Origin of the sequence: Paraburkholderia sp. PREW-6R (assembly GCF_039621805.1) — a bacterium.
In the GTDB taxonomy this organism is placed as follows: Bacteria; Pseudomonadota; Gammaproteobacteria; order Burkholderiales; family Burkholderiaceae; genus Paraburkholderia.
Window position 1 is genome coordinate 114,804 of sequence record NZ_CP155073.1, and the last position, 115,343, is coordinate 230,146.

95 protein-coding genes, 1 tRNA gene and 1 pseudogene (1 of these 97 only partly in view) are annotated in these 115,343 nt (G+C 60.9%); 48 read left to right on the plus strand and 49 right to left on the minus strand.

The annotated features are described in order from the left end of the window. Positions 1-214: 214 nt before the first annotated feature. From slmA to argB, 3 genes are all read right to left on the minus strand, one after another. Entirely contained in the window at positions 215-907 is a 693-nt protein-coding gene (gene slmA / locus AAGS40_RS00515; protein ID WP_345812479.1) for a nucleoid occlusion factor SlmA, read from the minus strand. Beyond that, positions 874-1,677 carry a pyrimidine 5'-nucleotidase gene (locus AAGS40_RS00520; protein WP_345812480.1) on the minus strand — a complete coding sequence of 268 codons (804 nt, stop codon included), beginning with the start codon at positions 1,675-1,677 and terminating at the stop codon, positions 874-876. Before AAGS40_RS00520 ends, slmA begins: the two co-directional genes overlap by 34 nt. Positions 1,678-1,780: 103 nt before the next feature. Continuing rightward, a complete protein-coding gene (gene argB / locus AAGS40_RS00525; protein ID WP_007179687.1) occupies positions 1,781-2,680 on the minus strand; it encodes an acetylglutamate kinase in 900 nt (299 codons plus the stop codon). A 263-nt stretch (positions 2,681-2,943) separates the two neighbouring features. Between argB and AAGS40_RS00530 the strand changes: the two genes are divergently transcribed. Continuing rightward, a complete protein-coding gene (locus tag AAGS40_RS00530) occupies positions 2,944-3,159 on the plus strand; it encodes a cysteine-rich CWC family protein (protein WP_345812482.1) in 216 nt (71 codons plus the stop codon). Positions 3,160-3,375: 216 nt separating this feature from the next. Here the strand turns inward: AAGS40_RS00530 and AAGS40_RS00535 are convergent, their stop codons facing one another. Then, positions 3,376-5,013, minus strand: coding sequence for a tetratricopeptide repeat protein (locus AAGS40_RS00535; RefSeq protein ID WP_345812483.1), 1,638 nt, complete (start codon positions 5,011-5,013; stop codon positions 3,376-3,378). A 128-nt stretch (positions 5,014-5,141) separates the two neighbouring features. Between AAGS40_RS00535 and AAGS40_RS00540 the strand changes: the two genes are divergently transcribed. Both AAGS40_RS00540 and AAGS40_RS00545 read left to right on the plus strand, forming a co-directional pair. Beyond that, positions 5,142-6,452 carry an ATP-binding protein gene (locus tag AAGS40_RS00540; protein WP_345812485.1) on the plus strand — a complete coding sequence of 437 codons (1,311 nt, stop codon included), beginning with the start codon at positions 5,142-5,144 and terminating at the stop codon, positions 6,450-6,452. Further along, positions 6,449-6,991: a response regulator transcription factor gene (locus AAGS40_RS00545; protein ID WP_345812486.1), complete on the plus strand. Its 543-nt coding sequence runs from the start codon at positions 6,449-6,451 to the stop codon at positions 6,989-6,991. Before AAGS40_RS00540 ends, AAGS40_RS00545 begins: the two co-directional genes overlap by 4 nt. A gap of 158 nt (positions 6,992-7,149) precedes the next feature. Here AAGS40_RS00545 and hslU read toward each other — a convergent pair whose 3' ends face one another. From hslU to AAGS40_RS00590, 9 genes are all read right to left on the minus strand, one after another. After that, positions 7,150-8,496: an ATP-dependent protease ATPase subunit HslU gene (hslU, locus tag AAGS40_RS00550; protein WP_345812487.1), complete on the minus strand. Its 1,347-nt coding sequence runs from the start codon at positions 8,494-8,496 to the stop codon at positions 7,150-7,152. A 9-nt stretch (positions 8,497-8,505) separates the two neighbouring features. After that, positions 8,506-9,042 (minus strand): ATP-dependent protease subunit HslV, encoded by a 537-nt coding sequence (hslV, locus tag AAGS40_RS00555; protein WP_345812488.1) that lies wholly within the window; start codon positions 9,040-9,042, stop codon positions 8,506-8,508. Between the two features lie 261 nt (positions 9,043-9,303). Next, positions 9,304-9,723, minus strand: coding sequence for an RNA polymerase-binding protein DksA (gene dksA / locus AAGS40_RS00560; RefSeq protein WP_012431412.1), 420 nt, complete (start codon positions 9,721-9,723; stop codon positions 9,304-9,306). Between the two features lie 683 nt (positions 9,724-10,406). Further along, positions 10,407-11,507, minus strand: a complete 1,101-nt coding sequence (locus AAGS40_RS00565; RefSeq protein ID WP_345812489.1) for a GTP-binding protein — start codon at positions 11,505-11,507, stop codon at positions 10,407-10,409. 201 nt (positions 11,508-11,708) lie between these two features. Further along, positions 11,709-12,911: a class I SAM-dependent rRNA methyltransferase gene (locus tag AAGS40_RS00570; protein WP_345812491.1), complete on the minus strand. Its 1,203-nt coding sequence runs from the start codon at positions 12,909-12,911 to the stop codon at positions 11,709-11,711. 89 nt (positions 12,912-13,000) lie between these two features. Further along, entirely contained in the window at positions 13,001-13,924 is a 924-nt protein-coding gene (gene xerC / locus AAGS40_RS00575; protein WP_345812492.1) for a tyrosine recombinase XerC, read from the minus strand. Between the two features lie 37 nt (positions 13,925-13,961). Further along, the gene (locus AAGS40_RS00580) at positions 13,962-14,696 is read right to left on the minus strand and encodes a DUF484 family protein (protein ID WP_345812494.1); all 735 of its coding nucleotides are present in this window, start codon (positions 14,694-14,696) and stop codon (positions 13,962-13,964) included. 79 nt (positions 14,697-14,775) lie between these two features. Then, positions 14,776-15,639 (minus strand): diaminopimelate epimerase, encoded by an 864-nt coding sequence (gene dapF / locus AAGS40_RS00585; protein WP_345812495.1) that lies wholly within the window; start codon positions 15,637-15,639, stop codon positions 14,776-14,778. A 108-nt stretch (positions 15,640-15,747) separates the two neighbouring features. Beyond that, a complete protein-coding gene (locus AAGS40_RS00590; RefSeq protein WP_345812497.1) occupies positions 15,748-16,632 on the minus strand; it encodes a lipid A biosynthesis lauroyl acyltransferase in 885 nt (294 codons plus the stop codon). A gap of 292 nt (positions 16,633-16,924) precedes the next feature. Between AAGS40_RS00590 and metK the strand changes: the two genes are divergently transcribed. Beyond that, positions 16,925-18,115 (plus strand): methionine adenosyltransferase, encoded by a 1,191-nt coding sequence (gene metK, locus AAGS40_RS00595; RefSeq protein ID WP_345812499.1) that lies wholly within the window; start codon positions 16,925-16,927, stop codon positions 18,113-18,115. 142 nt (positions 18,116-18,257) lie between these two features. Here the strand turns inward: metK and AAGS40_RS00600 are convergent, their stop codons facing one another. Beyond that, positions 18,258-18,641: a hypothetical protein gene (locus AAGS40_RS00600; protein WP_345812500.1), complete on the minus strand. Its 384-nt coding sequence runs from the start codon at positions 18,639-18,641 to the stop codon at positions 18,258-18,260. 460 nt (positions 18,642-19,101) lie between these two features. On the opposite strand from AAGS40_RS00600, the gene AAGS40_RS00605 reads away from it, so the two are divergent. Continuing rightward, a complete protein-coding gene (locus AAGS40_RS00605; protein WP_345812502.1) occupies positions 19,102-19,863 on the plus strand; it encodes a phytanoyl-CoA dioxygenase family protein in 762 nt (253 codons plus the stop codon). Between the two features lie 36 nt (positions 19,864-19,899). Here the strand turns inward: AAGS40_RS00605 and AAGS40_RS00610 are convergent, their stop codons facing one another. Further along, positions 19,900-20,106: a DUF3185 family protein gene (locus tag AAGS40_RS00610; RefSeq protein ID WP_345812503.1), complete on the minus strand. Its 207-nt coding sequence runs from the start codon at positions 20,104-20,106 to the stop codon at positions 19,900-19,902. A gap of 248 nt (positions 20,107-20,354) precedes the next feature. Between AAGS40_RS00610 and mgrA the strand changes: the two genes are divergently transcribed. After that, complete coding sequence (mgrA, locus tag AAGS40_RS00615; RefSeq protein WP_345812504.1) at positions 20,355-21,398, plus strand: L-glyceraldehyde 3-phosphate reductase; 1,044 nt, start codon at positions 20,355-20,357, stop codon at positions 21,396-21,398. 73 nt (positions 21,399-21,471) lie between these two features. On the opposite strand, the gene AAGS40_RS00620 is transcribed toward mgrA, so the two are convergent. Together AAGS40_RS00620 and AAGS40_RS00625 are read right to left on the minus strand one after the other, a co-directional pair. Beyond that, positions 21,472-21,657, minus strand: a complete 186-nt coding sequence (locus AAGS40_RS00620) for a hypothetical protein (protein WP_345812505.1) — start codon at positions 21,655-21,657, stop codon at positions 21,472-21,474. 282 nt (positions 21,658-21,939) lie between these two features. Then, the gene (locus AAGS40_RS00625) at positions 21,940-23,142 is read right to left on the minus strand and encodes an MFS transporter (RefSeq protein ID WP_345812506.1); all 1,203 of its coding nucleotides are present in this window, start codon (positions 23,140-23,142) and stop codon (positions 21,940-21,942) included. Positions 23,143-23,856: 714 nt separating this feature from the next. Between AAGS40_RS00625 and AAGS40_RS00630 the strand changes: the two genes are divergently transcribed. Together AAGS40_RS00630 and AAGS40_RS00635 are read left to right on the plus strand one after the other, a co-directional pair. Continuing rightward, the gene (locus AAGS40_RS00630; protein WP_007179664.1) at positions 23,857-24,069 is read left to right on the plus strand and encodes a hypothetical protein; all 213 of its coding nucleotides are present in this window, start codon (positions 23,857-23,859) and stop codon (positions 24,067-24,069) included. A gap of 122 nt (positions 24,070-24,191) precedes the next feature. Further along, positions 24,192-25,220, plus strand: a complete 1,029-nt coding sequence (locus AAGS40_RS00635; RefSeq protein ID WP_345812509.1) for a serine/threonine protein kinase — start codon at positions 24,192-24,194, stop codon at positions 25,218-25,220. A 31-nt stretch (positions 25,221-25,251) separates the two neighbouring features. Here AAGS40_RS00635 and AAGS40_RS00640 read toward each other — a convergent pair whose 3' ends face one another. Both AAGS40_RS00640 and AAGS40_RS00645 read right to left on the minus strand, forming a co-directional pair. Beyond that, positions 25,252-27,153, minus strand: coding sequence for a DUF3857 and transglutaminase domain-containing protein (locus AAGS40_RS00640; protein WP_345812510.1), 1,902 nt, complete (start codon positions 27,151-27,153; stop codon positions 25,252-25,254). Positions 27,154-27,315: 162 nt separating this feature from the next. After that, positions 27,316-28,338 (minus strand): XdhC family protein, encoded by a 1,023-nt coding sequence (locus AAGS40_RS00645; RefSeq protein ID WP_345812511.1) that lies wholly within the window; start codon positions 28,336-28,338, stop codon positions 27,316-27,318. 380 nt (positions 28,339-28,718) lie between these two features. Here AAGS40_RS00645 and AAGS40_RS00650 point away from each other — a divergent pair, with 380 nt between their 5' ends. Next, positions 28,719-32,048, plus strand: coding sequence for an ATP-binding protein (locus AAGS40_RS00650; protein ID WP_345812512.1), 3,330 nt, complete (start codon positions 28,719-28,721; stop codon positions 32,046-32,048). A gap of 69 nt (positions 32,049-32,117) precedes the next feature. Here the strand turns inward: AAGS40_RS00650 and AAGS40_RS00655 are convergent, their stop codons facing one another. From AAGS40_RS00655 to AAGS40_RS00695, 9 genes are all read right to left on the minus strand, one after another. After that, on the minus strand, positions 32,118-33,509 hold the full coding sequence (locus AAGS40_RS00655; RefSeq protein ID WP_345812513.1) for an amino acid permease: 1,392 nt from the start codon (positions 33,507-33,509) through the stop codon (positions 32,118-32,120). A 298-nt stretch (positions 33,510-33,807) separates the two neighbouring features. After that, positions 33,808-34,464 carry a response regulator transcription factor RqpR gene (rqpR, locus tag AAGS40_RS00660; protein WP_345812514.1) on the minus strand — a complete coding sequence of 219 codons (657 nt, stop codon included), beginning with the start codon at positions 34,462-34,464 and terminating at the stop codon, positions 33,808-33,810. Between the two features lie 10 nt (positions 34,465-34,474). Then, positions 34,475-35,389, minus strand: coding sequence for an ATP-binding protein (locus AAGS40_RS00665; RefSeq protein WP_345812516.1), 915 nt, complete (start codon positions 35,387-35,389; stop codon positions 34,475-34,477). A gap of 434 nt (positions 35,390-35,823) precedes the next feature. Further along, positions 35,824-36,594 (minus strand): ferredoxin--NADP reductase, encoded by a 771-nt coding sequence (locus tag AAGS40_RS00670; RefSeq protein ID WP_007179649.1) that lies wholly within the window; start codon positions 36,592-36,594, stop codon positions 35,824-35,826. A gap of 470 nt (positions 36,595-37,064) precedes the next feature. Continuing rightward, the gene (locus AAGS40_RS00675; RefSeq protein WP_345812517.1) at positions 37,065-38,024 is read right to left on the minus strand and encodes an ABC transporter permease; all 960 of its coding nucleotides are present in this window, start codon (positions 38,022-38,024) and stop codon (positions 37,065-37,067) included. 36 nt (positions 38,025-38,060) lie between these two features. Further along, entirely contained in the window at positions 38,061-39,116 is a 1,056-nt protein-coding gene (locus AAGS40_RS00680; RefSeq protein WP_345812518.1) for an ABC transporter permease, read from the minus strand. Continuing rightward, positions 39,106-40,680, minus strand: coding sequence for a sugar ABC transporter ATP-binding protein (locus AAGS40_RS00685; RefSeq protein ID WP_345814445.1), 1,575 nt, complete (start codon positions 40,678-40,680; stop codon positions 39,106-39,108). Before AAGS40_RS00685 ends, AAGS40_RS00680 begins: the two co-directional genes overlap by 11 nt. A 314-nt stretch (positions 40,681-40,994) precedes the next feature. Beyond that, positions 40,995-42,014 (minus strand): ABC transporter substrate-binding protein, encoded by a 1,020-nt coding sequence (locus AAGS40_RS00690; RefSeq protein WP_345812519.1) that lies wholly within the window; start codon positions 42,012-42,014, stop codon positions 40,995-40,997. Positions 42,015-42,127: 113 nt separating this feature from the next. Then, the gene (locus AAGS40_RS00695; RefSeq protein WP_345812520.1) at positions 42,128-43,180 is read right to left on the minus strand and encodes a LacI family DNA-binding transcriptional regulator; all 1,053 of its coding nucleotides are present in this window, start codon (positions 43,178-43,180) and stop codon (positions 42,128-42,130) included. A gap of 379 nt (positions 43,181-43,559) precedes the next feature. On the opposite strand from AAGS40_RS00695, the gene AAGS40_RS00700 reads away from it, so the two are divergent. Further along, on the plus strand, positions 43,560-44,564 hold the full coding sequence (locus AAGS40_RS00700) for an aldose 1-epimerase (RefSeq protein WP_345812522.1): 1,005 nt from the start codon (positions 43,560-43,562) through the stop codon (positions 44,562-44,564). Between the two features lie 49 nt (positions 44,565-44,613). Here the strand turns inward: AAGS40_RS00700 and AAGS40_RS00705 are convergent, their stop codons facing one another. Then, positions 44,614-45,411 carry an endonuclease/exonuclease/phosphatase family protein gene (locus tag AAGS40_RS00705; RefSeq protein WP_345812523.1) on the minus strand — a complete coding sequence of 266 codons (798 nt, stop codon included), beginning with the start codon at positions 45,409-45,411 and terminating at the stop codon, positions 44,614-44,616. 100 nt (positions 45,412-45,511) lie between these two features. Continuing rightward, a complete protein-coding gene (locus AAGS40_RS00710) occupies positions 45,512-46,006 on the minus strand; it encodes a hypothetical protein (protein WP_345812524.1) in 495 nt (164 codons plus the stop codon). A 267-nt stretch (positions 46,007-46,273) separates the two neighbouring features. Here AAGS40_RS00710 and AAGS40_RS00715 point away from each other — a divergent pair, with 267 nt between their 5' ends. The 4 genes from AAGS40_RS00715 to AAGS40_RS00730 all read left to right on the plus strand — a co-directional run bounded on the left by AAGS40_RS00715 (position 46,274) and on the right by AAGS40_RS00730 (position 49,419). Beyond that, positions 46,274-47,251 (plus strand): AAA family ATPase, encoded by a 978-nt coding sequence (locus AAGS40_RS00715; RefSeq protein WP_345812525.1) that lies wholly within the window; start codon positions 46,274-46,276, stop codon positions 47,249-47,251. A 73-nt stretch (positions 47,252-47,324) separates the two neighbouring features. Beyond that, on the plus strand, positions 47,325-47,519 hold the full coding sequence (locus AAGS40_RS00720; RefSeq protein WP_345812527.1) for a hypothetical protein: 195 nt from the start codon (positions 47,325-47,327) through the stop codon (positions 47,517-47,519). A gap of 286 nt (positions 47,520-47,805) precedes the next feature. Further along, entirely contained in the window at positions 47,806-48,915 is a 1,110-nt protein-coding gene (locus AAGS40_RS00725) for an NAD(P)/FAD-dependent oxidoreductase (protein WP_345812528.1), read from the plus strand. A 192-nt stretch (positions 48,916-49,107) separates the two neighbouring features. After that, the gene (locus AAGS40_RS00730) at positions 49,108-49,419 is read left to right on the plus strand and encodes a high-potential iron-sulfur protein (protein WP_345812529.1); all 312 of its coding nucleotides are present in this window, start codon (positions 49,108-49,110) and stop codon (positions 49,417-49,419) included. A 205-nt stretch (positions 49,420-49,624) separates the two neighbouring features. Here the strand turns inward: AAGS40_RS00730 and AAGS40_RS00735 are convergent, their stop codons facing one another. Together AAGS40_RS00735 and AAGS40_RS00740 are read right to left on the minus strand one after the other, a co-directional pair. Continuing rightward, positions 49,625-51,163: an amidase gene (locus tag AAGS40_RS00735; RefSeq protein WP_345812530.1), complete on the minus strand. Its 1,539-nt coding sequence runs from the start codon at positions 51,161-51,163 to the stop codon at positions 49,625-49,627. Positions 51,164-51,483: 320 nt separating this feature from the next. Then, positions 51,484-52,182, minus strand: coding sequence for a dienelactone hydrolase family protein (locus AAGS40_RS00740; RefSeq protein ID WP_345812531.1), 699 nt, complete (start codon positions 52,180-52,182; stop codon positions 51,484-51,486). Positions 52,183-52,456: 274 nt separating this feature from the next. On the opposite strand from AAGS40_RS00740, the gene AAGS40_RS00745 reads away from it, so the two are divergent. Beyond that, positions 52,457-53,560 (plus strand): nitronate monooxygenase, encoded by a 1,104-nt coding sequence (locus AAGS40_RS00745; RefSeq protein WP_345812532.1) that lies wholly within the window; start codon positions 52,457-52,459, stop codon positions 53,558-53,560. A gap of 457 nt (positions 53,561-54,017) precedes the next feature. Then, complete coding sequence (locus AAGS40_RS00750; protein WP_345812533.1) at positions 54,018-55,163, plus strand: branched-chain amino acid ABC transporter substrate-binding protein; 1,146 nt, start codon at positions 54,018-54,020, stop codon at positions 55,161-55,163. Between the two features lie 35 nt (positions 55,164-55,198). Here AAGS40_RS00750 and AAGS40_RS00755 read toward each other — a convergent pair whose 3' ends face one another. Together AAGS40_RS00755 and AAGS40_RS00760 are read right to left on the minus strand one after the other, a co-directional pair. Then, on the minus strand, positions 55,199-55,435 hold the full coding sequence (locus AAGS40_RS00755; protein ID WP_345812534.1) for a hypothetical protein: 237 nt from the start codon (positions 55,433-55,435) through the stop codon (positions 55,199-55,201). Positions 55,436-55,601: 166 nt separating this feature from the next. Then, positions 55,602-56,813, minus strand: coding sequence for an MFS transporter (locus AAGS40_RS00760; RefSeq protein ID WP_345812536.1), 1,212 nt, complete (start codon positions 56,811-56,813; stop codon positions 55,602-55,604). Between the two features lie 133 nt (positions 56,814-56,946). Here AAGS40_RS00760 and AAGS40_RS00765 point away from each other — a divergent pair, with 133 nt between their 5' ends. The 3 genes from AAGS40_RS00765 (at position 56,947) to AAGS40_RS00775 (ending at position 59,785) form a co-directional block, all read left to right on the plus strand. Next, on the plus strand, positions 56,947-57,609 hold the full coding sequence (locus AAGS40_RS00765) for a pyridoxamine 5'-phosphate oxidase family protein (protein WP_345812538.1): 663 nt from the start codon (positions 56,947-56,949) through the stop codon (positions 57,607-57,609). 393 nt (positions 57,610-58,002) lie between these two features. Continuing rightward, on the plus strand, positions 58,003-58,305 hold the full coding sequence (locus AAGS40_RS00770; RefSeq protein WP_345812539.1) for an H-NS histone family protein: 303 nt from the start codon (positions 58,003-58,005) through the stop codon (positions 58,303-58,305). 277 nt (positions 58,306-58,582) lie between these two features. Next, positions 58,583-59,785 (plus strand): cation diffusion facilitator family transporter, encoded by a 1,203-nt coding sequence (locus tag AAGS40_RS00775; protein ID WP_345812540.1) that lies wholly within the window; start codon positions 58,583-58,585, stop codon positions 59,783-59,785. A gap of 19 nt (positions 59,786-59,804) precedes the next feature. Here AAGS40_RS00775 and AAGS40_RS00780 read toward each other — a convergent pair whose 3' ends face one another. The 3 genes from AAGS40_RS00780 to AAGS40_RS00790 form a co-directional block, all read right to left on the minus strand. Next, positions 59,805-60,263 (minus strand): Lrp/AsnC family transcriptional regulator, encoded by a 459-nt coding sequence (locus AAGS40_RS00780; protein WP_012431468.1) that lies wholly within the window; start codon positions 60,261-60,263, stop codon positions 59,805-59,807. A 103-nt stretch (positions 60,264-60,366) separates the two neighbouring features. Further along, a complete protein-coding gene (locus tag AAGS40_RS00785; RefSeq protein WP_345812542.1) occupies positions 60,367-60,996 on the minus strand; it encodes an exonuclease in 630 nt (209 codons plus the stop codon). Continuing rightward, positions 60,993-61,637, minus strand: a complete 645-nt coding sequence (locus AAGS40_RS00790; protein ID WP_345812543.1) for an MBL fold metallo-hydrolase — start codon at positions 61,635-61,637, stop codon at positions 60,993-60,995. Before AAGS40_RS00790 ends, AAGS40_RS00785 begins: the two co-directional genes overlap by 4 nt. A gap of 604 nt (positions 61,638-62,241) precedes the next feature. Here AAGS40_RS00790 and AAGS40_RS00795 point away from each other — a divergent pair. Next, positions 62,242-62,874, plus strand: coding sequence for a septal ring lytic transglycosylase RlpA family protein (locus AAGS40_RS00795; protein ID WP_345814446.1), 633 nt, complete (start codon positions 62,242-62,244; stop codon positions 62,872-62,874). Between the two features lie 165 nt (positions 62,875-63,039). Here AAGS40_RS00795 and rsmI read toward each other — a convergent pair whose 3' ends face one another. Then, positions 63,040-63,918, minus strand: coding sequence for a 16S rRNA (cytidine(1402)-2'-O)-methyltransferase (gene rsmI, locus AAGS40_RS00800; RefSeq protein ID WP_345812545.1), 879 nt, complete (start codon positions 63,916-63,918; stop codon positions 63,040-63,042). Between the two features lie 205 nt (positions 63,919-64,123). Here rsmI and AAGS40_RS00805 point away from each other — a divergent pair, with 205 nt between their 5' ends. From AAGS40_RS00805 to AAGS40_RS00860, 12 genes are all read left to right on the plus strand, one after another. Then, on the plus strand, positions 64,124-64,540 hold the full coding sequence (locus AAGS40_RS00805; RefSeq protein WP_345812546.1) for a YraN family protein: 417 nt from the start codon (positions 64,124-64,126) through the stop codon (positions 64,538-64,540). 229 nt (positions 64,541-64,769) lie between these two features. Continuing rightward, positions 64,770-65,357, plus strand: coding sequence for a phosphoheptose isomerase (locus tag AAGS40_RS00810; protein WP_345812547.1), 588 nt, complete (start codon positions 64,770-64,772; stop codon positions 65,355-65,357). A 26-nt stretch (positions 65,358-65,383) separates the two neighbouring features. After that, complete coding sequence (locus AAGS40_RS00815) at positions 65,384-66,178, plus strand: BON domain-containing protein (protein WP_345812549.1); 795 nt, start codon at positions 65,384-65,386, stop codon at positions 66,176-66,178. Beyond that, positions 66,175-66,567 (plus strand): c-type cytochrome, encoded by a 393-nt coding sequence (locus AAGS40_RS00820; protein ID WP_345812550.1) that lies wholly within the window; start codon positions 66,175-66,177, stop codon positions 66,565-66,567. Before AAGS40_RS00815 ends, AAGS40_RS00820 begins: the two co-directional genes overlap by 4 nt. Positions 66,568-66,668: 101 nt before the next feature. Continuing rightward, positions 66,669-66,744 (plus strand) — tRNA-Ala (locus AAGS40_RS00825). A gap of 403 nt (positions 66,745-67,147) precedes the next feature. Then, positions 67,148-68,332: an integrase arm-type DNA-binding domain-containing protein gene (locus AAGS40_RS00830; protein WP_345812552.1), complete on the plus strand. Its 1,185-nt coding sequence runs from the start codon at positions 67,148-67,150 to the stop codon at positions 68,330-68,332. Positions 68,333-68,624: 292 nt separating this feature from the next. Beyond that, entirely contained in the window at positions 68,625-68,834 is a 210-nt protein-coding gene (locus tag AAGS40_RS00835; protein WP_345812554.1) for an AlpA family phage regulatory protein, read from the plus strand. 151 nt (positions 68,835-68,985) lie between these two features. Then, the gene (locus AAGS40_RS00840; protein ID WP_345812556.1) at positions 68,986-69,099 is read left to right on the plus strand and encodes a P-loop NTPase; all 114 of its coding nucleotides are present in this window, start codon (positions 68,986-68,988) and stop codon (positions 69,097-69,099) included. Further along, entirely contained in the window at positions 69,086-69,625 is a 540-nt protein-coding gene (locus tag AAGS40_RS00845) for a ParA family protein (RefSeq protein ID WP_345812559.1), read from the plus strand. The genes AAGS40_RS00840 and AAGS40_RS00845 overlap by 14 nt, the downstream gene beginning before the upstream one ends. Positions 69,626-69,634: 9 nt before the next feature. After that, a complete protein-coding gene (locus tag AAGS40_RS00850) occupies positions 69,635-69,895 on the plus strand; it encodes a hypothetical protein (RefSeq protein ID WP_345812561.1) in 261 nt (86 codons plus the stop codon). A gap of 98 nt (positions 69,896-69,993) precedes the next feature. Further along, a complete protein-coding gene (locus AAGS40_RS00855; RefSeq protein WP_345812562.1) occupies positions 69,994-71,058 on the plus strand; it encodes an HAD family hydrolase in 1,065 nt (354 codons plus the stop codon). A 359-nt stretch (positions 71,059-71,417) separates the two neighbouring features. Further along, complete coding sequence (locus tag AAGS40_RS00860; protein ID WP_345812564.1) at positions 71,418-71,849, plus strand: hypothetical protein; 432 nt, start codon at positions 71,418-71,420, stop codon at positions 71,847-71,849. Positions 71,850-72,096: 247 nt separating this feature from the next. On the opposite strand, the gene AAGS40_RS00865 is transcribed toward AAGS40_RS00860, so the two are convergent. Further along, the gene (locus AAGS40_RS00865; protein WP_345812566.1) at positions 72,097-73,029 is read right to left on the minus strand and encodes a hypothetical protein; all 933 of its coding nucleotides are present in this window, start codon (positions 73,027-73,029) and stop codon (positions 72,097-72,099) included. A 531-nt stretch (positions 73,030-73,560) separates the two neighbouring features. On the opposite strand from AAGS40_RS00865, the gene AAGS40_RS00870 reads away from it, so the two are divergent. From AAGS40_RS00870 to AAGS40_RS00900, 7 genes are all read left to right on the plus strand, one after another. Continuing rightward, positions 73,561-74,484, plus strand: a complete 924-nt coding sequence (locus tag AAGS40_RS00870) for a replication initiator protein A (RefSeq protein WP_345812568.1) — start codon at positions 73,561-73,563, stop codon at positions 74,482-74,484. A gap of 1,213 nt (positions 74,485-75,697) precedes the next feature. Further along, the gene (locus AAGS40_RS00875) at positions 75,698-76,147 is read left to right on the plus strand and encodes a site-specific integrase (protein WP_345812570.1); all 450 of its coding nucleotides are present in this window, start codon (positions 75,698-75,700) and stop codon (positions 76,145-76,147) included. 276 nt (positions 76,148-76,423) lie between these two features. Further along, entirely contained in the window at positions 76,424-76,639 is a 216-nt protein-coding gene (locus tag AAGS40_RS00880; RefSeq protein ID WP_345812571.1) for a hypothetical protein, read from the plus strand. A gap of 269 nt (positions 76,640-76,908) precedes the next feature. Continuing rightward, entirely contained in the window at positions 76,909-77,355 is a 447-nt protein-coding gene (locus tag AAGS40_RS00885) for a hypothetical protein (RefSeq protein WP_345812573.1), read from the plus strand. 1,088 nt (positions 77,356-78,443) lie between these two features. Continuing rightward, a complete protein-coding gene (locus AAGS40_RS00890; protein WP_345812574.1) occupies positions 78,444-79,028 on the plus strand; it encodes a hypothetical protein in 585 nt (194 codons plus the stop codon). 142 nt (positions 79,029-79,170) lie between these two features. Beyond that, positions 79,171-79,296, plus strand: coding sequence for a hypothetical protein (locus tag AAGS40_RS00895; RefSeq protein ID WP_345814474.1), 126 nt, complete (start codon positions 79,171-79,173; stop codon positions 79,294-79,296). Between the two features lie 278 nt (positions 79,297-79,574). Then, positions 79,575-80,384 carry a hypothetical protein gene (locus AAGS40_RS00900; protein ID WP_345812575.1) on the plus strand — a complete coding sequence of 270 codons (810 nt, stop codon included), beginning with the start codon at positions 79,575-79,577 and terminating at the stop codon, positions 80,382-80,384. A 287-nt stretch (positions 80,385-80,671) separates the two neighbouring features. On the opposite strand, the gene AAGS40_RS00905 is transcribed toward AAGS40_RS00900, so the two are convergent. Further along, positions 80,672-83,668 (minus strand): reverse transcriptase domain-containing protein, encoded by a 2,997-nt coding sequence (locus tag AAGS40_RS00905; RefSeq protein WP_345812576.1) that lies wholly within the window; start codon positions 83,666-83,668, stop codon positions 80,672-80,674. Positions 83,669-84,466: 798 nt separating this feature from the next. Between AAGS40_RS00905 and AAGS40_RS00910 the strand changes: the two genes are divergently transcribed. Together AAGS40_RS00910 and AAGS40_RS00915 are read left to right on the plus strand one after the other, a co-directional pair. Further along, on the plus strand, positions 84,467-87,388 hold the full coding sequence (locus tag AAGS40_RS00910; protein WP_345812577.1) for a hypothetical protein: 2,922 nt from the start codon (positions 84,467-84,469) through the stop codon (positions 87,386-87,388). 1,274 nt (positions 87,389-88,662) lie between these two features. After that, positions 88,663-88,818: a DUF6538 domain-containing protein gene (locus AAGS40_RS00915; protein ID WP_345812578.1), complete on the plus strand. Its 156-nt coding sequence runs from the start codon at positions 88,663-88,665 to the stop codon at positions 88,816-88,818. Between the two features lie 195 nt (positions 88,819-89,013). Here the strand turns inward: AAGS40_RS00915 and AAGS40_RS00920 are convergent, their stop codons facing one another. From AAGS40_RS00920 to AAGS40_RS00940, 5 genes are all read right to left on the minus strand, one after another. Continuing rightward, positions 89,014-90,495, minus strand: a complete 1,482-nt coding sequence (locus AAGS40_RS00920) for a restriction endonuclease subunit S (protein WP_345812580.1) — start codon at positions 90,493-90,495, stop codon at positions 89,014-89,016. After that, positions 90,492-91,934 (minus strand): N-6 DNA methylase, encoded by a 1,443-nt coding sequence (locus AAGS40_RS00925; protein ID WP_345812583.1) that lies wholly within the window; start codon positions 91,932-91,934, stop codon positions 90,492-90,494. Before AAGS40_RS00925 ends, AAGS40_RS00920 begins: the two co-directional genes overlap by 4 nt. A gap of 11 nt (positions 91,935-91,945) precedes the next feature. After that, positions 91,946-95,299 (minus strand): type I restriction-modification system endonuclease, encoded by a 3,354-nt coding sequence (gene hsdR, locus AAGS40_RS00930; protein WP_345812584.1) that lies wholly within the window; start codon positions 95,297-95,299, stop codon positions 91,946-91,948. 813 nt (positions 95,300-96,112) lie between these two features. Beyond that, a complete protein-coding gene (locus tag AAGS40_RS00935; RefSeq protein WP_345812586.1) occupies positions 96,113-97,258 on the minus strand; it encodes a hypothetical protein in 1,146 nt (381 codons plus the stop codon). Between the two features lie 221 nt (positions 97,259-97,479). Further along, positions 97,480-97,659: a hypothetical protein gene (locus AAGS40_RS00940; protein ID WP_345812588.1), complete on the minus strand. Its 180-nt coding sequence runs from the start codon at positions 97,657-97,659 to the stop codon at positions 97,480-97,482. Positions 97,660-98,255: 596 nt separating this feature from the next. On the opposite strand from AAGS40_RS00940, the gene AAGS40_RS00945 reads away from it, so the two are divergent. Beyond that, on the plus strand, positions 98,256-98,492 hold the full coding sequence (locus AAGS40_RS00945; RefSeq protein ID WP_345812589.1) for a hypothetical protein: 237 nt from the start codon (positions 98,256-98,258) through the stop codon (positions 98,490-98,492). Positions 98,493-98,739: 247 nt separating this feature from the next. Beyond that, positions 98,740-98,992 (plus strand): annotated as a pseudogene (locus AAGS40_RS00950) (PAAR domain-containing protein). Between the two features lie 225 nt (positions 98,993-99,217). Here the strand turns inward: AAGS40_RS00950 and AAGS40_RS00955 are convergent. Beyond that, positions 99,218-100,786 carry a methyl-accepting chemotaxis protein gene (locus AAGS40_RS00955; RefSeq protein WP_345812591.1) on the minus strand — a complete coding sequence of 523 codons (1,569 nt, stop codon included), beginning with the start codon at positions 100,784-100,786 and terminating at the stop codon, positions 99,218-99,220. A 650-nt stretch (positions 100,787-101,436) separates the two neighbouring features. Between AAGS40_RS00955 and AAGS40_RS00960 the strand changes: the two genes are divergently transcribed. The 3 genes from AAGS40_RS00960 to AAGS40_RS00970 all read left to right on the plus strand — a co-directional run bounded on the left by AAGS40_RS00960 (position 101,437) and on the right by AAGS40_RS00970 (position 106,677). Beyond that, on the plus strand, positions 101,437-102,987 hold the full coding sequence (locus AAGS40_RS00960) for a diguanylate cyclase (protein WP_345812593.1): 1,551 nt from the start codon (positions 101,437-101,439) through the stop codon (positions 102,985-102,987). A gap of 619 nt (positions 102,988-103,606) precedes the next feature. Next, positions 103,607-105,172, plus strand: a complete 1,566-nt coding sequence (locus AAGS40_RS00965) for a methyl-accepting chemotaxis protein (RefSeq protein ID WP_345812594.1) — start codon at positions 103,607-103,609, stop codon at positions 105,170-105,172. A 197-nt stretch (positions 105,173-105,369) separates the two neighbouring features. Next, positions 105,370-106,677, plus strand: coding sequence for a solute carrier family 23 protein (locus tag AAGS40_RS00970; protein ID WP_345812595.1), 1,308 nt, complete (start codon positions 105,370-105,372; stop codon positions 106,675-106,677). A gap of 86 nt (positions 106,678-106,763) precedes the next feature. On the opposite strand, the gene AAGS40_RS00975 is transcribed toward AAGS40_RS00970, so the two are convergent. Next, entirely contained in the window at positions 106,764-108,419 is a 1,656-nt protein-coding gene (locus AAGS40_RS00975; protein ID WP_345812596.1) for a Na+/H+ antiporter, read from the minus strand. A gap of 398 nt (positions 108,420-108,817) precedes the next feature. On the opposite strand from AAGS40_RS00975, the gene AAGS40_RS00980 reads away from it, so the two are divergent. After that, complete coding sequence (locus tag AAGS40_RS00980; protein WP_345812598.1) at positions 108,818-110,089, plus strand: EAL domain-containing protein; 1,272 nt, start codon at positions 108,818-108,820, stop codon at positions 110,087-110,089. Between the two features lie 55 nt (positions 110,090-110,144). Next, positions 110,145-110,840, plus strand: coding sequence for a copper homeostasis protein CutC (locus AAGS40_RS00985; protein ID WP_345812600.1), 696 nt, complete (start codon positions 110,145-110,147; stop codon positions 110,838-110,840). Positions 110,841-110,930: 90 nt separating this feature from the next. Here the strand turns inward: AAGS40_RS00985 and AAGS40_RS00990 are convergent, their stop codons facing one another. Next, positions 110,931-114,518 (minus strand): indolepyruvate ferredoxin oxidoreductase family protein, encoded by a 3,588-nt coding sequence (locus tag AAGS40_RS00990; RefSeq protein WP_345812602.1) that lies wholly within the window; start codon positions 114,516-114,518, stop codon positions 110,931-110,933. A 288-nt stretch (positions 114,519-114,806) separates the two neighbouring features. Beyond that, positions 114,807-115,343, minus strand: the 3' portion of a protein-coding gene (locus AAGS40_RS00995; RefSeq protein WP_345812604.1) for an ion channel. The gene runs 432 nt beyond the window's last position; the window shows 537 of its 969 coding nt (coding positions 433-969); its start codon lies beyond the right edge, outside the window — the gene reads right to left on this strand; its stop codon occupies positions 114,807-114,809.

Sequence of the window (115,343 nt, forward strand, 5' to 3'; positions counted from 1 at the left end):
AGAAGACGTTTCTTGCAGTTCGCGCGCCCGCAATCGAGTCAGCAAATCGGCGCGTGATGAGTGTGCAACAGGTGTTCGGACTGAACGCATAGCGGCTTGCGTGAGCCTTCCGCGCCGCAGTCAGGCGCAAAGTATAGCGGAAAATTTCGCGCGGTAGCGTCGTGAGCGGCGCGTGCGCCGGCGAGGTGGCGCGGCTCGCGCGGACTCTCGGGCGCTACTGGAGGATCAGCAGCAGTTGCGCGTCGGCATGTTCGGCGGGCGCACGGGTGAAGCCGCTGCGCACGTAACGATGCCAGCGCCCGATGATGTAGCTCAGCAGCAAACTCGCGCGAATCGCGGGCTCGTAGCCGGGCGGCAGCGGTGAAGATGCATGCGTCTGCGCTGTTTCGCCCGCCTCCATTTGCGCGAGCCGCAGGCATTGTTTCAGCGAAGCCTCGACGCGCTCCAGCATCTGATTCACGCGCTCCGTTAGCCGTTCGTGTTCGCCGATCAGCGCTTCGCAGGTCAGCACGCGTGTCATGCCAGGATTTCTGGCCGGGAAGTTGAGCAGCATCAGGGCGATCGCGCGGGCTTGTAGCACGCCGCTGGTTTCCTTCTCCGCGATCTGGTTGATGAGCCCAAAAATGGTCTGTTCGATGAATTCGATTAGTCCTTCGAACATTTGCGCCTTGCTGGCGAAATGGCGGTACAGAGCCGCTTCGGATACGCCGAGCCGGGCGGCCAGCGCCGCGGTGGTGATCTTTTCGCTTTTTGGCGCTTCGAGCATCGCGGCGAGCGTTTGCAGAATGTGCACGCGACGCTCGCCGGGTTTCAAACGTTGCGCGCGCGTTGAAGGCGGCGCGGATGCGTGGGCGGGATTGTCTACGTGTTCGGCTAAGACTTCGTCAGGCTTGTCGATGGGCTGCATGGCTGTCGTCCCGTCTGCTGTCTCTTCAATCGAACCGAGCGGGTGCCCAGTCGCAACGATTTTAACGAACGAATGGTCCGGTCGACATAGTGCGGACGGCCCGTGCCTGGCAGACGCGTCGGCACGCCGTCCGCGTGCGGTTTGCGCGGCAAATGGCCGGTGATCCACACGGTGCGGATGCCGAGTCTCCGATAATTTTTCAGATGCGAGCGCGTATCTTCGACGAGGATCGCGTCTTTCAGCGCCACATGCGCACGGCGCATGGCTTTGCGCAGCATGGCGTGATCGGGCTTGGCGCGCCAGCGGCGGCGATCGCGCATATGTTCGATTGCAATTACCTGCTCGAACAGACGCTCGATGCCCAATCTGGCGAGCACGGCGCGCGCGTAATTCTCGGGCGCGTTCGTCAGCACGATCTTGCGGCCCGGCAGCGACGCGACGAGGCGCGCAACCCCGCGTTCGTGCCGGATCATCGAGCCGAGATCCGCGAACGTGTGAACGACCTTCAGGAAGTCGTTGGCGTCGACCGGATGATGACGCGTGAGGCCCAGCAAAGCCGCGCCATAGCGTTGCGTGTAACTCGAGCGCAGACGGTTTGCTTCGTCGACGTCCACCTGCAACGCGTCGATGATGTACTGCGTCATTCCCTGGTTGATCGCCGGGAAGATGGCGTGCGACGCGTGGTGCAGCGTGTTGTCGAGGTCGAACAGCCAGACCGGCCGGCCTCCCGCAAGATGCGGGCGGCGGCGTTGGGTGGTGGGAGTGCGCATGGTGGGCGAAGCCATTAGCGGCGTGCGGCCGCGCATTGAAGCGAGCGCGGACAGTTCAGGACGCGCGAGCCTCGTGCGCCTTGCTGGCTTCTGGAGACTGTACTCAATGCGAGCGGATCATCGTGCCGAACGGCTGCTCGGTGAGAATTTCCAGCAGCACCGAATGTTCGATCCGGCCGTCGATGATGTGCACCGAACGCACGCCGCTCTTCGCCGCGTCCAGCGCGGATGAGATTTTCGGCAGCATGCCGCCGGAGATCGTGCCGTCGGCAAACAGGCCGTCGATCTCGCGCGCCGACAGATCGGTGAGCAGATTGCCTTCCTTGTCCATCACGCCAGGGATATTGGTCATCATCACGAGCTTTTCGGCGTTCAGCACCACGGCCAGCTTGCCTGCAACCAGATCCGCGTTGATGTTGTACGACAGCCCGTCTTCGCCGAAGCCGATTGGCGAGATCACCGGAATAAACGCGTCGTCTTGCAGCGCTTTCACGACCGCGGGGTTGATCGCCTCGACTTCGCCCACCTGGCCGATATCGACATACTGGCCCGGGTTGTCGCGATCCGGCATCAACATCTTGCGAGCGTGAATGAGGCCGCCGTCCTTGCCGGTGAGACCCACCGCATGGCCGCCGAAATGGTTGATCAGCGTGACGATGTCCTGCTGCACTTCACCGCCGAGCACCCATTCGACGACTTCCATCGTCTCTTCGTCGGTGACGCGCATGCCCTGAATGAACGTGCCCTGTTTGCCGATTTTCTTGAGCGCCTGGTCGATCTGCGGACCGCCGCCGTGCACGATGACCGGATTGATACCGACCAGCTTGAGCAGGATCACGTCGCGCGCGAAGCCCTGTTTCAGGCGCTCCTCGGTCATGGCGTTGCCGCCGTATTTGATGACCACGGTTTTGCCGTGATACTGACGAATGTAAGGCAGCGCCTCGGCCAGGATTTCAGCCTTCAGGGTGGGCGCAATCTGCGAAAGGTCGGGAAGCTCGGACATGGCGGCAGGCTCGGGCACGGAACAGTTAAAACAGGGCGAATTGTACAGGACTGGCGCGGTGCAACAGGGTTTTCCACACGCCGCTGGACATATGGCGGCGCCCGTTTTGCGCGCCGCATCAACACGCGGCCGCGAAGGCGCAACGACGACCAGCGTACAGGCATTCCGGCCGCCGGTGAATTAGCCAAACGGACGACTCACATTGGATCTGCGACCGTGGCTTCATTTCAGGAATCAGGCTGAAGCGAGATCATCCGGCCATCATGAAACCGTCCGCCTCCCCATCCGAAGGCAGCGCCCGCTGCCCACGCTGCGGCAATGCATTCGACTGCGGCAGGCATAGCGAGCCGTTCGAGTGCTGGTGTCGCGAAATGCCCGCGCTGTCCGCCGACAGACTGGAGCCGGCCGGGCGTTGCTTGTGCCCCGAGTGTCTCGTCGCGGAAATTGCCCGTACGGCGAAGGGTAATCAACTGCCGTAACGGTGCTGGAAGTTGCGGCGTAGTGCGCCCGCGTTTGACAGGTTGGGTGTGGCCGGGGTTAGGTCCACCGCGCCAACGAAACCAACAAGGCCAACGCGCTTGAGGCTTCTTTATGACATGGGTAAGTTGTTCGTGTGACAGTGACTAACAGCGACCGTTCGAGCCCGCCAGCCGCCAGGCTCGTGAAGATGGCCGCCGTTGCTTTTCAACTTCCGCCTACACCGCCGGACGGCTGGAAGCCAGCACGGCCAGATCGTTCGCCACGCTCGTGAGTACAGACTCCCATTCGTTGAACTCGCGCTGCCGGTAAAGCGTCGTACCCGGATACCAGGGGCTGTCTGTCCGGTCGAGCAGCCAGACCCAATGCGGATTGACGTCGAGCAGCACCCAGGTGCGCTGGCCCAAGGCGCCGCTCAGATGAGCGACCGACGTGCATACGCTAATGACGAGATCGAGCGCGCTGATGAATGCGGCGGTGTCGTCGAAACTGGTGAACTCTGCCGTGTGGTCGGTCATATCCAGTCCGGCTGCCCGTGCCGCCGCGACGTCCGCGTCCGCGCCGGGCTGCAAGGAATAGAACGCCACGTTCGGCGTGCCACGCAAGTGCGCCGCATAGCGCTCCCAGCCCACGCGCCGGAATGGATTACGTTGATGGCCGTGGCTCCCGGTCCATGTCAGCCCGACCTTCAGCCGAATTTCGCCGGCCAGCCGCTTTCGCCATGACTCGACGGCCGCCGCGTCCGCGCGGAGATACGGCGTTGCGGCGGGAATCGTGTGTTCGCGCGTGTCGAAGATCAGCGGCAGGCTGAGCAGCGGAACCTCGTAGTCGAATGGCGGCAGCGACTCGACGCCGCCACCCGCCGAGTACTCGTCCACATGATTGCCCAGGCTGCGCACGAGCAGCGCGCCCATTTGCGGAAACGAGTTCCATGCGAGGCGACCACCCTCGCGATGCACGCGCTCGCCCAGCATAGGCAGATAGCGGCAGAACTGCAGCAGGTCGCCCATGCCTTGTTCGCCCCAGACGAGCAGCGTCTTGCCGGCAAGCGCTTCGCCGCGCCAGGTCGGTTTCGGCAGGACCGGGCGCTGGCCGGCCAGTTCGGAAGCACCCTCCCAGCGAGCCTCGTGAGACGGCCAGCCGTGCGCGTAGTCGCCGCGCACCAGTTGCACCATCGAAAGATTGGAGCGCATGGCCGGATTCTCGGGCGCCAGTTCACACGCTGTTTGCGCTTCCTGGAAGGCCTCGTCCCAGCGTTGCGCCTCACGCAGCGTCAGCGCATAGTTGTTGTGCGCCTGCGCGCTGTGCGGCGCGCTTTGCACGGCCTTCAAACCGGCTTCCAGCGCTGCCGGCAAATTCATGTGCAGACGGTAGGCAGTAGTGAGGTTGGTCCACGCATCGCCGTCGCTGGGGTCTGCCCGGACAGCGCTTTCGAGTAGCGAGAACTGCTCGCTCGAGCTACCGTCGGTGTGCATCAGCGCAGCGGCGAGATTGTTGCGCAGCCGTGGAAAAGCCGGCTCGATGGCGAACGCGCGCCGATAAGGTGCGACCGCTTCCACGTGACGGCCGGCCAGCTGCAGCGTATAGCCAAGGCGGAAGTGCGCGGATGCATGGTCGGGTGCGAGCTGGGCAATAATGGCGGCGAGCTCGACTGCTTCGTCATGACGCCGCTCTTCGATCAGAGACTGGATCAGCGAATACAGTGATGCATCGTCGAGTGGATGACGTTGCGCCGCTGCCTGAAGGCTTTCGGCCTCGCGTTGCGCCGCTTTGTCCCGACGGGCCGCTAATGCCTCTTTGAGAAAAGTCAGGAAAGCTGATGAGGTGTCAGCCTCGCGGGCGGAAGTCGATGGCATGATGGGCTGCACGGCGAAAGGATGAGTAACAAAGCCATAGCGTTCTGTACCGCTATCGCAAAAACCCAATGGTAAAGACGCGAGGCCAGGAAGTAAGTCGGAATAGTCTGAACAGGTAAACTGAAGTCATGCACCGTATAACCAACACCGGCCGCGTCAATCTGGGTCATCTGTTCTGGCTGCGCAGCCTGGCGATCATCGGTCAGCTTATGACGATCGCGTTCGTACAGATCTTCATCGGTGTGACTTTGCCGTTGCCGGCCATGCTGCTCGTCATCTCGCTCGAAGTCGTGTTCAACGGGCTCACCTGGTGGCGCGTGGCCCAGCAGCGGCCCGAATCCAACATGGAGCTGTTCGGGCAAATCTGGGTCGATCTCGGCGCACTTTCCGCACTGCTGTTCCTGTCCGGCGGCACCACCAATCCGTTCGTTTCGCTGTACCTGCCGTCTCTGGCAATTGCCGCCGCCGTGCTGCCGTGGCCTCTCATGGCGTGGCTCGCCGCATTCGCCGTCGCCTGTTACGCCGTGCTCGGCTTCGACTCCGTGCCACTCAATCTCGAGAATCCGGCCAACCTGTTCGACTACTACCGCGCCGGCATGTGGGTCAACTTCATGGTCAGCGTCGGGCTGATTGCATGGTTCGTCGCGCGCATGTCACGCGCGCTGCGGCTACGTGACGCAGCGCTCGGAGACGCGCAGCAGCGCTTGCTTCACGACGAACGGGCCGTCGCGCTGGGCGTCCAGGCAGCCACCGTCGCTCACGAAATCGGCACGCCTCTGTCTACAATTGCAATGCTGTCCGAGGAACTGCGCGACGCCGCCCGTACCGATCAGGGCCTCGCACCCTATCGCGCCGATCTCGAACTGCTCGAACAGCAAATGACGCTGTGCACGTCGGCGCTGGCGCGCTTGCGCAGCCGCGCATCCACGGCGACGAACCGGCAGCCGGTGTCGGAGTGGCTCGAATCGTTCGCCGAGCAATGGCGCCTGCGACATCCGCATGTGAAATTCGAGCGGATCGGCGTGCCGCCTGCGGACGTCAGTCTGGACGACACCGTTGCGGTCAGCCAGATCCTGACGATCCTGCTCGATAACGCCGCGCGCGCAAGCCGCGACCATGTCACGCTGGCCTGCACGCTGACAGATCGCGTCGATCAGATCATGTTCGAGGTGTGCGACGCCGGACCCGGCATCCCGGCCGCGCTGCGCGGCTCGCTTGGCACGATGCCAGTGGAAAGCACGCAGGGCGGCCACGGCGTGGGGCTGTATCTGGCGTTTTCAGCGGCAGCGCGTCTGCGCGGATCGATCGAACTGACCGACGTCAGCCCGATCAAGCCGCGAGGCACGCGCGCCGTGTTGACGCTGCCGCTCGCGGGACGCAAATTTTCTGGCAAGGGCCGCCAAGGCGCTGCGCCATCCAACACGGAGAAACAGGCATGAGCGAAATGAAGTTTCTGGTAATCGACGACGACGAGGTGTTCTCCGGCATCCTCGCGCGTGGTTTGACCCGGCGCGGTTACACGGTCAGCGAGGCGCACAATGCAGAGGAGGCCATCAGGCTCGCCAATCAGCAGAAGTTCAGCCAGATCACCGTGGACCTGCATCTGGGCAACGACTCCGGCCTCACGCTCGTCGCGCCGTTGCGCGATCTGCAGCCCGATGCGCGCATGCTGGTGCTCACGGGCTATGCGAGCATCGCGACGGCGGTTCAGGCGGTGAAAGACGGCGCGGATAACTATCTTGCCAAGCCGGCCAATGTCGAGACGATTCTGTCCGCGCTCCAGGCCGAGGCAAGCGCATTGCAGGCGGACGAGGCGATCGAGCATCCCGCGCCGCTCTCGGTGGCGCGTCTTGAGTGGGAGCATATTCAGCGTGTGCTAGCTGAGCACGGCGGCAACATTTCGGCCACTGCGCGTGCGCTGAACATGCACCGGCGGACATTGCAGCGCAAGCTGGCGAAGCGGCCCGTGAAGCAGTAGGCCGCGCCCCATTCATGCCGTGCATAAGCGCATCGGCATGGCTGAATGCAAAACGGGCTGCCCTGATAAGGCAGCCCGTTTTTTTGACACGGCCGACGTCGCGTGCACCGGCAACGCCTCGCGTTACCTGCTGGCAACGCGAGCACACCGGTCCGACTTCACAGCACGTATCGCGACAGATCCTCGTCTTCCGCCACTTCATTCAGCGCCTTGTCGACATACGCCGCGTCGATCTGCACCGCCTTGCCCGAATGATTGCCGGCCGAAAACGAGACCTCTTCCAGCAGCTTTTCGATCACCGTGTAAAGGCGCCGCGCGCCAATGTTTTCCGTTTTTTCATTCACGGAAAACGCGATCTCGGCGAGACGGCGAATGCCGTCATCGGCGAATTCGAGGTGCACGTCTTCGGTGGCGAGCAGTGCCTGGTATTGCTTGACAAGGCTTGCGTCCGTGGACACCAGGATCGATTCGAAATCATTCACGGACAACGAATCCAGTTCAACGCGAATCGGGAAGCGGCCCTGCAGTTCCGGAATCAGATCGCTCGGCTTGGCGAGATGAAACGCGCCGCTCGCGATGAACAGAATATGGTCGGTCTTGACCATGCCGTACTTCGTGTTGATCGTGGTGCCTTCCACGAGCGGCAGCAGGTCGCGCTGCACACCCTGACGCGACACTTCGCCGCCGCCGGCCTCGCTGCGCGACGCGATCTTGTCGATCTCGTCAAGGAACACAATGCCGTTCTGTTCGACGTTCTGCACGGCTTTGGTTTTCACCTCTTCGTCGTTGAGCATCTTGCCCGCTTCTTCGTCGGTGAGAACCTTCAGCGCTTCTTTCACCTTCATCTTGCGACGCGTTTTCTTGCCGCCGCCGATGTTCGCGAACATGGAACGGATCTGCTCGGTCATGTCTTCCATGCCCGGCGGCCCCATGATGTCCATGCCAACCTGCGGCTGTTCGACGTCGAGTTCAATCTCCTTGTCGTCGAGCAGCCCTTCACGCAGACGTTTGCGGAACGTTTGACGCGTGGTGCCGCCTTCGTCGGCGGTATCCGTGGCACTCGTGCTCGCGCCAAAACCGACAGGGCGCGCGCTCGGCAGCAGAATGTCGAGAATGCGGTCTTCGGCCTGATCTTCGGCCTTCGTCCGCACTTTGCGCATTTCCGTTTCACGCGTCTGCTTGACCGAGATTTCGATCAGGTCGCGCACGATGCTGTCCACATCGCGGCCCACGTAGCCCACTTCCGTGAATTTGGTCGCTTCGATCTTGATGAACGGCGCGTCCGCCAGCTTGGCCAGACGCCGTGCGATTTCGGTCTTGCCGACGCCGGTCGGTCCGATCATCAATATGTTCTTCGGCGTGATTTCCTGACGCAGCGGCTCCTCGACCTGCTGACGCCGCCAGCGGTTGCGCAGCGCAACGGCAACCGCTTTTTTCGCGCGGCCTTGACCGATGATGTGTTTGTCGAGTTCCGAGACGATCTCGGCAGGGGTCATGGTGCTCATCGTGGGTCCTTACTCGATCGTCTCGATGACGCGGTTATGGTTCGTGTAGATGCACATGTCGCCGGCAATTTCCAGCGACTTCTCCACGATTTCGCGGGGCGACAGTTCGGTGTTCTGAGCCAACGCAATTGCGGCGGCCTGCGCGTACGAGCCGCCGGAGCCGATCGCACAGATGCCGCCCTCGGGGTCGAGCACGTCGCCGTTACCGGTGATCACGAGCGTGGTGGTAGCGTCGGCGGTGATCAGCATGGCCTCCAGCCGGCGCAGCATGCGGTCGGTGCGCCAGTCTTTCGCCAGTTCCACAGCGGCGCGCGTGAGATTGCCCTGATGTTTTTCCAGCTTCGCTTCGAAGCGGTCGAGCAGTGAGAAGGCGTCGGCGGTGCCGCCGGCGAAGCCGACCAGTACCTTGCCGTTGTAAATGCGCCGGACCTTCTTCGCACCGCCCTTCATCACGATGTTGCCCAGTGTGACCTGGCCGTCGCCGCCTAGCGCGACCTTGTTGCCGCGGCGCACGGAGACGATCGTCGTGCCGTGAAATTGCTCCATATGCGTTCCTTTTGCAAAACGGGTAGGACGCGGCAGCGCACTGCGCCACCGCCAGAATCCTGAAAGCGGACGGCGCGCAACGTGGCGCGCTCGTACAGCGCATGTCCGGTTTATTTTAGGGCGTGCGCGGTCATATCAAGAGCCGGCAAATGGCATAAGGCAAAAAACCGCGTGCAAAAGAAAAAAGGCGCACGGAGCACCGTGCGCCTCTCGACGAAGCAGCGTATCTGGGCGCGGAGCCGAAGCCGCGCCGTCTGGCGTTCAGTCGCCGAACAGCTTCTGGCGCAATTCGCGGCGTTCCTGCGCTTCCAGCGACAGCGTGGCTGTGGGCCGGGCAAGCAGACGCGGAATGCCGATCGGCTCGCCGGTCTCTTCGCACCAGCCGTAATCGCCGGAATCGATCCGCGCGATCGACTGCTGCACTTTTTTCAGCAGCTTGCGTTCGCGGTCGCGCGTGCGCAGTTCCAGCGCATGCTCTTCCTCGATCGTTGCGCGGTCGGCCGGGTCCGGCACGATTACCGTTTCGCGCAGGTTCTCGGTCGTCTGGCCGGCATTGCGGAGAATGTCCGCCTGCAGCTGTTCGAGCTTGTTCTTGAAGAAGGCGAGCTGATCCTCATTCATGTAATCCTTGTCGCTCATCTTCAGGATTTCGGCTTCGGTCAAGAGTCGTTTCGTCGTCATCTGGCTTGCTTCTTCAATGTGAGGCAGAACACTCGCGTGATGCCCGCACTTTCGTATTGCCCGCAAAGGCGCCTCTGGACGCGGAGCGCGAGGGCGGGCACGGACGATAAACTGTCGTGACGCCGAAGCGCCTGGCGCCCACACGCCGAGCGTCGCAACGCCGGGCGTCGCCACGCCAATGCGGGGCCGAACTCCTCTGGAAACCGATTCTCAAATGCTCCTGAGGTATTGCTTGCCGGCAGCGCGCCTTTTTCAGGCGGGATCAGACGGCATTGTCGGCGGGTTCCCCGGACTAGATTTTCCGGCGCCGTTTCAGGCCCGGCGCAGGATACGCGCTGACCGGGCAATTCTTTGTCATTCTCCAGTGGGCACGTATTGTAACTGAATCACAATCCGGCACCGCAAGTCATGAAAATCCCCGCGCGGTGCACCGATATCCCGAAAATATAACGCGCGCAGAACCAAAAAGCGATGGTCGTGCACGCATTAATACAGCAGGGTTTTCACGCGTTTTTCACACGCCCGACTTTTCAACCGCCTTGCAGCGGCAACCCGGCATTCACATGCGATTCAGCGCAGACGAATCAACGGCGTGCTGTGCAGGCGACGCTCGCTTCGAGCCCATCAGCACGGCGTGTGCCACGCATGAGGGGCCGAAGCGGCGGGGGAGGCGCTACCTCGCGTCAGGCGAGGCAGGCGTCGAGACCGTCGGTGATCAAGTCTTTCGGCAGTTCGATGCCGATGAACACCATCTTGTTGGTTTTCTTCTCAGCGGGCTGCCATTTTGCGGCGAGGTCACTGCCCATCATCTGATGCACGCCCTGAAACACCACCTTGCGGTCCACGCCCTTCATGTACAGCACGCCCTTGTAGCGCAACAGGTGCTCGCCGTAAATCTGCAGAATGCCGCCGAGGAAATCTTCGAGCTTGTTCGGATCGAACGGACGATCGCTGCGATAGACGAACGACTTGATCTTGTCGTCATGGTGCGCGTGATGGTGATGCGCATGATCGTGGCCTTCGTGCGCACACTGGCCGTGGTCGTGATCGCAATCCGCGTGATCGTGGCCGTGGTCATCGTGCGTATGGCCGTGTTCGTCATGCGCGTGGGCATGGCTGTGCGCATGCTCGTCCTCGACGAGGAAATCCGGGTCGATTTCCAGCTTCGAGTTCAGATTGAAGCCGCGCAGATCGAAAATTTCCTTGATATCCGCGTCGCCGAAATTCACGACCTTGATCGTGGCTTTCGGATTCATATGCAGCAGACGGTGGCGCAAATCGCCAATGTGCTTTTCGTCGACCAGATCGGCCTTGGTAATGAACAGTCGATCCGCGAACCCGACCTGGCGCTGTACGACCTCATGCTCGTCCAGCTGATGATTCGCGTGCTTCGCGTCCACCAGCGTGATGATCGCGTCGAGCAGGAATTCGCTCGCGATCTGGTCGTCCATGAAAAACGTCTGCGCAACCGGGCCCGGATTCGCGAGACCCGTTGTCTCGATCACGACACGGTCGAAATCCAGCTTGCCTTCCTGCTTCTGCGCCGCCAGATCGCCCAGCACGCGCGCCAGATCGCCGCGTATCGTGCAGCAGATGCAGCCGTTGCTCATCTGGATGATCTGTTCGCCCGTGTCCTGCACGAGGATGTCGTTGTCGATGTTTTCCTCGCCGAACTCGTTCTCGATCACGGCGATCTTCATGCCGTGCTTTTCGCTCAGGATGCGCTTGAGCAGCGTGGTTTTGCCGCTGCCGAGAAAGCCGGTCAGGATGGTGACTGGGATCATGTTGGTCGCCTGTAGGTACGTAAAACGATGCGTAATAGGGATGCCTGACGCAAGCGCAGGCGGGCGCGGCAGCCTTGCGGCGCGCAGCCCGGTCCAGGCGGATATTGAAACATATCTGTCAAGCCCGTGCTGACGCGACGGCTTCGACGCGACCCGCGCTTTGGCCGGAGACGCCGGAAATACGCCAAAAAATAAGGGCGATCAGGCGATTTGCAACAGCAGGCCTTTCAGGTATTCACCTTCCGGGAACGCTGTGAGCAGCGGGTGATCGACGCCCGCGCCGAGCCGCTTGAGTATGCGCGCGTCGACGCGCGCGTCGGCCGCCGCGCCGGAGACGATCTTCTGGAACAGTTCGGCGTCGATCGCGCCGGAGCACGAGTACGTGAAGAGCAGGCCGCCCGGGCGCAACAGCTTCAGGCCGGTCAGATTGATGTCCTTATACGCGCGCGACGCGCGGTCCACATGCTCGCGAGACGGCGCGAATTTCGGCGGATCGAGCACCACCAGGTCGAAGCGCTCGCCTTCGTCGGCGAGACGGCGCAGCGTCTTGAACGCATCGGCGTCGAGCCATTGAGCGCGTTCGGCGTCGAAGCCGTTCGCCGCCACGTTCTGCTGCGCGATCGCCAGTGCATCACCGGACGAATCGATCGAGACCACGCGTTGTGCGCCGCCCTTGAGCGCCGCGAGCGAGAAGCCACCCGTGTAGCAGAAACAGTTCAGCACGTCGCGTCCCTGCGCAAGTTGCTGCACCAGCAGCCGGTTATCGCGCTGGTCGACATAAAAGCCGGTCTTGTGGCCGTTGCGCACGTCGACGTGATAGCGCACGCCGTTCTCGCTCGCGATCAACTCGTCCGACGGCGGTTCGCCCGCCAGCACGCCGGTGGTCTGTTCGAGGCCTTCTTTCTGACGGATCGATACGTCCGAGCGCTCGTAGACGTTCGGGCAGCCGGTCGCGCCGACCAGCGCCGCGACGATCGCCTCCTTCCACGCCTCGACGCCCGCGGCCATGAACTGGCAGACGATCTGGCTGCGCTGGCCTGCGTCCTCGGTGACGTAATAATCGACGATCAAGCCGGGCAGGCCGTCCGCCTCGCCGAAAACCAGCCGCGTTGCGCCGGTATCGTGGACCATCGTCTGGCGATGCGCGAGTGCGCGCTGCACGCGGCGCTTGAAGAACGCGTGGTCGATCGGCTCCGTCTCGTCGAAGCTCCACACACGTGCGCGGATCTGCGAATGCGGGCTGTAGGCGGCGCGCGCCAGAAAACGGCCGTCGTGCGCGCGCACCAGCACGGTCGCGCCGGGCGCGGGATGGCCGTCGATGCGATCGATCGCATTGGCATACACCCACGGGTGGCGGCGCAGCAGCGATTTTTCTTTCGACGGTTTGAGCGTAACGGTATTCATCGGGTGTCAGCAGAACAAGAGGCCGCGCGGTTCGCAAGTTGCGCGGCAGGTGAAGCGGAGGCGGAGACTTGCGCGCCGCCCTGGCGGCGTCAGTCGCGTTTTTTGGCGCGTGGGTGCGCCTGATCGTAGACGTGGGCGAGATGCTGGAAATCGAGCGCGGTATAGACCTGCGTTGCGGTAATGCTCGCGTGCCCGAGCAGTTCCTGCACCGCGCGCAGATCGCCGCTCGACTGCAGCAAGTGGGTGGCGAACGAATGCCGCAACACGTGCGGGTGCACGTTGGCCGGAATGCCTGCGACCAGCGCGGCGCGCTTTACCCGCTCGCGCACCACGTTCGGCGACATGCGCTTACCGCGCGCCGATACGAAGAGCGGATGCGGATCGCTCTTCACGAGTTGATCGCGCACCGCAAGCCAGGCGTTCAGCGCGTCGATCGCCTTGCTGCCGACCGGCACGACACGGCGCCGGTTGCCTTTGCCGAGCACTTCGACTTCGGCGGATTCGAGCTTGAGCCAGCCCGCCGAGCGGTAGCCGTCGGCGTCGGCGAAACGGACGTCGAGACCCACGAGTTCCGACAGACGCAGCCCCGACGAGTAGAACAGTTCGAGCATCGCGTGATCGCGCAAGCCTTCCGCCGATGCCGCCGGCGGGCTTTCCATGAGGCGCGTGGCGTCGTCGACGGAAAGGGCCTTGGGCAACGACTTGGGCTGCCTCGGCGCGCGCACGGTGGCGACGGGATTGGCGGGCAGATCGACACGACCCGCGAACCAGCGATAAAACGCGCGCCAGGCCGACAACCGGTGGCTGATGGAGCGTGCGGACAGGCCGCCGGCGTGCGCGCGCGAGACCGCGCCGCGAACGTCGACCGCTGTGAGGCTTTCGAGCGGCCGACCTTTGGCCAGCAACTTCAGTTGTTCCAGTTCATGCGTGTAGCCGCGCAGCGTGTGCGCCGACAGCCGCCGCTCGTGTTCGAGATTCGACAGATAGGCGGTAATCGGATCGGCTTGGGTCACGGTGGCCTGGCGACGAAGGGGCGGTGGTAGTAGCCGCTCAGTGCGGCAGCAGACGGCTCAACGCCGCGCTGGCGAGCGCACCGATCTGCGTCAGGAAGTCGGTGGCCATGCCGTCGTGGAAGCGGCGCGGGTCGGGCGAGCCCATGACCAGCAAGCCGAATGTGGGCGCCTCTTCCTTGCCTTCGGGGTCGCGCAGCGCGAGCAGCGCGATGGACTCGGTGGCATGCGCGGCGGCTGGCGTCGCGGCGGCGCTGTCGTCCGCGGCCTGAGCGGATTGAGCAGCGGGCGTCGCGGAAGACGCAAGCCACTGTGCCGCCTCGAAACCCGTATTGGCGCCGCAGTAAGGTGTGGTCAGGCTGTTGGCAAAAATGCGCACCTCCTCGCCGACGTGGCGCGCGAACTCGGCTTGCGCGTAGGGCTCGGCCACATCCCACACGCGCAGCGCGGCTTGCGGCACGTCGAAAACGTCGCGCAGGCCGTTCGCGATCGTGCGCGGCAATGCGTACGGGTCGCGCTCCGCCATCACGCGGATAGTCCAGCGGTTGAATTTCGACGCGATGCTGTCGTTCTCGTGCCCGTAGCGCAGCAGTTCGGCGAGCCGGCGTTCGAGCAGCTTGTTCTTGTCACGCAGCATTTCCATCTGCCGCTCCTGCAACGACACGGCGGCCTTGCCGTGCGGATTCGCCAGCCGGATCGTGGCGAGCATTTCCGCGTGGTCGGCGAAGAAGTCGGGGTTGGCAATCAGATAGTCGGCGACGTCGCGTTCGTTCATGGTTTCGGCTTGTGAACTGCGCAGCGACGCTTTGGCGCGCTGCTGCGGTCAATGTTGGGTTGTCGGGCCGCTTGATCGGTCAATCGGCCAGTTCGATTTCGCCTTCGAAGACGGTCGCCGCAGGACCGGCCATCAGCAGCGGCTCGTTTGCCTTCGTGCTGTCCCACGTGATCGTAAGGGTGCCGCCGTGCGTGCGCACCTGCACCGGCGCGTCCAGCAGCCCGCGGCGAATGCCCGCGGCGACCGCTGCGCATGCGCCCGTGCCGCACGCCAGCGTCTCGCCGGCACCGCGCTCGTACACGCGCAGTTTGACCTCGTTGCGCCCGACGATCTGCATGAAACCGGCATTCACCCGCTGCGGAAAACGCGCGTGCCGCTCGATCGCCGGACCCTCGACAAGTACCGGAAAAGCCTCGACATCGTCGACGACCTGCACGGCGTGCGGATTGCCCATCGACACGACCGACACCCAGCGCGTCGTGCCGTTCACGTCGAGCGGCCAGAGCGTGTCCGCACCTTCGCGGCGGCCGGCAAGGCCCTTGGTTGCGAACGGCACACGCTCCGGGTCGAACACCGGCGTGCCCATGTCGACCAGCACTTCGCCGTTTTCCTGCATGGTCAGCGTGATGATGCCGTTCTGCACCTGGACGCGCACGCTGCGTTGGTCGGTCAGACCGCGATCGCGCACGAACTTGACGAAGCAGCGCGCGCCGTTGCCACAGTGCTCGACCTCGCCGCCGTCGCAGTTGAAAATCCGGTATCTGAAATCGACGCCGTCCACCGTTGGCTGTTCGACCAGCAGCAGTTGATCCGCGCCGACGCCAAAATGCCGGTCCGCGAGCGCGCGCACCTGCGTGGGCGTGAGGTCGACCGGCTGCGTGAAGCCGTCGAGCACGACGAAGTCATTGCCCGCGCCGTGCATTTTGGTGAATTTCAGTTTCATCACGCTATTGTAAGTGACGCGCCCCGGGCTGCGCCTGGCGCCGTTTTATTTCGACGCTGTGGCGCTGGAATCATCGCAATCCGACAGGCCGGCGTCCGGTTGTTCAATTCAATACACGCTCGGTACACCCGGCGGCCGGGTCTTGAAGCGCTTGTGCACCCAGTAATACTGCTCGGGCATCAGCGGAATCTGCTCTTCGAGGAACGCGTTCATGCGCCGTGCGTCTGCGTCGTCGTCGCCGGTCGGGTAGTTCTCCCACGGCTTGAACACCTTCAGCCGATAGCCCTTGTAGTTCGGCAACACCTCGCCAATGAACGGCACCACCTGCGCATGGCCCACCTTCGCGAGGCGTCCCACCGCGGTCAGCGTGCAGGTTGGCACGCCGAAGAACGGCACGAACGTGGAGTTGCGCGCGCCGTAGTCCATGTCGGCGCCAAGCATGACCGGCTTGCGTTCGCGCAGCCAGCGCAGCACGATGCGCGCACTGTCGGCGCGGCTTGCCATGTCCGCGCCGAAACGGGCGCGCGCCGCTTTGGCCACTTCCTCCAGTTCGGGATTCGACATCGGCTGGTACAGCGACCCGCATTGGCGCTTGAGCGAATAATTCAGGAAGATCGAACCTGCCTCGATCCCGACGAAGTGAAAGCCGAGGAACAGCGTGGGCGGCAGATTCGGATCGAGCAGATCGATTTCGCTGTCGACCTCGATCAGCTTTTCCAGCTTCTTCGCGGAGCCGAACCATTGCACGCTGCGCTCCAGGTAGCTGCGGATCGCGTGACGGAAATGCTTCTGCGCAACGTCTTCACGACGCTCGTCGCTCCATTCGGGAAAGCACAGCTTCAGGTTGGTATGCACGATGCGCTTGCGGCGGCTCGGAATCTGATAGAGCAGCCAGCCGAGCCCATCACCCATGCGAGCGACCAGACCGTAGGGCAACAACGCAAAAAATTTGAGCAGCCCGATTGCGAGCCTCGCGCCAAAGCGGCTCAACATGTGGCCTCCGCATGGCGGCGAAAAGGGCGTGGCGCATTGCATTTCCTGGAAGCGAAAAAATTGACGTGATGCCGCACTCGTGGACACTCTGTGACAAACGAAGGAAGTCGCTATAATAAGGGCTTCGCCGAGTTAATAGACAACTTGCGGGGCGAAGCCAGAAGGTGCAGAGCACGTCTTCAAGACGTGAGATGTGCCCCACGGTCAGGTAATCCGCTAAAGCGTCGCCACTTCAAGCTCCGAAGCTGGCTACGTGAAACTCAACCGTAACCAGTCAACAGGAGTCTGCAACGTGGCAAACGACTATCTCTTCACCTCAGAATCCGTTTCCGAAGGCCATCCCGACAAAGTCGCGGACCAGATTTCGGACGCCATCCTCGACGCAATCCTCGCTCAAGACAAATACTCGCGTGTCGCGGCTGAAACGCTGTGCAACACGGGTCTCGTCGTGCTGGCCGGCGAAATCACCACGACCGCCAACGTCGATTACATCCAGGTCGCGCGCAACACGATCAAGCGCATCGGCTACGACAATACGGACTACGGTATCGACTATCGCGGCTGCGCGGTGCTGGTGGCGTACGACAAGCAGTCGCCGGACATCGCGCAGGGCGTGGACCGCGCGCACGACAACAACCTCGATCAGGGCGCCGGCGACCAGGGCCTGATGTTCGGTTATGCGTGTGAAGAAACTCCGGAACTGATGCCGCTGCCGATCCACCTGTCGCACCGTCTCGTGGAGCGTCAGGCGAATCTGCGCCGTGATGGCCGTCTGCCCTGGCTGCGTCCGGATGCGAAGTCACAGGTTACCGTGCGTTATGTCGACGGAAAGCCGCATGCAATCGACACCGTCGTGCTGTCCACGCAGCATTCGCCGGACATCTCGCTCGACTCGCTGCGCGAAGCCGTGATCGAAGAGGTCATCAAGCCGACGCTGCCGGCCGATCTCATCAAGGGCGACATCAAGTTTCTGGTGAACCCCACCGGCCGTTTCGTGATTGGCGGCCCGCAAGGCGACTGCGGGTTGACGGGCCGCAAGATCATCGTCGACACGTACGGCGGCGCGGCGCCGCACGGCGGTGGCGCGTTCTCGGGCAAGGACCCGTCGAAGGTGGACCGTTCGGCCGCCTACGCCGGCCGTTATGTTGCCAAGAACATCGTGGCCGCGGGACTGGCATCGCGCTGCCTGATCCAGGTGTCGTACGCTATCGGCGTGGCTCAACCCACTTCGGTGATGGTCAACACGTTCGGCACCGGCCGCGTGTCGGACGCGACCATTACGAAACTGGTTCAGGAGCACTTCGATCTGCGTCCGAAGGGCATCATCCAGATGCTCGATCTGCTGCGCCCGGTCTATGAAAAGAGCGCCGCATATGGCCACTTCGGCCGCGAAGAGCCGGAATTCACGTGGGAAGCCACGGACAAGGCATTGGCGCTTGCCGAAGCCGCCGGTACGGAACCGGTTGCCGCGCTGGCTGAGTAAGCGCAGCAGGCAGTCTGTTTTCGTAAAAAACCCCGCCGGCGCGAGCCGAGCGGGGTTTTTTCGTGGTTGTCACTGCTGCCTGAGTTCGATGTGGTGCTGCTGCCAGCCGATTTGCAGCCGCGTTTCGCGGCCATTTGCCAGATCAACCGACCAGCGCGCCTTGACGGCTCGCGAACGCAAAAACAAACCAGCTGGTGCTGCGGTTGGTCGACATGCGGCGCGGCCGGCGGCTCCTGTTCTGCGGCGCGGGAGCAACCGCTCGCGGTGCGGCAAGGCGCAGCGGCGTGGGCTTGCGCAGCAGCGTGCGCAGCGAGAAGCGTCGCGTGCCGCCTTGCAGACGCAGCGCGGAGAAGAACGTGTGAAACCACGTGCGGATGCTGTCGACCGCTCTGGCATCGCGCCATTGTTCGCCGAGCGCGCGGCTTCGCGTCGCGTGGTGGCGCAGTGCGCGCACCACATGGCGACGCGTCGGACGCGCCGCTTTGAGCGCAGCGCGGGTGAGAGGGGTGTTCAGAAGAGTATGCATGGCTTAACGGTTACGCAGTGAACCCCGCGGCGGAGAGTGCGCCATCAGGAGCACCAAATGTGCCAATAGCAGCGCCCCGCCAGACGGCAAGCTGCGCGGAATTCCTCGAAAAAAATACGCCGGCTGAGAATAAATCTGGCCGCGAAGGCATCTGGCAGGTGAAAAACTGCGTCAGGAGATCAACAGTGTGTGAAGGCTACACCCGATTAATGACGACTAGAAGTCGGTTTTTACCCTGCAAATGCGGGTTTTTACGGACATCGCGCTTAATGTGCACCCACGTCGTCGCACTATTCGTGCGCATGCGTCGCGCCCATTTGCCCATTCTTTGTGCTGCTTTTTTCATCTGACCGACACGAGGTTGCGCGCATGCGCTGCTTCGCAGCGAGCGAAACAGCGCGCGGCCCCATCACGCCCGTTTTACAATCGAGCATCAGCAAGTCGACTGTAACGGAACACCATGTCACTCCATTCGAAGAAAGAGCAGATTCACACGTTGCGCGAGAAGGGCTTTGTTGTGGTGCCGGGATTGGTGTCGCCGCAGCGTTGTGCCGAGTTGAAGCGGATCGCCGAGCGTCAGTTGCAGGAAGCCGCAGCACCGATCGAGTTCGAGGCCGATTTGCAGTATCCCGGCGCGCCGTCGTCGAAAACTGCGCCGGGTGGACATACCGTGAGGCGCTTGCTCGACGCTTACGGCCGTGACCCGGCATTCGCCCAATGGGCGACCGCGCCGGAAATTCACGGCTGGATGGAGTTGTACTTCGGCGAGGAGCCGCGTCTTTCGCGTGCGCATCACAACTGCATGATGACCAAGCATCCTGCGTATGGCAGTCTGACGGGCTGGCATCGCGACGTGCGGTACTGGTCGTTCGAGCGGGACGATCTGGTGTCGGTGTGGCTCGCGGTCGGCTCCGAAACGGTGGATAACGGCGCGCTGTGGTTCGTGTCGGGGTCGCACGCCGAGCCGTTCACGTCCGACCGTTTCGACGAAGCCAAGTTTTTCCGCTCCGATCGCGAAGACAATCAGGCGTGGATTCGCACGGCCGTGTCACCGGAACTGGAAGCCGGCGACGTGGTGTTCTTTCACTGCAACACGCTGCATTCGGCGGGCAAGAACATCAGCGATCAGGTGAAGTATTCGCTGGTCTACACCTATCACGGCGCGAGCAACGTGCCGCTGCCCGGAACGCGCTCCGCAGCCATGCCGGAAGTCGCGTTCTGACGTTCTGACGAAAAGCAGTGAGTGGCGCAGACCGGCTCAGCGCCTGCGACCGGACAACGCCATGCCCGTGAGTCCGGCAATCGTCGCGATCACGCCGGCCACGATCAGCATGATTGCCTTGCTGCTGGGCGACCCGGTCAAGACACGCGACACGTCGCTGCTGACCGAGTTGAATGCCTGGCCTCCGAAATACAGCAACACGATACCGCCCACAATCAACGCGATGGAAATCGCTTTCGCCATTACCTGCTCTCCTCGAATTCACCGGCCAGAGTGTAGGGGACGTGCAGACACGCGTCCATCCCGCATACTGGGTGTCTGCACGCAGCGCGTCGATTGGCTAACATGACAGACCGGCCGCAGGGAGCAGCGGCCCGGCATCAGCACCTTCGCAAATAACACACGGTTTCGAGCAACATGCCTACCCCAGCATGTGTTTGGCCCGTTGCCCGCGATTTCATCGGGCGACTTCATCCTCAAGGACACTAGCAATGGCTTACGAAGCAGCTTCAGAACGCTATTCGGATATGCAATACCGCGTCTGCGGCAAGTCGGGTCTTAAATTGCCGGCGTTGTCGCTTGGCCTTTGGCACAACTTCGGCGACACCACGCCGATTTCCACGCAGCGAGACATCCTGCGCACGGCGTTCGATCTGGGCATTACGCATTTCGACCTTGCGAACAACTATGGGCCGCCGTATGGCAGTGCGGAGACCAATTTCGGCCGCCTCTTCAAGGACGACTTCAAGCCGTATCGCGATGAATTGCTGATTTCGTCGAAGGCCGGCTGGGACATGTGGCCCGGCCCTTACGGCCAGGGTGGCGGCTCGCGCAAGTACGTGCTTGCGAGCCTCGATCAGAGCCTGAAGCGCATGGGCCTCGATTACGTCGACATTTTCTATTCGCATCGTTTCGATGCGGATACGCCGCTCGAAGAAACCGCAGGCGCGCTAGCCACGGCGGTGCAACAGGGCAAGGCGTTGTATGTCGGCATCTCGTCCTACTCGGCGAGCAAGACGCTCGAAATGGCAAAGCTGCTGGCCGAATACAAGGTGCCGTTGCTTATCCATCAGCCTGCCTACAACATGCTGAACCGCTGGATCGAGCAGGAGTTGCTGGGCGCGCTGGAGAAGGTCGGCGCGGGCGCGATTGCGTTCACGCCGCTCGCGCAGGGATTGCTGACCGGCAAATACCTGAACGGTGTGCCGGACGATGCGCGTGTGAACAAGCCGGGCGGCGGGTCGCTCAAACAGGAACATCTGAGCGCGCAGAACATCGAGCACGTGCGCAAGCTGAATGACATCGCGCAACGTCGTGGTCAGAGCCTCGCGCAAATGGCGCTCGCGTGGGCATTGCGCGATCCGCGCGTGACGTCGGTGCTGATCGGCGCGAGCCGGGCGGAACAGGTGCGCGAGAATGTCGGCGCGCTGAAAAACCTCGAGTTTTCGAAGGACGAACTCGCGGAAATCGACCGCTATGCAACTGAGGGCGGCATCAACCTGTGGGAAAAGCCGTCCACCGACCAGGCGATCTGACACACGCCGCGTTTGCTCGCGCAGCAACGTTTTTCAAAGCCGCCCACGAGGCGGCTTTTTTGAGCCATCCGCGCTAGACGAGCGCCGGCAAGCCCTCGACCAGCATGACCGCAACGCCGACGCCAATCAGCGCCCCTAGCACGCGTAGCACGTTGTGCCGGAATTCCGTCTTGCACGGCAGCGCGCCAACGAATAGCGCACCGGCCAGCGCCATCGGAATGACCAGAATGAAATCGCTGATCGTGAAATAGGTCGTCATGCTTGTCTCCCATTTAACATGGTTACTCTGTGTTGTTTGCGAAGGCCGCATGTGCTTCTCGAATTGATCCGCGGCCGTTCGCTTAATGTTGAGTATAGGAGACGCCTAAATCGGCATTGCATCCGAATACAACGTTGCAGCGCATACATGTGGGCTGCTGGAGGTATGGCTGCCCGGCTCGCTAGCGTTGTTGCGCCGCAGTAAAATAACCGTAAAGTTGTGAAGCGTTTGCTTACACTGCCCTTACTTTTAAGCGACTGCATTGCGCAACGGAGGTCGCGTTTACCCGGCGCCTCGCTCCAACCCGCGCAGCCGCCACGCGGCAACGAGGCCGACCACGAGCAGCACGGCGACCAGCCCAGCGACGCCGTTCCATCCGTAGCCCGCCCACACCCGGCCACCATACGAGCCGACCACGCTCGAGCCAATGTAGTAGGCCAGCAGATACAACGCGGCCGCCTGACCTTTCGCCTCCTTGGCGAGGCGTCCTACCCAGCCGCTTGCCACCGAATGGCCTGCGAAAAAACCGAACGTCACGCACGCAATGCCGGCTGCAATCGCAGTTAGCGGATGCAGCAACGTGAGCGCGAGGCCGCACGCCATCAGCAGCAAACTGCCGGTTAGCACGCGTGCGCGGCCGAACGTATCGGCCATACGTCCCGACCACGGCGATGCAACCACGCCGACCAGATACACGACGAAGATTGCACCGATCGCGGTCTGGCTCAACGAGTAAGGCGGTGCGAGCAGACGGTAGCCGATGTAGTTGTACAGGGTGACGAAGCTCCCCATGAGCACAAAGCCGAGCAGAAACAGGAAGGCAAGGCCTGGCCGGGTGAATTGCCGCAGAAGCGCCGTACGGTGGTGCAGGAAGCCGAGCCCGCGCCGTGGCGCAAAGTGAAGCGACGGCGGCAGCAAGGTGCGAAACGCGATCATGGACAGGATGCCGAGCACGCCGATCGTGCCGATCGCGACGCGCCACGAAAACAGATCCGCGACGACGCCCGTGATCACGCGCCCGGCCATCCCGCCGATTGCCGTGCCGCCGACGTACAGACCCATCGCGAGACCGAGACCTTCGGGATGCACTTCTTCCGCGAGATATGCCATTGCGACGGCGGGCACGCCACCGAGCGCGAGCCCTTCGAGTGCGCGCAATACGAGCAACTGATGCCATTGCGGCGCGACAGAGACGCCGATCGTCAGCAGCGCTGACAACGTGAGCGACAACGTCATCAGCCGGTGACGGCTCCATCCTTCGGAGACGAAGCCCGCGATAAATATCGACAGTGCCAGCGCGGCGGTGGTGACGGAAAGCGACAGGCTGCTTTGCGCGGGCGTGACGCCGAATGCGGCTGAAAAGGACGGCAGTAGCGGCTGAACGCAGTAGAGCAGCGAAAACGTGGCATAACCGGCGAATAACAGCGCGATGCTGGCACGCCAGTAGGCCCGTGTGCCGCGTTCGAGATAGGGAATGTCGGGCACGTCGGAAACACTGAAAGTGGTGAATGAGAAGGGAACGGCGGAAGTCGCAACGTGGTCGGATTCCGGCGGCGCGCTAAAAAATCTCTGTGGACGAAACAGCGTCGAACGAAGGCGTTAAGGATACGCTGAAAACCTCATCGAGGTCGTCGTGGCGGGCGCAGCGGCTTTATTCTAGCCGTGAGCACGGCAGCGCTCGCCGGTGTTTCGGGATACATGTTCTGCATCGCCGATGCGCTGCGTGGACACTGCCAACCGCCGCAGAGCGCGTTGTTTAACGCGAGACTCTCGCAGCACGCCGTGTCAGATCGAGCGCGTCGCGGGGTGCGGTACGCGCGTCGTCAAGTAGTTCGCGTTCCTGATCGATGCCACGCAGCGCAAATTAATCGAGCCACATTAAGCGGATCGTTCTGACCATTCACGTTTTTGATATCTCACCCCGGCAGGGTTTATGATGGTCTCGTTACGACGCGTTCAGTCCGAATCATCGTGCGAGCGCGCCATAATGGGAATAGCGCGAAACGACGGGTAAATACCCTTCAGTTCGCGCTATCCCTGGCCCCGCAAAACGGGAACAATGAACTCGAACCTCTTACGCGTCTGACGCGCAGCAGATTGGGTGCGTACGCAACGTTTTCGGCGGAGCGACGCTTTTTATCGTCACCTTGACCGGCACGGAATCCATAAAGCCGGCTATGGGAGAAACGGGGAAACATCATGCAAATCGGTTCCATTGTCCGATCAGTGCATATCGCCGTGCCGCAAGGCGCGCGCGGAATCGTCATGCGCATTCTTGGCGACATGGCCATGGTGGCGTGGTATGCCGGCGAGCCCGGCGCTTCGCTGCAACTGAACACTGAACCCTTTTTCCTCGAAGACCTGATCGATACGGGCGAGCTGGTCCGCCCCTCCAGCGCGCAGATGCATTGAAGGCGGTTCGCGTCGTGCACGTGTGTTTCGTGTGTGAACTGTAAGCTGCAGGTAACTGCGGCGGTACCGCATTGTGAGTCGTTGCCCTCGTCTTTGCAGGCGGCACGGCGCACAATGCGGGCATGAACGACGAACCCTTCGACTCACAGGACAGCGCCGACGGCGCGGTGCCTTTTGCCCGGCTCAAGCCGGAACTGGTGCTCGACGCGCTCGATGGCGTGCTCAGCACGGTCGGTGTGCGCACCGACGGCCGCATGCTGCCGCTTAACAGCTACGAGAACCGTGTGTATCAGGTCGGCGTCGAAGACGGTCCGCCCGTCGTCGCGAAGTTCTATCGGCCCGAGCGCTGGAGCGACGCTGCGATACTCGAAGAGCACGCGTTCGTGGCCGATCTGGCTTCACGCGAAATCCCGGTGGTTCCCGCGCGCGTCTATGAAGGCCGCACACTCCATACATTCGACGGTTTTCGCTTCTCCATTTTCGAGCGGCGCGGCGGCCGCGCGCCCGATCTCGACCGGCGCGACACGCTTGAATGGCTGGGGCGCTTTATCGGGCGAATTCATGCGGTGGGACAGACGCAGAATTATGTCGAGCGTCCCACGCTCGACATCACCACCTTCGGCTACGAACCTCGCGACTTCCTGCTCGAACACCGTTTCGTGCCGGACGACTCGCGCACCGCATGGGAAACCGCCATCAATCTGGCGCTGGAAGGCGTCGAACGGGCTTTTGAGCGCGCCGGCGAGATTCGCATGGTGCGGATGCACGGCGACTGTCACCCGAGCAATGTGTTGTGGACGGACGCCGGCCCGCATTTCGTCGACTTCGACGACAGCCGCATGGGCCCCGCCATCCAGGACTTGTGGCTGCTATTGCCGGGCGAGCGCGCCGAGGCGTCGCGCGCGCTGACGGACCTGCTTGCCGGCTACGAAGACTTCTGCGATTTCGAGCCGCGCGAGCTATATCTGGTCGAAGCGCTGCGCACGTTGCGGCTGATTCACTATCAGGCCTGGATTGCGCGCCGCTGGGACGATCCCGCTTTTCCGGCTGCGTTTCCGTGGTTCAACACGCAGCGCTACTGGGAGGACCGAATCCTCGAGATGCGCGAGCAGATCGGCGCGATGCAGGAAGGGCCGCTCTGGCCGGTATGAGCGGCTCGCGCTTCAGGGTCGCGCGCCCGCTTCAGGGCGCTTGCGACGCGATGCTCGATGATTCCACCAGCGTCGATCTGACAATGACCTCCGCGCGCACGTCGCGCCCGATCGCTTCGATGTCGGGCCGCATCTGCGTGAAGTCCTCGGGCGTGCAGACGTCGCTGTTGAAATGCGTGGCGCCCTCGCGCGTCATCGTCACGACATTGCTGCGTGGATCGAACGCGTAGTGCGACTGAAAGTCCATAAAGCGGTCCTGCGTGTGTTTGGCCTCGGGCATGTCGAGCACGCGGAAATTGGCCGGCAATTCAATACGCGCCTGCTCGTGTAACGCCAGATTGCGGCAGACGAACGGTTGCGTGCGCTGACGTTCGCCGAGCCAGTAGCGCGTGTCCGCGTCGAGGCCGCCGGCGAAACTGGTGAGCGCCGGAATCGACGCCGCCGCGCCCGGCACCACCAGATTTTCGAGCGTGCCCTTCATGGTGATGGTCAGCGGACCGTCGGGAACGGTGAGGTCACTCGTCGAGAGCGTGGCCGTGCCGCGCAGATTGGCGCTGCGCAATTCGGCCTGAATCGAGTCTTCACGCTGCGCGGGCGTCTGTGTGCGCAACATGGCACGGGCCTGTTCGGCGGATGCACCTACGGCTTCCAGACGATAGGTGAAGCTTGCCGACCCATCGGGCTCGACCTTGATCGACAGATCAGTGCTGCGCGTCGTGAGCGCCGTCGCGGGCGTGTTGGCGAGCACGCCCTGATTGATCAGCACCGTAGGCCGGTTCATATCCGACGAAGGCAGGAAGCCGAACTCCACGTTCGATGCAGTCGAATCCGCGTACTGCTGCAAATCCGGCAGCCACGTGATGATGTGATTGATGACGCCGTAGCCCGGCACGCTCGGCAAGGTGTAGATCGTGCCGCTGCTGATGAGCGCCGGTTCGTTGCGCACGCCGACCGCGTCGAGCAGCGCGCCGTACAGCGCGACGTGGTCCTTGCAATCGCCGTAGCGGTTGGCGAGAACGTCGCGCGCGCTATGCGGCACTACGGCGCCGCGGCCGACGTTGATCGCTACGTAGCGGACGTTCCGGCGCACCCAGTCGTACAGCGTTTTGGCTTTGTCGCGCGCCGTGTGGTCGTGCGCGGTCAGGTTCTGGGCCAGACGCACGATAGCGGCGTCGTGCGCGCTGGGGTCGGCGGCGGACGCGCGGTAGGTCGCGGCGAACGCGGCGTAGTCAGGGAAGGTCGATACCATCAGCCGGTCGCCGTAAGACACGTACGCAATCGAGCCGCGTTCCAGCCGGCTGTAGTGCGCCTTGTCGTAGCGAAACTCGTAACGTGTGCGACCGTCGCGCGTGACCGGTTGCAGCGCGGTAAAGCCGCGGGCGTCGGCGTAAAGCGGCTTGTCGGCGGGCAGATCGTAGATCAGGCGGAAATTGCGCGTAGGCGCGAGATCGGGCGGCGTGAAATCGCTGAACTGGCCGGGGACGATCGGCTGCCTCTGCGTCTTCCGGTAAGTGAGATGCACCTTCGCGCCGGGTTCGACTGCGGGGAACACGATCACCTTTTCCTGGATGTCCTGGAACATCGGCGCGTCGAACGAGCGGGCTTCCTGCACGTCGCGGATCTGGTCGGGCTGCACGTCGTGGCGCGCGCCGTCGGCGGTTTCGGTGTACGCCTCGAGAATCTGCACGTCCGCCATATTGCGGTTGAACCAGACGTACTGCTGCGCCACGCGCGCGACGCCGGCTTCGTTGTTCACACGCAGCGTCATTGAATCGAGCTTGGAGAAGGAGCCGTCCGCGTTCACCGTGAAGGTCTGGGTTTCGCCGTCGTTCGTGTACGGATCGTCCAGCTTCGAGAGGAGGCTCGCGCTCGCGGCGTGAAGGCTGGCGAGCCAGCCGAGTGACGCAAGACACACCAGGGAAGAAAGGCGCATGGCTGACAGATTATCCGGGACTGCAGCGTTAATAAGGATGGTGAGGCTGGGTTGCGGTCCGATGCGCGGACGTCAACAAGGGGCGTTTCATTGCCAGCGGCGCTTTCGGGGCTTGTGGGAAGACCCACCCCGACCCGCCGCCGGCAAAAAGACTGGAAAACTTCAGACGCTACAGGCCGCTCCGCCAGACGCGGCAATCTCCCGCGCCGCCTTCGCGCCCTCGACCTGCAGAAGCGTCGGCAGCGACACCCCGTTCTTGGCCGCCGTCACCTCGGCAAGAATCGACACCGCTATCTCCGGCGGCGTCCGGCTGCCGATAAAAATCCCGACCGGCCCATGCAGACGCGCGAGTTCCGATTCATTCAGATCGAACTCCTTCAACCGCTCACGACGCGCCTGATTGTTCCGCCGGGATCCCAACGCACCGACGTAAAACGCCGGCGTCTTCAACGCCTCCATCAGCGCGAGGTCGTCGAGCTTCGGATCATGCGTCAACGCGATCACCGCACACCGCTCGTCGAGCTTCATATCGATCACCGTGTCGTCCGGCATCGTTCTCACGATCTTCGTGCCGGGAATATCCCATTCCTCCGTATATTCCTCGCGTGGATCGCAGACGGTCACCTGATAGTCGAGCCCGACCGCGATATGGCAAAGATAGCGCGACAACTGTCCCGCGCCGATCACGAGCATCCGGTAGCGCGGTCCGTGTATGGTCAGCAATCGTTCGCCGTCGAAACTCACGCCGTCCGTGGCGTACGCATTCTCAAGCCGCGCCTCGCCCGTCGTCATGTCGAGCTCGCGTGCGACGAGCCGGCCGTCTTCCACTGCGTCGCATAACTCGGCGATGCCGCTTTGCGGCGTCAGCGGTTCGAGCACGAGCTGGATCGTGCCGCCGCAGGGTAGCCCGAAACGGTGCGCTTCTTCCGCCGTAATGCCGTATTTGACGGCCTCCGGGTGCGTCTGCTCGATGCCACGCTGCCGCACGCGATCGATCAGGTCGTCCTCGATGCAGCCGCCCGACACCGAGCCCACCACGAGCCCGTCGTCGCGCACCGCCAGCATGGCGCCTTCCGGACGCGGCGACGAGCCCCACGTCTTCACCACCGTCACCAGTAGCGCGCGATGCCCTTCGTCCAGCCAACGCGCACTGGATTTCAGGACTTCAAGATCCACGCTGTCCATGTTCTGTTTCCCTTTTTTGTCGCATCGCCGGCGGACACGCTGTCCGCGGCATCTTCCATTCCGTATTGTCCGGCGACGCCTGCCCACGATCGCCGCGTCTCCGACATTGTGCGCCGCTGCGCCACTGCTGTCCTGTCGGGCGCGAAGCGCGCGATAAAGTCGCCCGTCATTCTAATTGCAGCCCTGTCGGAGCAGCCGGGAGTTTGGCTGCGCACGCTGGCAGCCGGTCTGCGCGTGTGCCGTATCGACAGATTGATCCGTGTTCCGCCCGTCTCCTTGCACTAAACAACAAAAGTGAATTTCAGGCCAGCGTCTCAACGGCACGCACTAGGCTTACACATATCGTCTTACGGTTAAATAGCGTCTGCGTGGAGGGGAGCATGCTCCTCGGTAGTCGGAAAAGAACCGAAGCCGTGGCAGCACGCCTCTTTCGCCTACGGTACGCGTTGGCTGCCACGCTGATTATTTCGCAAAGCATGGCGTCCGCGCAGGCGCACGATCACCGCCGCCTTCAGCGGACCGAAGCGACGTCCACCTATCAGGACGATGACGCGCTCACGTTGTATGGGAACGCCCACGGTGCGCGTTCGCGCGTGGTCGTGGTTGGCCTCCTGCTGCAACGGCGTTTCGCGGATGCGCAGCACGCGGCGATCCATCAGCGCTATCCGGCCGCGCGTGACGAACCGCGTGCGCCGCGCGAAGACATCACGGGCCGCGCGCTGCCTGCCGTGCTGACCGGATTCCTGTCCATCGGCATTCTCGCGTTCGGCTATATGCGCCTGCGCCGCGAAGTTCGCCAGCGGCAGCAGACGGAGCAGGCGTTGCGCACGCAACTGAGCTTTCGCACGACGCTGCTCGACATGGTGCCGTTTCCCATCGGCGTGCGCGACAGCCAGGGTTTCTATCTCGACGTGAACGTCGCAGCGGAAGAGGCAATGGGCCTATCGCGCGATGTCGTGATCGGCCGCACCATCGAGGAGTGCGCGGCGCTCTCCAACATGCCGGGCACGCTGACATCGCACATCCTCACCACGACGCAGCGCGACATGACCTATGAAGCAGTACGCGTCGATTTCAGCGATGCGTATGGTCAGTCACGGCACGGGCTTTACTGGCATCGTCCCTTTCACGACGACACCGGCGCCGTGGCGGGCACGGTTGGCGCCGTCGTCGACGTAACCGCGTTGCTCGAAGCGGAGCGCAAGGCGCACGAAACCGAGACACGCCTCGAAGAGGTCACCCACAATCTGCCTGCGACCGTGTTCCAGATGCGGCGCGACTCGGGCGGCGCCTTGTCGTATCAGTATCTCGGCAGCAATCGGACGCTGCTGCCCGACATCCGGCGCGGCGGTCTGCGGCTGGACCGCGGACATGCTTCGCTCGTCCTGCCGCGCCGCGAAATGCAGCACCTCGTCAGCGCGCTCGACGAGTCGGCCCGCAGCCTGCGCCCGCTCGACGCGACCTTCAAGGTGGGCGAAGCGGCCGGCATCCAGTGGCTCAAAATTCGCGCTGTCCCGCGTCGGGAGCCTGACGGCGCGACGCTCTTCAATGGCTACTGGAGCGACACCACGTGCGACCAGTTGCGAACCGCCGAGCTCGAAGCCGCGCGCGTCGCGGCGGAAAGCGCGTCGGAGGCGAAAGACCGCTTTGTCGCGATGATGAGCCACGAAATCCGCACGCCGATGAGCGGCGTGCTGGGCCTCGTCGAATTGCTGTCGCGCACCGAGTTGCGCGACGAACAGGCGACGATGGTCGGTATGGTCCACGAATCCGCGGGCGCGTTGCTGCAGATTCTCGACGACGTGCTCGACTATTCGAAGATTCAGGCCGACCGGCTGACGATCGAAGACGCACCGTTCGATTTGCGGGAGGTCGCGGACGTCGTGCTGGGCCTGCTGGCGATGCGCGCGCATCAGAAGTCGCTGGCGCTGCGTTGCCGGGTCAGCGGGCACGTCGCCGCGCGGCACCGCGGCGATAGCGTCAGGCTGCGGCAGATCCTGTTTAACCTGGTGGGCAACGCGATCAAATTCACGGCGAGCGGCAGCGTGTCACTCGCCGTCGAACTGGATGCGGATGTTGGCGCCAGCCGGATCGAGAGTCCGACCGATAACCAGTCCGTCAGCCAGTCCGTCAGCCAGTCCGTTCGCATCACGGTGATCGACACCGGAATCGGGATCGATGCCAGCGTCATACCGACGCTCTTTTCTCCGTTCGTCCAGGGTGAATCGTCCACGTCGCGGCGATTCGGCGGAACGGGCCTTGGCCTCGTCATCTGCCGGAAGCTGGTTACGCTGATGGGCGGCGACATCGCGATTCACAGCAAGCCAGGTGCGGGCACCACGGTCACGGTACGTCTCACGCTGCCGGTGCACCTACGCCGGCACACGGATGCAGCCGATCCAGCGACAACGAAGGCGACCGCGGCGACAACGGCCGTCGTGCTCGTGCGCGATATGGAGGCGGCCGCGGCTATCGCGGACGGCGTCGTCGCTCTGGGCGCGCGTGTCGACGTGCTGGACCCCGCCGCAAGCCGCGCATCGCCTACCCCCGGCGATTCAGGGTGCGCCGACATCGTTTTCGTCGACGAGGACGAGGCGCCACCCGCATGCGTCGGCACAGCAGCCGTGATTCGCGTCTCCCGACAACCGGAACCGGCCGGATATCGCGCAGGCGCCGCCGGTGTGTACGTAAGCATCAATCCATTGTCGTATCGTGGTTTGCGGGCTGCCTGGCACGAAGCGCTCGAGCGCGACGCGTTGTCCGACGCCAACGCTTGCGCGGCCGCCGACGCTGTGCCAGCGCCGCGCGGCCCTGTGCGCACGCGCGAACAGGCAATACGCGACGGCGTGCTGATCCTCGTGGCCGAGGACAATCCGGTCAATCGCTATCTGATCAGAAGCCAGCTCGAATCATTCGGATGCGCGTGCGACGTCACCGAGGATGGCGCCGAAGCGCTGGCCGCCTACGAGCGCAACGATTACGCGCTGCTGATCACGGATTGCCAGATGCCGCGCGTGGACGGTTACGCGCTGGCAAGCAGTATCCGCAAGCGCGAGCGTCAGGAGCACTCAGCAGCCGGCGGAGCTTGCGCCGCACGCAAGGCCGCGCGTTTGCCGATCGTCGCGCTGACGGCAAGCGTGGGTTCGCCGGAGTGGAACCGCTGCATCGAAGCAGGCATGGACGATTACCTGTGCAAACCGGCACAGCGCGACGTGCTGCACGCGTGCCTCCTGCGCTGGGCGCCGCTGTGCCTTCGGTCCGCAGAGGAACAATTGGACGTCGAGCTGAAGGCGGCGGGTCATGCCGCGTCGTTGAGCGCGGCAGGCCCGGATGACACGCTCGACGACGCCGACCACTTGCCGCCGTTCGACTGGGAAGCGATCCACCGCTCGACCGGCGGTGCCAGCCGTAGCGGCGTATTGATGGAGATCGTCGGCGAAAGCTTGCGCAGCGAGGCAAAGACGCTGCGCGATCTGCTGTCGGACGCGGACAGCACGCGCCTCGAGCGGTGGGTACACAAGATGAATGGCGCGGCGTCGATGCTGCACTACCAGCCGCTACTCGATGCGACCGCTCAATTCGCAACAGCGCTGACGCCCGGTGACGCCGCCGGGATTCGGGCGGCAGGCGCGAAGCTGCTGCGCACGCTCGAAACGATTGCGACGCACGCAACGCATCTGGCCAACGAAACAAACGCCGGCATCGAGTAAGTGCGGCACCGCTATCCGGCGGATTGCCGTGGCCGCTTCAGTTCGCCAGAAGCGCCGCGCGTTCAGCGGTTAGCGGGCCAGCTTCGAATGGCGGCGCGAATACCCGAAGTAAATCGCCATGCCGATCAGCAACCAGATCACGAACGCGAGCCACGTCACCGCCTGGAGGTTGATCATCAGGAACAGACAGGACGCCACGGCCAGCACCGGCACGACTGGTACGCCCGGACAGCGGAACGCGCGCGGCAAGTCCGGATGCGTTTTGCGCAGCACGAGCACCGCGATCGACACCATCGAAAACGCGGCCAATGTGCCGATGTTGATCAGTTCGGCCAGCACGTTCAACGGCACCAGCGCACCGATGAGCCCGAAAAAGAGGCCGACGAGCCACGTGGTGAAGAACGGCGTGGCGAACTTCGGATGCACGCTGGAAAGTCTGGCCGGCAGCAAGCCGTCGCGCGACATCGCGAAGATCACGCGCGTCTGGCCGTAGGCCATGACCAGAATCACCGTCAGCATGCCGAGCACGGCGCCGAGGTCGATGAAGCCCGCCACCCAAGGTTGGCCCGCCACCTGGAGCGCATAAGAAACGGGGTGCGAGATGTTCGCGAATTGCGCGGACGGCACGATACCCGTGACGACCGCGGCCACGGCCACGTACAACACGGCACACACGCCCAGCGACGCAATGATGCCGACAGGCAGGTCGCGTTTCGGATTTTTCACTTCTTCGGCCGCCGACGACACCGAGTCGAAACCAATGAACGCGAAGAACATCACGGCCGCTGCGCCGAATACGCCATGCCAGCCGTTCGGCATGTACGGATGCCAGTTGGCCGGCGTGACATGGAATACACCGACGCCGATCACGAGCAGCACCACGATGACCTTGATCGCCACCATGATGTTGTTGATCCGCGCGGATTCGCGCACGCCGACGGACAGCAGCGCGGTGATCGCCATCATCACGACGAAAGCGGGCAGATTGAAGAGCGTCTCGTGACCGGGCAGCGCGCCCGGCGCGGCGCTGAGCGCGACCGGCAGCGAAATGCCGAAGCCCGACAGCAACGATTGCAGATAGCCCGACCAGCCGACCGACACCGCAGACGTGGCGAGACCGTATTCCAGCATCAGATCCCAGCCGATGATCCACGCGGCCATCTCGCCGAGCGTCGCATACGAATACGTGTAGATGGAGCCCGCGACGGGAATGGTCGACGCGAATTCGGCGTAGGCCAGAGCGGCGAAACCGCAGGCGATCGCCGCGATCAGGAAGGAGATCATCAGCGCCGGGCCGGCCTGCACCGCGCCCGTGCCGGTCAGCACGAAGATGCCGGTGCCGATAATGGCGCCGACACCGAGGAAGGTCAGATCGAGCGCGCCAAGCGCCTTCTTGAGGCCGGCGTTCTGGGCACTTGCGGCGATCATGTGCTCGACGCTCTTCTTGCGAAACAGGGACATTGGCGGTGATCTCCAGTAGTGCACGCGTGTTGCGCGCCGAATGTCGGGAAAACCCTCAATTTTAGCGGATCGACGCGCACGCACCATTTTGGGACGCACGGCTGGCGACACGGCCCCGGTTGTCCGCCGGTGGAAATTGCCACTGAAGGCCGCTTTTCGCGAAGCGTCCGCGCGCACGCTGCGTTCGGACGGCATGCTTTCGCGTGGTTTGCGTGTGTTGTGTCAGGAAAATTGTTTTTCCGGCATGACTGCGCCATGGGGCCGCGAAGACGGCCCGCTTGACAGTGACGCGGCGTGGTCAGCCTGCCATCGCCGGATTCAGATCGACGAGCCGGTTGCTCATCACATAGAACGTCAGCTCGGCGTTATTGCGCAGTTTCATTTTCTCGAGCAGACGGGTGCGATACACGCTGACTGTTTTTACGGACAGCGACAGCGTGGCAGCGATATCGGTCAGCCGTTTGCCCGACGCGAGCATGCACAGGGTTTGGTACTCGCGATCGGAGAGCTTTTCGTGCGGCATCTGTTCGCCGTCGAAAGATACGTAGTCGGCCAATGCCTCGGCCATCGCCGGGCTCACGTATTTACGGCCTAACGTGACCTGGTGGATCGCGGCGATCATCTGCGCGGCGTCGGCCGTTTTGGACAGATAGCCGGCCGCCCCCGCCTTCAGCGCGCGCACGGCGTACTGATCTTCCCGGTACATCGAGAACATCAGTACCGCCACGCGTGGCGCCTTGCGCTTGAGCCGCTTGAGCACCTCGACGCCGTTCATATCCGGCAGCGAAATGTCGAGCAGCACGACGTCGTAAGTGCGGTGCGTGACGGCTTCGAGCGCTTCGCCGCCGCTTTGCGCCTCGGTGACCTCACGGGCGACACCGCGGTCGAGCAGCAACTGTCGGACGCCCTGGCGAACCACGGCGTGGTCGTCGACGAGCAGGATGCGCAGGCTCATGACAGGGCGCTCACGATTGCAGCGAACGCAACGATCGGCGTGACGTGAGCGGCGCGGCGGCGTCGGCCGTGTTCGTCAGCATCGCGTCCCAGGCGAAACGCGCATGCACGACGGTGCCGCGCGACAGTTTGCCGCTCTCCGCGGCGCGTGTGCCCGTCTGCCGCCTGCTGATGCTGACGCGCAGCGTGCCGTCGAACGCGGCGCAGCGCGCACGCATGCCGCTCAGGCCGAAATGGCCGCGTCGCGTGCGGGCGCTGCGCGACATGCCGATGCCGTCGTCGCTGACGATCACGCTTAGATGCCGGCGGCTGGTTTCAATCCGCACGTCGGCGGATTCGGCGCGCGCGTGCTTGGCAATGTTGTTCAGCGCCTCCTGGGCAACGCGGAAGACGGCGAGCGCCGCTTCGGCGGGCAGTCGCGTGAGACGCAGGTCCGCCGCGCAGACGAAGCTCGTGCGCAACTGGGTGCGCGCCGCGAAGTCGCCGGTCCATTGCGCCAGCGCGCCGACAATGCCCGCGTCGAGCGCGGGCGCGTGCAACTCCGCGACTGCCTGGCGGCTTGCCGTGCACACGGCGTCGAGCGAACGGCTAGCGACGGCGAGCGCGGCCGCGCACTGGGGCGGCGCGTCGGCGGGAAGCCAGGTCTCGACGCTGGCGAGCGCAAAGCGCGTCGCGGTCAGTTCAGCGCCCACGCCGTCGTGCAGTTCGCGCGCCACATGACGGCAGGCCGCTTCCTGCGCCTGAATGAGTTCCGCCGACAGCTCCCGCACCCGCGCGCGCAGTCGCGCCAGTTCCCGTTCAGCGGAAGAGCCGGCAGCGGCTGGTTCAGCGGGAGCGACGGCCGTGGCAGCGCGGGCGTGCGCATCCTTACGCGCTGGTGTCGGCGCGATGCCTGGCGTGAATGGGACGACAGTCGACGTATCCATAACATCCCTCTCAGGAAGCCGTGGGGACAACGAAGCCGGTGCGCAGCGGCGGCGCGAAGACGAAAGAACGCATGCGGGTCTCCAGCCTCCAGGTGCGGGTCACTGCGCAGAGAAACGCAGCAGGGAAATCGTCACGCAACGCGTAACGAAAGTTACATTCAGTAACATGCCATTTGGCACCCGGCAGGTCTGACAAATCGGCCGGATATGCGCCGCGATCATATCTCAAAAAAGCTACAGGTGTAGTCGTACCAAGGGTTAGCGCGGATATTTCAAGCAATGATTGACGTATGAAAACAACTTTCTTGTAGGAGGAAAGCTGACGCCAAAGGTTAGGTTGCTTTCGCCAAATTGTAACCAGGACAATAAAAAAGGAGCCCGTAGGCTCCTTTCGTTCAGGCGCGCGCCGCCCGGCGCTCACGCGTGCTGCATGCTTACCCCACAAAAGCCTTTTCAACGACGTAATGGCCCGGCGCGTTGTTGCTGCCTTCCTGGAAGCCGAGGTCGTCAAGCAGCTTGCGGGTGTCACGCAGCATGTGCGGGCTGCCGCAGAGCATCACGCGGTCGTTTTCGAGCGAGAAGCCCGGCACGCCGAGGTCGGCGAACAGCTTTTCGGTTTCGATCAGCTCGGTGATACGGCCGCGATTCTGGAATGCTTCGCGCGTAACGGTCGGGTAATACAGCAATTTCTCCTGCACCAGTTCGCCGAGGTGCTCGTGCGCCGGCAGGTGGTCCGTGATGTATTCCTTGTACGCGAGTTCGTCGACGAAGCGGCAGGTGTGCGTCAGCACGACGCGCTCGTAGCGATCATAAATATCCGGATCCTTGATGATCGACATGAACGGCGCGAGGCCCGTGCCGGTGGACAGGAGCCACAGCGTCTTGCCCGGCAGCAGGTTGTCGGCCATCAGCGTGCCGACCGGCTTCTTGCCGATCAGGACCTCGTCACCCACTTTCAGATGCTGCAGGCGCGACGTGAGCGGCCCGTCCTGCACCTTGATGCTGAGGAATTCGAGGTGCTCTTCGTAGTTCGCACTCGCAAGGCTGTAAGCGCGAATCAGCGGCTTGCCGTCGACTTCGAGGCCCACCATCGTGAACTGGCCGTTTTCGAAACGGAACGACGGATCGCGCGTGCAGGTGAAGCTGAAAAGCGTATCGGTCCAGTGATGGACGCTCAGGACGGTTTGTGAATTGAGGTTGCTCATGGCTTCTTGGATAGTGCGGAAACAAAGGCGGCCAGTCGTATAAGCCGGCCGGCACGGCAAGGGCAATGCTGCGCTGACCCAGCTCGGGAGTGACGCACAATCTGCTATTTTACCGCGCCCGCGATGACGGGGCTGCAACAAGGCGGCTTGAGCGCGGTCGACATGCAATGCGGGTTACCGGACCTGGAAGCGTCGGCGCCGGGTGTGGTTGCGATCGGCGCCGCAATTACGTGGGCGTGGTGCGGCCACGCTTGCGCAGGATATCGGCGATGGGCGAAAGCTGCGCAGGGCGGCTGCCATCGGTTGTCCGGGAGGCGCCGGAAAGGCGCGCCAACGGCCAACATTTTCAGGATGATACCGAAACCCGCCATGCGCTGCAGCATTGCCCCTGCTAGTGAAACTGGCAAAGCGGCAGCGAATGCGCGGCGAAGCGAAGAATCAGGCGTTTTTCCGGTGGCCGGCCTGTGACCTCACGCTGTCGCAGCGGCGCGCTTCTTTCCGCGCTGTTTCAGCACGCGAGCCTGCAACACGATCACGAGCAGCAGGAACCCGCCGCGAATCACCGATTGCCAGTACGCCGACAGACTGATGAACCCGAGTCCATTCTCGAAATTCAGCAGATTGAACACGATCCCGAGCAGCAGCACGCCGGCAATCGTCATCGCGATCGACCCTTCGCCGCCGGTGAGGAGCGTGCCGCCGAGCACCACCGCCGAGATCGCGAACAGCTCCCAGCCCACGCCTTCGTTCGGCTGGCCGGCACCGAACTGCGCGGCGAGGATCGCGCCTGCCATGCCGGCGAGCAGGCCGCTGACCGCGTAAGCCATGATCAGCGTGCGGTCGACGTTCAGACCCATCAGCCGCGCCGCTTCCTCGCTGCCGCCGACCGCCAGCGCATGCCGTCCGAAGCGCGTGCTGCGCAGCGCGAGCCAACCCGCCACCGCCACGATCACGGCGACGATCCCTGGAATCGGCAGCCCGTACAGATCACCCTGACCGAAGTTGCCGAAATTCGAGTCCGCCGCGATCGACACCGCGTCGTTCTTGCCCAGCAGCAACGCGACGCCGTGTGCGCCGAGACTCGTTGCCAGTGTCACGATGAAAGGCAGAATCTTCAGGCGCGTGATGATGACCCCGTTGAGCACGCCCACCGCGAGACCCGCCGCGCAGCCCGCGACCACCGCGACCCAGCCGCCGTGCACGCTCATCAGCGCCGCGACCACGCTGGAGAGCGCTGCCACCGTGCCGACCGACAGATCGATGCCGCCCGTGATGATGACGAACGCCATGCCCACCGAGATCAGCGCGAACATCGAGTTGTAGCGCCAGAACGACGTGATGTTGTACGCCGAGCCGAAATGCTCGTAACGCACGAGGCCGAATACGATCAACGCGGCGAGCGCGAGCAGGATAGGAAGATTTTTTTTCATCGCATCGGGTCCGGATGGTTTCCTGGATCGCGCCGCTTAGCGCGAGCGACGCTGCACATACACCGCCGCGACGATGATGCCGGCCTTCACGACCAGCGCTGCTGCGTCGGGAATGCCGTGCGCGAGCAGCGTGTAGCGCAGCAACTGGATAATGAGCGCGCCAATCAGCGTACCGCCGATGTACGCCTTGCCGCCCGTCAGCGCGGTCCCGCCGACGGCGACTGCCGCGATCGCATCCAGCTCCACGCCGAGCCCGACCACGTTCGCATCCGACGACGAATTCACCGATATCGAGATCAGCCCCGCCAGCCCGGCGAGCGCCGCGCAGAGCGTGTAGGCGATCAGCTTGACCGTCGCGGTCGGCACACCGCACAGATAGGCTGCCTTTTCGTTGCCGCCGGTGATAAGCAGATACTGGCCAAACAGCGTCTTGCGTACGACCCACACGAACACCACGACCAGCGCGAGCATCAGCAGCACCTGGAACGGCACGCCCGCGACCTTGCCGAGCGCTATCCACTGGAACGCCGGGTTGTTGAACGCCTGCAGGCTGCCGTCCGTCACGACCTGCGCAATGCCGCGCCCCGCGATGAACAGCACGAGCGTCGCGACGATCGGCTGCACCGCTAACTTCGTGACCAGAAACCCGTTGAAAACGCCGCACGCCGCGGCGGCCAGCACCGGCAGCACGAACGCGAGCGCGATGCCGCCCGGCCCTGGAATGTTCATGAACAGCATCGGCGCGAGCGCACCGGAAATCGCCATCGACGCACCGACGGACAGATCGATGCCGCCCGTGGCCACCACGAGCGTCATGCCGATGCCGACGATCACGATCGTCACCACCTGCGTCATATTCACGTTGAAGGTCTGCAGCGACCAGAAATGCGGCGTGAAAATGAGGTTGAACAGCACCATCGCGAGCAGCACGATGACTTCGCGCTGCATCGCGAGACGACGCCATTTCTGCACCGTGGTCGCCGGCCCGACGCGCGGCGTGACGGTTGGGGCGGCCGCCGCGGGCGTCGGTGAGCCGCTGTCGCCGTTGCGCGGTTCGCTGCCCAACGACTCGGTGTGCAACTTAAGCGCCATGACGGTCGCCCTCCAACGCGTCTTCGATATTCGAGGCCTGCGTCGATTGCGCGGCTTCGGCGAGTTGCGACTGTCCTTTGCTGCCGTAAGCGATGGCGTCCATGATGGCGGTCTCGCTCATGTTGGCGCCGTTCAGTTCGGCTACCGTGCGGCCGTCGCGAATCACCACCGCGCGATCGGCTACGGCAGTCAGTTCTTCGAGTTCCGACGCCGACAGCAGCACCGCCAGCCCCGCGTCACGCAATTCGCGCACGATCTTTGCAACGTCCGCTTTTGCGCCGACATCGATACCGCGCGTGGGTTCGTCGAGCAACAGCAGCGAGGGTTCGGCCGCCAGCCAGCGCGCGAGCAGGACCTTCTGCTGATTGCCGCCGGACAGCTCGCGGATCGGCTGGTCGGCGGAACGCAGCTTGATGCCGAGCGACGCAATGAAGCGCTCGACAATCGCCTGCTGCTTCTTCACGTCCACCACGCCGTTTCTGGCGAGCGTGCGCAAACAGACGAGCGTGAGGTTGTCGCGCACGGACAGTTCGGGCACGATCCCCTCGGCCTTGCGGTCTTCGGTGAGATAGGCGAGACCGCGGGAAATCGCGTCTTGCGGCGACTTCAGCGCGACCGTTTCGCCGTTGATCGACAGCGAACCCTGCTCCAGCGGGTCGGCGCCGAACATGAGGCGCATGGTTTCCGTGCGGCCCGAGCCGAGCAGACCGGCGAGTCCCACTGCCTCCCCTGCGTGGACTTCGAGCGAGACATCGTTCACTTTGGGATGCGCGCTAATGTGCGACACCGACATTGCCTGCTTGCCGCGTCGCGCGAGATTGGCTTCGCGGGCTTCGGTGTCGTCCTGCACGACAGCCGCGAGCGTGCGGCCGAGCATCGTGGTGACGAGTTGCAGCTTGTCCATGTCGGCCATCCTGCTTTGCGCGACGGTCTGGCCGTCGCGCATCACGGTGACGCGGTCGCACAGCGCATAGAGTTCGTCGAGCCGGTGCGATACGAAGATCACCGCTCGCCCGTCGTCACGTAATTTGCGAACCACGGTGAACAGCAGTTCCACTTCGCGTTCGTCGAGCGACGAGGTGGACTCGTCCATGATGACCATCTTCGCATCCGAGGACACCGCGCGCGCCAGTGCCACCATCTGCTGGATCGCGGTCGAGTAGCGTCCCACCGGTTTCTTCACGTCGATCTGCAAGCCGAACGATTCGAGCAGCGCGGCGGCGCGCGTTTGCACGGCGCGCCAGTCGATCAGACCGAAGCGGCGCGGCTCGCGTCCAAGATAGATGTTTTCCGCGACCGAGCGGAACGGCACCAGGTTGATTTCCTGGTAGATCGTGCTGATGCCGGCTTCGCGCGCCTCTTTCGGCGTGCGGAAATCGACTTCGCGTCCTTCGAAGCGTACCGTGCCCGATCCGCGCCGATAGGCGCCGGTCAGGATCTTGATCATCGTGGATTTGCCCGCGCCATTCTGGCCGATCAGCGCATGCACTTCGCCGGCGGCGACACTGAGATTCGCGCCGCGCAACGCGGCCACGCCGCCGAAGCTGATGCCGATGTCCTGCATCTCGAGCAGCGGCGAACCGGAAAGGGGAGAGTGTGGCGTCTGCGTGCCGGATTCCGTCACGGTTGTCCTCCTGATGCGTGTGCTGCATGTGCGGCGCGCATGAAACGCTTCGCGTGCGGGCTGCATGGGGCGCGGCGGCGGATCGGTCAGCCGAACCATGTTACGCCGCATAAAAGCGAAGCGACGGTCCGTGCAATCACGGGCGCGTCGCTTCGAACCCTTCCCGTCACCCGCCCGCCGTGCAATGTTGGATCGACAGGGGACGGTTTATAGGCGGGTGATTTCCTGCTGCAACGCTGCGATACCAATAGCGATCAATAGCCGTACTGCATGTTCTGCTGCACGTTGCTCTTGTCGTAGAAGCGGTCCGAGACCTTGACCCACGTGGGGATCTTCTCGCCCTTCGCGTAACGCTGGGCGACGTCGCACGCGAGCGGGCCGAAGAACGGGCTCGACTGCACGCTTGCGCCGAGTTCGCCGGCGGCGATCGCATCCATGCCGCCCTTCGTGCCGTCGATCGTCACGATCTGGATGTCCTTGCCCGGCTGCTTGCCGGCTGCCTTGATCGCGGCGATTGCGCCAAGCGCCATTTCGTCGTTGTGTGCATAGACGGCGGTCACGTCTGGATGCGCCTGCAATAGCGTCTCCATCACCTGACGACCCTTGTCGCGCGCGAAGTCGCCGCTTTGCGAGGCGATGATCGACATGCCCGGGTTCTTCGCGATCACTTCGTCGAAACCCTTCTTGCGATCGTTTGCGGCGGAGGCGCCCGTCGTGCCTTCCAGTTCGATGATCTTCGCCTTGCCGCCCGTCGCCTTGACGAGCCAGTCGGCGGCGCGATGGCCCTGATCGATGAAGTCGGAACCGATGAACGTGATGTAATCGCGCCCCGCCTTGGCCACGGACTGATCGACGTCACGGTCGACCAGAATCACCGGAATGCCGGCCTTCTTGGCTTGCAGCACGATCGGTGCGAGCGGTTTTTCTTCGCGCGGCGGGAATACCAGCAGATCGACGTGCTGCGCGATCATGCTTTGAATGTCGGATACCTGTTTGGAGTTCGAGCCGTTGGCGTCGGTCATCACCATCTGCCAGCCGCATTTGGCCGCAATGTCCTTGAAGCTCTTGGTTTCCGCGAGCCGCCACGGATTGTTGCTTTCGGTCTGCGCGAAGCCGACCTTCAGCGGCGTCTTGGTAGACAGTTTGGGCAACGCGTCGTCAGCGTGCGCGGTGGCGACGCCAAAACCGATTGCCAGAGCCAGCAGGGAACCTGCGAGCGGACGAATCTGCTGCTTGCGCGCGTGTTTGCGCAACTGCTTGTTGAGCGACGCCATTGTCTTCCTCCAGTACCTGGTGAGGTGTTTTGCTTTTTGTGTTTCTCCAGCCGGGTGATGCCTGTTCCAACTTGACCGGACGTGCCGATTATTTCATCCAGAATTATTATCGGTCAATCACTAATAATATTAATTATTGGCTTTTTTGCCTCGGTAATTACCCTGACCGAACCGCGTTCAACGAGTGGCCCATCCAGCTTGACGAGCCGATGCCGCACGGGTGCGCCCGCTGCCCGGTTGTGTTCCTCCTGCAGCAGAGTTTCTACCGCCCAGCGGCCCAATTCGTAGTTCGGCAGCACGACCGTGGACAGCGGCGGATGCGTATGGCGCGCGATTTCCTGGTCGTCATAGCCGAGCACTGAGACATCCTCCGGCACGCGCAGACCGAGTTGCTTGAGCGCTTCGATCGCGCCGATCGCTGTCAGGTCGTTCGCGCAGAAAATCGCGGTGGGCGGGTTGGCTTCGCGCATCAGCGAAAGCGTCAACTCGAAGCCGAGACCCGAGCTCCAGTCGCCGTCGCGTACGAGTTCCGGCGCGAACGGCAGGTCCGCCGTGGCGAGCGCGGTGCGGTAGCCCTTGAGCCGATCTTTCGACGCGTCCTGCCACGGCTCGCCGTTGATATAGCCGATCCGCCGATGCCCCGATTGCAGCAGATACTCGGTCGCCAGATGGCCGCCGGCGACCTCCGCCGGTACGACGGAGGAGAAGCCGCTGTCGCTCGTGTAGCAGTTAAGCAGAACGGTGGGCACCTGCGACAGCGCGGCGGGCGGCGCCACCTTGCGCGTATAGACAGTTGCGTAGATCACGCCGAATACGTGCGGGTTCGACAGTGTCGTATCGAGCACCTTCTTTTCAATGTCCGCGTTGCCATGTGTCGAGTAGACGGCAAGCATCTTGCCGCTCGCATACGCCGCATCGCGCGCGCCGTCGACGTTGACGACGGGGTGCGGGCTCGTGGAAATTTCGTCGGCGAGATAAACGATCAGATTGCGTTCGTCGGTGGATGCCGACAGGGGTTCACGCAGCGACAGTCGGTAGCCCAGATCGTGCGCGGCCTTCAACACCTTGTTGCGGGTAGCTTCGGAAAACTTGGCGCCGGTCGCGTTATTCAGCACCAGCGAGACAGTCGACTGCGACACGCCAGTGAGCTTGGCGATGTCGGTCATGGTGGGACGTCGTTGAGTCGATTTTTTCATTGTGCGGGCCGCTGTGTCGCGGCGCTGGAGCAGGTGCAAGCCAGTAGCATGATGGTGCCGACGGTACCACTAATAATATGCACCCGGCAACGCGCGCTAACCCGCCATTTGGGAGTTTCCGTTTGCTCAACAGACGCAAGTCGCGACCAAAATTATTACTAATAATATTGACCGATGCACTTTGGCGTGCCATTCTCGGTCGCGCGGACAGCAAGCGTTCGCCGGCTGTGCGTGATGCACGGCATGTCAATGCAAAACCATGTGCATGGGATTGGGCGAAGTCCGATCGACAGGAGACACCGATGTGCGTTCATGCCGCCATCCGCCAGAGGTTCTGCCTTTTCTAACCATGCCCGACGACGTTTCCTCTCATTCCACTCCGCCGCTCGCCGAAGCGCACATCGAGCATCCGGATCTTGCGTGGCTCGACGACCCGGCGATCGCCGCCACTCTGGTCACGCTGACGGCAGGCCCATTGCGGCTCGTGACGGCGCCGGAGATAGGCGGCGCGCTGGCCGCGTTCTACGAAGTGACGCCGGACGGCCCGCTGCATTGGCTGCGGCCTGCATCGCAGGCCGCGTTCGATACGCGCGACCCGCTGCGCATGTCCAGCTTTCCGCTTCTACCGTATTGCAACCGGATTCGCGACGCGCGCTTTTCGTTCGACGGTAAAACAATCGACCTTGCCGGCAACGATCCGCGTTTTGCGCATGCGCTTCACGGCAATGCATGGCGGCGTCCCTGGCAAGTCGGCGAGCGCACCGCAGCCTCGGTGACGCTGGCGTTCGAACACGTGCCCGACGCACGGCAACCCGGCGACTGGCCTTTTCACTATCGCGCCGAGCAACGAATCGAGTTGAAGAGCGGCGCGCTCTACATCACGCTCGCCGCGCAGAATCTCTCCGCGCGGCCGATGCCATTCGGCATGGGACATCACCCTTACTATCCACGCACCGCGCAAACACGCATCTATGCCGACGTGCGAGCGATGTGGCATTCCGACGCCGACGTACTGCCAACGCGTCTCGGTCCCCATCCCGCTGTGGAGGCATTGCACGAAGGCATGTCGGCGGATGCGTTCGATCTCGACAACAACTTCGCGAACTGGTCGCGCGAGGCGACGATTGCATGGCCCGACGAACAGCGCAGTCTCGTCATGACCGCCGACGCGCCGTTCGACCATACGGTGATCTTCGCGCCGGCGAGTGACCGGACGCAGCTTTGCGTGGAACCGGTGACGAACACTACCGACAGCTTCAATGGCGTCGGCACGCGCGAGCAGGTGGGCGGCTGCGTGTTGCAACCGGGCGAGGCGATCACCGCAACCGTGAAATGGACGCCGCAGCGCGACTAGCATGCGGCGCCCTGGTCGGCGACAAGGGCGAGCCGACAATACGCGAACGCTATTCGATGCGTAGACGCGCCATATACGGCAGGTGATCGGACAGCCACGCCGTTTCCTGCGTCGGCGGGATCCATTCGACAGGCTGCATGCCGCGCACGAACATCTTGTCGAGCGCGAGTGCCGGTGAAAACGCCGGGAAGGTGCGGCCCGATTCGCCGAGCAGCGTCGCCACTTCCTGCAGACCATGCTCGCCGAACAACGGCACCGAGTCATTGCGCCAGTCGTTGAAGTCGCCGGCCAGAACCAGCGGCCCTTCGGGTGCTTCCTTCGCGATCCAGTGCGCAATCCAGTTCATTTGCCGCAAGCGCGCCGAACGCGTGAGCGCCAGATGCGCGCACAGCAGCGTGATCGAATGGCCGCCGAACGTCGCGCGTGCCACCAGCAAGCCACGCTTTTCAAAGCGATGCGCGGAAATGTCCCAGCGTCCGCCGAGATCCAGCGGATGGGGCGACAGAATCGCATTGCCATGCCGCCACGACGGTTTGAACACGTTTGGGCCGAGCGCGATGTCGAGTTCCAGTGCGCGCGCAATCTCAGTGGCCTGGCAGTGCCAGACATCGTTCAGCGGATCGGCGAGCGGCGCACCGAAGCTGCTCGCCAGGACCGGCGACGGCATGCGCCGCGCCATCGCTTCCTGTAAAAAATACGCATCCGCATGGGTCGACTGGACCCAGCGTTGCATGGCCTGCCAGGCCTGAAAACCGAGTGGCGTGCGGCCTTTATGCAGATTCCAGCTCACCGCAACGAAATCTTTGGGCGCTGTGCTCTCGCGGATCAATTCTTCGGGGTTTCGCATGCCGCGTTGTCCACGTGTTCTGTTTGAGGGCTAGGGTACTCGCGCGTGATTCGCTCGGATTGAATCGACGCGCCGATCCGTTCCATGCGCGTTCTGCGCGTTAATTCGCGCCGGTCGAAAGACCGGCACGCACGCGGTAGACCAGGTTCGGGTTTTTGTCGACGATCGTCCAGCTCGCCCATTGGCCCGCCGCCACTTGCAGGCCCGGGTGACTCGCGCTCACCTGCCGGGGTTGTGGCGGCAGCTTGCAGCCAGTGTCGGTTTGCTGGGCCGAGTCTTCCTCTAACGTTTCCTGCGCGTCGATCGACAGGGTCACGTGGCTCGCGTCCGCCTGCAGCGGCGAAACCGTCAGCGTGCGCGCGAGGTCGATGCTGCCGCCCGGCTGATCCTTACACCCGACGTTGTGTTGCACTATCTTGTGGTGCGTATCCGTGCGCGCCTGGCCGACCGTGGTGGTGCCTTCGAAGGAGTCGATCTGCTGGCCGTCGCGCACAACCTGCAGTTGCCATTGAACGACCTGTTGCGCGGGCGGTTGTTGTGCGTTTGCAAGCAACGAAGTGCCGAGCAGCAAGGTCGCGATACTGGTTTTCCACATATACGAAGTCTCCGGTGACTGCGTCCGGCCGAGTGATCAGACGGCCATCTTACGCCTGATGGGAAGAACGTTTTTCTGACATCCAAATCGGGGCCGGGTTCAGCAACAATCCATTTCCGTGGCGCGGGCAATCGCCGAAAACATGCCGTTGTTAGCAGCAGAGCGGCAAGACTGCTGGCTTGCACGTGAATATGTCCTCGCTACACTGAACCTGAAACGGCGCTTATGAGGCGCCGCCACAGCAAGACCAGTCAGACGGGGTGAGCCATGACAACAGCAATGGTCAAACAGGAAATCGCCGTGGCTTCTTTCAGCCGCGTGTACGACCTCGATCAGGTCGAAAGCGCACTGAACGATCTGGGCGAAGGCGCCAACGAAGCACTGCGCGCCACTTACGAAAAGATGCTGAAAACCGGCAACATGCGCTTTTGCGTCAAGCCGAACCGCATGCCGTCGATCGACGATCTGATCGGCGCGCTGCCCAACTTTTCAGTGCCGCTCGACGACATCCGCAAGCAGGTCGCGTTGTGCCTCGAAACCGAAGACCGGCTCGAACTGATGCCGATCCTGCTGCTCGGCGACCCTGGCATCGGCAAGACGCACTTTGCGAAGCAGTTGGCGCGCCTGCTCGGCACCGCCTATCAATATGTGGCGATGAGCTCGCTGACTGCGGGCTGGATTCTGTCCGGCGCGTCGTCGCAATGGAAGAACGCGAAGCCCGGCAAGGTGTTCGACGCGCTCGTGAACGGCAGCTACGCCAACCCCGTGATTGCCGTCGACGAGATCGACAAGGCGACCGGCGATTCCCAATACGATCCGCTCGGCGCGCTGTACGCGCTGCTCGAACACGATACGGCGCAGACCTTTACCGACGAGTTCGCGGAAATTCCGATCAACGCGGGCCACGTGATCTGGATCGCAACGGCCAACGACGAGCGTTCGATTCCCGAGCCGATCCTGAATCGCATGAATGTGTACGAAATTCCGCCGCCTGATTGCGACGGCGCGCGCCGTATTGCGCAGGCGATCTATCACGAGATCCGCTCGGCGCATAACTGGGGACAGCGCTTTCCTGAACTGCTCGGCGATTCGGCGCTGGACGCATTGAGGCAGGCGTCGCCGCGCGAGATGCGGCGGGCGATCCTGAACGGCTTCGGCGCTGCGCGCATTGACGGTCGAGATGGCATCGAAGCCGGCGACATTCGGCTGGATTTCGGAAATCGTCGAAAAACCATCGGTTTTTAAGCCTTTTGGGCTGAATTTTGGCCTGAAAATAACGGTTTACGTGATTTTGACCATCTTTCAACAATGATTGCGATTGCTGGATGAAGTGAATGTTGCGGCAATTGTTGCTGTTTTTAAGATGGCGGACCGGTTCAATCGTTCCGAATTTGCGGGGGTGCGAACCTGGTTGACTGCCGGGCCTTACGCCGCGATGATGCGACGAGCGGGCGACCTGATGGCATATCTCTGGCAACAGCCCAGGCCCAAAGAGGCGAGCGCCGCAGCTTGACGCGGCGTACACTGATTCAGTCGACCGAAATGACGTGTGAACCTGCATAACTTTGAATGCCCGCTGTCCTTCTGACTGCGGGCATTTCCATCTGTGCGGTAACGTGCCGTTTTGCCGACGGGTGCGCGGCCGTGGGTAACCGGTTGCGCGGAGACAGGGGTGGGCGGCAGCGAAGGCGATGAGTGACGGCTTGACCCGTGGTGCGGGTCGTCCATATTCGCATGCTGTTTGCCATTCCATCAGGTCAACGAGGCAGCGCGCGGCAAAATGGGCCGCGTCAGAAAACATGGACCAAATCGAATGTGTAGTGATCGGCGCGGGCGTAGTCGGTCTCGCGGTAGCACGCGCGCTGGCCATGCGTGGCCGCGAGGTGATCGTGCTCGAAGCGGCCGAGGCGATTGGCGTCGGCACCAGCTCGCGCAATAGCGAAGTGATACACGCGGGCATTTACTATCCGCGCGGTTCGCTCAAGGCGTCGCTGTGCGTGCGGGGTCGTGAAATGCTGTACGACTACTGTGTCGAGCGCAACGTGCCGCATTCGCGTTGCGGCAAACTGCTTGTTGCGACTTCGCGCAACCAGATTCCGCAGCTCGAAAGCATCATGGCGAAGGGTCGCGACAACGGCGTGCTGGACCTGATGCGTATTTCCGGCGACCAGGCGCAAGCGCTCGAACCGGCGCTTCAATGCGTCGAGGCGGTGTTCTCGCCGCAAACGGGCATCGTGGACAGTCATCAGCTGATGCTCGCACTGCAGGGCGATGCGGAACGCGACGGCGCCGTCTGTGCATTTCACTCGCCAGTGCAAGCGGTTGAAGCAAGCAATGGCCGTTTCATCATCAAGGTCGGCGGCAGCGCGCCGACAACCATCAGCGCCGCCTGCGTGGTCAACAGCGCGGGCCTTTATGCGAACGCGCTGGCGCGCAACATTCGCGGTCTCGACGCCCGCCACGTGCCGCCGCTTTATCTCGCGCGCGGCAATTACTTCGGCATGTCGGGCCGTGCGCCGTTCAGCCGTCTCATCTACCCGATGCCGAACGAGGCGGGGCTCGGCGTGCATCTGACGATCGACTTAGGCGGCCAGGCGCGCTTCGGTCCCGACGTCGAATGGGTGGACGCCATCAACTACGACGTCGATCCGCGTCGCGCTGAGTCGTTCTATGCGGCGATTCGCGCCTACTGGCCGGCGCTTCCCGACCATGCGTTGCAACCTGCTTATGCGGGAATTCGTCCGAAGCTGTCCGGACCCGGCGAGCCGGCGGCCGACTTCATCATTCAGGGGCCGGCCGCGCATGGCGTGCGTGGACTCGTCAATCTGTTCGGTATCGAATCGCCGGGACTGACCGCTTCGCTCGCAATCGCCCAGCGTGTCTGCGAACTGGCTGGACGCGCCGGTTAGACCATGCAAGGCGGCGCGGAGAGTGCCGCTCACGTGAGTCATTTGCATTGCGTCTCTGCGCACCGGCGTGGCGAAGTACCAATTCGGTTATCTCTATCATTTGGGGCGTCACGCCCGCCGGCTTCGTTGCTATCCTTGGGGACCGCTGTCATCAGAACGGCGATCAGTTCAATATAAATGGAGTGAGTCCCCATGAAATCTTCCCGTCGTAGCTTCCTGATTACCAGCGTTGGTGTAGCTTCCACTTTCGCTCTGTCGCGCCAGGCGTTCGCCGACGCGCCCAAGGTGGCCGAAACCGATCCGACCGCCCAGGCGCTTGGCTACAAAGCCGACGCGAGCAAGGTCGACAAGGCCAAGTTTGCAAAATATGCAGCAGGCCAGGATTGCGGCAATTGCAGCTTCTACCAAGGCAAGGCAACCGACGCGTGGGCAAACTGCCCGATGTTCGCCGGCAAGCAGGTGGCGAGCAAAGGCTGGTGCAGCGCCTATAACAAGAAGGCCTAAGCGGATTTCTCCGCTGCGCGCATGTCGTGTGGTGATAAATGCGCGGCCACACGAACGTGCGATGTCATGTTGCAGACATCTGGGCGCTGGTCGTCGTCTGCGGCCAGCGCCCTTTTGCTTGTGAAAAGCGCGCTCGCGCTTTCCTTGCGCACTCCTCGCGCTTTCCTCGCGCTTTCCTCGCATATTCCTCATGCTCCAGGCGCGCCTAATTACGCGCTTGCATCAGGGGCGGCCGCTTGTCGAACCACGGTCGTGCGGCTTCGAGTTGAGCGGCGAGCCGGAAAAGTGTCGCTTCGCCACCCGCGCGAGCGGCAAACTGCACCCCGACCGGCAAGCCGCGCGCATTCCAGTAAAGCGGCACCGACATCGCAGGCTGTCCGCTCAGGTTGAACAACTCCGTGCATCCCGCCCACGAGAACGCCTTGTTGGACGCCTCCGTCAGCAGCTTTTTCATCAGCGGTTCGAGCGGCATGGCGGTGACTGCGCGCATCTGCATACGCTCCGACGCGCTGGGATGCATTTCGCCGATCTTGATCGGCGGCGCGGCGAGCGTGGCGCACAGGATCACGTCGTAGCGGCTCAGCAGGTCGGTGAGCTTTTCGGTGATGCGCCGCTGTTCTTCGAGCGCAGCCGGCAACCCGCGTTCTCCGAGTTTGCGTCCCACATGCGCCATCGCCCACGTGGAAATCTCGAATTCCTCTCGCAACGGTTTGCGGCCGGTAATACGGTCGGCGTTCAATACGAGTTGTTCCGCCGTCACGGACCACAGCGTGAGGAACGCGTGACGGACCGCCGCGAAGTCGATGCCGAGTGTCACCGGTTCGATGTTATGACCAAGTGAACTTGCGAGCTGCGCGGCGTCGTCGAGCGCGGCGCGTGCGTCGGTGGAGAGCGAAGGCGCCAGCATCGGCTCGGTCACGTAGGCGATGTTCAGCGGCTTGCACGGCTCGCGCGCCGCGCCGAGAAAAGTGCCGGGTGCGCCAGCCGGCCGCCCGCCATTGCCCGAGAGCAGATCGAGCAGCAACGCGCTGTCGCGCACGCTGCGCGAGACGGCGTGATCGATGCCGAGTTCGCCAGGCGCTGCCGTGGGCGTGGCGCGCGGCACGCGTCCGCGGGAGGGTTTGAGGCCGAACAGGCCGCAGCACGACGCCGGAATGCGGATCGAGCCGCCGCCGTCCGATGCATGCGCGAGCGGCACGATGCCTGCAGCGACCGCTGCGGCGGCGCCGCCGCTCGAACCGCCCGGCGTGTGATCGAGATTCCACGGATTGCGGCACGGACCGAACACTTCGGGCTCGGTATAAGGCATCTGCCCAAGCTCGGACGTGCTGGTCTTGGCGAAGATGTTCAGGCCTGCGGCTTTCGCGAGCGTCACGACCGGCGCGTCCTGCGTGGGAATGAAATGGCGATAGTGACGGCTACCCATGGCCATCCGTAATCCGGCAACCGGCGCGCCGAGATCCTTGATGAGAAACGGCACGCCGGCGAGTGCGGATTGCGCGCTGATGCCGTGGGCGTCGTCGGTCTGCGCTGCGGTCGTTGCGTGGCTCTTGCGATTGGCATCGTCGCGCGATGCACGTTGACGCGCGGCGTCGTAGTCCTTCAGCACGATCGCATTGATCGCGGGATTGACAGCCTCGGTGCGGGAGATCGCGATGTCGAGCAGTTCGCGCGCGCTGACCTCACGGTTGCGGACCAGTTCGGCGAGGCCGAGCGCGTCATGAGCGAGATAGTCTGATTGCACCAGGAATGAGTCCTCGTTATCGAGTGGAAGCCGGCCAGACGCATACGCTGTGCGCGCGCTGACCCAACTCGCTGCACATGCCCATGCCAGGACCAGATAACGCTTGGGGAAAATGAACGGCACGCGGACGGCGCACCGCTATTGACGGCGCAGTCTTCGACGCGACTGTTTCTGTCCGCGTTTGAATGCGCCGCTCTTCTACAGATTAACCGACAAATAATAGAACGCGACAGAGGTCGCGCGCCGCCCATGCGGCAGGTGCCGCATGGGCAAGAATGTGCCGGACGTGCCGCGCGTACAAGACGCGCGCTGCTACTTACTTACAGGCGTTCGCCGAGAAAGGTCAGCGTGCGGCCATGCGCCAGCGCGGATGCGTGCTGGTTGTACGACGCGCGGTCCGAACAGTTGAAGCCGTGATCGGCGTTGGCATAGATGTGGAACTCGGCGTCGGTGCGGCCCGCGAAGCGCTCCTGAATCTGACCGACTGCCGACAGTGGAATATGCGCGTCGAGTTCGCCGTAATGGAATTGCATCGGCACCTTGATTCTGGCGGCTTCGTCGAGCTGGTTCTGGATGCCGCCGCCGTAGTAAGCGATGGCGCCGTCCACCGTTCCTTGAGCCGCCGCGAGATACGCAAGACGGCCGCCGAAGCAGAAGCCGATCGCCGCGACCTTGCCCGTGACTTCGGGCATCGCGCGCAATGCGTTTGCTGCTGCGCCAATGTCGGCAACGGCCTCGTCGATCTTCAGCTTCTGCATCAGCTCGATGCCTTTGTCCCGATCCGCGCCGTCGTAAGTCAGTTCGACACGCGGCTGAACGCGCCAGAAGACGTCCGGTGCGAGCGCGATGTAGCCGTCCTGCGCATATTGATCCGCGACCGAGCGGATATGACTGTTCACGCCGAAGATTTCCTGAATGATGATGACGGCCGGTCCTTTGCCGCTCTTGGGCAACGCCAGATAGCCGCCGAAACTGTCGTCGCCGGCAGGAATGTCGATCCATCGGGAAGTGATGCTCATAGTGCTCTCCATTGATCCGCGTGATGCTGCGCGAGGTCGGTCTGAATGAATGCCAGAGGCTTGGATGCCTGAAGCGGGCGATCAGTTTGCCATCAAAGGAAAGGGCTTGCAGAGAGGCACCCGTGCGGCCGTCCGCCTCGCCCAGCAAAAGGATTCTCGTAAGGCGAATGAAACGTTCTTGATAATTCATTTATCAGTTGCACAGGGCGCCGGTACAGTCTCGCGTATTGGGTCGCTCCGTTGGATGAGCGCATGGCCACAAGGGAAATCGATCATGAATCAACGCACTTTTGTGACGCCGTTTGCCGAGCGCTTCGAATTGCGCGTGCCGATCGTGCAGGCGCCTATGGCAGGCGGAGCGACCACGCCGGCGATGGTCGCGGCCGTATCGAACGCAGGCGGTCTTGGTTTTCTGGCGGGCGCGGCGCTTTCGCCCGAGAAGATCAGAAGCGAAGTCGAGGCGATTCGTGCGCTGACGTCGCGCCCATTCGGTGTCAACCTGTTCGTTCTCGAGCCGGCCGCGCCGGACGATGCAACGGTACGCCGCGCGCTTGAAGCGATCGACTCCGTACGCGCCGATCTCGGTCTTGCCGCGGGCCAGCCACTCGAACGCTACGCGCCGGATTTTCGCGCGCAACTGGAGATGCTCGTCGAATTACGCGTACCGGTGGTGAGCTTCACGTTCGGCCTGCTGTCGAGCGATGACGTCGCGCGGTTTCATGCTCATGGTCAATACGTGATCGGCACGGCCACCCATACCGCTGAAGGCATCGCGTGGCGCGACGTGGGCGCCGATGCCATCGCCGCGCAAGGCGCGGAAGCGGGCGCGCATCGTGGCACGTTCATCGGCGCATTCGAGGATGCGCTGGTTGGCGCAATGGCGCTCGTTCCCCAACTCGTCGACGCGACCGGCCTGCCTGTGCTCGCGGCGGGCGGCATCATGGACGGGCGCGGCATCGTCGCAGCGCTCGCACTCGGCGCGCAGGCGGCGGTGATGGGCACCGCCTTCCTCACCTGTGAAGAGAGCGCCATACCGCAGGTCTGGAAAAAGCGTGTACGTTCCATGTCAGACACTTCGACCACGGTCACGCGCGCCATCACCGGCCGTCATGCGCGAGGCATCCGCAACCCGCTGATGCAGCGTCTGGGCGAAGCGGCGGAGAAGATCGCGCCCTATCCCGTGCAGAATGCGTTGACGCAGGAATTGCGGCAAACGGCGGCGCGCGCTGGGAACGGCGATTATCTGTCGCTGTGGTCGGGCCAGGGAGCGCCGCTCGGCCAGAAGCGCGCAGAGAACTTGAGTGCCAAAGAACTCGTCGCGCAACTCGATGCGGAATGGCAAACGGTGGTGTCACGCATTGCCGCGCTGAGGGAGTGATTCAGCATAGCGGCGCGCGCATTCCGTCACTCTGCGGCGCGCCTCTCAAAACACTCGCTTAAACGCCTCATTTTTAAGCAATGAGTCTATTGGGATCATTAACGGTTTAACTCACCAGCGTCTTTCGATCATGCCGTTAGACGAAAGCCTCACACAGCGCAAACCCGCACTGGCTGGTGCTCTCCAGCCTGTCTTTCCAGTCGTGGCCCGTCGCTGTTGGATAAACGCTATTAGTGTTGATCCCACTTCCTCAAAAAAATCCCACAAATTAATTTGATGGCCTACACTTGCGCGCAAGTACGGTTTGCCGCCTGCCACAAACAGGTTCGGCGAGTGTGCTGCCAAGTGCATGAACGATGCAACCGGCGTGGTCGTCCACGGGACTGAGCGACACGTGTAGGGGAAGCGGGGGCACAGGGCGATTACGTTGTTTTTGGGACCGAAACTGGAGACTTACATGAACATCAAGATTCAAAAGCTGTTGCCGATCAGCGCTGCGGCGATGCTGTTCGCGACGTTGGCAACTTCGGCCGCAGCCGACACGGTCGTCAAGATCGGTCACGTTGCACCGTTGACTGGCGGTATCGCTCACCTGGGTAAAGACAACGAAAACGGCGCGCGCCTGGCAGTTGAAGAAATCAACGCCAAGGGCTTGACGATCGGTGGCCAGAAGGTCACGCTGCAACTCGACGCACAGGACGACGCGGCCGACCCGCGTACGGCTACGCAGGTCGCGCAGAAGCTGGTCGACGACAAGGTCGTCGCAGTGGTTGGCCACCTGAACTCGGGCACGTCGATCCCGGCTTCGAAGATCTATAGCGATGCTGGCATCGTGCAGATCTCGCCGTCGGCAACGAACCCGGCCTACACGCAACAAGGTTTCAAGACCACCTACCGTGTGGTGGCAACGGACGCGCAACAGGGTCCCGCACTGGCTAACTACGCCGCCAAGGGTCTGAAAGTGAAGAGCGTCGCGATCGTCGACGACTCGACCGCTTACGGCCAGGGCCTCGCCAACGAATTCGAAAAGACTGCCAAGTCGCTGGGCCTGAACGTGATGTCGCATGACGCGACGAACGACAAGGCGGTGGACTTCCGCGCCATTCTGACGAAGATCAAGGGCGAAAACCCGGACGCGATCATGTACGGCGGCATGGACGCCACCGGCGGCCCGTTCGCGAAGCAAGCCAAGCAGCTCGGCCTGCGCGCGAAGGTGCTGGCAGGCGACGGCGTGTGTACCGACAAGCTGTCGGACCTGGCTGGCGACGCAACCGACAACATCGTCTGCTCGGAAGCCGGTATGGCGCTCGAAAAGATGGCTGGCGGCGCGGAATTCCAGGCCAAGTATCAGAAGCGTTTCGGTCAGCCGATCCAGATTTACGCACCGTTCACGTATGACGCGGTGTACATCATCGTCGACGCCATGAAGCGTGCGAACTCCACGGATCCGGCCAAGATTCTGGCTGCGATGCCGAACACCGACTACAAGGGTGTGATCGGTGAAACCACGTTCGACTCCAAGGGCGACCTGAAGCACGGCGTGATCTCGCTGTACAACTACAAGGGCGGCAAGAAGACGCTGCTCGACGTAGTGAAGATGTAAAACCGCATGAGCGAAGACAGCGCTTCGGCCTGTCTTCATTCTGCTGTAAAGAGCACGCCTGCCTTCGGGTTCGCGTGCTTTTTCATGCGCGTCGTTTTTTGCGCTTTGGTTCGCGAGGAGCGCTGATCGACCACGCTTTCGATCCGCCCGACACGACACGACGCGGGAGATCGGAGCAGCGCTTGCGAGTCCTTATTTTTATCCAGCGGCGCGTTTGCGCCATTATTTGTGTAAGCGCGAATGGTTTCTTGTCGGTGTACGGCACGTTCCACCGCCTGCGTGCATCGAGCGACGTGATCGGGCGTCGCGAACGTTTAATACGAGATGAATTCTCTGAGCAGTACTACTTTCAGAACCGGCCGGTGACATCACCGGCGCATTGAATCTGGTCCGCGCGTACGCTATGAAATGTCGATTATCGGCGCTCGCGTTGCCGCCTCAGATCTTCAGATGCCTTAGCACTTTGGGACCGGCAATCGCAATGGCTGCCGCGCAGATCGCCACCACCGAAAGGCCGACCGGCAGGTTCGTCGCCTGCGCGACCGCGCCGATAATCACCGGCCCAAGCAGCAGCCCGAAATATGCGAGCCCGGCCACGTGCGCGAGCCCCTCTGCAGCATGAATGCCTTTGACACTCGCCGCCGCGGCGAACAGCACCGGCATCATGTTCGCAAGCCCGAGTCCCATCAGCGTGAAGCCGATCAGCGCGGCGACCGGGTTCGGCAGCAGCAGTGCGCCCACCATCCCCGCACACGCGAGCGCCGCACTGGCCATCACCAGTTGCGGCGCGCCGAAGCGGGCCCGCACTGCGTCGCCGGCAAAACGCGCCGCCGCCATCCCGCCGGAAAACGCCGCGTACGCCGCGCTGGCTAGCGCCGGCGTCGCCAGCACGACGTCGCGCATGTAGACGGTGGCCCAGTCGTACATGGCGCCCTCAGCGATCAGCGCAACCAGCGCCATCGTGCCGAGCGCCCACAGCGCGGGCGAGCGCCAGCGGTTTGCGCGTGGCGTGGCAGCGTCGGGTTGATCGTCGTGCGAAACGTAAGGCAGCACGGCGGGGCAGGCTGCGAGCAGCACCAGCGTGCAGATCGCTGCGGCCAGCGCGAGATGGGCAGCCGGCGCCATGCCGCGCGAGAGCAACGCGCCGCCGGCTGCGGCGCCAAACATCCCACCTAGGCTGAACATCCCATGCAGCGACGACATGATCGGCCTGCCGAGCGCTTTCTCGACCGCACTGGCTTCCGCGTTCATCGCGACGTCAAGCGTGGCCATCCCGCCGCCGAAACAGGCCAGCACGACGAGCAGCATCCAATAAACAGGCACGACCAGAATCAATGCAGCGCACGCTGCCATCACCAGTCCGCCGGTAAGGCAGGCGCGCCGTGTGCCGACGCGCGCGATCCACGAGCCATTCGCCACCATCGCGCCAATCGAGCCGCCGGCCACCGCGAAGAGCGCAAGCGACAGCATCGCCGGATTCAGGTGAAAGCGATCGCGGACGGTCGGCACATGCACTCCCCAGGACGCGTACATCATGCCGGCGATGAAGAACACCGCCATGGTGGCAATGCGTGCGCGCTGGCGTGCCGTGCCTGACAGGTTGCGGTGAGCGGCGGGAAGCGCGGCTAGGTCGGGTGAGCGATCTGACACAAAAGTCTCGTGGAGGGCGGCGCGTGCAAGAAAGCGCACTGAAAGCGAATTTCCGATTCTAACGAAGCGCGCTGTCTTATGCTTGAAGGGCGGCATCTCCATGACCGCTTTTCATCGAACGAAGGACTTGCACTTGAACATTCCCGCCCATGCTCCGCTTCACCTGCTGCACACGGCCGCTGTCGGCACGCTTGCGACGCACGCGCGCCAGCCGGAAGGGTTTCCTTACCCGTCCGTCCTGCCTTTCGCGCCGGACGCACAGCACCGCCCTACGATCCTGATCAGCCGTCTCGCCGAGCATACCCATAACCTGCTCGCCGATCCGCATGCCGGATTCCTCGCCGTCGACGCGCCCGACGGCGACGTGCTGGACGGCCAGCGCGTCACGCTGCTGGGGACATTCGAAGCAATCGAGCCGACGCCCGCCGTCGTGCGACGCTACTTGCGCTATCACCCGGAGGCCGAGCGTTATCTCGCGCTGGGCGACTTCACGTTCTGGTCGATGAGGCTCTCGCGCCTGCGCTATATCGGCGGATTCGGCGCAATGGGATGGCTCGATGGCGCGGAACTCGACCCGCTAACGCCACTAGACGACGAAGAGGAAAACACGCTCGTCGAGTTATTCGTTAGCAGTAGCGTGATACCCGCGGGCGTACAACTTCTCGGTGTCGACCGGTATGGCGCCGATCTGAAAGCCAACGGCCGACGTGTGCGTTGCGTCTTCGACGAACCCAAGACAGATTCCGCGAGCCTGGAGGCAGCGTTGAGAGGCTGTATCGCCAGCAAGGCCTATTAGCGTTATTCACCTGGCAATCACGCCGCGCAAAATGGCAGCGATGGGCGCAAGTCGCAATATGCTCGGATGTTTCACATTGAAGTTCTCACGAAATGAAATGTTGGCGGTCCTTCAGTGTCTTAATTTTCATAGTGGGAGAATTAATGGACACACTATTGATTGCCTTCACTCTCTTTTTCAGCAGAATGCGAAATCATCTAATTGAAAGCGCGGACCCCCGGATTGCATAGCGGGGAAATTTTTTGAAACGAATTTGGATTAATTTTACGACCACGCTTTTGTAGTCTTTATAAACTGTGTTAATCTCGCGATCAAATTCCGACGGCATGAACACCTTCAAAGGGCAAGCCGGCATAAGACCGGTAGTCACTTATCCAAACCACAAGGGAATCTATGTCTTCCTACAAAGAACTGCTCGCTCAGCGCGAAAAGCTCGAAAAGCAGATCGAAGAAGCGAAGTCGCGTGAATACGCGGAAGTATTGAACGAGATCAAGCAGAAAATGGCCGACTACGGCATCACGCTGGCCGAACTCGGCGGCGGCCGTTCGCCGAAGGGTGCTAAAGCAAGCCGCCCACGTGCGGGCGTTGCGCCCAAATATCGTGATCCGGATAGCGGTAGCACGTGGTCGGGCCGTGGTAAGCCGCCGCGTTGGATCGCTGGCCTCGATCGCGACAAGTTTCTGATTGATAAATAATGCAGACAATGTACTTGTCATACTAAAGCGCGTGCGATAGGACTTTAGTATTCATGGCTTTTAAGAAACCGCGTACCGGCAGGGCGCGGTTTTTTCGTTTCTTACCGGGGAAGTACGATGCTTCCAGACGGGGGTCAGAAATGTGGGGAACTAAACACGAATACTTTTCGTTTAGATAACCAGCTGATTTAAAAGGGAATTTTTTTAGGGTTTCGAAGTCTTTCGAGCATGCGGCGGTTAGAATGCGGTGATTACGACTACTGCATCATGAGAAAAAATGCCTGCCGCCGCCCAGTCCGCTGAGAAACAACGTGTTGCGCGCAAAAGCACCTTCGTGAGTATCGCGCTCAACATGGTGCTGATGGCGCTCCAGATTGTCGTCGGCTTGTTCGCCCAGTCGCAGGCGTTGATTGCAGACGGTCTCCATTCGCTTGCTGATCTGATTTCCGACTTCGTCGTTCTGATTGCCAACCGGCACAGCGGCGTCAAACCCGATGCAGACCATAATTACGGGCACAGCCGCTACGAAACGGTCGCGTCGCTCTTTCTCGGTGCGCTGCTGATCGCGGTCGGCGTGGGTATGTTGTGGCGCGCGGGAGTGCGGCTCACCGCGCTGCAGGATATTCCGGCCGTCCACGTGAGCGCTTTTGTCGTGGCAGTGCTCGTGCTGGTTTCCAAAGAAGCGCTGTTTCGCTACATGCTGCGCGAGGCGCAACGCGTACGCTCTGCGTTGCTGATCGCTAACGCGTGGCATGCGAGGTCGGACGCGGCGTCCTCGCTCGTGGTGGCGATCGGCATCATCGGCAGCCTTGCAGGCGTGCGTTTGCTCGATCCGATTGCGGCGGCGATCGTCGGCTTCATGGTGGCGCGCATGGGCTGGACGTTTGGCTGGGATGCGTTGCAGGACCTGTCCGACCGCGCGCTCGACGAAGCCGCGTCCGCCGACATTCGCGCGCTGCTGCTTTCCACCCCCGGCGTGCGCGACGTGCACGACATGCGCACGCGCAAAACCGGCGACTTCGCGCTCGTCGACGCGCACATTCTGGTCGATCCGCTCATCTCGGTTTCCGAAGGGCACTTCATCGCCGAGTCGGCACGGCTACGTCTGCTTGGCGACAGCCGCGTGCTGGACGCGCTGATCCATGTCGACCCCGAGAACGATCTGGTTGGTCACCCGCCGGTCGATCTGCCGGCGCGAGAATCCGTGGTGGCAGAAGTGGACGCTACCCTCGCGGCGGCCGGCTTGAAAGCGGCTTCGGTGAATATTCACTACCTGACTGCAGGCCTCGACGTCGAGGTGGTGCTGCTCGGGTCGCAGGACCGCGACGACACCGCTTCGCGCGTTGCGCAAACCGAAGCGCGCATCGATCTCGGCGCGCTGAGACAGCGGCTCGGCGCGCGCCGGCTCGAATTGCTGCAAGAGGTCGATGCGTGTGACGCGGGCGTGGCGGCGTCAGCTGAAGCTGCCAATCCGGCTTAGGCCGCCACCTCCTGTACGATCAAAGCGGCAACTGCGTATCGAACTTGATCTCGCGCAGCACGACGCTAGTGCGAACCTGGGCGACGGCGGGAATCTTGAAAATGCGCTCGTGCAGAAAGCTGTCGTACGCCTTGATGTCGGGCGCGACGATCTTCAGGATGTAATCGGATTCGCCCGTCGTGCTGTAGCACTCGGTGACTTCCGGGCAGGTGGCAATTTCACGCTCGAACTGTTCGACGCCGCCTTCGGTGTGCCGCGTCAGATGGATATGCGCCAACGCGCACACATGCAGTCCAAGCTTTTCGCGATCGAGCAGCGCCGTGTAGCGTTGAATTACGCCCGACTGCTCCATGTCCTTGATGCGCCGCCAGCAAGGGGTGCTCGACAGGCCCACCTGGTCGGAGATTTCTTGGACTGAGCGGCGTGCGTCGAGCTGCAGCAGGCGCAGGATTTTTTGTGAGAACGTATCGAGTGTCAACTGCGCCTCCGTTTTGCGTCGCCGTATCAACGCATGGTAGAGGTGACGAAAACGAAACGCAATGCAAAACGGCTTACGCGAGCGGGATTACCTAATTTGCCGGTTACTCGGCGGGAGTTTCTGCTGAGTGATCCGGCGCTTGTCCGGCTGAAAGTGCCGACTGCGGAGCCGCAGCCTGGATCGCGCGCAAATCCTTCAGCATGTTGCAGAAGAGCGCACCCTGTTCGATCGCGTCGTCGAGCGCGACGTGCGTGTGCGGATGCTCGTCGAACCAGTGCTTCGGAAAGCGCGGCTTGATGTTCTTGCGATACGGCAAGCCGGTCATCGCGAACGCAAGCGTCTTGATGTCTAGTGCCGACCACGAAAACGGGCAGCGTCCGACGAACCGCATCATGTACCAGAACATGTAGGTGAAGTCGAAACCCGCCGGCATCGCGACGAATACCGGCTTGCCCGGCAACGCCTCGACCCACGTCACGTAAGCAGCCAGCGCGGCCTCGGGACGTTGCAGATCCTTGCGGCAGGCTTCCCACGCCTCGGGTTGCGTCTTCCACCATGCCTCCTGAACAGGGTGCGGTGACGCGCCGTCCAGCAATTCAAGGTTCGCCGAGAAGGTGCTGATCAGCTTCTTGTCTTCCGTGTACGCGGCGGACGCAAAACTGAGCATGGAGTGCGGGCCGGGAATGGGACCATCCGCTTCGACGTCGGTGCTCACGTAGATTTCGCTGCTCATGCTTGCACTCCATCGGCGACGTAGGGATTGCTCTGACGCTCGGCGCCAAAGGTGGACGTGGGACCGTGGCCCGGCACGAAGGTGACGTCGTCGCCGAGCGGCCAGAGTCGTTCGCGGATCGAGCGCACCAGGTCCGCATGATTGCCACGCGGAAAATCCGTGCGGCCGATCGAGCCGGCAAATAGCACGTCGCCAACGAGCGCAAGCCGATGCTCGCGGCTGAAAAAAATCACATGGCCTGGCGTGTGGCCCGGGCAGTGATAGACCTCCAGGGTCTCGCCGCCGAACTGCACGGTGTCGCCGTTGTGCAGCCAACGGTCCGGCTCGAACGCGTCCGCTGCGGGAAAGCCGAAGCGCGTGCTCTGATCCGGCAGCTTGTCCAGCCAGAAGCGCTCGTCAGGATGCGGGCCCTCGATCGGCACGCCGTAGTGAGCGGCCAGTGTCTTCGCGCCCGCGCAGTGATCGATATGGCCATGCGTCAGAAAGATTTTTTCGACGGTCGCATTCTGGCGCGCGATCTCCGCCTGAATGACATCGAGGTCGCCGCCCGGATCGACGACGGCCGCGCGTCCTGTCGCCTCGCAAACGAGGAGCGAGCTGTTCTGCTGAAACGGCGTGACGGGGATCAACGTGACTTTCATGAATGACGGCGGAGCGAAAAAACGTTGATTGTACCGGCGGCCGGGCTCGGTCTGTGGACGCCCGGCGACGGCTGCCAGAACACTATTTGTCTGGTCATTTTTGCAGCAATAGTAAAGATTCGTTAGGGTTTACGGCCGTCCGCGATCCGAAAATTTTGTTTTGGGTATAATGCGATCCAAGCACAGGTCATCGTGCTGTCACACGGTGATGCGTCCCCGTCAAAAACGGGAGCGCGGATCACCACTCAAGTATGGGCTGCCGGAGTAGTGGGCAGCCATCAAGTGTCGATGCGTTCGATGCACACGTCTTGCCCAGCCAGGCGCCGCGCGCCTGCTACGGAACGAAATCCGTGACGCTGGGTGGGGCCTACGCCGCCGTTCCTGCGCGCTGAGTTGCGCGCGCAAGAACGTGTTTGCCACGTTCGATGGCGGCATGTGGGGTCTGGTCAGGCTGCCGGGGACAGGTTGCGCCAGACGTGAAAATTAACCGTGCGGTAGCGGCTGAATGAGCCGCATCCGGGCTTTGACGTACTGCGCCTTATAGCGCGGCGCGTTGTCGTCCATTGCCGCCGGAGTCGCAGGCAACACGCTCAACATTCGCGTGATGCGGCTCGACAATGTGATTACACGTCTTATGAAAACTCGGTTAACCCGTGGTCTGGGGACTCTTTTTGCCTTTTTTGCGCTCGCCGGCTGCGCGACGCCTCCTGGCGCCGATACCAGCTCCGCAAGCGGCGTGCCGCAGGGCACGAAAAACGCGCAGGCAGAGTCGTTCGGGCCACAATCTTTTGGCAGCGCGCCGGCCTCCGACGTTGCCGCCCACGGTCCCTCACTCGCTGACGCCAAGCCGCTCACGGACGATGGCGCCGACGTCTCGGACTTCCATCAGACCGGCCGCGCGTCCTGGTATGGTCGTGGCTTCCACGGTCACCGCACTGCAAACGGCGAGCGCTACGACATGCATGCGCTGACCGCGGCGCATCGCACGCTGCCGCTCGGCTCGTACGTACGTGTGACCAATCCGGCCACGTCGCGCTCGGTCGTCGTACGGATCAACGATCGCGGCCCGTATGCGCGTGGTCGCGTGATCGACCTTTCAATGGCCGCCGCGAATGTACTCGACATGCGTCATGCCGGCACCGCCCGCGTGCAGATTGAAGGTTTGACGCAGCAGGAAGCGCGTGAAGCGCGTAACGAGATGCTGGCGTCGAACTCGGATTCAACCGCCGAGAAGTGAAATTGACGGGCAGCGCGAGCCGGTCGGGCGCGCCACTCGGCAGGACAGGCGCCGCCACGATGGTTGCGGCTGCAGTAATCGGGTGATCGGCGCACTTGCCGCGCGTCACAGGTTCAAAGGCAGAAGGGCCGCTTTGCGCGGCCCTTCTGCTTTCCAGCGTCGAGATTATTCCTCTTCCTTTTTCAGCGCCAGTGCGCGCGCATACAGCGCGTTCTTGGACGCACCGGTGATGCTTGCCGCGACCTTCGCCGCGCTGCTCACCGACAACTCTTCCAGCAGAATGCCGAGCAACGCGTCGTGATCGTGCTCGCCGGTGGCTTCCGGTTGCGCCCCTTCCACGACCAGAACAAATTCGCCGCGTTGACGGTTAGCGTCGGCTGCGAGCCATGCTGGCGCTTCGGCCAGGGTGCCACGGTGGAGCGCTTCATGTAACTTTGTCAGCTCTCGCGCGATCAGCAGCCTGCGTTCGCCGCCGAACGCGTCGGCCAACGCCTGCACCGTTTCCACGATTCGATGCGGCGCTTCGTAGAACACCATCGCGTGGGGGTGCCTGAGCAGCGCTTGCAGCGCGGCGGCACGCGCCTTGGCCTTCGGCGGCAGAAAGCCGAGGAACGAGAATGTCGCGACCCAGTCGCCGGCCGCGCTCAGCGCGGTCGCGAGCGCGCTTGCGCCGGGCAGTGGGACGATCTGGAAGCCGGCTTCGCGCACCGCGTCGACGAGTTTCGCGCCGGGGTCCGAGATGCCTGGCGTGCCCGCATCCGAGACATAGGCGACACGTTCGCCGGCCTGCAAATGCTCGACCAGACGCAGCGCCGCTTCGCGCTCGTTGTGCTGGTGGACCGCGACGAGCGGCTTCGAGATGCCGTAGCGCGCGAGCAGTTGGCCCGTGTTGCGGGTGTCCTCGGCGGCAATGCGGTCCACCAGTCCGAGCACGTGCAGCGCGCGCAACGAGATGTCGGCGATGTTGCCGATCGGCGTGGCCACCACATACAGCGCGGCGGCGGGGTACTGCTGCCCTTGCGCGAGTTCGGAGAGAGGAGTCATGAGACAGAAGACGCAAACAGACGGGACGAGGCCGCCATTGTGCCACGCAGTCTCGCGTGAACCGGGTCGTCCAAACGGCGGCGGGACGGGTGCCCGCAACGGTGCGAGGTCCATATCGAACACACCGCCTGCGCGAGCGTTGCATGGTCCGGCAGACACACGTGCGGCTCTGCGTGCGAAGCAGCCGGCAAGCGTACCGGCCGGCGTGACTGCATCCGCTGGCGCATTGAAAACGCCGCACAACTTTTCCAGACCGGTCGGGTCCAAACTCGTCGGCGCGGCGTTCGAGTTACGGGCGCAGGAGTTTTTGCAACGCCAGCGTTTGCGTTTCGTCGCGCGTAATGTGGTGTGCCGGGGAGGAGAAATCGATCTGGTGATGCGCGATCGGGATGGCGCGTTGGTGTTCATCGAGGTACGCGCGCGAGCGCAGCGTCAGTATGGAGGCGCGGCGGCGAGCGTCGGCTGGCAGAAGAAACAGCGCATTGTGCGGGCGGCGCAGCACTATCTCGCGCGCTGCAGCCGCGTTTCGCAAGAGCAGCCCGCGTGCCGTTTCGACGTAATCGCGTTTGAAGCCGGCCGCCTGATCTGGTTACGCGACGCCTTTCGCGCCGACGAAGTCTGACGCCAGCCGCGGTGAAGCGCCGTGAGTGCGATAAACTTGCGCTCGCGTGCGAGCCACGGGGCCACGCCGTCAGTATGTAAAAAGCCGGTTACGGTGCGAGCAATCTGCGCCGCGGCTTCGCAGGTTCGTCATGTTGACGGGTTGATTCGCCGGCGCTGCGCCGCTTTGCATACGACTTCACAACACGGCCGCGCAGTGCGGTCCATTCGCGGTAGAAGATAGAGACTCGATGTCAGTCGAACGCATTCAACAACACTTCCGCGACAGCGCGGCAGTCAAACTCGAAGCCCTCGAAACCCTGTCGATGCCGATCCTTGCTGCGATCGACACGATGTTCGCCGCGCTTGCCAACGGCAACCGCATTCTCGCGTGCGGCAATGGCGGGTCGGCGGGCGACGCGCAGCACTTCGCCGCTGAACTGATTGGCCGCTTCGAACGCGAGCGGCCAGGTTTGCCGGCGATTGCGCTGACCACCGACACGTCCGTGCTGACCGCCATCGCCAACGACTACTCGTTCGAGCAGATCTTCTCGAAGCAGGTATGGGCGCTCGGTCAGCCGGGCGACGTGTTGCTGGCGATCAGCACGTCGGGCAATTCCGGCAATGTCGTCGCCGCCGTCGAAGCCGCGCACGAGCGCGAGATGATCGTAATCGCGCTGACCGGCAAAGGCGGCGGCCGCATGCAGGACGTGTTAAGCGATACCGATATCCATCTATGCGTGCCGTCCGATCGCACCGCGCGTATCCAGGAAGTGCATTTGCTGACCATCCATTGTCTTTGCGACGGCATCGATGCGATGTTGCTGGGCGAAGATTGAGACTGAATTCGAAGGAGAGCTAGTTGATGAGCGTATTCCGCGTCAAGAAGACACTGGTGAGAACCGTGCTGGTGGTGGGGTTCGCGGCGGGGCTGTCCGCGACGTTGCAGGGTTGCTTTCTCGCCGTGGCCGGCGCGGCGGGTGGCGGCGCGCTCGTGGCGACCGACCGCCGCACGCTTGGCGCACAGACCGAAGATCGCGAGTTGCAGGTGAAGGCGCTTTCGCAGATCAGTCAGAACTTGCCCGACTCCGCGCACGTCAACGTGACCGTGTTCAACCGGCGTGTGCTGTTGACCGGTGAGGTGGCGGGCGATGCGTCGAAGCAGCGTGCCGAGAGCATCGTGCGTCAATTGAACAACGTCAGTACGATCGTCAACGAACTGGCGATCATGCCGGCGAGCTCGTTCTCGTCGCGTACCAACGATACGTATCTCGAAACGCGCGTGAAAACGGCGTTGATTGCCGAGAAGGATCTTTCGGCGAACAACTTCAAGGTGGTCGCCGAGCGCGGGTCGGTGTATCTGATGGGTCTCGTCACCATGGATGAAGGCAATCGTGGCGCCGATGTCGCGAGCCGGGTGCCGGGCGTGGTGCAGGTGGTGAAGGTGTTCCAGTACATACAGCCGCAGGAAGCGGCGGCTGCCGCGGCGGCTTCGGCGACGGCGCCCGTAGCGGCTTCGCAACCGGATGCGAGTGCGCCGACGGTGGGGGCGATTCCGGATTCGTCGGTGAGTTCGCGCCCGCTCGAGCAGCAGGCGCCGGCGCCGGTTTCCAATTCGAACTCGGTGCATCCGGGCAATCCGAAGGCGACTGCGCCATGAGGTTGGTCGGCTTTGCTGTGGGCGTGGGCTTGGGGATGATGGTTGTGTCGTCGTTGGTTTTTGCGGCTGACGCGGTTGGCGCAGGCGGTGCAGGCGGTGCAGGCGGTGCAGGCGGCGCGGTTGGCGCTGCGCGCGGGCAGGCCATCGCGAATTCGAATGCTTGCATGGGGTGTCATGCGGTCGATCGCAAACTCGTGGGGCCGTCGTTTCAACAAATCGCTGCCCGATATAAAGGGGATGCTTCCGCGCCGGCGAAGTTGGCGCGCAAGGTGAAAGAGGGCGGGTCCGGCGTTTGGGGGATGATTCCTATGCCTGCCCATCAGTCGATGAGTGATGCGGATATCAGGACGGTGGTGGATTGGGTGCTGGCGGGGGCGCCGGGGAAGTGAGGCTTTTTTTTGTGTTTTTTTAGGGTGATGGTTGGGTGGTTTGCCTGGGACGGTGGCCTTGGCAAAACGGAAAATGCCTGTGCTAGAATTGGTCCCACGTTGGGGGGGTAGCTCAGCTGGGAGAGCGTCGCGTTCGCAATGCGAAGGTCGGGAGTTCGATCCTCCTCCTCTCCACCACCAAATATTCCCAGATTGTCCGAGAAAGTCCGGAAACCCCGCAGCCGCCAAGGCTTGCGGGGTTTTTTGTTTCCGGCGAGGTCCGAGTTGTTCCTTGGAAATCTGCCCCCAACGGGGGAGCACTCTTGGGGCAACATTGCGTTCACGTGCCACTGTATTCCCCATGCCGGCACTGGCCGGGCGACGCGCAAAGCCTCATACTCTGCGAACCTTGGAAAATCACCGTCTGCATCGGAGCGGTGTTGGAACGGACTGACCGGACCCAGCGCGAGGGCCCGCTTGGCTGAATCGCGGCTAGTCCCAGTTGGCGCGAAACCATGCCGGTAGCGCGCGCCTAAGTTCATCGGAAGATGCGCGCCCACGCCTCGTCGGAGGCGACGCGCGGCACTGGAAAAGGATAAAAATGCCCCTCACCGACGTAGCGGTTCGTAATGCCAAGCCGAGGGACAAGCTTTATCGTCTTTTTGATGAGAGGGGCATGTACCTCGAAGTTTCAGCTGCCGGCGGCAAGTGGTGGCGCTTGAAGTACAGGTTTGATGGGAAAGAAAAGCGACTATCGCTCGGCACCTATCCAGATGTCAGTTTAAAGGACGCACGAGATCGCCGGGATGAGGCCCGCAAGCTTTTGGCCAACGGTGTCGACCCGAGCGTGGAGCGCAAGGTGCAAAAGGCCGCCACAATCGAGCGTGCGGCGAACAGCTTTGAAGCGGTAGCTCGCGAGTGGTTTGCACGACAGTCTCCGGGATGGGCTACCACTCATGCCGAGAAAGTTATGGGGCGCCTTGAAAAAGATGTATTTCCCTGGTTAGGGGGACGCGCGATCGCGGATATCAAATCCCCTGAAGTATTGACCGTGCTGCGCCGGGTTGAAGCGCGCGGTGCACTCGACACTGCCCATCGGGTTCATCAGAACTGTGGCCAAGTGTTTCGTTATGCGATCGCAACAGGGAGAGCAGAGCGCGACGTAAGCGCCGATCTAAGAGGCGCTCTTCCACCCGCGCGACACACACATTTCGCATCCGTGACGGAGCCTGCTGAGGTTGCGGGTCTGCTTCGGGCACTTGACGGTTTTGCAGGGACATTTGTCGTTCAGTGTGCTTTGCGTCTTGCCCCGCTACTATTTGTTCGTCCCGGCGAGCTGAGGACAGCGCAATGGGCGCAAATCGATCTTGACAAGGCGCAGTGGCGCTATAGGGTTTCAAAAACCAAGACTGAGCACCTTGTGCCACTGGCGACTCAAGCCGTTGCGATCTTGCGCGACTTGTACGCGCTCACCGGCCAACGCGAGTATGTCTTTCCCGGTCGGGACGTTAAGAAGCCGATGAGTGGTGCCGCGATTAACGCTGCCTTGAGGCGGATGGGGTTCGATACTAAAGAGGAGATTACTGGTCACGGTTTTCGAGCCATGGCGCGAACGATCTTGCATGAACAGCTACGCTTCCCGGGTGAGGTAATCGAGCATCAGCTTGCGCACAGGGTCCCTGACTCACTTGGCACGGCCTACAACCGGACGAAGTTCATTGACGATCGCATTGTGATGATGCAGAAGTGGGCAGACTATCTGGACCGGCTGAAATCCGACGCATAGTTCAGCTCTGAAAAACTGACAGTGGTGTGCTATCACGGCTGCGTCACGCTGAGCAGACAGGAGGCGATTCGCAAGCGCCACGTTGTCGCCGCATCCCCAGTGTCTGGCGCGCCTGCCCACACACGACTGACACGCTATGCCAATTGTCTGGCATCGCGCTATACGCTCCACTTCACGGTCGTATTTTGAGCCGCCTGCTGAAATTCCCCTAATTCGCCTTCCACCCATATTGCGGTCGCTAATAGCATGCGTTGATCCGGTGCGTTCCGGAGAAATTCACTAGGAGCGGAATATGGTGGCACAAATTCAAATTGGACTGACGATCCTGCGACGCAGAGAGGTAGAAGTTGCAACCGGGCTCTCTCGTTCGACTATCTATGCCCGTATTAAAGATAAGACTTTTCCCGCTGCGATACAACTTGGGCCGCGTGCTGTGGGCTGGAGAGCCGCGGACATTGACGATTTTCTTGCTTCCCCCGCCACCTACCGTGCAGAGCATTGAAAACCGCTTTTGGCTGTAGTCCCGAATTTCCCTCACTCGCCTTCTGACGCGGTTTCGCGTGTCGAGGGATGCACTCAGCGTAACTCAACTCAGAGGCACGCTATTCATCTTGCGGTGACTCTAAGTTACTCAACTCAACCATAGGGCAACAATGATCTTGCTGATCGCAGCGGAAAAAGGGGGCGTCGGTAAATCGACAATCGCCACGAATCTGGCCGTGCATCTTACCACTACAAGGAGTGGACGTTGTCTTGGTCGATACTGACGGTCAGGCGACGGCGGCCCGGTTCGCCGGGAGGCGAGACGAGGCCGGTTACACGCCTATCGTGCGGTGCGTCCAGCGCACGTGCGAGGTCGCCTCGACGCTGCTTGATCTTGCAGTTCGCTATCAGGTGGTGCTGGTCGACGCGGGGGGGCGGGATTCACGCGAAATGCGCTCCGCAATGGCCGTGGCGAACCTTGTTCTCGTGCCAACTAAGGCCAGTCAGGCGGACTTGGAGACGTTCCCTAAGCTCAACGAGCTGATAGGTCTTGCGCGGGTACTAAATCCGGCCCTGCGGGCAGCCGTGCTTCTTTCCATGGCGCCATCGAATCCGATGATTCGTGAAGTCGATGACGCAAGAGAACTACTAGCTGAATTCAATCAACTCAAGGTCGCCGACACAATCATCCGGGATCGAAAGATCTATCGCGATGCGCTGCTTTCCGGTAAAGGCGTCACCGAACTTGGCAACAGTCAAGCGCGCGCGGAAATTCAGCTTCTGGCGCAAGAATTTTTCGATCTCAGCTGACAGGTTCAAATGACCAGCAAATTCAAACTTTCGTTGCCCGCTTCGACAACCGAGCCGCGTCCGATTAGCACCGAAGACTTCGCTAATGCTGCCGGAATGGTCCGTTCACAGCGGGAACCGCGCCCGCCGAAACCGGTTCGTCTAAACCTGGATCTCGCGCCCGACCTTCATGCGCGTGTAAAGCTGCGTGCGGCGAACCTTCGATTTACAGGGGCGCAGTACGTGCGCGAACTGATATTGAAAGACTTAGCGGACCAGATTTTAGAGTAGCGCGACTCAGAACCGGACTACGTGACTCAACTCTGAGTGAAGTGGCCCAACACATATTTCGGAAGCAGCCAATATCTACGGCGACGGGAGCGTGAAAAATGACGCGGTACTTTGTGGCTACACAGGTAGTTGACTGTCAAGGCACCAATCTCTTCGCTCTCGCAATCGTGGGCGAGAATGGAGCGGAGTTCTACGGCGAAGCAAAAGACCCGGAGCAGACGTTGCACGATGTAGCCGTGAACGGCTTTGGATTGTCGCAGGTCGCCCGAAGGCAAGATCCAGTCATATCGTCGGTTAGGTTGCTGAACGACGTCGCGCTTTGGATGTGCAAAGTGCCAGATGGTTGCCATCCCGTGCTCTGCTATCGCCTCGGGGAGGACCGGCAAAGGCTCGAACAGCTGCTTGGCGACAGGTTCCCGAGGCTTTGGAGGATGGAAGACGTGCGACAGCAGCTGGACGCTCAACAGCACGAGGCCTATTTCACCCAAGTGGGAGCGACTATGGAACACGCGCTGCACCATGCTCGTGCCAATCTCTACGCGTTCACGCCGCTCCGACACAGACCTAAGACGTTGCCGTGGGTAGTATCGAGCTTGGCTGATCTGAAACTTGGCGATGATGTGCGGGCTGTCATTTTCGACGCGTTCGGAACGCTATGCCGGATTCCACACCCGAGTCGCCCATTCTTGCGACTGTTCAATCTTGGCGAAAGAAGAAAATTCTGGCCTACGCGAGAGATAGTCATGACGCGGCCTTGGGACTTGCGCGAAGCAGCCGCTGCCCTGCGATTCAATCCAAGGCCTGGAGTCATCGAGGCGCTGGAATCTGCTCTTGCCACAGAGCTTGCGAGCATTGAGCTTTTCCCGGAAGTCCCCGGTGTACTTGCAGGCCTCCGTGAGCGGGGTATCAAAGTCGCGGTAGCGTCCAATCTGGCAAAACCATATGCGGCCCCACTTCTCGCGCTGCTTCCGAGCGGACCGGATGTATTCGCCTGGTCGTTCGAAGTGGGCTACCTGAAGCCAGATCGTCGAATTTTTCATTGGGCGTGTGAGCAGTTGGGCGTCTCCCCTGAAAACGCGCTCATGATCGGTGACTCGCTGCGAGCAGATTACCAAGGCGCAAGATCCGCCGGTTTGCAGGCGATCCACCTACGACGTCACTGAGGTCGGTAGATATCTGCAAAGGTTGGGACTCGATGCGACAGTCATAGTCAGATCAGGTTCCGCGTGTTTTCGGGGCAGCGGGCGGCAATCAGCAATCGGCCCGGAGTGGCCTCGCAACTACTAAAACCGCTCCAGTGATTCGCAAGGGGCAGGACAGAGGCGCTGGCTGGCACCGGCGATCGCACATCCGACGGCCCGACAACGACGACGAAGACAAAAATATTTCCCGGATGCTCTTTAAATAGGTGCTCCTTTACCGATAACCAATGTGGTGGCGATCTCCATGCAGGGGATCGCTGCGATAGCTCAGGTTCGCGGCCGTTGCCGTATTCATTTTCATGTGTATCAAGGAGGCACCCATGTATCTTTTCAAGGAAGGGCGCAAGCACTACCTCGATTTCCTCAGGAATGTCACCCCGCAGGCGCTGCTCGTGTTCATCGGCGCGGTTTTCGTGCACGGCGGACTGCACGGGCAGCCGACACCGGAGAAGATCGCTATCGGCCTTGTCCTCTGGGGTATGGCCGCCTTTGCGGCGTGGTGCAGCGTCAGCCTCTTCTTTGAGCCGCTCAAGGAAGGCCACGTCAAACCGGGAAAGGAGCGGGCGCGGGCGGCTTTCCCCGATGTAGAAGGCAGTCGAGCGATGCGCCTTAAGCAATCAGCGAAACGCTGGTGGCACCTGACGCCCTTGATGGCTGAACTCGTCGTAGTGATGCTAATCATAGAGGCCACGTGTGTTGTGGCCGCCCTCTCTGGGGGCTTTAGTGCGGTGAGCGCCCTGCATCTCAGCTAACGACACGCCGCAGCCGGCGTCTGTAGACCGCAATAATTGTGTCACCGCCTCTGATCCGGAAACGCGCGTCAAGTTCGGTCGCGGTGACACATTTACTCGTTCCCTTGACTCCCTGTGCTGTCGCTGCGGAGCGCTCAAGTTATACCTTGGTAGGGCGCGACGAGCAGACATCGTCTGTCCGATCAAGTCCAGAGTTTTACAAATAATCTCCGAATACGGGCTCTGCACTCGGCTTCGAGTGTGCGGGCTATGCCTTGGAGGCGAATGTAGTCCTTGTCTGGTACCTTGCCTCTTCGCGAGCGTCAAGCGCATCCAAAAAGTTGCTCAGGTCGTCACCACGGACCTCTGCCCAGTCATCCTCGATCGCATGATGCCATGATGACCATTCGCGGCCACCAAACCAAAGCTTCAAATCGCGCAAGTTTGCGGGATGCCAAGGCGGGCGTGGGGCAGACTGTTGCGACATTCCGCAATCGGTTTCATCCTCACAATTGCGATACCACGCGTCGACTAGCCCTTGAATATGATCGGCGTGAAAGTCTCGCTCCCAATCCGAAATAGAAGCCCAATAAGCGGCCTCAGCTTCGTGATATCCGTTAGGAGCCCACGTCTCCTTCGTGACTCGGCCGCCAAGCGCCTCGATCCTGGAAATCCACTTGGCGTAGTTCTTCGCCATCTCGTTCTCGCTGAGATGTTTTCGGATAATCGTGCCCTTTCTTCCATCCGTGCGACCTGCTTTCAGCGGCATCTCGCCCTTCAAAAGCCGGGCGATCCCTTCGTCAAATTGTCGTTTTGCCCTTTCGCGAGACCGCCTAACGGCACTAGTTGCCGTATCGATGTCTACGATCTTGGCGAGTTCTCCCTCAACCAAGGGGAGATAGCCGAGATGACTGATTTGGTCTTCATTGAGCAGAGGCAGATCCCGATCATAGGCGAGACGCACAATCTCCATCAGCCGATGTTCTTCCATCGCCTGCGTGCCACGCAAGTATCTACCGACGTTCTCGTGGAACCAGTCCGGAAACTCGTTCAATTCCGACCGTCCGATTGCTTTGCTGCTTTGGAGGATGGTTCGCGTCACTGATTGCGTGGCGCGCAATGCCGCCGACCGGGCTCTTGATGAGCGCCACGATACGGGGCGATTTGGATCGGATTTACTGGAGGTATTGGCGACGGTCAATTCCGAACATTTTACTCCACCTCTTAGTCGGCCCACGCTGAAATTCCCCTAATTCGCCTTTGGTAACGAGATCATCCTACGTAGTCTGATGGTCGTTCGCAAGCGCGATTTGGGGGGACACAAATGCAGATAGCAACATCGTCAGCAATGCAGTCAGGCAAAGAACATGAACCTAGTAATCCACCTCAGAGCACACGGGATTTTCGTGCTGTTTTTTACGAGCTGGATCCAGCCGTACTTATAACGGCCGACGAGTTCGCGGCGCTGATGCGCGTCACGCGTGCATCCTTTGATTTCCGCCTTCACATCGGAAAAGTTCCGGACCCGGTGATCCGCGAAAATCGCTGTGTACGTTGGCGTGTGAGTGACGTACGCGAGTGGCTTGAGGCGATGCAGCAAGTGCCGCCCGACCCGAGGCGAGTACTGGGAGGGCGTGCACAGCGCACCATCGCCCGCGAAGCTGCCGGCCTACCGCGCCGTGATCACCGACGCAAGTCGGACGCGCAATAAGCACGATTTGAAGAGGCGCTCGTGCAAGGGGACGAAGAACAACTACTTCTTTCGGCAGCGGCTGAGGTTGCGCCGGAAGAAAAAACATTGATGTCTGTTTCCGGGAAGCGGCGACATTTTTTTGTGGCCGACATCTTAGATGCCGTGCCAAAAGATGACATGTTGAGCATGGAGCATCCGATGTTCGCGCTGAAGGCGGGTGACAAGCGCGTGCGAATCTATGAACGCAATGGCGTGACCGTAAAAGTTAAGCCGGGTTCCGACGGCTGCGCCACCATCCACGACAAGGATATCTGGATCTACTGCATCAGCCAGCTAGTGGAGGCGCTAAACCGGGGGCGTGAGCGTGTAGGCCGTGAATTGCGCTTTACAGCCCATGCGTTCTTTTTGGCGACGAATCGGCGTACTGATGGTGATAGCTACGATCGCATGAGCAAGGCCTTAGCAAGGCTCAAGGGGACGGTCATCGAGACCAATATCAGCACGGCTGACCTGCGCGAACGCGGGGGCTTTGGACTGATTGAAACATGGAAGGTTATCGAGCGCACCAGTGACGGGCGCATGGAAGCGGTCGAAGTAACTCTTCCGAACTGGTTATGGCGCTCGGTCAAGAGTATGCAGGTTAAGACACTCAGCCGGGAATACTTTCGACTGCGTAAGCCGCTTGACAGACGTATATATGAGCTAGTCCGCAAACACGGCGGGGCCCAAGCTCAGTGGCGCGTGACTCTCGCAGTACTGCATGAGAAGAGTGGCAGTACCGACAACCTGCGGAAATTCCGGGCCGCGGTTAAGACTCTCGCAACGTCCAACCATCTGCCAGATTACCGCTTGGCATTTGACACCGAGAGGGACATGGTGACGTTCTACTCGCGCGCGCCGAAGGGCGCAATGGCGGAGATTACGACTACCCTGGTCGGATTGAGGAAGGACAAACGTCCGTGAAACCACGTGTGCGCTGCCTTGTGGAAAAGTCTGCCATTTCTGTGGATAGACATGTGGTTTCACGGACGCATCGCTTGTGGATTAACACGTTGTTTTACGGACCTGCGATTCGTGGTTTGACGGATGCAAATACCCTGCAAAGCTTTATCTGGAAACGGTTTGAGAAGCCGTAACGCGCGCGCGCAGTTAACCAAAACCTTTTTTAAATCTTAACGCCTTCGATGATCACAGATTCGCGCCAACGGTACGAAACGCAAGTTCGTAAGAAATCGTCACTTATGACTGGCCAGACATCGAATCGGACGAGTGCGGACCGTCCCGATCCGGCGTACTGCAAGAGAGCGGTTCAATGCGGGCGCGGTGGCCCGCGACAGTCTGTGCCACGGTTGGACCAATTTGGCTCGCAGGGAGCAGGTTGCGAATGGTTGGCGCTCGCGGTCGGGCAAGCTGCATTACAACGCGACAGGCCGAAGGCGAAACACCGCGGGGAGCCCGCAGGCAACTGCGGGACCGCGCGGCCCGCTTTACACACCTTTGGCGGCGTAGGCACTGCAGCTGTCCATCGGCGGGCGCGAACGCAACGACGACCGAGGCGCAGCGTCGGTTCGTGGCTGCTACCTCCCATCGCCGAAAGCGGATTAACGCAACCACATATTCAACGCCTGGCTCCGACCATCGGTGATTTCTTTCGAGCCGAAACCGATGTCGGTCTCTTGTCCGAGAGCCATGTCGGACAAGAGGGGGCTTGGTCTGTTTCAGTCACAACAACGACATGCGAATGCATGGCTGGTTGTGGCTGGAACAGACCAAGCCCAACCCCTCAGGGGTCGAGGCGCTTAGCGACTCGGGGGGGGTGCTTGGCCGATTCCTCCCCGCTGCGAATTCGAAACATACGGCGACCGTAGGACGCGAAGTCACAACCGGAAGACAACCTCTAGCTCGGATACGAATGGGAAAAGCAAAGAAACCCGCTCTCAAGCTGCTTCCGCCAGACTGGCGCGAGGCCCTATGGCGGCAAGCATGTGAACCTGAATGGCGGGAGTCTAGACCACAATTGCTACCTGCACTCGCTATCCTTTGGCTCACCGGGTGCCGTTCGGCAGAACTCGCAAAGGGTGTGCATGTGGCTGTGCGCGGCGGTTACCTGCTCATAAGGCTAAGCGGAGCTAAGTGCGTCGATGCTGTGGGGCGCGAGCGGGGTCAGCCGACCCGCATGATGGGATTTGCGATCGATGCTGAAGCCAACCCCGCGCTGAATCTCTTGCATGCCCTGTCTGCTCACTATATGGTCGACGGAACGGCTCAATTCACGGTAACTCATGACAAGGACTACTTATACAACAGTATCGTCCAGCTGGGCAAAAGCACTTTCCCGAGGCTAAGAACGCGCGTCAGTCCATACTGCTTTCGACACCAGGTGGCTTCCGACCTGAAGGCCGACCCAAGTGTTTCATTGGAGGACGCTGCGAAGGTGATGGGCCATTTGAGCGACTACAGCATCGGAAAGTACGGGCATGCCGCTCACGGGCGGAAGGGACAGGGAGGGCGTGTGACAGCGCCGCTCGTCCAAACAGCTCGACCCATCAAGCATTCGCCGAAAGTTGACCGTTTGTCCCGTTTCAAATTGGCCAGTGCGAAGCGCCGCGATCACAAGCAGGCTTAGCTAAGTCGGAAAGACTGACAAAAAATGCGTTGATGCAGCGTCGATTCGGCGTCGATGCAGCGTCGATTCAACTAGGTTGAACTCTTGGGAGAATCTTCGCCGGCACAATGCGTTGTTTCGGCGTTGTTTCGGCGTCGATTTTGGGGCGCGGTCTTCGTTCAGCGAGACCCTAGTTCTTGCGATGCGTCGTTGAGGCGTCGATTGAAGCGTCGATTGAACAGTCGGCAGCGGCAATCAGAATGGCCGTCCAGTAGGGGTTCACAGGAGGAACAGGACATGACAGATTTGGATGGGTACCTCGATACGATTGCAAACGGTACGAGGAAGGAACTCAACTTCTTCTTGGGCTTTTTCCTGTACGAGTGCCCCACGAGCATGATCCCCGCGAAGCAACAGGTGCAGGAATGGGCGGAGGTATTGGAGAAGCGCGGTCCCGAATTCTTGGCCGATGCCGCCGCCTGTCACGAATTCAGTAACGGAAGCGACGGCTAATTTCGAGTCGTCGCGACGCGGTCGCGAGTCATTTCCGGCCGGAAGCCGGAACCAAAACATTGCAATGAAGATGCTGTTTGTCGTCGCCGTGTTCACGGATTAATGAGGCGATGGCTCAAATCATCTCGGATACGCCGGGTTAATAGACTCAGTGAATGTAGTACGATTTCGTTACCAACATTCATTGGATGAACAGTCCGATATTGAGCGACCTTCAGCGCCCTGATAAGGCATGTATCTGACGCCAAGCCTGAGAGTAAGGCCCGCCCATGCGCCTTTTCGTTGATACCGAATTCACGGACTTCATCGACTGCGATCTGATTTCGATTGCGCTCGTCGCCGACGATGGCCGCGAGTTCTACGGCGAACGCTCGGATTATGAAGATGCGACCTGCACCGCGTTCGTGCGTGAGGCGGTGCTTCCTCAACTCGGCCGGTATCCGGACCGGGTCTTCACGCGCGACGCATTGCGCGCCGAACTGGTCGCTTGGCTGGCTCAGTTCGATGTCGAGCAAGAGCGCGTGCTGTGCTTCGACTATGCAGGCGACTGGGATTTGTTCGTGGATCTCGTCGGCGACGTGCCGGATGGATGGCTGGCGTGCCATATTGGCCAAGCGCTGCGTCCCGAACGCGCGGAAATGTACTTTCGCGAGCATGGGAGCCGGCATCACGCGCTACATGATGCGCGCGCGAGCCGATACGCGATGCAGGACTGACTGGCCGCGGTCGATGAGTAAAGGTCAGCGTTACGGGGATGACGCGATCAACCCTGCAAACAGCGAAAGGTCAGGGTTTGGGGGGGCGACCGGTTGTACGGCTCGAAAGGTCAAAACTTTTGGGATAGCTCGAGGGGCCCCGGATCGCGAAAGGTCAGGGTTTCGGGGATGCTCGACCGGTTCGGTGACTCGACCGCGGCCGCATCGGAAAAGGTCAGGATTTCGGGGATGACTCGACCGACGCTGCCAACAGCGAAAGGTCAGGTTGTGGGGGGCTCGACCGGTTGTACGGCTCGAAAGGTCAAAACTGTTGGGATCGCTCGACGGGCCCCGGATCGCGAAAGATCAGGGTTTCGGAGATGCTCGACCGGTTCGGTGACTCGACCGCGGCCGCATCGGAAAAGGTCAGGATTTCGGGGATGACTCGACCAACGCTGCATCGCGAAAGTCGGAGTTCAGGGATGACTCGACTGGCTCTGCGACGCGAAAGGTCAAAACTTTTGCGATGACTTGACCTGACATATTGCGAAAGGTCAGGGTTTCGGGGATGCTCAATCAGCTCTACGGCGCGAAAGGTCAAAATTTCTCGAATGACTCGACCGGCTCCGCATTGTCAGGGTTTCGCGGTTGACGCGATCGCCCAGGCAATCAGCGAAAGGTCAGGGTTTCGGGGACGCCGGGACCGCCTTTGAAACGCCGAAGGTCTCAACGTTAGGGTATGGCTGACTCTTCTACGGCACGCTCTGCTTTCGCACTGGCACTGGTTTTCGAGGAGGTCTTCGTCTCTGGTGCAGGTAGCGAAAGCGTTTTAGACGAAGCGACCCGGTAGCTGAATGTTGCTGTCCGGCTCAGATCGGGCCACAAGCGGACGGTCGACGTCAACGCTCAGATCGGCGACAATCGGTCTTCCCGCACGGGAAAGAAAGCGGGCGTGCGGTGACCGTAAATTAACGAGAAAAACCAAAAGACTTGCGTTGATTTTCGGTCTGAAGATCCGCGCGTCTGAATGGTCTGTAATCGCGAAACCATGAATCTGGTTCGAACTGCCAAAGCTTCATATAACTCGGACGATAGCCAAGGGAAACATCGTGGCGATACTTAGATCTCACTCATATGTCCACTGGAACTACTTCCTCGCACTTGAGGAGGATTTGGATCGCCTCTCTCGATATGTGGACCTTGCAGGCGGCAATGACGCGACCTATTCGATTGAGATTGCGCGCCTGTTTCTCGGCGCGAGTTCAGAGGTCGATGTGGTGCTCAAGCAGCTCTGCCGGAAGCACAATTCAGAATCAGGGGCAACAACCATTAACGCCTACTTTGAGGCAGTCTCCGAGGCGTGTCCGAATTTCATTGGATTTGAAGTGCAAATTCCGCGATATGGCCTGACTCTTCACCCTTGGAGCGATTGGGGGGAAGGGAGGCCGCCCATTTGGTGGCAAGACCATAACAAGGTCAAGCACCACCGCGACGAACACTTTTCAAAAGCGAACCTAAAGAACTGTCTCAACTCAGTTGCCGCGCTCTTTGTTGCAGTGTTACACCTCTACGAAGAGCAAGGACGCAACGGCGAGCTTCTCCAGCTGCCACGGCTACTCAACGTCGGAGATCACCATTTTAGGGGAACCCAGATGGGGCGCTACGGAAACAGCTTTAAGTACGAAGTACGGTGACGGCCAACAGGTCAATCGACACGGATGGCTGGCAGCAATGGGCCGGCTATGGTCTTCGGCGTCAGGTGGTAGTCGGCCGAGGCCGTGTAAAAACGTGCTTGATCGCCTAGACTAAATCAACCTGTTGGCGCGAGAGGCGAAGATGGGGCGATTTGCCGAAGGTGCAGACCGCAATCAGGCAACGCTGCTGCCGGAATGTCTCGATGACTTTATTGCAGAAGACAATCCCGTCCGGATCATCGACGCATTCGTTGAAGAACTCGAATAACGCGATCCGGTCAGTCGTTGGCAAACCGGAACTGCGCAGACGCGGTCTCACAGGTGCTCTTCCGGCCTGCCGGCCCAGACGTTTTTACACGGCCTCGGCCAGGTGCGGCCATTGGTTCTTCGCTTTCGTGTAGACGTCCGAGCGGCGTCTCCACTCCAGACAACGGACCTTCGGGCACTCGATGGCCAGTCGGTTCTGGGAAGAGACACGGGTGGTATGCCGTACACTAGGTGCCTTCTGGCGGCTAATGTACCGCAAGCAATGATGACTTAACCATCATGTCCAACATCGTTGTCGATAAGTGCTTTCTCCAATCCTCCAAAACGTCCCGCATTCACGAACTTGCGGCGAGCCACCGTTTGCTCGTTTCCGAAGCCCTCTTCTACGAGATGCTCACCACTAGTGAGCCAGCGCGATCTCGGTGCTTCGCTAAGTTTCCGCCGATTGACAATCCTGTAGATTTGGTAAGTCATATCGGCACACTGATGCGCATCGAAATCGACACGCACCGATCTGCAGGGAAACCATCCGCTCACCGCGTGCAGGTCCAATTTCAATTTAATCCCAAACTACTCAACGCCGGTTACGAGTTGCCTGCCACTGCTGAGGAGGCGATTCAAGAGCAGTTCCATGAATTGAGAAATGATTCGGAGAGTATGCTGACCCGTGCGCTGAGCATGCAGAGTTTTTTCCCCAGTTTGCTGACCGGAACACAGGCTGAACGAGTCCAAGCGAAAGAGGAAGCTGAACTACTGATCTGCCAGCCTGGCACGTTACTGCAATTCTATTCGGCTCTAGAATCCCCGCCTGGGGAGCGCAGGCTCCCGCCGGTTGATCTAGTCACTGACGAATGGGCAATCTATAGGTGGCTTCAGGTTCAATTTCTTTTCGCTCTTGACTTATATGTTCGTTACCAAGGAAAGATTCCCGTTGAGATGGGCTCAGCCGCTTGGGAAAAATTGGAGCATGACGTGCTCGATGCAGAGGTTTTAATGCTTGGGTGCTTGGAAGGAGCGTTCGCCACAAACGAAAAGAAGTTAATTCGCTGGTGGCGGATGTTGTGTCCGAACGGGACGCTATATGAATAGACCGATACCTCTCAAGAATGGGTGTCGGTCGAGAAGTCATCGGCTCGTTGCTGATGAGCAGCTTCGGCCCAGAGCGTGCTAGCAGTCAAGGAGCGAACCCTTTGTGATCTCTCGATCGGCGACATAAGTCGGCTCCCTTTGCAGCGACTGCCGTCGCTGACCATTGTGCCACGAACTCCGGCGGCCGCCGTACGGCGGCCAATCTCATATAGGGGATGAAGCCCGACGCCGACGATCGGCTTCTGGTTAATGGCGTAGATCAACGTGGCCATCGAACAACTTAATTCTTATTCACCGTCCCCCGACGGCAACACTTTGCGGCCAAACGCAATCTCAAATCCATCAGGCACCGGTTTGAATGGCTTGGTCGGTGACCGGTGACTGCTCTGAAATTGTCGTAGCGCTTGCACGTCGATCTCGCCGATCACGCAATAGTCGGTCACGCCTCCCTTTACGCGAAGCAGATCGCGTTGCCAGCTCTCTTTGAACGGAGCGCGGATGCGGCTGTCGCCGTATTGGCGGTCGTTACACTGAATGATGTAGGCATGCATGTCTAGTGCGGCCGACTCGACCAAGGCATTGAAGGTTTCCGTGTCCGGGTTCCACTCTGGCACAAACAGCGCGTCTACTCTGCCGCGCAAGGCAGCACGGTAGCTGATGTTGGTCAGTTCGCTGCAGATCAGCAGCGCAAAGCGCAGATCGCCGTGCTGAAGGATGGGCGGTGTTTGCCAGGGCTTTTCAGGCGTCAGAGTCAGTTTGGCCAAGCGCGTTAGCTCTTGCTCCTCGTGCAATGCTGGTCGCTGCTTGTCCTGCCGATAGATCATCAACGAGGGAAACCCGAGGCCGTCGTGCGACAGTGCAGCCCACACTTGATTGCGCACCCGCGCTTTGCTTGCGTGCAGGTATTCGATGCCGGTGATCAGCGAAATACCACGCCCCTGCAACTTGCGGGCGATGCGGATGAACCAGTGTGCCGGCAACGCAAGCTCAGGCAGTACGAGATAGCGGCTGTGCTGCGGCTGGGCAATCACCCCGTCCAGTAAACGACACAGGCGCGTGTAGCGCTCAGCGTCTGGGTCGGGCATGCGCATGACCGCCGCTGTCCAACTCCCCATGCGCGTCTTCCAGCTGGATACGGCAATGCCGTAACGGCGCTGCGGCCCGTCATCTGGAATTTGTAGCACGCCATGTTTGTCGAAACTGGGCGCAGCCTCGCCAAGGTTGAAGCCGCGCACGGCAAGGACCACTGCCTTCATGGCAGCATGCTGCGAAGCCTCATAGGCCGCCTTGTTCAGGACGAACAGCTCCGGCAGATTGTAGGGGCGGGATGCGAACAGCAATCCATGCGGCAGGCTTTTGAACCGGGTCAACTTTGCAAGTATTTGGATGCCGCCGATTACGTCGTCTGGCAGCAATTCCGTCGCGTGGTCGCAGTGTATGACTTTCTTCCTGGCCGGAATGCCGCGCTGGGCCACCATCTCGATCGGCAGTCCGATAAAGCGGAAGGGCATATGCGCCAGGTCGAACGAAAACAGGCGCGCTTGTTCGGCCTGATAGTCTTTGGGGGACATGGACCAGCTCAGAGGGTCATCGAAATTCGGTGACGGCAGATAGTTCGCCATGTGCTCTTGCCATGCTTGCTGTCCGGCCTTGGACAGTCGCGGTGGAAAAGCCGCGCTGATGCTTTCTCTGACAGTGGCGAAAAGCTGCCATTGCCAACGGACCATTAGCTCACTGGCGGAAGGTAGGTGGTCTGGAGAGCAGGCTTTAACGTCGAGCGCGCAGTTTTGCTCTACTTGCTTGCAGAGTTGTTCGAGCGCACGCAGGATCTTGCGCAGGTCCTCAAAGTCTTCGCACGCGGTTGCTAGGCGAATGATCCGTGGCAAGTAAACCGCCAGATCAAAAAACTGCGGTAGCACAAGTACGTGCTGGACAAACGCGCGGAAGAACGTATGGCGATGTTCTGCCCACGCTTCCGGCGTCAGATCACGCTCGTAGGCTTCGAAGTCTCGGAGTTTGATGGCAAAGCCGGCGCGGCGCATTGTGAGTGCATCGGCTTTGCGCAGGTTGTCCGCGGCCTCGCCGTCGCTTTGCGTTGCGGCGAGCAAGTCGGTGCCAACGTGGCTAGCGGATCGCGGTAACCTGGGCATGGCGCGCCATTCGCTGGCACGCTCGTGGATCTGGTGGGCAATGGCGTCCACCAGTGTCTTGCCCGGCTCTCCGGCCAGCACGAATACCTTGTTCTTGGCGTTGGAGAAACGGATTCGGCTATCGCCCAAGTAGTCCGGCTCAAAGCCGATCTGTTTGCGCTCGGTTTTATCCACCCAGCCCAACTTATCGCGAGAACGCGCGAACAGCCACTCCCAGAGTTCGGAAGCTGAGCGAAAACCGGCAGCGTTCTCCATGACCAGCAGGATGTCATCCACATAGCGACCGTAATACAGCGGCGCACACTGCTTCTCGATGATTCGGTCCAGCTCGGCCAGCGCGACATTCGCCACGACTGCAGAGGCAGGCAGCCCGACCGGCAAACCTTTCTTCAAGGGGGTCGCCGCTGCCCAGGCTAGTAGGGCCTGAATAAACACGCGATGGAGCTTAGCCTGATGGGCGGACATTTCCAGTCCCAGCACACCCGTAACGAAGACCGGATTGAGCATGAAGCCGGGGTTCAGCTCATGATAGAAGGAACTGACATCCGCAGTGAGGGCCACGATCTTTTTGCCGGAATCCAATGCGCCTCGCATGGTTGCGATGCCGTTGTCGCGCCAGTCGCGGAAGGGCTTGAGATAGGGCTCAAAAGAGCCGAGTGAGCGTTTGTTGATTCCCTTTCCGTCCTTGGTGCGGCGTAGACGATTGCCATAAGCGCAGCCGGTCAGCTCGGCGTCAAACAGGTGGCCCACCTCTAGCATCCACAGCGTCGACAGAACATGAAAGTCCATGCTGCATTGAGCCATCACCCGAAATTCCGCTTTGGGCTTTTGGGGCTTTTCGCCTTTTGCCAGCAGGCCGCAAGCGTGTTCCCATTCATCCGCCGGGGAGGAAAAAATCAGGCCGTTTCCGTGCCGCTCGCGGTACTGATTCCAGCAGGACATGTCCACAGACTTGGTGGCCAAGATCCAACTGCCGATGAACTCAGGCTTTGTCACCCAAGACTCATCGTCGCCATGAATCTTGGCAAGTAGGGCCGTCAGGTTCGCGTGCAGCTTGTCCTCATAGTCTGCAATCGCTGCAAGCGACGCATGGGAGGAGTAGTACAAGTCAACTTTGGCCTTGCGGTAGGCCAAGCCAAGATCATGGAGGCTGGTCACTGGTCGTGTATTTTTTTGGCGGGAGTTCCAGGCGCGGCCTTCGACTCAATTGATCGGTAGCTGCAGGCGCTCGAAGCAAGCGCAGTTGTCGTCGATAGCCTTCATGGAGCTCACTAGGCATTCGACGAGAGGGTTAAGCGGCTGGGTAACAGGTAACTGGGGATGTATCATAACAATCAGCGACTTAACCTGTGGCGAAATAACAGTCCCTTGCCAGCTTGACTGGTACATAATCGCGGGTACACTGATATTTTGTCAGTAGGATTAAGTCTCTGATTTTTATGGGTTTTTGGATGGGGAGGCAGTCCCCCTCTCTCCGCCAGGACGAATAACTGGCAGTTCTCTGATGTTCCAGAAATCCTCGCCACTCTATGCTCTCGTGTGGGCGATCCCCATACGTTTTCGGGTCCTTACCGTGGGGCCACCCCATCCGGGTAACGCGCGACCCCCGAAGTTCCGTTACGCAAGCACCTCAAAGTTGGTTGGAAGGTTGTCACGGTCCGTCCGTCGCAAGAGTTTGTCGTGGAATGGGCGTCAGCGTCGTGCTCGATGCAAGCGCCCGGAGGCGCGACCTTGTTACCCTCAGCAGTGAGCAATGTAAGACGCACTTAGCGGATAGTTGCCAAGTTTGAGAAAGACAATGTCGGCCTGAAATGACATGTAGGTCCGTTCGCAAACCGAAATCGAACGATGAGACAAAGGCCTTGGGTCAGTCGTTCTTAAATTTGACTTACCCCTATAGGACATCTAAAACTATTCAACCGGGGGAAAATCGTGAATAAGCTCTCTGGAATGTTTGCACTCCTTATGTTTTCTGTATGCGCTTATTCGGCAAGTATCGTCGAATATTGCAAACCATACACGGCGGTGTCGCAGATCGCTGTCGATCTCAAGAAGCCGTTTATTCAATATTTCCTCGATGTCGAAACCATGCAGTCTAAGCGCAAGGCGATATCGATCATTGGTGACGAGATCGTGGTTAGCCGGGACACTATCGGACCTTTAGTCCGAGACGCAGCGAACGCCGACGCGGAAATCGAATCTGTAAGGTTAGACGGGCGGATTGTCCGTTTCGTGGGACCCTTGTCGCTAGTCAACGCGTCGATTCAAGTGTTTGCGGACGAAGTCATTTTTTCAGATGGCTCAGCAATCGTGCTCCTGCCGGACAAAAATTCGAAGATTACCATTGCCGCAAGACAGACAACGCTTGCAGATTCTGGATTCAGGCATTTCGACGTGCATGCAAGGAAGACCCAAGGCGCTACCGATGATTTCTCGGATATCTCGCAAATCTTGCAAATATATTCAGATCGACTCTTAGTCGGATCCGCTGAGGTGCCTCCGTCGCAATTACAGAAAAAATTATCGGAGCGGTTTTCAAGATATCCCTTTAGTGACTTCACAAAAAAAATCGACGCGGTCGCGGGTGGAGATGGCCATGAGCATTGGGTAGCTCTACAAAAGAAGGAGGCAGTTGGATGGCCGGCATACTCTGTCGGTGTTTTAAAGGCCGCGTTTCGAGTTGCGCCATTTGACGATTGCACTCGGGAGGGTATAAGCGGTGAACTAAACTCCCTTCTGCCGACGCTTAAAGATATCGCAAGCGGATCTGTTGTTTTCGACACTTATTCAATTCTTGACTCAATCAAGGGAGGTGTCGATCTCGAGGGAAACGGCCCGGCATTCGCGACTGTTCGCCCACTCGCCGACCTTTTAAACGAGCTTGGCGATTACGGGTCAGGAGGGAAAAAGACGGCGGCGCTAGACTTCTACATTAATATATTAGCTAATTCTGTTGCGAATACACCGATAGATTTGCAATTGCAACGTCAACAGACCTCTGAATTAAGCGAGAAAGTTCGACAGAGCACTATCGACTATCAAAACACGAACGGCGAGCTGATAAATATACAATCATCGATTGATGCGACGGTCGCTCTCCTGCGAGATCAACAAGCGGCATATAAGGCAAGAGAAACAAGACTTGAGCAATACGCTGACGAACTCAAGAAAGGGGCGCAGGACCGTGCCCAGATTATTTCAGCATTATCGACCGCAGGAGCAATCGCGACTACGGCTTACAGCGGAAATCCGCAGACGGGTGCCGCCGTAGGAGGTGTTATATACACAGTCGGTATGTCTACAGAAGGGCGAAAGCCCTTTGAGTCACTCTCGGCGGGAGTTCAGTTTGCCTCCGCAATTCAAGGACCTCTCGCGTCGATAAGCAAGACTGTTGCTGACATTAAGACCTCACGTGCGACCTATGGAATGTTCATCGAATCATTTAATCTTCAAAATATTACTATCAAAAGCGAAGTCGACGTGCCGGTGGCTAACCCAAAACCGGGGCAGGCCGCCACCACCAAGCTAACTCGTGACGATGCGTTAAAGGATCTTGCGGAAAAAGGTCGCGCGCTGAAAAGCGGAATCGACGATCTAGAGAAGGTGTACAAAGACTTCGTTCCGCAACCTTCACCCGTTCCTGCTGTTGTGGAGGAGGATTCTTCGTTAAAGGAGTTGGCATCTCAGGTGGCAACGACACTCGAGCAGGCCAAAACACTGACAATCAGGCTGGACGCTGCACAGAGGAAGATGCAGGAGCAGTCGACGGCGCTGGCGACAAATGCGGAGCAACTATCGCGAATGTCAAACCTACCGGTTCAAAATGAGGCGCGTCGTCGAATGCTTGGTCAGATGGCGATAGATGGGTCTCGGGAAGAGTTATCATCTTTCGCTTCCATCGTCGATCAGGTACGACGTATAAGCATCGTCGAGTTTCGCGAACCCTTGCCAGTTTCCGCTTCTCAGATACAAAACGCATTTGCTTCTGAACAACTGGAGGAAGGTCTGAGTAAACAGTCAGTATTGAGTCAAAAGGAGGTTGGCGCGCTTTATCTAGATTTGTTGACGAGGAGAAAAACGCAAATCATATTTCTAGCAAACTTTGTATCCTCAGCCTCAAAGCGGCAATTTGAGCAATATGTGCAGAACCGCGGTGGCGCGCCTACCATCGTCCTCGCGACAGAAGAAATTAGTGACAGCGATGGCGCTCCGCCGAATGATCGCCGCTTTATCAGACAACTTAATCAGTTGGTTGAAAGCCAGTTTAAGGCTCGTAAGGACCCCGTGAAGCTCCAAGCACTACAGAGCCGACAAATTGAGCTGCCGTTGGACGTGCGGAATAAAATCGATCAGCGGTTTCCCGCCCGACTTCTTCAGATAGTTATTACAGACATTCGGCCGCGCTATAATCTGGGCGGCGGTGATATAGTCTTTCGCGTAGAAGTCGAGCGAGTCGGAAACCTAAGAAAAGCTGCGGTGCCGAATCCTCCGAACACACCAGTGAGTAATTTGGCGGAGAGATCATGCGCCGTGGCGAGACCTGCTAATGAGGCACTGGACTGCTTTTCGGTAGATTTGCGAGCGAAAACTACTCCACCTGAATATCAATTTCTCCCTTTCGAATATACGGTCGGAACCATTATTGGTGGGCGAGCATTTGTGCCTACACCGGCTCAGAGTTTCTGGTACTTACGGCCCGGTGATACAGCACCCTCGACCGGCCGGACGATGTTGGTGACCTATTCGCCTGCCGAGGCAAGGATGTTTTTACGGGTCAGACTTGATCCAAGAACCTCATGGGCGACCGCGCCGGTTTTTAAGCGACTTACGGTGAGCGCTGAGGTTTTTCAATGATGAGGAAGGTACAGTTATTTTTTGTTGCGTTGTCTTTCTGCTCAATTGGAGGCTGGATTTCCAACTGCGTGGCGGAGACTGACCTTAGATTTGCTGATTTATTTTCCGCCGGTGCACTGGGCCAAGACGTAGTAATACAAGTTCCCGACGATTCAAGGCTAGTCTTCGATGGCAGCGATACTTATTACTTGGAGGGAAAGAACCTTTTTGTGAGAGCAAAGCGTGCGGTAATTAGTGGAAATGTGAAGATTCAAGCGTATTCGCCGACAAACACCGGACTGCCAACGCCTGGGTCGCCCGCTACGCCGCCGCCTGCTCCGCCAAATACAATCGGTACTAAGGGGCTTATCGGACAGACCGGTAGCCCAGGAGCGCCAGCCGGTATGTGCGTCCTTGATATCAATACGCTCGTCGCAGAAAATAATTCTGTTTTGACCGTTCAGTTCTCCGGTCAGACGGGCGGCCAGGGTCAGAAAGGTGGGCAAGGGGGGCAGGGAGGTGAGGGCGCGCCGGGAGACAATGCGAGCGACGATTTCCCATCGTGCAGCAATCCGTGCCCCGGTGTTGGTCATCAGGGATTACCCGGCGGCCAGAGAGGAAGTGGCGGTCGCGGCGGCCCAGGGGGGCCTGGAGGTGTTATATATAGGTCCAGCGCGGTTGCCTCACTTGAATCCAAAAAGTCAGTCGCATTAATCGTCTCTGGTGGCGAAGGAGGTCAAACCGGGTTGCTGGGTGAACGCGGGATCGGGGGTACGGGCGGTCCTCGGGGAGCCGGTAGCAGGAGTTGCATTTGCAATAATCCGCCAGGGCCAGGCCCCAACGGTCCCTTGGGTCCCGATGTCGCAGATCCGACCGGCTCCCCAGACTCGAGTCAAGCCGGAACCGTTAGAGATCTCCCATGAGGTCAGATCGCCATCGCGCAATATCAATCGGAAGCGATGCCAATACATCTGCATAAGGCGCATTGCTGTCTATGTTTGACATGACATACGTTTCGTGCACCGAAAGGCAGGCAATGTTTAGCCTTCAGGCGTAGTCTCGTCGTAGCTACTCTCTTGGCCGTTCCAAGGCGGAATGGGTAAAAAGATGGGTAGAAGTTAGGAATCTGTCTGAAGGGGTTTGGCGACGGGGATTGGCGGCGGACCCTCTCTCCGCCAGAACAATGCCAAGTTACTGAACAGCTGGGAAAATCCCGATAAATCAAGCACCTTGAGCCTGTTGGGCCACGATAAGTAGTACACAGAGGACTCGGAGAACTTGAAAAATAAGCCGGGATGGTGTCCAGAAACGGCACCTACTATGGGCGGGTGCGCGTGCCCACCTTGCTGGTTGGCCTCCTCCAGAAGCACGAAATCAAGATCAGCCTTCGGACGAAGAAGCTGAATGAGGCTCGTGCCGTCAACGCGGAGGAAAGTAGCATTTATGCGTGATTTCACCCAGTCTTCGCTTGTCGACGGCGAACTCGCGCTCACCTAAGCAAACGGCGCTGTGCGCCGACGGTCCGGCGATAATTGGATCCGCTGGCGCAGTGGGTTTTGCCGCGCGCAGCGGTCCGGTCATAGCGTTTTCTATTTTCAATCTAGTGGGGCGCCGTGTGACTTCACGCGGCAGCCTCCCCGACCTCACTAAATCTCCGCCGCTGCAGTGGATGATCGCTTAGACCGCTTACCCTTCGTGCCGAGCGAAGTTGTACGAGCCTTCAACCCTTCGAGCAACTTCTCTGCAGGCTCATCGTACGGGTCTTGTGGGACGAGTTCGCCACGAAAGGCCTTGGCGAGCAAAGCAGGTACCAACCTCCCCATTGCATCGCGGGTGACCGCCAGCCGACTTTCGAGCCGGTTCGAAAGGACAAGCAGTGATTCAACTCTTTGGGCGATTTCGCGTTGCTCATCGATGGGCGGACACACTACGTGCAACGACACCTGCTTTGTAATGGGCACCTGATCACGGGTTGTTTGGGCCATTACAGAGGTGAGTTGTTCCTGGAAAAACGGACTCGCGAAGACTATCCTAAGGAATTCCGGGCAGTAGGCGTCGCTGTTCAATCTATAGAACGTAACCGAGGTTCCGAGCAACACATCCTCGGTCGTGCCTTCAAGGATCGCGACGCGGCCTACCGTAGCGTTATGGGTCAATAGGACGTCGCCCTGTTTGGTCCACCCTTTATTCAGTAGCTTAGATTTCTCGCGACTCAATCTTGGACATGCTTCGATTGCGATGCCCCATCTGTCATCAATTTGTGACGCGGTAAGGAACAAAGCCCCTTTGCCATCGAAGTCTTCCTTTCGCGGATACAGGCTTCCATGATTGCCATCCGCAAAATCAACGATGACATTGCGGTTGTATAGATCAGCAATTGTTGAAATCGTCCAGCCGCCCGGTAATTCAATCGCTGGGTAATCTATGTCTGTAACTTTGAACGACTGCTTTGCTAATCTTTTATAGCCTTGCGGAAGGCTAAAAACCTTTGTGCTATCGAAGCACGAACTTTTCCCCTCCCGCCAGCTTTCAGTTAAGCGACCCGTCGTGGCAGCCACCAGCACCGATCTGCGAAAGCGGTCTATAAGGACGGGAACGCGTTCGAGCCGCTCCCGGCACGCATCTACACGCATGAGGACGGAGTCGAGCTTATCGGCGATGCGCTTTTGTTCGGCAAGAGGTGCAAGGATGAACGGAGCCTTGCGCCCGGCATCCGTTCCGAGTCGCGGCATGTTTAGCCCGTGGCTAATACTGGCCGCATAGTTGAGAAAGCGCGGCCCCTTAAGCCAGTGGAAAACATATCGGTTTTCGACCGCAGTAGTCTGCTTAATCGGGACAATTTCTGTTGTACAGAGCCCGTCTGAATCTGCGAGCACGACTTTATTCAAATACGGACGCAGCTTCCCATAAAGAACATCGCCTTTCGAAAATCTGTTCTTTGTGCTCTTTGATTTTCGATCCGCAAACGAGAACCGCCCTACGATCCTGGAGTTACCCTTCTCAATGTCTTCGAGCTCTAGAACCCATTCGTCACCGGAGATCTCATCTGGCTCAGCCTTCAGAGTCGTCCCGTAGTCGACGACTTCCCCGAGCGTCGTTTCCAGCCACCCCTTCGGAAGCTCACTCATTCTTCAGCCGCCTCCACGCCCAGTTCGTCCATCAGGCACCGCAACTCGTTGAGCGCACTTTCAAGCTCATCGACAACCTCTTGCGCCAATACTTCCGGCTTCGCCATGTCGCCGTCAGCGCCATCGCTCTCGTCTCTGAGCCAGGCGATATCCAAGCTGTCGCCGCGCTTGGTGATTTCCTCGCGCGAGAAGTAGCGAAAGCGGCCCGCCTCGCCAGTGTCGACTCGTGCGGCGCTTCCGTCGGGTTCGCTTCCGTAAGCCGTCTCAAACTCGACGAAGTGAGCGCGCGTCAGCGGCGTGCGCTTGCCGAACTGGGGCATGTTCGCGCGCAGATCGTAGACCCATACGCCAGTCGTGCTGCCTTTGTCCGTCTTGCCGCGAGTGAAGAACAGCACATTGGTTTTGACGCCTTGCGCGTAGAAGATGCCCGTGGGCAGGCGGAGGATTGTGTGCAGGTTGCACTTGTCCATCAGGTCGCGGCGAATGTCCGCGCCGACGTTGGATTCAAAGAGCACGTTGTCCGGTAGCACCACTGCCGCGCGCCCACCCGGTTTGAGCGCGCGATAGATGTGCTGCAAGAAAGCTAGCTGCTTGTTGCTGGTCGGATAAGTGAAGTCATCGCGCGTAGGCAGCCCACCGCCCTTCTTAGTCCCGAACGGAGGATTCGTGACGATCAGATCCGCTTTGGGCATTTGCTGGCCCTCGCTCGAAAGCGTGTCGCCGTAACGGATGCCGCCGGTCTCGTCCGAGTCCAGATCATGCAGCATCAAATTCATCAGGCCGAGACGGTGCGCGGCCTGCACGATTTCCATGCCGTGAAACTGGAGACGATATTTCTTGTACGCGGCTTCGGAAAGCGCCTCAATGTCGTTGTGCTCGCGAATGTAGTGGTTCGCGGCGATGAGGAAGCCGCCAGTGCCTGCGGCCGGATCTTGGATTACTTCGCCCAGTTTGGGCTGCATCAGTGCCACGATGCTGTCGATCAGCACACGGGGCGTGAAGTATTGACCCGCTCCCGACTTCTTCTCGTTGGCGTTTTTCTCCAGCAGCCCTTCGTAGAGATCGCCGAGCCCCTCGGTCTTCGCTGAATACCAGTCAATAGCGTCGATCGCTGTGATGAGCGCGGTCAGCGTGGCCGGCTTGTCTATGAACGAGCGCGCCGCGGCGAAAATCTCTCTTGTTATCATTGAGCCATGGGTGCCGAGGTGGATCAGCATGACCTTATAAGCTTCAAGCCGCTCGGGCGCAGCCTTGCTTTCGAGATCGTCCCACCGAAACCCCTCAGGGAGTTTGTCCTCGGTGCCGGTTTCCTTGGCCATCTTCAAGAAAAGCAGATAGGTCAACTCGGTCACGTACTCGTGATATGTCACGCCGTCATCGCGCAAGACATTACAGAGGTTCCAAAGCTTCGCGACTATGTCGCTGGTGATAGTGCTCATCGGTAACAGTCTCATTGGTTGGCAGCTTGCTGCCAGATTGCTTCATTCATATCAGCCAGCACGTCGTTTAGTTGCTGGTCGAATACCTGGTTCAGGCGCTTAAAGCCGCCCTGCTGCCCGAACGGGCCTTCGTTGATGGAAACATCGTCGAGCACGATGTTCGCCTTGATCTGCTTGGCGAGCCGCTTGAGCCAGTCTTGTTGGACTGGTGACAGCTTTCGGAGAAGGCTAACGAGCTTGACCGCGGCATCCACACGCTGGTCGAAGGGGATGAGAGGGTCGCCCAACGCTGCCTGTCGCACGAAGCCCAGAACACGTGCCGCGATCTCATGGTTCGATTTCTGCGCCCAAGCGTGTGTCAGCGAATTTTCGTTGAAGCCCGCGCGATCGAGCGCGACGACAAGCTCCCGCAAATCCTTGCGCGTGAGTTCGCGCGGACGTTGGACCACAGCCATCAGCGCGGGCAGTGTGTTGCTGTTCTCTTTTACGAAATCGGTAAAGCGCTCTAGGTAGTCCTCTGGCTTCCCATAAATGGGGGACACATCGACGAGAGAGTCGTCGTGCGACGATATCACAAGCGGGTCAGTTGGCATACCGCGCTTGCGGTCGAGGGTCTCGCCAAGTCCCACATTATTCGCCCACCATTCCGCCAGCTTTTTGATATCAGTATTCTTGAGGAACTGCGCGAAGTCTTGTGGATCGCAACCGGCATGCTTCAGCGCGTTGGTTTGGCTTTCGTTCAAATGCCGCGTCTTGCGTTGCCACTTCGCGAGCAACTGCTCGCGCGCACGCTCGGCGATAGGCTCGTCAGGATGATCGACGATTTCTTTGACCAGTTGTGCAAATCTAATGTTCGGGTTCTGCACAACGGGCTTCATGCTGTTGACGGATTCGAGCGTGGCGTATAGATCCACGGCGTCGAAGATGCGGAAGACTTCTTTCCCGATCTCATCGCATCGGCGCGTTGCGCGCCCGAGCATCTGCTCGTACAGAATCCGGCTGTTCACCCGTCGCAGAAAGACGAGATTGCTGATCGACGGCACGTCGATGCCGGTTGTGAGCAAGTCCACTGTCACCGCGATCGCAGGTAGCGATTCGTTGCGATACCGCCGGATGAGTTGGAGGGGCTTGTCCGACGCACCGGTAATCTTCAGAACCGCGTCGTCGTCAATGTCGATGCCCTTCGCGCGGTAGGCGTCTTTCAACAGACGCACGACCATATCCGCATGCACATCGGTCGCACAGAAGATCAGCGTCTTGCCCGGTCCTGCGGGATCTAAATAGTTGACCAGCGCCTCGCATACGATGCGATTGAACGCTTCGGTTATGACCTTTCGGTTGAACTGCGCGACCTCAAAGTTCAAATCATCAGGCGTCTGGAACAGGTCTATCTGCTGCGTGCCAGCATCGTAGACCTGCACGTTCTCACCCGCCTTGTAGCTGATGCCGCTTTCGCTCAGGGCCGTTCGGATGCGCAACGCTGGATCGTGATCGATTAGGTGGCCGTCGAGGACTGCCTCTCGATACGAATAGACGAAGACGGGCAGGCCGAAAATCTCGGTCGTATGTAGCGCGGGAGTGGCGGTCAAACCAATCTTCACCGCGTCGAAGTGATCTAGTACGCGCCGGTACTTCGAGATGTAGTCTGCCTGATCTCGAAACTCCACTTCTACATCGCTCATTTCGCGGTCGAGCAAATACCCGCGGTGGCATTCATCGACAACGACGCAATCGTAAGAGTCGACCGGTAAGCCGCCGTCGTCTGAGTAGAGCACGCGCTGGACAAGTCCCTGCACCGTCGCGATAAGAACTTTCGTGTCAGGCTCGGGCTGCTGCTCGTCAATCTCCTTGATTCCAAACACATCGACAAATCGCTGGAGCGACTCCATCTGCGTTTCTTTGAACGCGTTAGCGGCCTGCTCGCCGAGCGCGGAGCGATCTACGAGAAACAGTATGCGTCGGAAGCGCTGGGCTCTGAGCAGCCGATACACCAGCGCAATGCAGGTTTTGGTCTTGCCCGTCCCCGTCGCCATTGCGAGAAGCACACTCTGCTTGCCTTCCTTGATTGCGTCCTCGGTCGCAACGATCGCGCGGCGCTGATAGTCGCGCAGCGGGAAGCCGAACTGGAATCCAATGCCGTCGAGTTTTTTCTCCGCGCCGTCGATATCTTGCTTGAGCAACTCGCGGACACCGCCGGGGGTGTACCAGCCGTTTAGCGGCTTTCGAAGGTTCGTCGTGCGCCGGAGGTCACAAAACCAGATGCCGCTGACTTCCGCGAATTGCTGCTGGAACGGTCTACCATTGGTAGCGAACACGAGCGGGACTCGGAAATGCGACCACTGCGCGGGCAGAGGCGCTCTCGCATCATCGAGCGCGTCTTTCGAATAGCGCTTCGCCTGGTCGATTGCAGATGCCACGTTCTTGGCATTGCGCTTTGCCTCGACTACGGCAACGCACTCCACGCCGATGAAGAGCGCGTAGTCCGCGGGACCGCTCTGCGTGGGCCACTCGGCAATAGCCAGGTAGCGATTTGGTTCGGGGCGCGTGCCCGCGCTATAGCGCAACGCAACCGAGTCGGCATCCCAGCCCGCATCCCGTAGTTGCTGATCGATAAGCTCGCGCGTGGCCTTCTCGTCCAGATGGATCTGGCTCGCGGCCTTGTCGACCTGCGTCTGCAACTTGAGCAGCAGCGCCTTCGGCTGCTCGACTGCCTGCGCCTGCAACGCGGCGAGTTTCCCGGCGGAATCGGCTTGCAGTTGCGCGAGCTTAGCTTCGAGTGCCTCGACCGTTTGGCTTCCGTCGACCGCGAGCGATTCCCAAAGCTTGGCCTCTTCTTTGGCTTGCGCAGCTAGCTGTTGTGCGGTGTCAACCTGCCCGGCTTGTGCCTCGAACTTTTCTTGCAGTTGTGCTAGCTCGGCCTTGAGCGCGGAGGATTCATCTACGGGCGCCTCGGGCGGGATAAACGCGCCGCCCTTGAAGTCCGCATTGACGAAGCTGCGCTGGAACCAGAATCCAAGTTGCGTCGCGACCTTCAACCCCTGCAACGCGGCGCGATGGTCGCTTGAGAACTGATGGTTCGCCGCGTTGCCTGCCTTGCGCAGCCAATGGAACAGCTCGGCGGAGTCGCCGGGAAGCCAGCCCGCGCCTCGAAGCCGCGAAAGCAACGCCGCTTGGTTATCTTCGCCCTCGGAGTAAACACCAGCCCGCGCGGCGACTTGCTGCGCCATCAACTCGCCAAACTGGCGCAGCTTCAGCAGACAAGTGTTCGGATCGTCGACGAAGTACCGCTCGGCGGCTGCACCTAGAACGGCCAAGTCCTTTTGCACGCGCGCCAGATGCGCGAAGTTTGAGCGAGGCTGGGACATATATTGTTCTACTCCTACGGCGCGCTCGCGCCCCCGGGCAGTTATATTAACCGAATGTTTTCGGCGCGCTGCCAAACCTCGCAACTGGATGGAAAAGACGCTTAATTATGGGGCATGGAGCCACTAGGCAGGGGCAACGTTTGTTGGGGGGGCAACTTTGGGGGCAACATTTCGCCTGGTGCGTTCTACTTCTATGTTGGGCGGGAGATTGATGACTTAGTTTGATAGTCCTCCTCGCAAAGTCTTCCGGATACTCAAGATCGGCGAACCTGCGCCCCGTTGGGCTAACGGGGGATTATGCTTCGATATTGGAATTCTTGCTTACGGCGACAGCCGCGGGGCCTATCGACACAGCTCCCGAAGGTATCGTATTTTTAGTCTTTGACGGGGTGCGAGACGAGAAGACTTACTGTGAGAACGGTAAGATAACCATGTACAGTTATATGACATCCAAAAATAAAACTTATGTTGGTGCTGAAACGTTTTGCCTTCGAAAAAGAACCACCGGTGACCTTCGAGCGTGTGCAGATCGACGCCAATGGAGCCCATACACCGTCATAAAGCCGACAGCAAGAGTCTTCGAGGTTGGCAGCGTCGCCGACATTCAAGCGGTTCGCCGGTTAGTCGGATGTGATCTACCCAGTGTGTATGCGAAACCTGTTGCATCAGCGAGTAAAAGCACCGAAGGCGAAAGACAACGCCGAGTTTCAGCGTCGTTAATCGTCGACCTATAAGCCATCGCGTCAGCCGCCTTATTGAATTCATTTTGTGATTTGTTTACCGTGCGAAGCTGACTACAGCCACCTCGGCAATTTACTCCGCTTCATCTGCAAACTCCTCATATCTATCTAGCACCTCATGCTTTAGATAGTCCAAAGTAGGATTTGCGGCCAATGCCTGCACCTTCTCATACGGCAAATAACTACACAGTTCTGACAATGGTCCCTGCGGAAAAATCGAAAACGCGGGTCGCATAAGTTCTTGAAACACCTTCTTGCGCCGTTCATCGGGCGCCACAATGTGTAGCCTCGTATGAAAGTTGGGCTGTAGCGCCAGCAGGTCCGCCATGCGCAAAATCCCGGAGTAGACGGATGTTGTGTGTTCGACTTCAAAGGCCCGCACTATGGTCTTCCTCTGTAGCCAAAGTACATCAATTTGTTCGACCGCCTTACGGGCTGCTTCGGAAAATTGCGAATGCGGAAGTGCTGTTAGCACTTCGTCGCTTTCCATCTCCGAGAGAACAGCTTCCCTGTCAGCCTTGGGTATCCAAACATCAAATCCCATCGCGATCCCAATGTCGGCGAGCAACGCTTGCATCTTATGAGAAGTGCGAACCTGCGGCGCAAGATTTACAGACCCTGCTGTTTCGCATGGTGTCGGAGGGAGCTCATCAAGCTGAGGAGTGCCGCTTTCTTCATCGACGGGAATCTGCACAGCCACTAGCTTTCCGGATCCATTCGTTATCCTTAGGCTGCGGTGTTTCTCCCACGCCTCGTTAGCGATATTGTCGGGAGTTAAATGGTAGGCCTGGTGACAAAGTAGCTCCTCCACTTTCTGACCGTCGGATTGCTGCAATCGCACGCCACTGCTGCGCAGGATTCCATTCCACCCGCCCGCCCCCGGCGTTACATTTTTTGTAAAGGATAGGGCCGCCCACACATCGGGACGCTTGATCGGAAGAAGTACGCCCTTCTTCAGCCAGGCAATAGGCTTAACGGGAAACTGCAGGGAATATTCGCTGATGATTTCGCTACCGGGCGGCGCCTCAGTCATTAGACCGGTGACCTCCAGTACGCCTACCCAACAGGACAGCCCCTTAAGGTAGCAAACAATTTTGTCGCCGGGCTTGATTTTGATGACCCAGGCCTCGCGGTTGGGGTGAAAACCTGCAATACTTTTTGAAGTATTTGAGAAACTCTCGAATGTGTCCACCGAGAAGATATCAACAAAGTATGTCATCGAGGTTGGGGCTGATGCTAAGCAGATCAAGCGGCTTACGCCGCTAGTTCAGCATATTTACTAATATGGACACGCAAGGAATCGTCAAGAACCTTTAAATCCGGCGAAAGCTTTGGATGGTGGCTACCGAGGGCATCGGTTCGTCGCACCCCTTGTGCGGAAGACTGTTGCGGGCGATCGCATCTCGATGCGTTCGCGGGAGTTAGATTATTAGCGGCAATTCATTCTTGGCGGCTTGCAGTGTGCATCAATCGAGCAGAGACAGCTATTGTGATCGAGAGCAAACTGCCGTAATCAATGACGGGCTGGAGCATAATGCATTCATCAAGGGTTGGGAAGGCGTGGTTCACGACGCCCCAATCGACAATGACGTTGCGGTAGTCGGAGAGCATGAACGCCATCAGCGTCCGCCTTAAGAATATGAACCCGATGTGGTTGCCTCTCGCCCTCAACAGGCCGCCTCAAAAAGCTTCGCTCCCGGTGGCGGACTACTAGGAGAGATTTTCTCGTGCTCCTGTCCCGGTCCAAGACATCATAATATGTCGCGGTGGGAACGAGTGCACGACATGTTCTACTTCGTCACTTCGAATTCAACCCCTTAAAGAGCGACGTTTCTATCCCTATGAAGAGACTCGCAAGTGCGTACTCCTTCTTATAAAGGCACTTTTATTGCCGATCTACGCGATCGCCGAGAAAACGTATCAAATGACGGGCGCTGCGCATTTGAGCAGCATCGGACTCACATGAGTTGCCATTTGCGGTCGATCCGCTAACACCTGTGTTCTTCACGTTCGCTGACAGTACGTTCATATCTCACTAGACGATCCACAGTTGCAGCGTGAGGCGCCGACAAGAGGAGGAACTTGTATGTCAACCTCGTCATCATCCCACTGCTTCGGATCGCAGGATAAATTTAATGCTTTTCTAACCACCAAATTCCATGCGAAAAGGCATGCGCTAACCAGTGCCTACATTCCGGCGCGTTTGATGCGCCTCGGTGCTCCGGCTTGCGCTTGGCAATTATTTTAAGGTCGGCGATGAAATGGCGCGGCTAGATGGCTTACGGGTCTATCTGTTCAAATGTCAGGCGCACTTGCCGGCGAATGCAGAACAATGCTTCGATTGCAAGGAAGCCGGAACGAATGTCGAACATCTCATTTGCCAAGATTCGGAACTGGTCAAGCCAGACAAGACGGTCAATCGTGGTTACGTCGCAATGCTGCTGACTGACTGAAAGAAGATTGTCTTATCAAGATCCGGTACGGCTAGACTAGATCAACTGGATCAGGAAAGTGCTGAACGCGTGTAACGACAACGCGTGCTTGTTAAACGCCTATCACGCGCGCATCCAGTACATAAAAGGCAAGATAGCGACCACTAATCCGTCATATCCGGACGACGACTCCGCCCAGGATGTCGACTAACGGGGAGGACCGCTGCCACGATGGCGCGTGCCAATTCCTGTTTCAAAACTAGATTAGATGGCTGATAGTATTTTCCTTTGTTGTGACCGGCGACGCGATTCACTCGGCGACCGCGTGGTTAGTGGTCCGGCCATCCATAGATCGGTGGTTAAGCGATTGCCCGTTTGCACGACTTTGTCGAATGTTCGCAGAAATATCCCGACGGCAAACCGCATGGCGTCCACAAGATCGTTGATGCGCAACCGACGTTGACGACCGGCGGCGAGCGCGTTGCGCCGCACCGGCACACACTGAATGCGGCTGCACGTAGATTGGCAGCACGAGTACTCGGATCGAAGACGAGTACGGCTGAGTCGTCGGCTCAACGCAGCGCTGGCCGACTGCCCAAACCGCCTGGGGAAAGTGCCAACGGGCGTTTAATGTCAGGATGTTGAGGCGCAGACGCCGTGTGCTAGCCCTATCGACTAGTCTCATACGCAGTCATAGCCTGCTTGCATGTCGAGCCTCGCGTTGGCTAATACCCCCGCCCCAACCCTCACCACCCGCCTGCAATCTGAAAAAACGCAACCGCCTGACTCAACTGCTGCCCCTGATCCTCCATCGACCGGGAAGCTGCCGCCGCCTCTTCAACCAGCGCCGCGTTCTGCTGCGTCACGTTGTCCATCTGCGTAATCGCAACATTCACCTGTTCGATCCCGCGACTCTGTTCCGACGAAGCCGCCGCGATCTCCGACATGATGTCAGTCACCCGGGCAACAGCCTGCGTCACCTCGCTCATCGTCTTCCCGGCTTCATTGGCGAGCGCCGAGCCGTCGCGAATCTTGTCCACAGAAGTCGCAATCAGATCCTTGATCTCCTTCGCTGCACTGGAAGACCGCTGCGCGAGGCTCCGCACCTCGCTCGCGACCACAGCGAACCCGCGTCCCTGTTCGCCCGCTCTCGCAGCCTCGACCGCTGCATTCAACGCCAGAATATTGGTCTGAAAAGCGATCCCTTCGATGATCCCGGTAATGTCCGCGATCTTCGTCGAGCTATCACTGATGTCGTGCATCGTATTGACCACCTGCCCGACAACTTCGCTCCCCTTGCGCGCCACCGACGAAGCATTGGACGCCAGTGCGCTGCCTTGCTGCGCGTTATCGGCGTTCTGCTTCACCGTGGAAGTCAGCTCTTCCATGCTGGCCGCCGTCTCCTGCAACGACGCGGCCTGCTGTTCGGTACGCTGGCTCAAATCCATATTGCCCGCCGCAATCTGACGCGCCGCGCCGGCGATACTCGTGCTGCTGTCGCGCACGCGTCCGACGATCGCGGTCAGCCGCTCGTTCATGTCACGCAGAGCGCCGAGCAGTTTGCCGGTTTCATCCGTTGCGTCGACTTCGATACGTGTACGCAAATCGCCCTCGGACACCGTTCGCGCGACATCGATCGCAACGCCCAGCGGCTTCGTCACCGCACGCGTGATCAGCAGGCACGCGCCGACGGCGAGTCCCAGCGCAAACAGGCACATCGCGATCAGCAGGTTGCGCTGGTTCTCATAGTGCGTCGTGTAGTCGCTGATTAGCTGTTCCTGGCGCATATGCGTGTACTCGGCATACGCGTTGGTCGCGCTGATCAGCGCGGCGAGCAGCGGCCGGCATTGCTCGTCCATCTTCACGACGGCCTCGTCACGTTTGTTGTTCAGCGCGAGATTGACGATGTCGGTCGCAACGGGACCATACGAGGCTTCGACGCGGTTGATATCGGCCACGAGACTGCGCGCTTTCTCCGAGGTATCGGTCGCCGTCGCAATCATGTCGTTGAGTTTCTTGAGATTGGTCTGCACGTCTTCGTGCGCGCGCAACACGTCGGCTTTTTCGAGGTCGAGATCCTGAGGTTTGGTCACGAGCACGAGATTGCGCGCGGCAATCGCGCGGCGATCGACCGCCGTGCGCACCTGCACGGCCATGTCGGCGCGCGCGTTGATCCCATGCACGAAGTTCGAAAAGCCTTCCGTCGAGTCGTTCAATGCCTTCAAAGACATGCAGGACACCACAACAACGATAAGCGACAACGTGCCGAATCCGGCAATAAGCTTGGTTTTGATAGTCAGATTCTTCAATGCCACGATGTTTCTCCAATAACGAAACGTGAATGCGTTCGCAATGGACTCTCAGGTCCGGGTATGGGAGCGTCTTGTGATCGCCTTCACGTGAAGGCAACCCTGCGCGGTCTATCCCGTTTTGCGCTGCCGACGCGTGCTCGACACCGGCACCGTGGCTCCAGATTTAAACAGGCATCCCATTGACGTGATATCGGAACGAGGACACCGTGACTTGAGATAGGTCGGGTAAATCTCTACCCAACTTTGTAAAAATAAGCTTGTGACTGGCATTTATTGCCGATTAAAGCGGGTGGGCCCGTGATAAAAACAACTAACCGAAGCCCTTATCAGCTTCCAAGCCTGGAATCCATGCGTGGTGACTCGCTTAAGCCTTAAGTGAGAAAGAACGTGGTCGCATCGATCGCGAAGACCGCCAACGTCCGCACGCTCAGCGCCGGCGAGCCTTGTCCGTCGCTCGATCCACGCACGAGGTAACGCTTCCATCCCCACGCGCCGACACGATATGGCTTTGGCTTGAGCGGTAAAAGGCCGCCATTTCGGGCAATTGAACCGGCGCAGCGCCTGCTACGCTACCGTTTCGCATGGCGCGCTGCTTTCAACGCGTCTTACTTCTTTCCGGCGCGTAGGTCAGCGCACGTTCGAGCGAAAAGGCAATGCTGACGCGCCGACCGAACATCGTGATTGGGATCAGTATCGCGCTAGCCGGCGCGATACTGGCCATCGCCGTCTGGGTACTGGCGCAGATGCGCGACGACGCAATGCGCCACGCCCAGGACGCCGTCTTCAACGTCTCGCTGCTGGTCGAGCGCGACATATCACGCAATCTCGAGATCTACGACCTGTCGCTGCGCGCGGTGATCGATGGTCTCAAGCAGCCGGGCGTGCGGGAACTGCCGCCCGCGATCCGTCAGATGGTCCTGTTCGACGGCTCCGCGAGCGCGAAGGACATGGGCTCGATCCTCGTCACCGATGAAGCCGGCAACATTCAATACGACTCGCAGTCGGTGCCGCCGCGACGTGTCAATCTGTCCGATCGCGATTACTTCAAGGTGCAGCGCGACTCGCCGAACGCCGGCCTTTACATCAGTCATCCGTTCACGCCGAAGGTCAGCGGCAAGGAAGTCAGCATCGCGTTGTCGCGGCGAATCACACGGCCGGACGGCAGCTTTGGCGGCGTGGTGGTCGGCACCATGCGCCTCACTTATTTCCGCCGCCTGTTCGCGGGCATGAATCTCGGCGCAAGCGGTTCGATGGCGCTGATGCTCGCCGACGGCACGCTGCTGATGCGGCGTCCTTACGATCCGAAGATTGTCGGTATGAGTCTGATAGGCACCCCCAACTTCTCGCGCTTCGTCCAGCAACCGAGCGGCGATTTCTTCGGGACGGCGGCAATCGACGGCATCGAGCGTTGGTACGCATTCCGTCACATCGACACGTATCCGCTGATTCTCGACGTCGCCCTTTCAACGCGCGATATCTATGTGAAATGGCGGCACCGCGCGTGGATCATTGGCTCGCTGATCGCGGCGCTCGATCTGTCGATCATCGCACTGGCCGTGCTGTTCTCGCAGCAGTTGCGCCGCCGTCTCGCGGCCGAGGACGAGCTGCGCATACTCGCGCGCACCGATGGATTGACGGGGCTGAACAACCGTCGCGCGTTCGAGGAGCATGTGGACGAGGAATGGCGTCGCGCGCTGCGCAACGCGTGGCCGCTGTCGACTCTGCTGATCGACGTCGACAGCTTCAAGGGTTTCAACGATCTGTACGGTCACTCGGCGGGCGATGAAGCGCTCAGCGCCGTGGCGCACTGCATCGGGCAGAACGTCCGGCGTCCGGGCGACACGGCGGCACGCTACGGCGGCGAAGAGTTCGCCGTGCTGTTGCCCGACACCGACGAAGCCGGCGCGGCGCTCATTGCCGAGCAGATTCGCGCGGCGGTTCAGGCGCTCCAGATTCGGCACGTAGCGAGCGCGCACCATATGCTGACCGTGAGCGTTGGAATGGCGACGATGCAAAGCGAAGCGTTTGCCACGAGTCGCGCGCTGATCAACGCTGCCGACCAGGCGCTCTACGACGCAAAGGACGGCGGCCGCAACCGCGCGCACGCCTACCGCGAGACGACTCAGGTGGAAACGGCGAGCACTGCCGGCGCGCCCGCCCGGAGAGTTTCGCCGCTGGCAGACGCCAAAGCGCGAATCAGGTAATAAACCCGGAAACAGCGCGCGACCGTCGGAACTGTGGCGTGGTGGCGAGAGACCGGCGAGTCGCGCGACTTGCGCGCCTCGCGCCAACGGCCACGCACTTGCCGAAACCCTCAGGCGACCTGACCACCGGATGTCCGCAGCCACACGCTGCACCTGGCCGCTGTCGCAATTGCCTTGCAGTCCTGAAAGATTGCTTCGGCGCCATCCGTAGACGCATTCTGATCCGCGATCCGCGCGGACGAAAAAAAACCGCTCACACCAGCAGGCGTGAGCGGAAAGTCGGAGAGTTACAACAACATCGCGTCTGCGCTTCATGGGACTAAACGCAGCCCAGGAAGTCTAGAAGACAGACGCATCGCGCCTACATCAGACAAATCCCAAACGCCTGCCTGAACAGCGACGTCAGATGTTTCGACCGCACGCTGCTGAATATTGGCGCCGAACGCAGCGCTTCGCTTACAACATCCTGTCCCGCTTATGCCTGCCATATAACGCTTCAGGTCTTGTCGATCGCCGCCGTAAAGGAGGGGGAAGTCGCCGCGTATTTGAAGCATCGGGAATCTTTCGCGATGGCGCGGCAATACAGAGCAATCCGCCGAGACTTGTGAAGGATGATGACATGAAGTGGTTCGACCGCATGACCGTATTCAGGAAACTGCTGCTGGCTTTTGCCGTTGTAATTGGATTCTGCGTTGTAATCGGCGGGACGTCGTTAAGCACGCTGTCGTCGCTGCACGGGATTACCGAGGCGATCGCCGACAAACACATGAACGGCCTCTACTGGATGGAAGAGGCGAACCGCCACAAGATCGATTCCGATCTGGCCGCCGCGAATCTCGGCTATGCCGCCGACGACGCCGCCCGTCAGAAATTGAAGGACGGCATTGTCGCGTCGCTCAAGGACATGCACAGCGCGTATGACCGATACCGCTTGACCGCCCAGGCCGGCAAAGGGCAGGACATGTTCGAGGAGGTGATGAACAAGTCGGCGGCGTGGGAAAGCATCGTGCATCAGCAGATCGGCGTCGAGCCGATCCCGGCCGGCGTGGACAACAACGAACTGGTGCGCCGCGCGATAGCGGCGAGCGAGGCGTTGCGCGACCGTATCACCGCGTTGATCGACTACCGCCGCCAGCAAGCCAACGAAGCGCAGCAGCAGGCCACCAACGACTACCGGCACATGCGTGTTGCGATGATCGTGCTGGTGCTCGGCGCGATCGTCGCCGGCATGCTGCTCGCCACGATGATCGCCCGCCGTCTGGCGCGGCAGCTCGGCGGCGAGCCGGGTTACGCGATGGACATCGCGAACCGTATTGCCGGCGGTGACCTGAGCGTGCGTGTCGACACCCGCGCCGGCGACAGCGACAGCATGCTGTTCGCACTGCGCAACATGCGTGACCGGCTGGCGACCATCGTATCGGGTATCAGCGAGTCGAGCGAATCGATCCTGATGGCGTCGAGCGAAATCGCACAGGGCAACACCGATCTGTCGCAACGCACCGAAGAGCAGGCCGCGGCGTTGCAGGAAACGGCTTCCAGCATGCAGCAGCTGACGTCGACGGTGAAGATGAATGCGGAAAACGCGCAGCAGGCCGGTGGCGTGGCGCACGGCGCGTCGGAAGTGGCGGTGCGTGGCAGCCATCTCGTCGGCGACGTGGTGGAAACGATGCGCGAACTGGCGGCCGGCTCGAAGCGGATGACGGACATCATCGCGGTGATCGAAGGCATTGCGTTCCAGACCAACATTCTCGCGTTGAACGCGGCCGTGGAAGCCGCGCGCGCCGGTGAACAGGGGCGCGGTTTCGCCGTCGTGGCGGGCGAAGTCCGCTCGCTCGCGCAACGCAGCGCAGTGTCGGCCAAGGAGATCAAGGAACTGATCGAAAGCTCGACCTCGCGCGTGGGCAGCGGTGCGGAACTCGCCGAGCGCGCCGGTCAGACCATGGCCGAAGTCACGCAGGCAGTAAAGCGCGTGACGGACATCATGGGCGAGATTTCGTCGGCGTCGCAGGAACAGAGCACCGGCATCGAGGAAGTCAATCGTGCAGTTGCGCAGATGGACGACGTGACCCAGCAGAACGCCGCGCTCGTCGAGCAGGCAGCTGCGGCGGCCTCGTCGATGGCGGATCAGGCCAGGCAGCTGCAGTCGGCCGTCACGGTGTTTTCGCTGGAAGCGCGTCACGGCTGAGCGCGACTCGCAACGCCGCGCGCGCAAACAAGCGTGCGCGGCGGGCATTGATGTGCGCGCCGATCGACTGCGCGCGGCGTGGAGCGCAGTGCGCGCTTGCCAGGCCTGGTGGCACTCCGTACACTCGCGCCTGATCCCCGGGGCGCCCCTCTTTGCGCGCCGTCCGTCACTACGCCAAACAGAGGAGAACCCCCGCCATGGCCGATTCCTACTTTCCCCGCTGGCGCGCCCAGCCGACTGCCGCCGAAGGCCGCATCGTCGGCACCGACGAGCGGCTCGCGTGGCCGCAGATGTTCGCCATGGGCATCCAGCACGTCGTCGCCATGTTCGGCTCGACCGTGCTTGCGCCTTTGCTGATGGGATTCGATCCGAACCTGTGCATCTTCATGTCGGGCATCGGCACGTTGCTGTTCTTCGTGCTGGTCGGCGGCCGCGTGCCGAGTTATCTGGGCTCGAGCTTCGCGTTTATCGGCCTCGTGATTGCTGTCACCGGATACGGCGGCCACGGTCCGAACCTGAACATTCCGGTCGCGCTCGGCGGCATCATCGCATGCGGCGTGGTGTACGCGATCATCGGTCTGATCGTCTCGGCCGTCGGCACGCGCTGGATCGAAACGCTGATGCCGCCAGTGGTGACGGGCGCGATCGTCTGCGTGATTGGACTGAATCTCGCGCCGATCGCGGTGCACGGCGTGAGCGGCAGCAACTTCGATTCGTGGATGGCGTTGGTCACCGTGCTGTGTGTCGGCGCGGTGGCGGTGTTTGCGCGCGGCATGCTGCAGCGTCTGCTGATTCTGGTCGGCCTGCTCATGGCTTACGTGATCTACGCGATCGTGACGAACGGCATGGGGATGGGCAAGCCGATCGACTTCGCGATCGTTGCGAACGCCGCGTGGTTTGGTATGCCGCACTTCACGGCGCCCGCTTTCAGCATGCAGGCCATGACGCTGCTCGCCCCGATCGCGGTGATTCTCGTCGCTGAAAACCTTGGACATATTAAGGCAGTGAGCGCCATGACCGGGCAGAACCTGGACCGTTACGTGGGCCGCGCGTTTCTCGGCGACGGCCTTGCCACGATCGTGTCCGGATTCGCGGGCGGCACGGGTGTCACGACTTACGCTGAAAATATTGGCGTCATGGCCGTGACGAAAATCTACTCGACGCTCGTGTTCGTGATCGCCGCCGTGATTGCGCTCGTGCTCGGTTTCTCGCCGAAGTTCGGCGCGGTCATTCAGACCATTCCGGGACCGGTGCTGGGCGGCGTGTCGATCGTCGTATTCGGGTTGATCGCGGTGACGGGCGCGCGCATCTGGGTCGTCAACAAGGTGGACTTCTCGGATAACCGCAATCTGATCGTCGCGGCCGTGACACTCGTGCTCGGCGCGGGAGATTTCTCGTTGAAGCTCGGTGGCTTCGGGCTGGGCGGCATCGGCACCGCAACCTTCGGCGCGATCATTCTGTATGCGCTGCTGCGCAGAAAGCCGTCCGCTGGACCGGTGGCTTGATTCTTTCCAGATGAGCGGAGTCGGGCGTCGAGCAGCGTCATGCTGCTCAACGCTCAACGCTCAACGCTCAACGCTCAACTCGCCCCTCAGCGCTTTCGCACCGTCAGCGCGGTCTCCGACAGATCCACCTCGCGCATCAGCTTGTTCAACGTTTCGTCATTGATCTGATGACGCGTGCGCATGGCCAGCAGCGTCTGGCGCTCGGCCCGCATCGCGGCCAGCTTCATTCGGAATTCGAGCGCATCGGCGCGGCGCGCCAGTTCGCGTGATTCTTTCACGTCGTCGAGTGCCGCGAGGCGACGCCGATAAAGATCCATGACGCGAGCGGTGACATCCGCCGCGTAGGCCGCTTCGGCCTCCTCCCTATCCTGACCCTCCGCATCGTGCATCTGGTCGATGGCACGAATTGCCGCTTGCGCCGCCAGTGTCCGCGCGAGCGCTTCCTCGGCTGCATGCGGGTCCTTGCCGCGTCGCCAGCCGCGCAGCAGCAGTGGCAACGCGATCACCGCGACCAGCAACGACACGAGAATCACGCCCGACGCGATGAATACCGCGAGGTCGCGCCCTGGCAACGGCGCGCCGTCCGACAACACCTCGGGCAGTGACAACACACCGGCAAGCGTTACCGCGCCTCGCACACCGGCCACGGTCGTCAATGCCACCGTGCGCAGACCCGGCACTGCGTTCGCGACACCTTGCTTCGCCGCGCCACGGCTCGCGAACCAGCGCAGCAGCCACACCCACACGAAGCGCAGCGCGTAAAGCGCGAGCGCGACGGCGGCCACGTACCCAATCAGCTTCCACACCTGTGCGTTGCTGGTCTCATGCGCGTCGAGCAACGCACGGCCAATGATGTGCGGAAACTGCAGCCCCAGCAGGATGAACACCATCCCGTTGAAGACGAACTCGATCATCGTCCACGTGCTGCTTGCGCGCACCCGCGACGACGCCGGTCCCGCGTGCGTGATTTTCGTGTGGTTCATCATCATGCCGGCGGCAACGGCGGAGAGAATGCCCGACAACTCAAAGCGTTCGGCGATCAGATACGCGGCAAAGGGAATCAGCAAAGTCATCACGACGCCCGGAGCGGGGTCGCCTTCTTCGTCGAGACTCAGAAAGCGCGACGACACGAAGCCGAACAGCCAGCTCACCGCCGCGCCCACTGCAAGACCGCCCGCGGCAATGACCACGAAGCTGATCGACGCCTCGCGCAGCGAAAACACGCCGGTTAGCGCTGCCGCAATCGCGAATTTCAGCGCGACGAGGCCGGACGCGTCGTTCATCAGCGCTTCGCCTTCCAGAATGTGCATTAGCCGGCCGGGAATGCGGCCTTTGCCGGCAATGCCGCTGAGCGCCACGGCATCGGTCGGCGACAGCACGGCGGCGAGTGCAAACGCGACCGGCAGCGACATGGACGGCACGAGCGCATGCACGAAGTAGCCGACGGCCAGCACGGTCATGAAGACGAGGCCGAGCGCGAGCATCAGGATCGAGCGGCGCGCCATGAAAAATTCGCGCTTGGGAATGCGCCATCCGTCCGCGAAGAGCAGCGGTGGAATGAACAGCAGCATGAATAGATCGGGGTCGAACGTGACATGCAGCCCGAGCCGCGGCCATGCCAGCAGCGCGCCAATCACAATCTGCACGAGCGGCAATGGCGGCGTAACCGGCAACACGCGCGTCACGACGCCGGAGGCCGCGACGGCCAGCAAAAGAATCAATACGGTAAAGACAATTTCCATCGGGCTATTTGGCGGGATATAACGAATGATTCCTGGATGATCCCCGGCAAGCGGTTGCATGGCGCTTGCCGCGAGTCGCCCAGCCTTTCAGGTCGGAAGGCCGAAGTGTAGCCCGGCGAGGCTTCACGCATTGATGAAGGCGGCAACACGCACACTGCGCGGTAGGGCGCAGCATCGGCTTCGCCCGCTGGACACGACGCACCTTAACGGTGCGCTGCGCCCAGCGGCGGCGCAGCAACGCTTTCGTCGGTGCAATCCTCCATGCAAAATTCCATCGAATGTGCGCCACCGTGCGCATGGAGCTTGCTTTAGTCATATCGATGACGCACATTTGAGACGGTGCCGAGGTTGTTCGCTTTCGCGTTCGGACCGGCCCGACTCTCGCGTGAGAGGATTGCATGACGATTGCGCAACAGGAAAGGACGGCCATCGCGCCGCCAAAAGGTTTCGATGTCGAGATGACATCGGGGCTCGAACGGTTTTCGGTGCACCACGGCGAGCTGACGCTCACCAGTGTATTTCAGCCCATCTTCAGCCTCTCGCATATGCGGGCGGTTGGCTACGAAGGATTGCTGCGCGCGCACGACGCGCTCGACCGTCCCGTCTCGCCGATCGACGTCTTCGGCGCAGCCGCGCGTGTCGGCGACGTGCTGCAGGTGGACCGGCTCGCGCAGACGTTGCATCTGGAAAACTTCAAGGTGCTCGGCGCCGAGCGCGAGTGGCTGTTTCTGAACGTCCATCCGGGCGCGCTCACCGACCCGTATCTGTCGGCCGCACTGCTGGCCAATCTCAAGCGGCTCGATTTGTCGCCGCGCCGCATCGTGCTCGAAGTGCTCGAACAGCGCGCCGAAGATCTCGAACGTCTCGCGGATGCCGTGCGCCAGTTCCGCGAGCGCGGCTTCCTGATCGCGCTCGACGATTTCGGCGCGGGCCATTCGAACGTCGAACGGATCTGGCAGTTGAACCCGGATATCGTGAAGCTCGACCGCATCATGCTCTCGCACGCCGCGCATCGCCCCGACATGGCGACGATTCTGCCGGGCCTCGTCGCGCTGCTGCACGAAGCGGGCAAACTCGTGCTGATCGAAGGCGTCGAGACCGAGCACGAAGCGCAGATGGCGCTCAGTTGCAACGCGGACTTCGTGCAAGGCTTTTTCTTCGGCCGGCCGAATCCGGGTGCAGCCGATGCAACACACGCTGCGGCCTGCATCAGCGAGCTCACCGAGCGCTACCGCGACCAGGCCGAAGCGCGCGAGCGCCGCAATGTGAGCCGTCTTGCGCCGTATCTGCGCGCATTCGAGCGCGCCGCCGAACGCCTCGCCGCCGGCGAGCCGCTCGAAGAGGTCTGCTGGAATTTTCTCGCGCTCGACCATGCCGCGCGCTGCTTTCTGCTGGACGCCAAAGGCAGGCAGGCGGGCCGCAACGTCGTGCTGCGCGCCGATCGGGCGGCGCACGAAACGCGCTTTTTGCCGCTTGCCGACGCGCAAGGCGCGAACTGGCTGCGTCGTCCGTATTTTCGCGACGCAATCAATGCGCCGGAGCGCGTGCATGTAACGCGCCCGTATCTGTCGATCAACGAAGCGCTGCCGTGCGTGACGCTTTCGGTGGCAACGCGCGTCGGCGAGCAGACATGCGTGCTGTGCGGCGATATCGACTGGGTCGACGAATAAAAGCAGCGCGCGGCGGATCTGCGATGATGTCGTTTTAACGACTGCACGCGCCGCCATGTCTGTTCTACTCGAAGTCATTGCCACCACCGTTGCCGATGCGCGCACTGCCGCCCAGGCCGGCGCGAATCGTCTCGAACTCGTCACCGCGATGGGTGAGGGCGGCCTCACGCCGAGCGTCGGGTTGATCGAAACAGTGGTTGCGGCGGTGGACATTCCAGTGAACCTGATCGTGCGACCGCACAGCCGTTCTTTCGTATACGACGCCGACGACTACAACGTGATGCTGCGCGACGTGCGCGCCGCGAAGCGCGCGGGCGCGAACGGCGTCGTGGTCGGCATGCTGACCGGCGATGGCCGGATCGACCGCGAAGGACTGGGACGCGTGATCGAAGCCGCCGATGGCCTCGCGATCACTTTCCACCGCGCATTCGACGAAGCGCGCGATCTGCGCGAGGCGCTCGACGTGCTGCTCGGCCTCGATGCGATCACGAGTGTGCTGACGTCGGGCGGCAAGCCCTCCGTGCTGGAGGCACGAGACATGATCGGTGCGCTGGTGCGGCAGGCATCGGGGTCGAATTGCACGGTGCTGGCAGGCGCGGGTCTGACGGTCGACGCAGTCGCCGGATTCGTGCACGACACGCGGGTGCAGGCGGTGCATTTCGGTTCCGGTGTGCGCGTGGGCGGCAATGGTCTTGCGCCCGTCGATCCCGCTCAGGTTGCGCAAGTCAGGGCGTTGCTCGACGCGGCATGACATTGCATCGCGCGAAGCAACGACGGCCATGGAAAAAGCCGCTTCGGGCTGATACCCGTAGCGGCTTGTCTATGTCCAGCAACGAATCGCTTACTTCGCCACGACCACCGGAATCCCGCGCAACTGCCCGGCGCCTTTGATTTCTTCCAGCGACTGCCGCACCGACGCGCTCGTCGCCGCTTCGATCTGCAAACGTGCGGCCAGATCGCGCTCGCCGCGTTTCACGCCCGCGAGGTTCGCGAGCTTCACGTGACCATATCCGCGCACGCGTGCATGCAGGTCGGCGAGCTTCGCGACGTCTTCGAGATTGTCTGCATCGAGCTTGGCAAACGCGCGCTGCAACGTGGCTTCGTAATCGCTTGCGAGATCACGCTCCATTCTGCGTTCGAGCGTGCGGCCGAACGGATCGAGCATCGTACCGCGCAGACTGCGGAATTTCGCCAGCGTACCGAGCACCGGCCACATCCATTGGCCGAAGGTTTTCTTCGTCGGATTGACGCCGGGCTGCGCACGCGTGAGCGTCGGCGGCGCGAGGTTGAACCTGATCCCGAAGTCCTTGCCCGCTACGCCTTCGAATTGCGCTTCCAGCGCTGCGCGGAATGCCGTATCCGTGTGCAGGCGCGCCACTTCGTATTCGTCCTTGACCGCAAGCAGGCGGTAGAACGTGGTGGCGACCGCGCGCGTCAGACGCTCGCTGTGCGCGTCGACCGAAGTCTCGGCGCGACGCGCTGCATCCACCAGCGCGCGATAACGCTTCACGTAGGCGGCACCGCCGTAAGTCTGCAGACGGCCTTCGCGATGCGCGATCAGTTCGTCGAGCGTATCGACGCGGACTTCCTGCTTTGCCAGATGGCGGGCCTGATACAGCGCTTCGAGCGCGGCCGGATCGTCAGCGGCAAGACGGCCGATCGAAAAAGCCAGCTGGTTCATCTGCACGGCCACGTTGTTCAGTTCGATCGCGCGCATCATCGCGGCGAACGAGACCGGCACCAGACCCAACTGCCACGCGTAACCCAGCATCAGGATGTTCGCGCCGATCGTGTCGCCGAGGAAACGCTGCGCGAGCGATTGCGCGTCGCACGCCGACATGCGGTCCGCGCCGGCGGCGTGACGCATCTTGTCGATCAGCGCGTCGGCGTGCAGCGTTGCATCCGGATTCGTCACGAACGTGGCGTTCGGAATGGCATGCGTGTTCACGACGATGCGTGTGCGGCCATGACGCACTGTTTGCAGCGCGTCGGCGCTTGCCCCGACCACCATGTCGCAGGCGAGCAGCACGTCGGCCTGCTGGGTGTCGATACGCACCTGGTTGAGCCATTCGTCGCGCGCGGCGAAGCGAACGAACGAGAGCACCGAGCCGCCTTTTTGTGCGAAGCCCATGAAGTCGAGCACGGACGCGCTTTTGCCCTCCAGGTGCGCGGCCATGCTGATCAGCGCGCCGACCGTCACGACACCCGTGCCGCCGACGCCCGTCACCAGGATGTCGTACGGCGCCGCATCGAGATGCGTGGCGGGAATGGGTAGCGCGTCGACACGCGCGGCGAGCGCGGCCGGATCGAACGCCGCGCCAGCGGCTTTCTTCAGCTTGCCGCCTTCCACGGTCACGAAGCTCGGGCAGAAACCGTTCACGCACGAATAGTCTTTGTTGCATGACGACTGGTCGATCCGGCGCTTACGGCCCAAAGCGGTCTCGACTGGTTCCACCGAAAGGCAGTTCGATTGCACGCCGCAATCGCCGCAGCCTTCGCAGACTTCCTCGTTGATGAACAGACGCTTGTCCGGATCGGGAAACTCGCCTTTTTTCCGCCGCCGACGTTTTTCCGCCGCGCACGTCTGGTCATAGATCAGAACCGTCACGCCGTTGGTGTCGCGCAGTTCGCGCTGCACGGCGTCCATTTCGCTGCGATGGTGGAAGGTGGTGCCGTTCGGGAACAGACCGTGGTGCCCGTCGTACTTTTCCGGCTCGTCGCTGACCACGACGAAGCGCGACACGCCTTCGGCTTCCACCTGGCGCGCGATCTGCGGCACGGAAATGCTGCCGTCGACCGGCTGGCCGCCCGTCATCGCGACGGCGTCGTTATAGAGAATCTTGTACGTGATGGTGGCCTTCGCGGCCACGGCCTGGCGGATCGCGAGAATGCCCGAGTGAAAGTACGTGCCGTCGCCGAGATTCTGGAAGACGTGCCGCGTTTTCGTGAACATGGAATGCGACGCCCAGTCCACGCCTTCACCGCCCATCTGGATCAGACCGGTGGTGTCGCGCTCCATCCACGACGCCATGAAGTGACAGCCGATGCCCGCATGCGCGATCGAGCCGTCCGGCACTTTCGTCGACGTATTGTGCGGGCAGCCCGAGCAGAAATACGGCGTGCGCTTCACGCTGTCCGCCGCGTTCGACAGAATTTGCGGCGCGACCAGATCGACCACGCGCTCGCGGCGATCCAGCGCGGGCTTGTGTTTTGCAAGCCAGCTCGCAAACACCGGCAGAATCCGCGAAGGCCGCAGCTCGCCGAGCGACGAGAGCAGCATCGTGCCGTCTTCCGCGTTCTTGCCGACCACGATCGGCCGCGCGCCCTGCGTGCGGTTGTACAGATAGTCCTTGATCTGCTGCTCGATGACCGGGCCTTTCTCCTCGATCACCAGCACTTCGGACAGGCCCGACACGAACGCGTCGATCCGCGTCATTTCGAGCGGGAACGACAGCCCGACTTTATAGATCCGCACGCCGGCCGCTTCGAGATCGGCAACCGTGAGGTCGAGACGGCGCAGCGTTTCCATCAGGTCCAGATGCGCTTTGCCGCACGTGACGATGCCCACGTTTGCGTGTGGGCTTGGCGCAATCCATTTGTCGATGCTGTTCACGCGCGAGAAGTGGCGCACCGCGTCGAGCTTGGCGTGCATCCGCGATTCGATCGTGAGGCTCGGCAGATCGGGCCAGCGATTGTGCAGGCCGCCCGCGGGCGCTTCGAAATCCTGCGGGACATGCCACTCGGTTTGCAGCGCGTCGAGGTCGACGGTCGAACCGGATTCGACCGTTTCCGAGATCGCCTTGAAGCCGACCCATGCGCCCGAAAAGCGCGACAGCGCCCAGCCGTACAGGCCAAACTCCAGCATGTCCGCGATATTCGACGGATTCACGACCGGCATGTGCCACGCCATCATCGCGAAGTCGCTCTGATGCGGCATCGACGACGACACGCAGCCGTGGTCGTCGCCTGCCACCACCAGCACGCCACCATGCGGCGACGAACCATACGCGTTGCCGTGCTTCAGCGCGTCGCCCGCGCGGTCCACGCCGGGGCCTTTGCCGTACCACATCGCGAATACGCCTTCGACCGTGCGCTCCGGGTCCGACTCGACGCGCTGCGTGCCGAGCACGGCAGTACCGCCGAGTTCCTCGTTGATGGCCGGCAGGAAGCGGATATCGCTCGCGCTGAGCAGTTTCTTCGCTTTCCACAGTTGCTGGTCGACCATCCCGAGCGGCGAACCCCGGTAGCCGCTGATGAAGCCGGCGGTATTCATGCCGTGCGCCTTGTCCAGCGCGCGCTGCATCAGCGCGAGGCGAACCAGCGCCTGGGTGCCGGTCAGAAAGATGCGGCCGCGCGTGGCGGTGAGGTTATCGGACAGCTTGTAGTCGGACAGAGCGGGCGTGCCGTCGATGGGCAGGCGAGCGGTCATGGGCGAGTCTCCAGTTTTTTGCATCCGCGCGCCGTGGTGGGGACCGTCAAGCGTGACGCAGCGAAAGAGACTCTATTTTTTAGCGCCGATTGGAGTGGTTTTTTTCTACTTTAATCAGCCGGTGACGAATCAGCGCGAAGACCGGCGCGTTTTAATGAAGTTTTGAGATGGAACTGCCACGCGGCGCCGAGGTGCGGGTAAGCCCTGGTGCGGGCTCCGCCGGCTTTTTCGCGCAGCCAGTCCTGACGTACACGTGCTTCGCGCGTCGCCCGGGCAACGCGCAAGCGGCTAGGCGGCCGCTTTTGCAGTTGCGGCGGAGTCCGAGCCGGCGTCGAGCGGAACGATCTCGTCGAAGTGCGAGTAGTCGATATGGCTCATCCCATCGCGCTCGGTCATGATGTCGACGAATCGGTACTGCCAGAAAATCTGGTCGCACGTCCACATGTGGCGCGCCTGCATGGTTTGGGAAGTCGATTCGTCGACGCCTTCGAGTGTGAGCAGCAGTGTCGTGTCGCGGCCTCTCAGCGTCTCGGTGGTTTCGCCGAAGAGCGGGCTGCTTTCGTCGATCACATGCATGAGTACCCAGCCGAGTTTGAAGACGGGGTGCTGGTCGCGCACGAGCGCCAGGTCGTAGAGCTTGCGCAGCGTATAGCCTTCGACCGTCGTCTCGACACGCATGATGCGCAGCTTGGCTCGCGCCTCCGCAATCACGTTCTGGCGCGCATTGGCGGCGCGTACCATCAGCGTCATCCGGCCTTCGAGCGGCCGCACCACCGCGAAGCGGGCGAACACGATCTTCGCGTGCGGGCGCGAGAAGCGCGCGAA

Excerpts from the sequence above, each read along its gene's own strand:
- slmA (WP_345812479.1), bottom strand. The coding sequence starts at position 907 with ATGCAGCCCATCGACAAGCCTGACGAAGTCTTAGCCGAACACGTAGAC.
- AAGS40_RS00520 (WP_345812480.1), bottom strand. The coding sequence starts at position 1,677 with ATGCGCACTCCCACCACCCAACGCCGCCGCCCGCATCTTGCGGGAGGC.
- argB (WP_007179687.1), bottom strand. The coding sequence starts at position 2,680 with ATGTCCGAGCTTCCCGACCTTTCGCAGATTGCGCCCACCCTGAAGGCT.
- AAGS40_RS00530 (WP_345812482.1), top strand. The coding sequence starts at position 2,944 with ATGAAACCGTCCGCCTCCCCATCCGAAGGCAGCGCCCGCTGCCCACGC.
- AAGS40_RS00535 (WP_345812483.1), bottom strand. The coding sequence starts at position 5,013 with ATGCCATCGACTTCCGCCCGCGAGGCTGACACCTCATCAGCTTTCCTG.
- AAGS40_RS00540 (WP_345812485.1), top strand. The coding sequence starts at position 5,142 with ATGCACCGTATAACCAACACCGGCCGCGTCAATCTGGGTCATCTGTTC.
- AAGS40_RS00545 (WP_345812486.1), top strand. The coding sequence starts at position 6,449 with ATGAGCGAAATGAAGTTTCTGGTAATCGACGACGACGAGGTGTTCTCC.
- hslU (WP_345812487.1), bottom strand. The coding sequence starts at position 8,496 with ATGAGCACCATGACCCCTGCCGAGATCGTCTCGGAACTCGACAAACAC.
- hslV (WP_345812488.1), bottom strand. The coding sequence starts at position 9,042 with ATGGAGCAATTTCACGGCACGACGATCGTCTCCGTGCGCCGCGGCAAC.
- dksA (WP_012431412.1), bottom strand. The coding sequence starts at position 9,723 with ATGACGACGAAACGACTCTTGACCGAAGCCGAAATCCTGAAGATGAGC.
- AAGS40_RS00565 (WP_345812489.1), bottom strand. The coding sequence starts at position 11,507 with ATGATCCCAGTCACCATCCTGACCGGCTTTCTCGGCAGCGGCAAAACC.
- AAGS40_RS00570 (WP_345812491.1), bottom strand. The coding sequence starts at position 12,911 with ATGAATACCGTTACGCTCAAACCGTCGAAAGAAAAATCGCTGCTGCGC.
- AAGS40_RS00580 (WP_345812494.1), bottom strand. The coding sequence starts at position 14,696 with ATGAACGAACGCGACGTCGCCGACTATCTGATTGCCAACCCCGACTTC.
- dapF (WP_345812495.1), bottom strand. The coding sequence starts at position 15,639 with ATGAAACTGAAATTCACCAAAATGCACGGCGCGGGCAATGACTTCGTC.
- AAGS40_RS00590 (WP_345812497.1), bottom strand. The coding sequence starts at position 16,632 with ATGTTGAGCCGCTTTGGCGCGAGGCTCGCAATCGGGCTGCTCAAATTT.
- AAGS40_RS00600 (WP_345812500.1), bottom strand. The coding sequence starts at position 18,641 with ATGCATACTCTTCTGAACACCCCTCTCACCCGCGCTGCGCTCAAAGCG.
- AAGS40_RS00605 (WP_345812502.1), top strand. The coding sequence starts at position 19,102 with ATGTCACTCCATTCGAAGAAAGAGCAGATTCACACGTTGCGCGAGAAG.
- AAGS40_RS00610 (WP_345812503.1), bottom strand. The coding sequence starts at position 20,106 with ATGGCGAAAGCGATTTCCATCGCGTTGATTGTGGGCGGTATCGTGTTG.
- mgrA (WP_345812504.1), top strand. The coding sequence starts at position 20,355 with ATGGCTTACGAAGCAGCTTCAGAACGCTATTCGGATATGCAATACCGC.
- AAGS40_RS00620 (WP_345812505.1), bottom strand. The coding sequence starts at position 21,657 with ATGACGACCTATTTCACGATCAGCGATTTCATTCTGGTCATTCCGATG.
- AAGS40_RS00630 (WP_007179664.1), top strand. The coding sequence starts at position 23,857 with ATGCAAATCGGTTCCATTGTCCGATCAGTGCATATCGCCGTGCCGCAA.
- AAGS40_RS00635 (WP_345812509.1), top strand. The coding sequence starts at position 24,192 with ATGAACGACGAACCCTTCGACTCACAGGACAGCGCCGACGGCGCGGTG.
- AAGS40_RS00640 (WP_345812510.1), bottom strand. The coding sequence starts at position 27,153 with ATGCGCCTTTCTTCCCTGGTGTGTCTTGCGTCACTCGGCTGGCTCGCC.
- AAGS40_RS00645 (WP_345812511.1), bottom strand. The coding sequence starts at position 28,338 with ATGGACAGCGTGGATCTTGAAGTCCTGAAATCCAGTGCGCGTTGGCTG.
- AAGS40_RS00650 (WP_345812512.1), top strand. The coding sequence starts at position 28,719 with ATGCTCCTCGGTAGTCGGAAAAGAACCGAAGCCGTGGCAGCACGCCTC.
- AAGS40_RS00655 (WP_345812513.1), bottom strand. The coding sequence starts at position 33,509 with ATGTCCCTGTTTCGCAAGAAGAGCGTCGAGCACATGATCGCCGCAAGT.
- rqpR (WP_345812514.1), bottom strand. The coding sequence starts at position 34,464 with ATGAGCCTGCGCATCCTGCTCGTCGACGACCACGCCGTGGTTCGCCAG.
- AAGS40_RS00665 (WP_345812516.1), bottom strand. The coding sequence starts at position 35,389 with ATGGATACGTCGACTGTCGTCCCATTCACGCCAGGCATCGCGCCGACA.
- AAGS40_RS00670 (WP_007179649.1), bottom strand. The coding sequence starts at position 36,594 with ATGAGCAACCTCAATTCACAAACCGTCCTGAGCGTCCATCACTGGACC.
- AAGS40_RS00675 (WP_345812517.1), bottom strand. The coding sequence starts at position 38,024 with ATGAAAAAAAATCTTCCTATCCTGCTCGCGCTCGCCGCGTTGATCGTA.
- AAGS40_RS00680 (WP_345812518.1), bottom strand. The coding sequence starts at position 39,116 with ATGGCGCTTAAGTTGCACACCGAGTCGTTGGGCAGCGAACCGCGCAAC.
- AAGS40_RS00685 (WP_345814445.1), bottom strand. The coding sequence starts at position 40,680 with ATGCAGGACATCGGCATCAGCTTCGGCGGCGTGGCCGCGTTGCGCGGC.
- AAGS40_RS00690 (WP_345812519.1), bottom strand. The coding sequence starts at position 42,014 with ATGGCGTCGCTCAACAAGCAGTTGCGCAAACACGCGCGCAAGCAGCAG.
- AAGS40_RS00695 (WP_345812520.1), bottom strand. The coding sequence starts at position 43,180 with ATGACCGACATCGCCAAGCTCACTGGCGTGTCGCAGTCGACTGTCTCG.
- AAGS40_RS00700 (WP_345812522.1), top strand. The coding sequence starts at position 43,560 with ATGCCCGACGACGTTTCCTCTCATTCCACTCCGCCGCTCGCCGAAGCG.
- AAGS40_RS00705 (WP_345812523.1), bottom strand. The coding sequence starts at position 45,411 with ATGCGAAACCCCGAAGAATTGATCCGCGAGAGCACAGCGCCCAAAGAT.
- AAGS40_RS00710 (WP_345812524.1), bottom strand. The coding sequence starts at position 46,006 with ATGTGGAAAACCAGTATCGCGACCTTGCTGCTCGGCACTTCGTTGCTT.
- AAGS40_RS00715 (WP_345812525.1), top strand. The coding sequence starts at position 46,274 with ATGACAACAGCAATGGTCAAACAGGAAATCGCCGTGGCTTCTTTCAGC.
- AAGS40_RS00725 (WP_345812528.1), top strand. The coding sequence starts at position 47,806 with ATGGACCAAATCGAATGTGTAGTGATCGGCGCGGGCGTAGTCGGTCTC.
- AAGS40_RS00730 (WP_345812529.1), top strand. The coding sequence starts at position 49,108 with ATGAAATCTTCCCGTCGTAGCTTCCTGATTACCAGCGTTGGTGTAGCT.
- AAGS40_RS00740 (WP_345812531.1), bottom strand. The coding sequence starts at position 52,182 with ATGAGCATCACTTCCCGATGGATCGACATTCCTGCCGGCGACGACAGT.
- AAGS40_RS00745 (WP_345812532.1), top strand. The coding sequence starts at position 52,457 with ATGAATCAACGCACTTTTGTGACGCCGTTTGCCGAGCGCTTCGAATTG.
- AAGS40_RS00750 (WP_345812533.1), top strand. The coding sequence starts at position 54,018 with ATGAACATCAAGATTCAAAAGCTGTTGCCGATCAGCGCTGCGGCGATG.
- AAGS40_RS00770 (WP_345812539.1), top strand. The coding sequence starts at position 58,003 with ATGTCTTCCTACAAAGAACTGCTCGCTCAGCGCGAAAAGCTCGAAAAG.
- AAGS40_RS00775 (WP_345812540.1), top strand. The coding sequence starts at position 58,583 with ATGCCTGCCGCCGCCCAGTCCGCTGAGAAACAACGTGTTGCGCGCAAA.
- AAGS40_RS00785 (WP_345812542.1), bottom strand. The coding sequence starts at position 60,996 with ATGAGCAGCGAAATCTACGTGAGCACCGACGTCGAAGCGGATGGTCCC.
- AAGS40_RS00790 (WP_345812543.1), bottom strand. The coding sequence starts at position 61,637 with ATGAAAGTCACGTTGATCCCCGTCACGCCGTTTCAGCAGAACAGCTCG.
- AAGS40_RS00795 (WP_345814446.1), top strand. The coding sequence starts at position 62,242 with ATGCGGCTCGACAATGTGATTACACGTCTTATGAAAACTCGGTTAACC.
- rsmI (WP_345812545.1), bottom strand. The coding sequence starts at position 63,918 with ATGACTCCTCTCTCCGAACTCGCGCAAGGGCAGCAGTACCCCGCCGCC.
- AAGS40_RS00810 (WP_345812547.1), top strand. The coding sequence starts at position 64,770 with ATGTCAGTCGAACGCATTCAACAACACTTCCGCGACAGCGCGGCAGTC.
- AAGS40_RS00815 (WP_345812549.1), top strand. The coding sequence starts at position 65,384 with ATGAGCGTATTCCGCGTCAAGAAGACACTGGTGAGAACCGTGCTGGTG.
- AAGS40_RS00820 (WP_345812550.1), top strand. The coding sequence starts at position 66,175 with ATGAGGTTGGTCGGCTTTGCTGTGGGCGTGGGCTTGGGGATGATGGTT.
- AAGS40_RS00830 (WP_345812552.1), top strand. The coding sequence starts at position 67,148 with ATGCCCCTCACCGACGTAGCGGTTCGTAATGCCAAGCCGAGGGACAAG.
- AAGS40_RS00835 (WP_345812554.1), top strand. The coding sequence starts at position 68,625 with ATGGTGGCACAAATTCAAATTGGACTGACGATCCTGCGACGCAGAGAG.
- AAGS40_RS00840 (WP_345812556.1), top strand. The coding sequence starts at position 68,986 with ATGATCTTGCTGATCGCAGCGGAAAAAGGGGGCGTCGGTAAATCGACA.
- AAGS40_RS00850 (WP_345812561.1), top strand. The coding sequence starts at position 69,635 with ATGACCAGCAAATTCAAACTTTCGTTGCCCGCTTCGACAACCGAGCCG.
- AAGS40_RS00855 (WP_345812562.1), top strand. The coding sequence starts at position 69,994 with ATGACGCGGTACTTTGTGGCTACACAGGTAGTTGACTGTCAAGGCACC.
- AAGS40_RS00860 (WP_345812564.1), top strand. The coding sequence starts at position 71,418 with ATGTATCTTTTCAAGGAAGGGCGCAAGCACTACCTCGATTTCCTCAGG.
- AAGS40_RS00875 (WP_345812570.1), top strand. The coding sequence starts at position 75,698 with ATGATGGGATTTGCGATCGATGCTGAAGCCAACCCCGCGCTGAATCTC.
- AAGS40_RS00880 (WP_345812571.1), top strand. The coding sequence starts at position 76,424 with ATGACAGATTTGGATGGGTACCTCGATACGATTGCAAACGGTACGAGG.
- AAGS40_RS00885 (WP_345812573.1), top strand. The coding sequence starts at position 76,909 with ATGCGCCTTTTCGTTGATACCGAATTCACGGACTTCATCGACTGCGAT.
- AAGS40_RS00895 (WP_345814474.1), top strand. The coding sequence starts at position 79,171 with ATGGGGCGATTTGCCGAAGGTGCAGACCGCAATCAGGCAACGCTGCTG.
- AAGS40_RS00900 (WP_345812575.1), top strand. The coding sequence starts at position 79,575 with ATGTCCAACATCGTTGTCGATAAGTGCTTTCTCCAATCCTCCAAAACG.
- AAGS40_RS00915 (WP_345812578.1), top strand. The coding sequence starts at position 88,663 with ATGGTGTCCAGAAACGGCACCTACTATGGGCGGGTGCGCGTGCCCACC.
- AAGS40_RS00920 (WP_345812580.1), bottom strand. The coding sequence starts at position 90,495 with ATGAGTGAGCTTCCGAAGGGGTGGCTGGAAACGACGCTCGGGGAAGTC.
- AAGS40_RS00925 (WP_345812583.1), bottom strand. The coding sequence starts at position 91,934 with ATGAGCACTATCACCAGCGACATAGTCGCGAAGCTTTGGAACCTCTGT.
- hsdR (WP_345812584.1), bottom strand. The coding sequence starts at position 95,299 with ATGTCCCAGCCTCGCTCAAACTTCGCGCATCTGGCGCGCGTGCAAAAG.
- AAGS40_RS00935 (WP_345812586.1), bottom strand. The coding sequence starts at position 97,258 with ATGACATACTTTGTTGATATCTTCTCGGTGGACACATTCGAGAGTTTC.
- AAGS40_RS00940 (WP_345812588.1), bottom strand. The coding sequence starts at position 97,659 with ATGGCGTTCATGCTCTCCGACTACCGCAACGTCATTGTCGATTGGGGC.
- AAGS40_RS00960 (WP_345812593.1), top strand. The coding sequence starts at position 101,437 with ATGCTGACGCGCCGACCGAACATCGTGATTGGGATCAGTATCGCGCTA.
- AAGS40_RS00965 (WP_345812594.1), top strand. The coding sequence starts at position 103,607 with ATGAAGTGGTTCGACCGCATGACCGTATTCAGGAAACTGCTGCTGGCT.
- AAGS40_RS00970 (WP_345812595.1), top strand. The coding sequence starts at position 105,370 with ATGGCCGATTCCTACTTTCCCCGCTGGCGCGCCCAGCCGACTGCCGCC.
- AAGS40_RS00975 (WP_345812596.1), bottom strand. The coding sequence starts at position 108,419 with ATGGAAATTGTCTTTACCGTATTGATTCTTTTGCTGGCCGTCGCGGCC.
- AAGS40_RS00980 (WP_345812598.1), top strand. The coding sequence starts at position 108,818 with ATGACGATTGCGCAACAGGAAAGGACGGCCATCGCGCCGCCAAAAGGT.
- AAGS40_RS00985 (WP_345812600.1), top strand. The coding sequence starts at position 110,145 with ATGTCTGTTCTACTCGAAGTCATTGCCACCACCGTTGCCGATGCGCGC.
- AAGS40_RS00990 (WP_345812602.1), bottom strand. The coding sequence starts at position 114,518 with ATGACCGCTCGCCTGCCCATCGACGGCACGCCCGCTCTGTCCGACTAC.